The 101,405-nt window shown below is 41.6% G+C and carries 82 protein-coding genes and 1 pseudogene; 49 read left to right on the top strand and 34 right to left on the bottom strand.

From position 1 onward, the window contains the following. From AC04NP_RS23130 to AC04NP_RS23105, 6 genes and pseudogenes are all read right to left on the bottom strand, one after another. A pseudogene (locus AC04NP_RS23130) lies at window positions 1–213 on the bottom strand (IS1634 family transposase); the annotation flags it as partial. After that, window positions 210–575 (bottom strand): hypothetical protein, encoded by a 366-nt coding sequence (locus tag AC04NP_RS23125; RefSeq protein ID WP_482862341.1) that lies wholly within the window; start codon window positions 573–575, stop codon window positions 210–212. The gene AC04NP_RS23125 and the pseudogene AC04NP_RS23130, both read right to left, overlap by 4 nt. Further along, window positions 547–792 (bottom strand): hypothetical protein, encoded by a 246-nt coding sequence (locus AC04NP_RS23120; RefSeq protein WP_482862340.1) that lies wholly within the window; start codon window positions 790–792, stop codon window positions 547–549. Before AC04NP_RS23120 ends, AC04NP_RS23125 begins: the two co-directional genes overlap by 29 nt. Window positions 793–870: 78 nt before the next feature. Next, window positions 871–1,239, bottom strand: a complete 369-nt coding sequence (locus AC04NP_RS23115) for a hypothetical protein (RefSeq protein ID WP_482862339.1) — start codon at window positions 1,237–1,239, stop codon at window positions 871–873. 389 nt (window positions 1,240–1,628) lie between these two features. After that, window positions 1,629–2,564, bottom strand: coding sequence for a hydroxypyruvate isomerase family protein (locus AC04NP_RS23110; protein ID WP_482862338.1), 936 nt, complete (start codon window positions 2,562–2,564; stop codon window positions 1,629–1,631). Window positions 2,565–2,584: 20 nt separating this feature from the next. Continuing rightward, entirely contained in the window at window positions 2,585–3,934 is a 1,350-nt protein-coding gene (locus AC04NP_RS23105; RefSeq protein ID WP_482862337.1) for a Gfo/Idh/MocA family protein, read from the bottom strand. Between the two features lie 227 nt (window positions 3,935–4,161). Between AC04NP_RS23105 and AC04NP_RS23100 the strand changes: the two genes are divergently transcribed. Further along, window positions 4,162–7,131 (top strand): serine hydrolase domain-containing protein, encoded by a 2,970-nt coding sequence (locus AC04NP_RS23100; RefSeq protein WP_482862336.1) that lies wholly within the window; start codon window positions 4,162–4,164, stop codon window positions 7,129–7,131. Window positions 7,132–7,264: 133 nt separating this feature from the next. Here the strand turns inward: AC04NP_RS23100 and AC04NP_RS23095 are convergent, their stop codons facing one another. The 10 genes from AC04NP_RS23095 to AC04NP_RS23050 form a co-directional block, all read right to left on the bottom strand. After that, window positions 7,265–7,636 (bottom strand): transmembrane 220 family protein, encoded by a 372-nt coding sequence (locus AC04NP_RS23095; RefSeq protein WP_482862335.1) that lies wholly within the window; start codon window positions 7,634–7,636, stop codon window positions 7,265–7,267. 16 nt (window positions 7,637–7,652) lie between these two features. After that, a complete protein-coding gene (locus AC04NP_RS23090; protein WP_482862333.1) occupies window positions 7,653–8,453 on the bottom strand; it encodes an SDR family oxidoreductase in 801 nt (266 codons plus the stop codon). A gap of 545 nt (window positions 8,454–8,998) precedes the next feature. After that, window positions 8,999–9,415 (bottom strand): BrxA/BrxB family bacilliredoxin, encoded by a 417-nt coding sequence (locus AC04NP_RS23085; protein WP_482862331.1) that lies wholly within the window; start codon window positions 9,413–9,415, stop codon window positions 8,999–9,001. Window positions 9,416–9,442: 27 nt separating this feature from the next. Then, window positions 9,443–9,766: an SUF system Fe-S cluster assembly protein gene (locus AC04NP_RS23080; RefSeq protein ID WP_482862330.1), complete on the bottom strand. Its 324-nt coding sequence runs from the start codon at window positions 9,764–9,766 to the stop codon at window positions 9,443–9,445. Window positions 9,767–9,778: 12 nt separating this feature from the next. Further along, on the bottom strand, window positions 9,779–10,225 hold the full coding sequence (locus AC04NP_RS23075) for a SufE family protein (protein WP_482862328.1): 447 nt from the start codon (window positions 10,223–10,225) through the stop codon (window positions 9,779–9,781). 1 nt (window position 10,226) lies between these two features. After that, window positions 10,227–11,477 (bottom strand): SufS family cysteine desulfurase, encoded by a 1,251-nt coding sequence (locus tag AC04NP_RS23070; protein ID WP_482862326.1) that lies wholly within the window; start codon window positions 11,475–11,477, stop codon window positions 10,227–10,229. 9 nt (window positions 11,478–11,486) lie between these two features. Beyond that, complete coding sequence (gene sufD, locus AC04NP_RS23065) at window positions 11,487–12,821, bottom strand: Fe-S cluster assembly protein SufD (RefSeq protein WP_482862325.1); 1,335 nt, start codon at window positions 12,819–12,821, stop codon at window positions 11,487–11,489. A 42-nt stretch (window positions 12,822–12,863) separates the two neighbouring features. Continuing rightward, window positions 12,864–13,619 carry a Fe-S cluster assembly ATPase SufC gene (gene sufC, locus AC04NP_RS23060; RefSeq protein WP_482862323.1) on the bottom strand — a complete coding sequence of 252 codons (756 nt, stop codon included), beginning with the start codon at window positions 13,617–13,619 and terminating at the stop codon, window positions 12,864–12,866. A 108-nt stretch (window positions 13,620–13,727) separates the two neighbouring features. Next, window positions 13,728–15,173 (bottom strand): Fe-S cluster assembly protein SufB, encoded by a 1,446-nt coding sequence (gene sufB / locus AC04NP_RS23055; RefSeq protein WP_482862322.1) that lies wholly within the window; start codon window positions 15,171–15,173, stop codon window positions 13,728–13,730. A 232-nt stretch (window positions 15,174–15,405) separates the two neighbouring features. Next, the gene (locus tag AC04NP_RS23050; RefSeq protein ID WP_482862321.1) at window positions 15,406–15,885 is read right to left on the bottom strand and encodes an Lrp/AsnC ligand binding domain-containing protein; all 480 of its coding nucleotides are present in this window, start codon (window positions 15,883–15,885) and stop codon (window positions 15,406–15,408) included. A 440-nt stretch (window positions 15,886–16,325) separates the two neighbouring features. Here AC04NP_RS23050 and AC04NP_RS23045 point away from each other — a divergent pair, with 440 nt between their 5' ends. Beyond that, a complete protein-coding gene (locus AC04NP_RS23045) occupies window positions 16,326–18,002 on the top strand; it encodes an AMP-binding protein (RefSeq protein WP_482862320.1) in 1,677 nt (558 codons plus the stop codon). A gap of 134 nt (window positions 18,003–18,136) precedes the next feature. Here AC04NP_RS23045 and kdsB read toward each other — a convergent pair whose 3' ends face one another. After that, window positions 18,137–18,898: a 3-deoxy-manno-octulosonate cytidylyltransferase gene (gene kdsB, locus AC04NP_RS23040; RefSeq protein WP_482862319.1), complete on the bottom strand. Its 762-nt coding sequence runs from the start codon at window positions 18,896–18,898 to the stop codon at window positions 18,137–18,139. 7 nt (window positions 18,899–18,905) lie between these two features. Continuing rightward, a complete protein-coding gene (locus AC04NP_RS23035; RefSeq protein WP_482862318.1) occupies window positions 18,906–20,288 on the bottom strand; it encodes an NfeD family protein in 1,383 nt (460 codons plus the stop codon). 297 nt (window positions 20,289–20,585) lie between these two features. On the opposite strand from AC04NP_RS23035, the gene AC04NP_RS23030 reads away from it, so the two are divergent. Both AC04NP_RS23030 and AC04NP_RS23025 read left to right on the top strand, forming a co-directional pair. Further along, on the top strand, window positions 20,586–21,686 hold the full coding sequence (locus tag AC04NP_RS23030; RefSeq protein ID WP_482862317.1) for a LysM peptidoglycan-binding domain-containing protein: 1,101 nt from the start codon (window positions 20,586–20,588) through the stop codon (window positions 21,684–21,686). Next, window positions 21,664–22,461, top strand: a complete 798-nt coding sequence (locus tag AC04NP_RS23025; protein ID WP_482862315.1) for a TIGR02757 family protein — start codon at window positions 21,664–21,666, stop codon at window positions 22,459–22,461. Before AC04NP_RS23030 ends, AC04NP_RS23025 begins: the two co-directional genes overlap by 23 nt. Here the strand turns inward: AC04NP_RS23025 and pyrE are convergent. Beyond that, window positions 22,458–23,132: an orotate phosphoribosyltransferase gene (gene pyrE, locus AC04NP_RS23020; protein ID WP_482862314.1), complete on the bottom strand. Its 675-nt coding sequence runs from the start codon at window positions 23,130–23,132 to the stop codon at window positions 22,458–22,460. The genes AC04NP_RS23025 and pyrE overlap by 4 nt on opposite strands. A gap of 100 nt (window positions 23,133–23,232) precedes the next feature. On the opposite strand from pyrE, the gene AC04NP_RS23015 reads away from it, so the two are divergent. Then, entirely contained in the window at window positions 23,233–23,922 is a 690-nt protein-coding gene (locus AC04NP_RS23015) for an NUDIX hydrolase (protein ID WP_482862313.1), read from the top strand. Between the two features lie 112 nt (window positions 23,923–24,034). Here AC04NP_RS23015 and coaD read toward each other — a convergent pair whose 3' ends face one another. The 4 genes from coaD to AC04NP_RS22995 all read right to left on the bottom strand — a co-directional run bounded on the left by coaD (window position 24,035) and on the right by AC04NP_RS22995 (window position 26,531). Then, window positions 24,035–24,487: a pantetheine-phosphate adenylyltransferase gene (gene coaD, locus AC04NP_RS23010; protein WP_482862312.1), complete on the bottom strand. Its 453-nt coding sequence runs from the start codon at window positions 24,485–24,487 to the stop codon at window positions 24,035–24,037. Continuing rightward, window positions 24,488–25,375, bottom strand: coding sequence for a DUF3822 family protein (locus AC04NP_RS23005; protein WP_482862311.1), 888 nt, complete (start codon window positions 25,373–25,375; stop codon window positions 24,488–24,490). Between the two features lie 8 nt (window positions 25,376–25,383). Next, window positions 25,384–25,974: a hypothetical protein gene (locus AC04NP_RS23000; protein WP_482862310.1), complete on the bottom strand. Its 591-nt coding sequence runs from the start codon at window positions 25,972–25,974 to the stop codon at window positions 25,384–25,386. Window positions 25,975–26,054: 80 nt separating this feature from the next. Next, window positions 26,055–26,531: an NUDIX domain-containing protein gene (locus AC04NP_RS22995; RefSeq protein WP_482862309.1), complete on the bottom strand. Its 477-nt coding sequence runs from the start codon at window positions 26,529–26,531 to the stop codon at window positions 26,055–26,057. A 381-nt stretch (window positions 26,532–26,912) separates the two neighbouring features. On the opposite strand from AC04NP_RS22995, the gene AC04NP_RS22990 reads away from it, so the two are divergent. From AC04NP_RS22990 to AC04NP_RS22975, 4 genes are all read left to right on the top strand, one after another. Beyond that, window positions 26,913–29,051, top strand: coding sequence for a ComEC/Rec2 family competence protein (locus tag AC04NP_RS22990; RefSeq protein ID WP_482862308.1), 2,139 nt, complete (start codon window positions 26,913–26,915; stop codon window positions 29,049–29,051). Window positions 29,052–29,115: 64 nt separating this feature from the next. After that, window positions 29,116–31,020, top strand: a complete 1,905-nt coding sequence (locus tag AC04NP_RS22985; RefSeq protein WP_482862307.1) for a RecQ family ATP-dependent DNA helicase — start codon at window positions 29,116–29,118, stop codon at window positions 31,018–31,020. Between the two features lie 68 nt (window positions 31,021–31,088). Further along, the gene (locus tag AC04NP_RS22980; RefSeq protein ID WP_482862306.1) at window positions 31,089–32,915 is read left to right on the top strand and encodes a cation:proton antiporter; all 1,827 of its coding nucleotides are present in this window, start codon (window positions 31,089–31,091) and stop codon (window positions 32,913–32,915) included. Window positions 32,916–33,326: 411 nt separating this feature from the next. Next, entirely contained in the window at window positions 33,327–35,738 is a 2,412-nt protein-coding gene (locus tag AC04NP_RS22975; protein WP_482862305.1) for an alpha-ketoacid dehydrogenase subunit alpha/beta, read from the top strand. A 114-nt stretch (window positions 35,739–35,852) separates the two neighbouring features. Here the strand turns inward: AC04NP_RS22975 and AC04NP_RS22970 are convergent, their stop codons facing one another. Beyond that, window positions 35,853–36,599 (bottom strand): hypothetical protein, encoded by a 747-nt coding sequence (locus AC04NP_RS22970; RefSeq protein ID WP_482862304.1) that lies wholly within the window; start codon window positions 36,597–36,599, stop codon window positions 35,853–35,855. Window positions 36,600–36,710: 111 nt separating this feature from the next. On the opposite strand from AC04NP_RS22970, the gene AC04NP_RS22965 reads away from it, so the two are divergent. Continuing rightward, on the top strand, window positions 36,711–37,706 hold the full coding sequence (locus AC04NP_RS22965; protein WP_482862303.1) for a LuxE/PaaK family acyltransferase: 996 nt from the start codon (window positions 36,711–36,713) through the stop codon (window positions 37,704–37,706). Window positions 37,707–37,740: 34 nt separating this feature from the next. Here AC04NP_RS22965 and AC04NP_RS22960 read toward each other — a convergent pair whose 3' ends face one another. The 3 genes from AC04NP_RS22960 to AC04NP_RS22950 all read right to left on the bottom strand — a co-directional run bounded on the left by AC04NP_RS22960 (window position 37,741) and on the right by AC04NP_RS22950 (window position 42,027). Further along, window positions 37,741–39,978, bottom strand: coding sequence for a T9SS type A sorting domain-containing protein (locus AC04NP_RS22960; RefSeq protein WP_482862302.1), 2,238 nt, complete (start codon window positions 39,976–39,978; stop codon window positions 37,741–37,743). A 157-nt stretch (window positions 39,979–40,135) separates the two neighbouring features. Then, window positions 40,136–40,783 (bottom strand): hypothetical protein, encoded by a 648-nt coding sequence (locus AC04NP_RS22955; RefSeq protein ID WP_482862301.1) that lies wholly within the window; start codon window positions 40,781–40,783, stop codon window positions 40,136–40,138. Between the two features lie 17 nt (window positions 40,784–40,800). Then, window positions 40,801–42,027, bottom strand: coding sequence for a tetratricopeptide repeat protein (locus AC04NP_RS22950; RefSeq protein WP_482862300.1), 1,227 nt, complete (start codon window positions 42,025–42,027; stop codon window positions 40,801–40,803). A 323-nt stretch (window positions 42,028–42,350) separates the two neighbouring features. Here AC04NP_RS22950 and AC04NP_RS22945 point away from each other — a divergent pair, with 323 nt between their 5' ends. Then, window positions 42,351–43,139, top strand: coding sequence for an SDR family oxidoreductase (locus tag AC04NP_RS22945; RefSeq protein ID WP_482862299.1), 789 nt, complete (start codon window positions 42,351–42,353; stop codon window positions 43,137–43,139). Between the two features lie 22 nt (window positions 43,140–43,161). Next, window positions 43,162–43,698, top strand: coding sequence for a DUF4136 domain-containing protein (locus AC04NP_RS22940; RefSeq protein ID WP_482862298.1), 537 nt, complete (start codon window positions 43,162–43,164; stop codon window positions 43,696–43,698). A gap of 61 nt (window positions 43,699–43,759) precedes the next feature. Here the strand turns inward: AC04NP_RS22940 and pheA are convergent, their stop codons facing one another. The 3 genes from pheA to AC04NP_RS22925 form a co-directional block, all read right to left on the bottom strand. After that, window positions 43,760–44,833: a prephenate dehydratase gene (pheA, locus tag AC04NP_RS22935; RefSeq protein WP_482862297.1), complete on the bottom strand. Its 1,074-nt coding sequence runs from the start codon at window positions 44,831–44,833 to the stop codon at window positions 43,760–43,762. Window positions 44,834–45,004: 171 nt separating this feature from the next. After that, a complete protein-coding gene (locus tag AC04NP_RS22930; protein WP_482862296.1) occupies window positions 45,005–45,853 on the bottom strand; it encodes a universal stress protein in 849 nt (282 codons plus the stop codon). A gap of 44 nt (window positions 45,854–45,897) precedes the next feature. After that, window positions 45,898–46,635, bottom strand: a complete 738-nt coding sequence (locus AC04NP_RS22925; protein WP_482862295.1) for a head GIN domain-containing protein — start codon at window positions 46,633–46,635, stop codon at window positions 45,898–45,900. A gap of 195 nt (window positions 46,636–46,830) precedes the next feature. Here AC04NP_RS22925 and glyA point away from each other — a divergent pair, with 195 nt between their 5' ends. Genes glyA through rpiB form a run of 3 tightly spaced genes read left to right on the top strand, consistent with a single transcriptional unit; the run spans window position 46,831 to window position 49,378 of the window. Continuing rightward, complete coding sequence (gene glyA / locus AC04NP_RS22920) at window positions 46,831–48,102, top strand: serine hydroxymethyltransferase (protein WP_482862294.1); 1,272 nt, start codon at window positions 46,831–46,833, stop codon at window positions 48,100–48,102. Between the two features lie 35 nt (window positions 48,103–48,137). Next, window positions 48,138–48,929: a twin-arginine translocase subunit TatC gene (tatC, locus tag AC04NP_RS22915; protein ID WP_482862293.1), complete on the top strand. Its 792-nt coding sequence runs from the start codon at window positions 48,138–48,140 to the stop codon at window positions 48,927–48,929. Between the two features lie 11 nt (window positions 48,930–48,940). Next, on the top strand, window positions 48,941–49,378 hold the full coding sequence (gene rpiB, locus AC04NP_RS22910) for a ribose 5-phosphate isomerase B (RefSeq protein ID WP_482862291.1): 438 nt from the start codon (window positions 48,941–48,943) through the stop codon (window positions 49,376–49,378). A gap of 296 nt (window positions 49,379–49,674) precedes the next feature. Here the strand turns inward: rpiB and AC04NP_RS22905 are convergent, their stop codons facing one another. Beyond that, window positions 49,675–50,967: a hypothetical protein gene (locus AC04NP_RS22905; protein ID WP_482862290.1), complete on the bottom strand. Its 1,293-nt coding sequence runs from the start codon at window positions 50,965–50,967 to the stop codon at window positions 49,675–49,677. A gap of 317 nt (window positions 50,968–51,284) precedes the next feature. On the opposite strand from AC04NP_RS22905, the gene rbfA reads away from it, so the two are divergent. From rbfA to AC04NP_RS22890, 3 genes are all read left to right on the top strand, one after another. Beyond that, window positions 51,285–51,674, top strand: coding sequence for a 30S ribosome-binding factor RbfA (rbfA, locus tag AC04NP_RS22900; protein ID WP_482862289.1), 390 nt, complete (start codon window positions 51,285–51,287; stop codon window positions 51,672–51,674). A 12-nt stretch (window positions 51,675–51,686) separates the two neighbouring features. Then, window positions 51,687–52,910 (top strand): FtsX-like permease family protein, encoded by a 1,224-nt coding sequence (locus AC04NP_RS22895; protein ID WP_482862288.1) that lies wholly within the window; start codon window positions 51,687–51,689, stop codon window positions 52,908–52,910. Window positions 52,911–53,109: 199 nt separating this feature from the next. Further along, complete coding sequence (locus AC04NP_RS22890; RefSeq protein ID WP_482862287.1) at window positions 53,110–56,055, top strand: DEAD/DEAH box helicase; 2,946 nt, start codon at window positions 53,110–53,112, stop codon at window positions 56,053–56,055. A gap of 87 nt (window positions 56,056–56,142) precedes the next feature. On the opposite strand, the gene AC04NP_RS22885 is transcribed toward AC04NP_RS22890, so the two are convergent. After that, window positions 56,143–57,858 carry an amidase gene (locus tag AC04NP_RS22885; RefSeq protein ID WP_482862286.1) on the bottom strand — a complete coding sequence of 572 codons (1,716 nt, stop codon included), beginning with the start codon at window positions 57,856–57,858 and terminating at the stop codon, window positions 56,143–56,145. Window positions 57,859–58,239: 381 nt separating this feature from the next. On the opposite strand from AC04NP_RS22885, the gene plsY reads away from it, so the two are divergent. From plsY to AC04NP_RS22815, 14 genes are all read left to right on the top strand, one after another. Further along, a complete protein-coding gene (gene plsY, locus AC04NP_RS22880) occupies window positions 58,240–58,887 on the top strand; it encodes a glycerol-3-phosphate 1-O-acyltransferase PlsY (protein ID WP_482862285.1) in 648 nt (215 codons plus the stop codon). A gap of 108 nt (window positions 58,888–58,995) precedes the next feature. Continuing rightward, window positions 58,996–60,375, top strand: coding sequence for a dipeptidase (locus tag AC04NP_RS22875; protein ID WP_482862284.1), 1,380 nt, complete (start codon window positions 58,996–58,998; stop codon window positions 60,373–60,375). Window positions 60,376–60,445: 70 nt separating this feature from the next. Beyond that, window positions 60,446–62,698 (top strand): protein-disulfide reductase DsbD family protein, encoded by a 2,253-nt coding sequence (locus AC04NP_RS22870; protein WP_482862283.1) that lies wholly within the window; start codon window positions 60,446–60,448, stop codon window positions 62,696–62,698. A gap of 157 nt (window positions 62,699–62,855) precedes the next feature. Continuing rightward, window positions 62,856–64,166 (top strand): peptidoglycan DD-metalloendopeptidase family protein, encoded by a 1,311-nt coding sequence (locus AC04NP_RS22865; protein ID WP_482862282.1) that lies wholly within the window; start codon window positions 62,856–62,858, stop codon window positions 64,164–64,166. A 136-nt stretch (window positions 64,167–64,302) separates the two neighbouring features. Next, the gene (locus AC04NP_RS22860) at window positions 64,303–66,573 is read left to right on the top strand and encodes a patatin-like phospholipase family protein (RefSeq protein ID WP_482862281.1); all 2,271 of its coding nucleotides are present in this window, start codon (window positions 64,303–64,305) and stop codon (window positions 66,571–66,573) included. A gap of 261 nt (window positions 66,574–66,834) precedes the next feature. Then, window positions 66,835–67,467: an OmpA family protein gene (locus AC04NP_RS22855; RefSeq protein ID WP_482862280.1), complete on the top strand. Its 633-nt coding sequence runs from the start codon at window positions 66,835–66,837 to the stop codon at window positions 67,465–67,467. Between the two features lie 142 nt (window positions 67,468–67,609). Next, window positions 67,610–69,595 carry an OmpA family protein gene (locus AC04NP_RS22850; protein ID WP_482862279.1) on the top strand — a complete coding sequence of 662 codons (1,986 nt, stop codon included), beginning with the start codon at window positions 67,610–67,612 and terminating at the stop codon, window positions 69,593–69,595. Window positions 69,596–69,679: 84 nt separating this feature from the next. Further along, window positions 69,680–70,591: a TIGR01777 family oxidoreductase gene (locus AC04NP_RS22845; RefSeq protein ID WP_482862278.1), complete on the top strand. Its 912-nt coding sequence runs from the start codon at window positions 69,680–69,682 to the stop codon at window positions 70,589–70,591. A gap of 164 nt (window positions 70,592–70,755) precedes the next feature. Then, complete coding sequence (locus AC04NP_RS22840) at window positions 70,756–71,511, top strand: LOG family protein (protein WP_482862277.1); 756 nt, start codon at window positions 70,756–70,758, stop codon at window positions 71,509–71,511. A 2-nt stretch (window positions 71,512–71,513) separates the two neighbouring features. Then, window positions 71,514–72,572, top strand: a complete 1,059-nt coding sequence (locus AC04NP_RS22835) for a lytic transglycosylase domain-containing protein (protein ID WP_482862276.1) — start codon at window positions 71,514–71,516, stop codon at window positions 72,570–72,572. Window positions 72,573–72,657: 85 nt separating this feature from the next. Further along, a complete protein-coding gene (gene uvrA / locus AC04NP_RS22830; protein WP_482862275.1) occupies window positions 72,658–75,537 on the top strand; it encodes an excinuclease ABC subunit UvrA in 2,880 nt (959 codons plus the stop codon). A gap of 110 nt (window positions 75,538–75,647) precedes the next feature. Continuing rightward, a complete protein-coding gene (locus tag AC04NP_RS22825) occupies window positions 75,648–76,967 on the top strand; it encodes an NAD(P)/FAD-dependent oxidoreductase (protein WP_482862274.1) in 1,320 nt (439 codons plus the stop codon). A gap of 116 nt (window positions 76,968–77,083) precedes the next feature. Further along, a complete protein-coding gene (locus tag AC04NP_RS22820) occupies window positions 77,084–78,112 on the top strand; it encodes a sensor histidine kinase (protein ID WP_482862273.1) in 1,029 nt (342 codons plus the stop codon). Between the two features lies 1 nt (window position 78,113). Then, complete coding sequence (locus AC04NP_RS22815; protein WP_482862272.1) at window positions 78,114–78,839, top strand: LytR/AlgR family response regulator transcription factor; 726 nt, start codon at window positions 78,114–78,116, stop codon at window positions 78,837–78,839. A gap of 19 nt (window positions 78,840–78,858) precedes the next feature. Here AC04NP_RS22815 and AC04NP_RS22810 read toward each other — a convergent pair whose 3' ends face one another. Together AC04NP_RS22810 and hemW are read right to left on the bottom strand one after the other, a co-directional pair. Further along, a complete protein-coding gene (locus AC04NP_RS22810; protein ID WP_482862271.1) occupies window positions 78,859–79,224 on the bottom strand; it encodes a hypothetical protein in 366 nt (121 codons plus the stop codon). Between the two features lie 56 nt (window positions 79,225–79,280). Further along, window positions 79,281–80,408, bottom strand: coding sequence for a radical SAM family heme chaperone HemW (hemW, locus tag AC04NP_RS22805; protein ID WP_482862270.1), 1,128 nt, complete (start codon window positions 80,406–80,408; stop codon window positions 79,281–79,283). A 74-nt stretch (window positions 80,409–80,482) separates the two neighbouring features. Between hemW and AC04NP_RS22800 the strand changes: the two genes are divergently transcribed. The 17 genes from AC04NP_RS22800 to AC04NP_RS22720 all read left to right on the top strand — a co-directional run bounded on the left by AC04NP_RS22800 (window position 80,483) and on the right by AC04NP_RS22720 (window position 101,328). Next, window positions 80,483–82,213: a BamA/TamA family outer membrane protein gene (locus tag AC04NP_RS22800; protein WP_482862269.1), complete on the top strand. Its 1,731-nt coding sequence runs from the start codon at window positions 80,483–80,485 to the stop codon at window positions 82,211–82,213. A 217-nt stretch (window positions 82,214–82,430) separates the two neighbouring features. Beyond that, entirely contained in the window at window positions 82,431–83,456 is a 1,026-nt protein-coding gene (locus tag AC04NP_RS22795; protein WP_482862268.1) for an MraY family glycosyltransferase, read from the top strand. Continuing rightward, on the top strand, window positions 83,449–84,612 hold the full coding sequence (locus tag AC04NP_RS22790) for a DUF4271 domain-containing protein (RefSeq protein WP_482862267.1): 1,164 nt from the start codon (window positions 83,449–83,451) through the stop codon (window positions 84,610–84,612). The genes AC04NP_RS22795 and AC04NP_RS22790 overlap by 8 nt, the downstream gene beginning before the upstream one ends. Before the next feature lie 35 nt (window positions 84,613–84,647). Further along, a complete protein-coding gene (locus AC04NP_RS22785) occupies window positions 84,648–85,421 on the top strand; it encodes a uroporphyrinogen-III synthase (protein ID WP_482862266.1) in 774 nt (257 codons plus the stop codon). A gap of 120 nt (window positions 85,422–85,541) precedes the next feature. Further along, window positions 85,542–86,498: a PorP/SprF family type IX secretion system membrane protein gene (locus AC04NP_RS22780; protein WP_482862265.1), complete on the top strand. Its 957-nt coding sequence runs from the start codon at window positions 85,542–85,544 to the stop codon at window positions 86,496–86,498. Between the two features lie 211 nt (window positions 86,499–86,709). After that, window positions 86,710–87,747, top strand: a complete 1,038-nt coding sequence (porK, locus tag AC04NP_RS22775) for a T9SS ring complex lipoprotein PorK/GldK (RefSeq protein ID WP_482862264.1) — start codon at window positions 86,710–86,712, stop codon at window positions 87,745–87,747. 59 nt (window positions 87,748–87,806) lie between these two features. Then, window positions 87,807–88,616 (top strand): type IX secretion system motor protein PorL/GldL, encoded by an 810-nt coding sequence (porL, locus tag AC04NP_RS22770; RefSeq protein ID WP_482862263.1) that lies wholly within the window; start codon window positions 87,807–87,809, stop codon window positions 88,614–88,616. A 39-nt stretch (window positions 88,617–88,655) separates the two neighbouring features. Beyond that, window positions 88,656–90,248, top strand: a complete 1,593-nt coding sequence (gene porM / locus AC04NP_RS22765; protein ID WP_482862262.1) for a type IX secretion system motor protein PorM/GldM — start codon at window positions 88,656–88,658, stop codon at window positions 90,246–90,248. Window positions 90,249–90,266: 18 nt separating this feature from the next. Continuing rightward, window positions 90,267–91,163 (top strand): type IX secretion system ring subunit PorN/GldN, encoded by an 897-nt coding sequence (gene porN, locus AC04NP_RS22760; RefSeq protein ID WP_482862261.1) that lies wholly within the window; start codon window positions 90,267–90,269, stop codon window positions 91,161–91,163. 183 nt (window positions 91,164–91,346) lie between these two features. Continuing rightward, on the top strand, window positions 91,347–92,819 hold the full coding sequence (gene guaB, locus AC04NP_RS22755) for an IMP dehydrogenase (protein WP_482862260.1): 1,473 nt from the start codon (window positions 91,347–91,349) through the stop codon (window positions 92,817–92,819). 205 nt (window positions 92,820–93,024) lie between these two features. Beyond that, window positions 93,025–94,980 (top strand): GAF domain-containing SpoIIE family protein phosphatase, encoded by a 1,956-nt coding sequence (locus tag AC04NP_RS22750; protein WP_482862259.1) that lies wholly within the window; start codon window positions 93,025–93,027, stop codon window positions 94,978–94,980. A gap of 42 nt (window positions 94,981–95,022) precedes the next feature. Beyond that, window positions 95,023–95,358, top strand: a complete 336-nt coding sequence (locus tag AC04NP_RS22745) for an STAS domain-containing protein (protein ID WP_482862258.1) — start codon at window positions 95,023–95,025, stop codon at window positions 95,356–95,358. After that, complete coding sequence (locus tag AC04NP_RS22740) at window positions 95,358–95,780, top strand: ATP-binding protein (RefSeq protein WP_482862257.1); 423 nt, start codon at window positions 95,358–95,360, stop codon at window positions 95,778–95,780. Before AC04NP_RS22745 ends, AC04NP_RS22740 begins: the two co-directional genes overlap by 1 nt. Before the next feature lie 118 nt (window positions 95,781–95,898). Next, entirely contained in the window at window positions 95,899–98,127 is a 2,229-nt protein-coding gene (locus AC04NP_RS22735; protein ID WP_482862255.1) for a peptidylprolyl isomerase, read from the top strand. Then, window positions 98,093–98,995, top strand: coding sequence for a peptidyl-prolyl cis-trans isomerase (locus AC04NP_RS22730; protein ID WP_482862254.1), 903 nt, complete (start codon window positions 98,093–98,095; stop codon window positions 98,993–98,995). Before AC04NP_RS22735 ends, AC04NP_RS22730 begins: the two co-directional genes overlap by 35 nt. Further along, window positions 98,970–100,322 (top strand): peptidylprolyl isomerase, encoded by a 1,353-nt coding sequence (locus AC04NP_RS22725; protein ID WP_482862253.1) that lies wholly within the window; start codon window positions 98,970–98,972, stop codon window positions 100,320–100,322. Before AC04NP_RS22730 ends, AC04NP_RS22725 begins: the two co-directional genes overlap by 26 nt. A 40-nt stretch (window positions 100,323–100,362) precedes the next feature. After that, complete coding sequence (locus tag AC04NP_RS22720) at window positions 100,363–101,328, top strand: AAA family ATPase (RefSeq protein WP_482862252.1); 966 nt, start codon at window positions 100,363–100,365, stop codon at window positions 101,326–101,328. Window positions 101,329–101,405: the final 77 nt, after the last annotated feature.

Here is a 101,405-nt window from a genome sequence, read left to right as displayed (position 1 = left end):
TGCCTTTTCGATATGCCATAGGTTGTTGTAGCTCTCAATGATCTTTTTACTAGTCAATTTGGTATTAGTGATAGAGCCTTTTAACCCATCCCAGCGTTGATCAGCCTTGAACTTTTGGTAATCAATCTTTACGGTAAGTTCTCCTTCTAATTTAAGGTACTTGTTGTATCCTCGGTTGTTGATATTGGATTTGGTCAGTTTGCCTCGTTTCATTTGTTTTTCCAGTCTGTTGAGTCCTCTTTGCCGATTGTACTGGTCCTTACCGGCTCTTTTTTGCGAATAAGCCACGATGAGCTTAGTATCTTAGTATCATCCTTTCTTGACAAGCGAATGGCTTTGCCTTCTTCCCATTCTTGTTGCAGGATGTGTTCTTTGATCTGCTTAGCCTCATTTTTGATCCTTGCTCCAAGGATATACTGATAACCCTCTGCCTGTAATGTTTTGAGGTTATCATTTGACAGTAAGCCTGCATCAGCCACTACCACTGGCTTTCCTAATTCGAACCGGGTGGTAATCTTCTCCAGAAAAGGGATCAGGGTATGCCCCTTATAAGTATCTCCCTGGAAAATATTCATAACCGGTAGCATAGCCATGCCGACCTACTAATAAACCCAAATAGATTTGAGGGTTTTGGTGCTTTCCATCCTTTGAAAAACCTGTCTTACGAAGGTCATCCTCATCACTGGCCTCAAAATAAAGGGTAGTCATGTCATAGAAGACAACCGTTAAATTACCCTTTAATACTGCTATGAGCAAAAGCAATTTGTTCAACTTTTTCCTTAAGTCGGTCACTAAGTTTATCCAAAAAACGATAGATCATATCAACTTCCGGGTGTAGCCCCTGGTAACGATAAAGATATTCTGCGGTTTTTAGCTTACTAAACGGGCAATTACCAAACGACGAAATAATACTTCCTGAATTTGCCCAAAGCCGATATGATTGTAGAGCTTACCAAAAACCAGTTCGGGGCCTAATGTACTGATACTTGCATTGGCAAGACTTTCCATGGTCTGTTCGACCACCATATCTTGTTCAGAGATAAAAATTATTGACTGGGCAGAAAGTCGTTCTATCTCCTGCTTACCTAAAAGCCAGAGCTTTTCGATTTCCTGTTCGCTAAATCCACTTCCTATACGCTTAACTACTTGGTACTTGCCATAGGCTTTGGAGATGATTTGGACCGAAATACTACCTGAACGGTTCTTTTTTTTCGCAAAAACATGACCTAAAATAGCCATGGGACACCCAATGCACCACTAAAATCCCTCAAATTTTAACATAGAGAACGCTTCGTAATAAACGTGCGGAAAACAGGAGAAGTTGTGTTCAAAAACATTTCCCTGGCATTGATCGGCCGTGTTGATGATGGCGAAGGCAACAGCACACTCCGGGTGATTCAAATCAACAATTTTTAAGCGACCATGGTGTTAGAATGGGGCTGTTCAACAAGTATTACATTTCGACTTGTTTCAGGAAACGCTGAGTAAAATAAAAACCTTTATTTCTTAACCGGAGCAAACTTATCGAACAGCCCCACTTCGAATACTAAACCCCGATCCGATTAAATACCCTCACACACAAACCCCCACTGACACCCAAACTCCATTGACTCCTACTCAGTGACTGCCTAAAAGTTATCACTTTGCCGATAAGCTTCAATCACCGCCAACTCCCCCTCTTTCCCCTGTTTGGAATTGCCGTGCTCCATGCCCATGATGCCTGTGAATCCCTTTTTATAGATATGTTTAAAAATGTTTCTATAATTGATTTCACCGGTTGTGGGTTCCTTGCGGCCGGGGTTGTCTCCCATTTGGAAATAGGCGATTTGTTCCCAGGCGCGGTCGATGTTGGGGATTAGATTGCCTTCAGTGATTTGCTGATGATACAGGTCATTCAAAATTTTGCAGGCAGGGCTGTCGACAGCTTCGCAGATCATGTACGCCTGGGGTATTTTGGTCAGGAATAATCCGGGATGGTTGGTGTAAGCGTTAAGTGGCTCCAGGACCATGGTCAGATTGTGGGTTTCCAAAATTTCACTGCACCGCTTTAGTAATTCTATACAATTGGCGGTTTGGTAGTCCCAGGGTATTTTGGTGCTGTACATGCCTGGCACGACCGTCATCCATTTGGCATTACAGCGTTTGGCTATTTCTATCGAATTTTTGATATCCTTAAGCACAGCCTCCCTCCGGCGCTTATCCTCACCGGCAAATGTAACTTCTGAAAACGTAGCCGAAGCCACAAATACACCCATTTCCATGTCCAGGGCCTCCAGTTTTCGGCCGATTTTGGTTTGTACGGATATTTCCCGCTTTGGCATGCCGTTGTCTTCCAATGCATTGAATCCTGCTTCTTTCATAAAGGTGAGTTGATCCATCAAATCATCGCCGGCATGATGTTTAAACATGCCAAAGTGGGGGGCATATTTCAATTTAAATTTTGACGCTTTAGTGTTCATTGAGTTACTTTTCTCTGGTTTGGATGTTGTACTTAAAGCAGAAGGCACATATAATACTGAGCCTCCTGCCAAGACAGAATTTCTTACAAATACTCTTCTTTTCATATGTTATTACTACCTGAACATTAGTAGATCTTAAACTGACCTGGCACCGGTACCGGGTAGTTGCCATTTTCATCAGGCATCACAGGAGGATCGGAGTCCCAGGAAAGGTTATCAGGAACCAGTTGGCTGTCGAAGTTCATCGCCTGATCCCAGGTGATGACCTGTCCTGAATAAGTAGCCATTCTGCCCATGATCGCAGCCAGCGTACTTTTGGCACCGTTTTCTGCGTCGCTGATAACATCTCCATTACGGATGGCACTAAATAGCTTGTCGTGCTCGACCTGGTAAGGATTGGGATCTTTGTTGCCGCGGTGATTGTAGATAGTATTTCCCTGATAATCCTTTACCCTTCCTTTGTTGCTGCTGTTGGTGTAAGAAGTGCCTTTGGTGCCCTGAAAAACTTCATCGACCCTGGACATGGTTCCCGGTTGATGCCTGCATTGGCTGCTGATGATCGTACCGGAAGGATAAGTGAATTCCACAAAATGATGATCGAATATATGACCGTGGTCCTTACCTTTTCTCACCTGCCTTCCTCCCATACCCTGGGCAGTGGTAGGATAGTCATTGATGAACCAGTTGGCTACGTCGATATTGTGGATATGCTGTTCCAGAATATGGTCACCGCACAGCCAGTTGAAGTAGTACCAGTTTTTCATTTGATATTGCATTTCAGTCTCACCGGCTTCCCTGGGTCTTACCCAAACACCGCCGCCGTTCCAGTACACCTGGCCGGATATGATGTCACCGATGGCACCTGACCTTATGTTTTCAATCACCTTCAGATAGTTATTTTGATAATGTCTTTGTAACCCAACTACCACATTAAGTTTTTTCTCTTTCGCAATTTTTGCGTTTTCGAGCACTTTTCTTACTCCGGGCGAGTCGGTTGCCACAGGCTTCTCCATGAATACATGTTTGTTGTTGCTAATAGCGTAAGCAAAATGCTGGGGCCTGAAACCCGGAGGGGTGGCAAGTATAACCACATCGGCTAAATCTATTGCCTGCTTGTAGGCATCGAAGCCAATAAATTGTTGATCTTTGGATACCTTTAGCTTTTTCGAATTGCCGAACTTTTCAGTGATATGCTTGAAGCTTTTGTCAAGCCGGTTTTGAAATGCGTCGGCCATCGCTACCAGTTTAACCTTTCCTTCGGTGCTGAGGGCCTGTACTGCTGCGCCCGTGCCTCGTCCGCCACAACCTACTAAAGCGACTTTTATGGTGTCATCACCCAAAACATGGGCTGCCTGGCTCACCGGTAACTGTGAAACCATCAGCCCCCCTGAGACAAGGGCTGTGTTTTTGACAAACGCTCTTCTGGATTTTCCGGAATGATTCAATAATGATTGATTCGTCGTCGTTTTTTTCATGGTTGTTCAATAATTAGAATTAGAAACTTATTTACATGTATTTGACCGGAATTACCGGGAATTTTGTTACTTCCTTTGCACAGGGGACTGCATGACCTTACCATGTCAAACGCGCCGGTAATGATTTTCCCATCTCAGAACAAAAATTTAATGTTGCCTTCCCAATTTAATTATTTTTATTTTATTATTAAGATAAATTAAGCTTAACCATTCAGGTTTATCGACTTATGATAAGAAAAAGACTAAAAAAATTAGTACTGTGCCTCGCTGCAGCCTGGGTGCTTTTAAATGTTCCGGCACAAAACCTTTCATCAGACCAGGGTTTACGCTCATTTGACACTGTCGATAAAAAGGCGCAGGAATGGGTGGATTCTGTTTTTAACCAACTGTCGCCACGGCAAAGGATCGGTCAGCTATTTATGGCGGCAGCCTATTCCAACAAAGGCCGGGAGCATCGGCAGGAAATTTTGCATTTGGTCCGTGAATATGGCATAGGCGGGTTGGTGTTTTTCCAGGGAGGCCCGGTCAGGCAGGCAAATCTGACCAATCGATACCAGCAGGCTTCTGCTGTGCCCTTGCTCATTGCCATGGATGCGGAGTGGGGATTAGGCATGCGACTGGATAGCACCATAAATTTTCCTTATCAGATGGCTTTGGGGGCGATTCAGGATGATCAGCTCATTTATGACATGGGCAAAGAACTGGCTTTAAATTTCAAAAGAATCGGTATGCACATGAATTTTGCGCCGGTGGCAGACGTCAATAATAATCCTGCCAACCCTGTGATCAACTACCGTTCTTTTGGAGAGCAAAGGGAGCAGGTAGCCAATAAAAGTATCGCCTTTATGAAAGGTATGCAGGATCATGGTATTTTAGCTACAGCCAAACATTTTCCGGGACACGGTGATACGAATGTAGACTCCCACTATGATTTACCAGTCATTAACCATGGGAAAACCAGGCTGGATAGTTTGGAATTGTTTCCTTTTAAAAGGTTGATTAATGAGGGAATCAGCAGCGTCATGATCGCCCATATGAATATTCCTGCCCTGGATAGCACTGCCAATTTGCCATCGACACTTTCAAAGCCTATCGTGAGTGGATTGCTGAGGGAGAAGTTAAATTTTGAAGGGTTGGTAGTCACAGATGCTATGAATATGAAGGGTGTTACCAAACATTTTGCGGTAGGCGAGGCTGATGTCAGGGCCTTGCAGGCAGGTAACGATCTGATAGAATTTACAGAAGATATTCCAAAGGCCATCCAGGCGATCCGGGCGGCTGTTCAGCGGGGCGACCTGAAACAAGCCGATATCGACAGCAAATGTAAAAAGGTATTGCTGGCAAAATATCAGGTGGGTCTTGCTGATTCCAAACCTGTTGAGATCAAAAACCTGGTTGAGGATTTAAATAATCCCCGGATAAAACTGGTCAACCAAAAACTGGTAGAGGCTTCCATTACTTTGTTGAAAAATGAAAATGGCATACTGCCGCTAAAAGATTTAAGTGGCAAAAAATTCGCTTCTCTTTCCATCGGCAGCAAAAATGTTTCGGCTTTTCAAAAAATGCTGGAGAAATACGCCAAAATCGATCATTATAATATGGGCCTTAAAGCAAGTGCTGATGAAATCAATCGACTGGAAGGAACGTTGAGTCGATATGATCGGCTCCTTGTGGCCTTACATCAGGTGAGAAGGAGACCATCCAATAATAATGCCTATCCATCGGAAGTCAAACGTTTGGTCGGCAGAATGGCTGCAGGAGGAAAAGCGATCGTGACTGTCTTCAGAAACCCTTATACCCTTGCGAGGTTTGAAGGCATTGAACAGTCACCGGCACTCATCATGTGTTATTCGCAAAGCGAAGTTTCACAACGGATGGCTGCCCAGTTGATATTTGGCGGTATCGGTGCGCGTGGCAAGCTACCTGTGACTGTTGATGATCACTTTAAAACCGGAGATGGGTTGAAAATTTCAGGGATCGGCAGGTTTAAATACACTTTGCCTGAGGAGGCAGGTATGGATTCAGGGGTTTTGAACAGGGGGATCGATTCTTTAATGGAGCTGGCGATGGTAACCAAAGCTACACCGGGTGGACAGATACTGGTTGCAAAGGAAGGAAAGGTTGTTTTTCATAAGGCTTATGGATATCACAGCTATTTTGATACGGTAAAAGTCCGACTGGACGATTTGTATGATCTTGCATCGATCACCAAAGTTACCACCTCTTTGCCTATCATTATGCAATTGATAGATGAAGGAAAGATTAACCTGGACGATCCATTGAGCCAATATGTGCCGGAAATCAAAAACTCCAACAAGTCAGCACTCACCTTTAGAAGTATTCTTGCCCACCAGGCGAGGCTGGAACCGTGGATACCCTACTGGAAGAGCACTATTAAAAAGAATAACTCCGGCTTTAAGCCAAAAACTTTCAAAACCGATTCCTCCGGCAAGTACCCGTTGAAAATAGCTGACAACCTGTACCTTCACAGGAATTATAAAAAAAAAATATTTCACGCCATCAAAAAATCACCACTGGAACCCGAACCCGGCTACAAGTATTCAGGCCTGGCGTTTTATCTGTTTCCGTCAATGATTGAAAACATGACCGGACAGAATTTCGAAAGCTACCTTTACGCTCACTTTTATCGCCCTCTGGGAGCCACAACACTGACTTATAAACCGTTCCGCGATTTCCCGGTATCACAAATAGTACCTACTGAGTTCGACCTGCCTTTCAGACAAGTAGTGATCCATGGCCGGGTGCATGACGAAGGGGCGGCCATGATGGATGGTATATCTTCCAACGCCGGCCTGTTCAGTAATGCCAATGACCTGGCCAAGCTGTTTCAGATGTATATGAATATGGGAGCATATGGTGGTAAACGGTTTGTTTCAGAAACCACCATGAAAGAATTTACCCGTTACCAGTTCCCCGAAAACAATAACCGCCGGGGACTTGGCTTTGACAAACCGGCTTTGACCTGGAAAGCCAATGGCAACGCTGCCAAAGATGCCAGCCCGGAGAGCTTCGGGCATACCGGATTTACCGGTACCAGGGCCTGGGCTGATCCCAAACATCAATTGGTTTATATATTTTTATCCAACCGTGTACATCCTACCCGTTCTAACACCAGACTTTACCGCTTAAACACCCGTACGGAGATCGAGCAGGTGATCTACGATTCGATGAAGTAGTTTCCACCAATATATTATAATGCCTGAATTGTCAGCTATTTGCCAGTTCAAATCAAAGGGTTACCCATCCGGAATTTTGATTGTATCTATCCATGTTGTGAAGGCAATTTTTATGGAACACCTCATTCATCGGTCAGGTGTTTTTTTTTTGCCGGGTCGACTGAAAGTATTGAAAAGACAGCACCAGGAAACTCAGCAGTAATCCCAGACTTTCCCGCGATTCTTCTATGAAAGGTTTTTCGGCTTTCATGGATTTGGTAAGGTCGCCAATTTCATGATCGGAAAACAGCTCGATCAGGCCGGGAAAATAGAAGATGCTTCCAGTCATACAAATGATCATCAGGATGATAAGGGCAGGCCGGTTGTATTTTTCCCAAATGGCAAAACCTGATATGATTGCTACTACGGCATAAATAGCTACCCAGAAATAAGGATCGGGATCATTAAACTGAACGATGGCAAATAAAACAAAAATAATAGCCAGTACGATGTTAAGTATTTTCATAGGTACAATGTTTATTTTACCGGACCGGAACCTTTCTTACAATTTTTGAAAAGACTGCCGGAAAAAATCTTTTAAGATATACACCATATTTTTCTATTCCGCCAATATAAACTTCTTCCTTCTCTTTTTTAATTGCCCGGATGATTTTTTGTGCGCAAACTGCGGCCTCCATGCCACTGGCCTGGGCTTTATCCATTTGGTTGAAATTTTCCCCGGTACCTGCGAGGGCATTTACCGACACCTGGGTTTTGATGTATCCCGGGCATATCATGATGACTTTGATATTTTCTTTCCATAACTCAGCCCTTAGCGAGTCATAAAACCCATGTAAAGCATGTTTAGAGGCAGCATAGCCGGAGCGGTAGGGAGTACCGAATTTGCCAACCAGGCTGCTGACATTAACAAAATGTCCTCCCTTGTTTTCAATCATATGTGGTAAGAGATGCTTGGACAAGGCGATGGTTCCGAAAAAATTAATCTCCATGATTTTCCGGTCTACGGAAAGCATGGTCTCTTTCACCAGTGACCGCTGGCTTACACCACCATTGTTGACTAAAATATCCACTTTACCAAAAAACGCTACAGCTTCTTTTACCTTCTCATCCAATTCCGTACTGTTGGCCAGGTCGAGTGGCAGTACCTCAATGAGTGGCTGGATTTCATGTGGGCAATTTTTCTTTACCCTCATCAATTCATTTTTCCGCCTTGACGAAACAATCATCCTTACCCCTTCCCTGCACAGCGCATAGACCAATGCTTCGCCTATACCTGAAGACGCCCCGGTCACCCAAACTACCTTATTTATTAAATTTTTCATCCGTACCGCTATTTATCACTGTTGAAATCCGTATCCCACTACCAGTAGTCTATCCCACTACCAATAGTCATAGTATGGCTCAAAGCCATACTATGACTAGAACGCCATTACCTTCATTGAAACTTAAAATAATAAAATTCTGATGAGAATCCTTGTCCGCTGTTCACCTTCGAGCGAATTGTGTACGCTGGCGATACAAAATTAGTGAGAATTGAAAGAACACGTTTTTATAAAATCCTGTAAATCAAGAGATTAAAATATTGGCATGTAGATTGGTGCAGATGAGTTAAAGCTATTTTAAAAGGTCAAATACTCAAATTAAAAAGGTCAGACACCTCAAAACCAAAAACTATGAAGGCTTTATACTATTTTGCGATTGATTATTTTCAGAAGAAAAAAAAAATAAAAAAAATTAAAATTCGAAAAGAATTATTATTTCAGAATCAATCCATTCTTATAGGTTAAATAGTTAAAATGTCGTAGCGCCACAAAGTCTTGTGGCGCTACTGCATTCTCTGGCGCCACAAGATTTTGTAGCCTTGCGTTTAGCAATATTCATCAAATATCTGTGACAGGTGATCGGCAATCATCTCTGCAGACCTTCCTTCAATGTGATGTCTTTCTACAAAATGAATCAACTCGCCATCTTTAAATAAAGCGATTGAGGGAGAAGAAGGAGGGTAGGGGGCAGTATATTCCCTGGCTTTGGCGACCGCTTCCTGATCAACACCTGCAAAAACTGTCAACAATTCATTAGGCTTTTTGGTCGAATTCTCCACTGCCAACTTCACGCCGGGCCGGGCTGAACCGGCAGCACAACCGCAAACCGAATTAATCACCACCAGCGATGTGCCCTGGTGATCTTCAAGATGATTCACCACTTCGTTTCCTGTTTTTAACTCCTTAAAACCAGCAGTGGTTAAGTCTGCCCGCATAGGAGCTACTAATTCTTCTGGATACATTTTATTGTTTTTTTATTTGTTACTTAATTACATAAATCCTAATTCCAGTTTAGCCGCCTCCGACATCATGTCCGGCGAATAGGGAGGGTCGAAGGTCAGCTCGATTTGAACATCGTTTACACCTGCTATCTCTTTTACCTTCATTTCTATCTCAGCAGGTATGGTTTCTGCAGAGGGACATGATGGCGAAGTGAGCGTCATTTGAATGTAAACATTGTTGACCGGATAGACATTAATCTCGTAGATTAATCCAAGCTCATAAACGTCTACCGGTATTTCAGGGTCATAAACTTGCTTTATAGCTTCTACTATTTTGTCCTTTATCGAAATTTCCTGTGTTTCTTCTTTCATAATCATACGAACTTATGAGGCTTTACTTTCTATCTTGCTTTTATAGGCAATGGCATACATTTTCATTTGTTTAATCATAGCAACAAACCCGTTGGACCGTTGTGTACCGATAAAACGGTCCATGCCGATCCGATGAATAAAGTACAAATCCGCATGGATAATATCATCCACCTTTTGATCGGATAAAATGTTGACCAGTAAGCTCACCAGGCCTTTGGTAATTGCTGTATTGCTATCAGCGCTGAACCTGATACGGTCCTGACCTAACTCGGTTTTGAGCCATACTTTCGATTGACAGCCTTTTACAAGATTTTCCTCTACCTTATCGCTTTCCGGCAGGGGTGTTAATTTCTGCCCCAATTCCATCAGGTAAAAACTTGCCATTTCAACGTCTCCGTCCAATAGGGAAAACGCTTCTATGATTTCGTCTTGTCTGGCGTTAATAGATGATTTTTGCATGCTACTTAAACCTTTCCGCAATATTCTTCAACCCCTCTACCATGATATCGATTTCTTCAAAAGTATTGTACAAAGACAGCGATGCCCGTACAGTACCTTCGATATTGAACAGATCCATCAGTGGTTGTGTGCAATGATGTCCTGTTCGCAGAGCCACTCCCCTGGCGTCCATCATCATGCCGATATCAAAATGATGAATGCCTTCCATAATGAAAGAGACTACACTTATTTTATTTTGTGCGGTACCTATTAGTTTCACACTAGGGATAGTTTGTAATCTTTCGTTGGCATACTGCAAGAGCTCATCTTCATATTTGCTGATGTTTTCTTTGCCATATGCTTCTACAAACTCCAGGGCTCTCCTGATAGCTACTACGTCGCCAATGTTGGGGGTACCTGCCTCAAATTTATAAGGAATATCGTTGTAAGTGGTTTTTTCAAAAGTCACTTCCTTGATCATTTCACCACCGCCTCTGAAAGGAGGCATAGCTTCCAGTAATGGCCTTTTACCATATAAAATGCCAGTTCCGGTGGGGCCGAATAGCTTATGCATCGAAAATACATAGAAATCACAGTCCAGATCCTGCATATCAATTTCGATGTGTGCAGAGGCCTGGGCCCCGTCTATCAGAACTTTTGCACCATATTCGTGTGCTTTTTGTATCACCTCTTTGACCGGATTGATGGTACCCAGGGAATTGGAGATATGCACGATCGAAACCAGCCTGGTTCTTTCGGAAAGCATTTTTTCAAACGCCTCAAAAACGATTTCCCCCCGGTCATTGATAGGAATTATTTTAAGTTTGGCCCCTGTCTCTTCGCATAACATCTGCCATGGAACTATGTTTGAATGGTGTTCCATCGAAGAAATAATGATTTCATCCCCTTCCCCGATGTTGGCCCTTCCAAAGGTACTTGCTATTAAATTGATACCATCTGTAGTGCCATAGGTAAAGATGATCTCCTCAGCCTCGGGGGCATTCATGAATTCCTTAACGGCCCTTCTGCTTTCCTCAAAAGCCGAAGTAGCCTTTTCGGCCAGTGTATGAATACCTCTGTGTATGTTGGCATTGTACCCTGAATAATAATCGGTTAATGCCTCGATAACCCTCAATGGTTTCTGGGTAGTAGCAGCATTGTCAAAGTAAACCAACGGTTTTCCGTTTACTTGCTGGTGAAGAATAGGAAACTCCGCCCTGATTTTCCGAATATCGAGGCCGTGCTTGTTTAAAGTTTCGTAGTTGCTACTCATCTTGGTTATTTACCGGTTTAAACGGATACTTATATGGTGATCAATGTATTCTTTTAAAACGTCAATTTTAACATTCTCAAGAGCATCAATGGCAAAAGCGTATAACAAAAGCGACCTGGCTTCCTGTTCACCCAATCCCCGGGAACGCAAATAAAATAACTGCTCTTTATCCAACTGACCTGTGGTAGCGCCATGGGAACATTTCACATCATCGGCCCATATTTCAAGTTGGGGCTTGGTATTGATACTTGCCTCATCAGAGAGCAGGATGTTTTTATTGGATTGAAAGGCATTTGTTTTTTGCGCATCCTGCCGCACGTATATCTTGCCGTTAAAGACCCCGGTTGAATTACCTCCCAATATACCTTTGTAAAGTTCGTTGCTGTATGAGTGAGGCTTTCTGTGATCTACCATGGTTTGGTTATCAACATGCTGCCGATCATTCAGCAGGTATAAGCCGTGCATATTGGCTTCGCAGTGCTCATCGTCCAGTACCACATTCAAGTTGTTTCTGATCAGACTACCGGCCAGTGAAATGGTGGTGGTATTGAAGGTGCTTTTACCTGCCTGATATACCTGCGTATTGCCTACATGATAAGCATTGTCTCCTTGAATTTCAAGTTTGTAATAATCTATGTAGGCATTTTCATCGACAATTATTTCGCTTACCGTGTTGGTAAAAGCGGCCTCATTGCCATGGTGAATGTAATTTTCGATGATACTCGCCTGACTGTTTTTACCTGCGATTATCAGGTTTCTTGGCTGAACTGCCCAATTGGCAGCGGTTGAGTCGGATATGGAATAAATAACAATTGGCTTGTCGACAACCAGGTTGTCTTTTACTTTAATAAATGTTCCATCGAGCGAAAATGCAGTGTTCAGCGCAGTAAAGGGGTCTTTGTCAAATTCAGCATATTTGGCAAAGTAGGAGCCTACCAAATCCGGTTGTGACTCATAGGCACTTTTAAAATCGGTGATCTCCAGGCCCTTTAATGTAATATCCAGGTTTGACAACTCCTGAGAGAAACGACCATTGATCAAGACGACATTGTAGGCATCGAGACCTTTGATCAATAATTCGCTGATCGCTGCTTTTGAAATAGCCGGGATGCCCGGTGAAGCATAATCAAAATTGAATTGTTTCTTCAGCAACCTTGTAATCGGGGTATATTTATAGTTTTCGGTTTTCCGGTCGGGCATGCCTAATTGCTCAAATGACCGGATAGCTTTTTTTCTGGTTTGGTGAAAATCTGTGAGACTTTTGCCATTCAATTCTTTTTCAAAAATCCCGAATTGCTCAACGAAATTTTTATGTAAATCTATACTATTTGATGCGACCGTCATTGTCCTTATTTCATTTTTATAACAGAAAATAAACAAGCTCGATTAATGGATAGGCTCTACCTCCTTGATCCAGTCATAACCCTTTTCTTCCAGCTCCAGTGCCAACTCTTTAGCGCCGGATTTTACGATTTTTCCATTGTATAAAACATGGACGAAATCAGGAACTATGTAGTCCAGCAGCCGCTGATAGTGGGTTACTACAATCGTTGCATTGTCTTTAGACTTTAAAGTGTTCACCCCATTGGCCACTACTTTTAGCGCGTCGATATCCAGTCCGGAGTCTGTTTCATCCAGCACCGCAAGTCTGGGCTCCAGCATGGCCATCTGGAAGATTTCATTACGTTTTTTTTCACCTCCTGAAAAGCCTTCATTCAATGACCTGTTTAACAGGGATTTATCAATCTCAACCAGCTTTATTTTCTCTTTCATTAACGACAGAAACGATACTGCGTCCAGTGGGTCCAAACCTCTGTGCTCACGTATCTGATTCAGTGCGGTTTTAAGAAAATTGGTAGAGCTGACACCTGGTATTTCAACGGGATACTGGAACGCGAGAAACAGCCCTTCCCTGGCCCTTTCTTCTGCTTCCAACTCCAGTAAGTCTTTTCCCAGAAATTCAATGCTGCCTTCTGTCACCTCATAGTCCTCCCTGCCTGCGAGTACGGAGGCCAGGGTACTTTTTCCGGAACCGTTAGGTCCCATGATGGCATGTACCTCCCCGGGCTTTACTTCCAGGTTGATGCCTTTTAATATTTGTTTATCTTCTATAGAAGCATGCAGATTCTTAATGCTTAACATTTTTGTTCGATTTAGTAATAATTATTTGAAAGCTTTTAACAGATCTTTTAAGCTGCCATCTCGTACCGGATGGCAGGGTAAAAAATCTTCTGTTAGAATTCAATAAGTTTAACCTACGCTGCCTTCAAGTGTCAGCGCCAGCAACTTTTGAGCCTCGACCGCAAATTCCATCGGTAGTTGATTGAGTACCTCCTTACAGTAACCATTTACGATCAGGGCCACCGCACTTTCTTCATCGATACCTCTTTGCAAACAATAAAAAATCTGATCTTCACCAATTTTAGATGTGGTCGCTTCGTGCTCAATCTGCGCTGAATTATTGCTGGTTTCAATGTATGGGAAAGTATGGGCCCCACACTTGTCACCCATCAGCAATGAATCACATTGAGAGTGGTTTCTGGCATTTTTGGCGCGTTTGTGGATTTGTACAAGTCCGCGATAACTGTTTTGACTTTGTCCGGCAGAGACCCCTTTGGAAACGATCCGGCTCCTGGTATTTTTACCCAGGTGGATCATTTTGGTACCTGTATCTGCCTGCTGCCAGTTGTTGGTGACCGCTACAGAGTAAAATTCTCCTACAGAATGATCGCCTTTTAAAATGCAGCTAGGATATTTCCAGGTGATGGCTGAACCGGTTTCCACTTGCGTCCATGAGATCTTGGAATGATCGCCGGCACAAATACCTCTTTTTGTTACAAAATTATATATGCCACCTTTTCCATCTTTATCACCCGGATACCAGTTTTGTACGGTAGAGTATTTTATCTCTGCATGGTCGCAAGCATATAATTCTACCACTGCCGCGTGTAGCTGGTTTTCATCCCGCATCGGCGCTGTGCAACCTTCCAGGTAGCTTACATAAGAGCCCTCATCAGCTATGATCAAGGTCCTTTCGAATTGCCCGGTATTTGCCGCATTGATCCGGAAATACGTGGATAATTCCATGGGACATCTCACTCCTTTAGGAATATAACAGAAAGAGCCATCAGAAAAAACTGCGGAATTTAACGCTGCAAAATAATTGTCATTTACCGGAACGACAGAACCTATATATTTTTTCACCAGTTCAGGGTGTTCCTGCACGGCTTCACTGAAAGAGCAAAAAATAATTCCTAATTCAGCCAGTTTATCTTTAAAGGTAGTAGCCACTGACACACTGTCTATGACAGCATCGACTGCAACCCCTGTCAATCTTTTTTGTTCATCCAGGGATATACCGAGTTTTTCAAAAGTCGCTCTTAATTCCGGATCCACCTCGTCCAGACTTTTGGGGGCCACCTTTTGCTTGGGCGCCGAATAGTAGATGATATCCTGATAGTCTATTTCCGGATAGCTAACATTAGGCCATTTCGGTTCCTTGAGTGTGAGCCAGTGCCTGTAAGCTTTCAACCGCCACTCCAGCATCCATTCAGGTTCATTTTTTTTGCTGGAAATGAACCGTATAATGTCTTCATTAAGGCCTTTGGGCGCTGAATCTGCTTCTATATTGGACTCAAAACCGTATTTATATTCAGAGGAAGTTAGTTCTTCTAATATTTCAGTGTCTTTACTCATTTCTTTGCATATTTAGACTTATTAAAAATAACGAGGTAAAGTTACAACATAAAATCATTTTAAAAGTTTTTTATAGCCAATATTTAGTTTCGATTTTGTGATAGATAAAATCGATAATATATGGTGCCATTTATGCGTATTTGGCTGATGAAAATTATTTAAAATGATTCTAAATAAGAACTTTAGTGGTTAAACGCGCTCACCCCCCTAAAAGTTTTGAGTTTGTGAAAATTTATAGATCCAACTGAATGTGGCGATTAAGTGTTTCTTCCAGGGAGATAAAGGTTTCGGTTCTTTCTATACCTTCGACTTTTTGGATTTTATCGTGCAATACTTCTCTTAAATGCTTGGTATCGCGACAATGAATTTTGATAAATATACTATAGTTACCAGTTGTATAGTGAATTTTCACGATTTCCGGGATAGCTCTCAAATCTGTGGTTACCTGATCATATAAGGAATTCTTCTCTAAGTAAATACCCATAAATGCGGTAATGTCGACACCCATTTTTGAATAATCCATTTTAAGGGTGGTGCCTTTAACTACACCCATTTCTTCCAGCTTTCTCATTCTAACATGAACCGTACCCCCTGACACATATACTTTCTTAGCAATTTCCGTATATGGAATCTTAGCATCATCCATTAAAAGGGATAATATCTTAAGATCTATTTTGTCAATTTCATAATTTTTATCCGCTTTGGAATCCATATTTTGAGATATTTATAATATATTTTATGCAAAAGTAAATGAAATGTAAATTTTTAGCAAATTTATTAAAAAAATTTTAATTTTTTTTCTTATCTATTAAATTTGTAATCACAAAATAGTTAAACATACACTGTAGGGTGTTGAAATTGGCAGACAAGCCCTCCTGTCTCGAGGGTGGAGATCACTGGATAAACTACATATAGAGCTTGTGTGTAGCTAACTTCTCCGTGGAGGTTCGAGTCCTTCCCCTACAGCTTTTTTTGGGTTTATGTTGTTTATTTATTAAAGGGGTTGCTTATGTAACCTCTTTTTATTTTGTCCAATCTTGATTATTTTTAGCAACTTTATTTATTTTCGGATAAGCGGTTACCGTTTAATTTTTTTCCGAAAATAGTATGTTGATTTAATTTAATTCATTCATTTTACCCAAAGCGAAAAGTATGGAAAACTATCCATGGTATAATGCCTACCCAAACGGTGTCCCAAAAGAAATCAATCCCGATCAGTATTTATCTATTTTAGAGCTATTTGAAGAATGTGTAGAAAAATTCGGTGATGCACCTGCCTTCATCAATATGGGGGCAGGTCTTACCTACAGGCAACTGGATGTGGAGAGTAAAAAATTTGCCGCCTACCTGCAAAATGTGGCAGGACTGGAAAAAGGTGACAGGGTAGCTATTCAAATGCCTAATCTTTTGCAGTTTCCGGTGGCCCTGTTTGGGGTTTTAAGGGCCGGAATGGTAGTGGTGAATACCAATCCGCTTTATACATCGAGGGAAATGGCCCACCAGTTTAATGATTCCGGGGCCAAAGCGGTGGTAATATTGACCAATTTTGGCCACAATCTTGAAAAAATATTAAAATATACCCAGATAAAACTGATCATTACCACCGAACTGGGCGATTTGCTGGGTGGGGTCAAAGGGCATTTGGTGAACTTTGTGGTCAAAAGAATAAAGAAAATGGTGCCGGCATTTAATCTGCCCGAGGCTATACCTTTCAAGCAGGCGCTGAGGGAGGGTAAAAGACAGGTATATCACCGTCCGGAAACAGATGCTGAAGACCTTGCTTTTTTGCAGTATACGGGAGGTACAACCGGTGTTTCAAAAGGGGCTATGCTGACCCACAGAAACATGGTCAGCAATATGGAGCAAAATTGTGCATGGATGGGCGTAGACCTGGATGATGGAAAAGAGGTGGTCATTACAGCACTTCCGTTGTATCATATTTTTGCCTTAACTGTCAATTGCCTTACTATGATGAAAAAAGGTGCCAAAAATGTCCTGATCACCAATCCAAGGGATATGCCTGCATTCATTAAGGAGTTGAAAAGATATCCTTTTTCAGTCATAACCGGTGTAAACACTTTGTTTAACGGCCTGCTGAATCAACCGGCTTTTCAGCAGGTGGATTTTGGCAAACTGAAAGTGGCTGTTGGCGGGGGCATGGCTGTGCAGGATGCTGTGGCACAGGAATGGAAAAGGATAACCGGCAGACCGCTGGTCGAAGGATATGGATTGACAGAGACTTCTCCTGTCCTCTCTTGCAATCCCCTGGATGGTTCAGAGAGACTGGGTACTATAGGGTTACCCTTTCCAAGTACAGAGCTTAAGCTGGTGGATGAAAATAATCAGGTGGTACCAGTAGGTGGAGTAGGGGAAATTTGTGCCCGTGGCCCGCAGGTTATGAAGGGGTATTGGCAAAAACCTGAGGAAACGTCCAATGTATTTATGGTAGATTGGCTGAAAACCGGGGATATGGGCACAGTGGATGAAGATGGCTTTTTCAGAATCGTAGACAGGAAAAAAGAGATGATTAATGTTTCAGGGTTTAATGTCTATCCCAACGAAATAGAAAATGTTATCGCCCTGATGGATGGGGTGCTGGAGGTAGGTGTGATTGGTGTTCCGGATGACAAATCTTCTGAGGTAGTAAAAGCCTTTATTGTCAAGAAAAACCCGTCTGTCACTGAAGATGAAATAAAGGAATTCTGTAAGGAAAATTTGACTGCCTACAAGGTGCCTAAATTCATTGAGTTCAGGGATGAACTGCCGAAATCAAACATTGGCAAGATTATGCGGAGGCTGCTTAAAGAGGGGGAGCCGGCGGAAGAGTAGGGGTGTTGGTGGGTTTTGTGGGATAGATAGTTATTATGGTGGGGTGTGGAAGGGGTTTTGAATTGACAATTGACAATGGAAGATGGGGGGGGGTAGGTTTGTGGCTGATAATTGGGGTTTTTCTATTTACTTCTTTACGGAATTTGACCTTTGATTTCCTTTTTTATGTAGTCTTTTGCTTTTTCGAGGTCCTCAGGGGTATCGATACCGAGGCTTTCGAGGTGTGTTTCGGCAACTTTGATGGTAAAGCCATTTTCGAGCCACCGCAATTGCTCCAGGGATTCTGCTTTCTCTAGTAAAGACACTGATAAGCCGGCGATTTGGAGCAATATGTCGGTTCGGTAACCGTAGATGCCCAGGTGTTTATAAAACGGGTGTTCGCCCAGCCAGTCCTCCTGTTTTTTTCCTCTTAAGAATGGAATCGTAGAGCGGCTAAAATAAATGGCTTCGTTTAGGGTGTTTTTTACCACTTTTACTACATTGGGATCAAACAAGGTATCTGCGCTCTCGATGGGTTTAATCAGGGTGGCGATTTGGGTTTGTCTGTCGAGTAAGTCTGCCAGCGTATCTATCGATTCAGGGGAAACAAAAGGTTCATCTCCCTGAATGTTGATCACATAATCAAATTTTTCTTCCAGTTTCCGGACCACTTCTACACAACGGTCGGTGCCGCTGCGGTGTTCGGTACTTGTTAACATGACGTTTCCCCCGAAGCCTGTTACGTGGTCATAGATTTCGCGGTGGTCCGTGGCTACCATGAGTTTCCGAATAACCTGGGTTTTTGCAGCCTGTTTATAAACCCGTTCAATCACTGATTTTCCGCCAAGATTGGCCAGGGCTTTGGCAGGAAACCGGCTGGAAGCATACCTTGCGGGGATAATTCCTAAAATTTTCATCGCAATTTCAGGCTTTTTTTACCTTTAGGGAAGTACCTTCGTCACCGATCACTATGACCTCTTCATCTTTATTGATAAAGCTTCCCCTTGTATAGGCATCGTATAACTCATTGTCAATCATTATTTTACCACTTGGTCTTAACACGGTATAAGCAATTCCTTTTTTATTGAGCATGGATGTTTCGCTGACATTAGCCGTATAACCCTCACTACTCTGCTGCGTATCTACCAGTGCAATTTTTTTAAAAAACTTTGTTTGTGTGAATTTTACCCCTCCCATAAACATTAACATAAAACCTCCCAGCAGTCCCACCAAAGCCACCGTTGCGGCCAGAAAAATATCTTTTATTTCTACAAATGAGAAATCAAAATTTTCATTGTTGAGCATGACCAGAATCAGTGATCCAATAGTACAGATGAGACCCATCACGCCAGCAACGCCAAAACCGGGAATCACAAATACCTCTAACGCAAGCAGCGCAACACCCACAAAAAAAACAGCTATTTCCCAGTTTTCAGCGAGACCATTCAGATAATAAGGCGTAAAATACAAAATCATGGCAGTGACAGAAGCCAGGATTGGAAATCCGACACCCGGTGTTTGCAGTTCGAAATAGATGCCTCCAATGATGATCAGGATCAGTAATCCGCTGATCACAGGATTCAGGAAAAAGGCAATTATTCTTTCTGCCGCATTCAATTCATGCCTTTCCAGCCTGTAATTTTCAATATTGTTTCTTGTCAGAATTTCTTCAATGCTACTCACCTGCGCTTCACAGTACCCATATTCGATAGCTTCTGAAGTAGAGAAAGTGATCACCTCTCCGGCTTTTGAGATCCCTTCCACTTCCAGATCCTCATCAACCATGGCTTCGGCAATCCGGGGATCCCGGCCATTGGCTTCGGCTGTGGATCTCATAATCGATCTCATATAGGACTGGTATTTATCAGGCGCAGCCTGTCCGTCCTGGAAGACTACCGTAGCAGCTCCGATGCTGGCACCCTTGGCCATGTAAATACTGTCACAGGCAATTGATATCAGGGCTCCGGCCGAAGCGGCGTCTTTATTGATAAAAACAAATACCGGTTTCTCAAATTCCAGAATTTGTGTTCTTATATCGTCGGCATCTGTCAAAACCCCACCGTAGGTATCCATCTCTATTATCAGGTAGCTGGCACCGATCTCCCTCGCCTTTTCCAATCCCAGCCGTACATAACGATTAGATCTTGGATCGATATCGGATTTAATCTCCATCACGAAAACCAATGTTTCATCTTCGTTCGTTGATGTTTGGCTGGAAACCGGGCTGGGGACCATCAGCCATCCTGTAAACAACATGCTGACAGTGATAATCCCGGAATATACTTGATTTTTTATGAAGTTGTTCATTCTTTGATTTTATTCAGGGAATAAAATTAATGAATTTATAAATATAAATGATTGGGATGAATATATTGGCTTTTATACAGAGTAATGTTCTAAAAGGCCTTTTGTATTGAGTAATCATTCTTTGAACGTTAATTTTGTCTTTATTTTCAATGAACCATCCATTTGCCGGAATAATTAATAAATTTTCAGGATCAATTGTCAATAATTTAATTATTTTGTGCAATAAAAATCTTTTGCTTGCAATACATGGCCCTAATTAACGTAAATTTTAATACATACTTAAATTTATTGCCAAAGGTGAAGTCCGTTATTATTGTTTTTACACTGATATCATTAGCATTCTATGGAGAGGCCACTGCTTTTACATCCGTAAGCGCAGATTCAATAGGCCTGGAGACCAACAAGGATGGTAAAACGTATATCCTGCATAAAGTAGCCCCCGGTGAAACGTTGTATTCGCTGTCCCGAAGGTACAAAGCCCCGGTATCCGGAATACTAAAATCCAACCCGGGAGCTGAATCAGGCATCAAGGTTGAACAAATTTTGAGAATACCTTATGAAAAAAAGCCTGAACTGGCAAAAGGCGCGGTAAGTCATGTGGTGAAGCCCAGCGAAACCCTGTATTCTATCTCCAGAAAGTATAATGTGAAGCTTTCCGATATAAAAAAGTGGAATAATCTTGAAGGCACGGCCTTAAACATAGGCCAAACCCTGGTTCTTTATCCCAAAGGTGGTGGAAAAGACAAAAATACGGTTGCCAACACCCCGGCAACGCCAAAGGCCGGTGAGGGGGATTTTGTGCACACCGTAGCCTCTGCAGAAACCTTATATTCCATCTCAAGAAAATACAACGTAGCCATGGCAGATATCAAGAGATGGAACAATTTAGATGATGTTAGTTTGAATATTGGTCAGAAATTAATTATAAAACCTTTAAAACAGCCTGTTGCCCGCAAAGATAAACCAGTTGAAAAGCGTAAGAAGGAAGTCGCCGAAGTTTCCGGCAAACCAACCGGAAGTCAGACCAAGGATTCAGGCTACAAAGCGTATAAAACCTCTATGGAGGAAATAAAACGAGTTAATACCAGCAACCCACAATCCCGGAAAAGCAGTAATACCGGCGGCTTTAATAAAGTAGTTGAGCTTGGCTTTGCAGAGGTGATCAAGACAGAAAAAGAGTCTAAAAAATGGCTGGCCCTCCACCGAACCGCCCCCATAGGCACCATAGTGAGGGTGAAAAATGAGATGAACAACCTCTGGGTATTTGTCAGGGTGGTGGGTGTGCTGCCCGAAACAAGTGTCAATGACAAGGTTTTGATTAAAATATCCCAAACTGCCTACGATAAGCTCGGGGCCATTAACGATAGATTTCCAGTTGAAATATCGTACGTCCCCTAGCGCTTTCAATGCTCATCTCAAAGACTTTCTCGAGGAGAAAGTTAGCCAGTTTAACAGACCGGCGTTTATTGCGGATGATCCGGTATGCATTCCTCATCTGTTCTCCTTAAAGCAGGACCGCGAAATCGCAGGGTTTTTGGCTGCAACGCTTGCCTGGGGGCAGCGAAAAACGATCATTAATAAGAGCAAGGAGCTTTTGAAGTATATGGATAATGCGCCATATGACTTTGTTCTTAATCATCAGGAAAAAGATCTTTCAAAGCTCTTGAGTTTTAAACACCGTACTTTTAAGGATATCGACACCTTATATTTTATTGCGTTTTTCAAACACTTTTATCGAAACAACCAAACGCTCGAAAATGCCTTTATCAGGGGTATGGAAAAAGACGGTGAAAATCTTGAGGTGGGACTGATTAACTTTCACAGGTTGTTTTTCAGTTTACCTGATTTTCCGCAAAGGACCAAAAAACACGTCGCCACGCCCGAAAGGAATTCTGCCTGCAAGCGAATCAACATGTTTCTGCGTTGGATGGTGAGAAAAGACAATAATGGTGTAGACTTCGGCCTATGGAAAAAAATAAAACCGGCCCAACTCATCTGTCCCTGTGATCTCCACGTAGACAAGGTGGCCAGAAAACTGGGACTGATTACCCGGAAGCAAACCGATTGGAAGACAGCGCTGGAGCTGACCGAAAACCTTAAAAAGCTAGACCCCCGGGATCCTGTTAAATATGATTTTGCCTTGTTTGGGTTGGGAATTCTGGATAAATTCTAAACCACTTTGGACTTTTGCGGATCGTTAGTCCACGCTGCGGGATTTTCCCTCCAGCCTTTAAGTAGTTCAACCTCCTTTTCGGAAATGATGCCCTGCTGTAAAGCTTCATCAATTAACGTATTATAATCACTTAAACAAACCAATGGAATGTTGGCCTCCCCGAAGTTTTGCCGGGCAGTGTCAAAGCCATAGGTAAATATTGCAACCATACCTAAAATTTTGAATTCGGCTTCCTTTAATGCCTGGGCCGCTTTAAGTGAACTACCCCCTGTTGAGACGAGGTCTTCGATCAGTACAACCTGCTGGTTTTTTGTGACTTTGCCTTCAATCATATTTTCCATCCCATGCCCTTTGGGTTTCGATCGCACATATAAAAATGGCAACCCTAATTGTTCAGCCACCAGTGCTCCTTGCGGTATTCCGGCGGTAGCGACACCTGCTATGGCTTCTACTTCCGGATAATTGAGTTTTATCTGCTCAGCCAACAGGTTTTTTATATAAGATCTTACCTCGGGGAAGGACAGTGACAGCCGGTTATCACAATATATAGGTGAATTCCATCCGGAGCTCCATACAAAAGGTTTTTGAAGGCTCAACTGAATAGCACCGATGTTCAACAGCATTTTTGCTATTTGATGTGATTGATCCTGATTTTCTATGATTTTTATCATGGTGCAAATTTACAATAATATTTACTTGAGACATAAATTTATGTTTGTAACACAATCAGATATTTTTTTCATTTGTACATTGTTTTGATATACCGTTTATATGAAAATATTTATCAATGATATTCCGGTTAATATCGTGCCCAAAAAGAGCCTGAAGGAATGGGATAAATATCACACCATTAAAAAGGGGGACAATAAAATGATCTCCCATCTGGACTTAACCGGTGATATACTTTTTGTAGATTTGGCAGGGAATGAATTAAAGGTATTTCTGGTTTTAATGCAGGATAAAAAATTTAAAAAAGCCACATCTATCACCTTTGCGGTAAACGACTACCGTGAGGCAAAAAAACTGGTGAAAGATCAGTTTACCATTGTGAAGGCAGCAGGTGGATTAGTCTTGAAAGGGGACCGGTTTTTACTGATAAACCGGCTGAAAAAATGGGATTTACCAAAGGGAAAATCGGATAAGGGCGAAAAAATGAAAGAAACCGCGGTGAGAGAAGTTGAGGAAGAGTGTTCGATCAAGGTAAATTTGATAAAAAAGATTGGGGTGACCTGGCATACTTATACGCAAAACGATAAACGTATTCTAAAGCGAAACAAATGGTTTCTAATGGAGTGCCTGGATGACCGGGATATGAAGCCTCAGGTTGCGGAAAATATCGAGGAGGTTGGCTGGTTTGATCAGGAAACACTTGCAAAGCTTCTAAAAACCTCCTATCCTTCCATCGTTGAGGTTTTCAGACGCTACAGCACCAAATTTGCCCATAAACTAAAATTACCATAACACCTACCTCTTCTCCATCCCCCCAATGCCTTCCACCCCACCCATCCTACACCCAATCACCTTCCCCATTAAAGCATTAAATTCACACCCACACCCACACCCACACTCTTCTTTACAACTTGAAGGGAACAAAAGGTGAAATATCAGCCCCATATTTATGAATTTCACGGATAATGCTGGAATTAACGGCGGCGTATTTTGGCGAAGTAATGAGGAAAACGGTTTCAATTTCCCGGTTTAAGTTTCTGTTCACCTGCGAAATGCTGTTTTCATATTCAAAGTCTGTGGTGTTACGCAGGCCTCTGAGTATATAGTTGGCACCATGTTTTTTGGCCAGATTGGCCGTGAGTTCGTTATAAATGACCACTTTAATGTTAGGGTATTTGACAAAATTATCATTGATCAATTGCGCCATTTTTTCTACTTCAAAATGTCTGACCTTTTTAGTATTATGACCAATACCGATAATAATTTCGTCAAAAATCTTTAAGCCTCTCAACACAATGTCTTCATGGCCTTTGGTAAAAGGGTCGAATGATCCTGGGAATATGGCTTTTTTCAGCATTTATTCACAAAGGAATGTATTGTAGAGATCGAAATACTGATGATCATCGGCTTCGTCAAACATGTAATTATAGTTCAAAAAATCAGGTTTGGTGCCAAAAGAAACATGTCTGAAATGCTTATACAGTTCTTTAAACAGTGCTGAGTCCTTCGTAATGCTTCCCCACACGATGACTTTGGAGCGGTTTTGGTCCATGTCATAAAGCTGGAAGGCATTGGCTACGTATCTGAAATACTCCATGGTCGTATTATAGGCAAACTTGTTGTAAAGCTCCAACTGGCGATTTCTGGTGATAATAATACTTACATGGCTTCGGTCTGTAAATATATACATCGACCGGTTTTCACTATGATCATCATAATTCAGAACACCTTCGATCAGCGCATTTCCCTGATGAATTACATGAACAGTGCTGTTGGGGTAAAGGGAAAACAGCCAATCGGTGAATTTCTTGCTGGCGGAGAACACCGCAACAGCCTCTGTCTTTATGTGCTTATAATAGTGGATTTTTTCCTCATCGACATTTATTTCACAGCTTAGCTTCAGATAAGCTGCCAGATTATCTTTATCAAACAAACTTTCCGGAACCAAAGTGAATTTTACGTTTTTGATAGAGAACTTGACCGAATTCCAAAATCCGGCGTGTAGCACATGATGATTTTCAAACAATTGCGACAACGTAGCGATTAGTGCATCGATAGATTGGCTGTCATTTAAAATATAATCCTCCAGTAACAGACAATTGTTGGTCTTGCTGTCGCTGATGCATAACTGAAAGTCGTTTTCAGCAAGCTGAATGGACAAATTATAGCGATCAAGACTTTCTATATCAAACTTGTCATCTTTGATTTTCTTTACCTGCCGATAGTTTGCGGTTGTATTTTCCAAAATATTTTTTATTCCCCCCAGTTTCCGGACGTTGTAATTTCTGTTCTTGATCCAAACCTGAGAGGTCTTCTGTTTTTTATTTCGCTTTCTTCTTTCCTGGTTTTATCAATAGGATCGACATCACGGACTTCAATCACATCTACTGTTACGCCGGATTTGGTGATCTTATCAGCAAAAATCTCAAATTTTTTATTGCTTTCCGGTATCAAAGGAAGATCTTCAATGACCAGATTTGGATATTTTATTCTGGAAAACAAAGAGTCCCTGACATTAACAGCATCCAGGGTGTCGACATGTACCACCAGGGAATCTGCTCCATAGTCTAAAGGAATAATCTCTTCCCGTCTTTCAACTACATAAATCTTGCCATTATTTATAAAAGATATCAACTTGTCCCAATCACTTGTATATTGCCCATGTACCGCCTGGTATGCTATTTGTGCCTCTCTGATCATTTTTAATTTTTCAACTACCCTCGCTTCGACTTCGGCAATGCGCCGTTTACTTTCGATGTCGCTGTAGATTAAATTAACCAAATAGGCGGCTAACCCGATGGCAATAACTAAAAAGACATAGGTTAAAATCTTCGTAAGGTTCATATTTTTTTTCTTTTTGATGCAAGTATTTGTAGGTTACGAGGTATCTCAATTAATTCAACCGCTATATTATGGAAATATTTTTAATAATTAAAATAACCATTCATTTTTAAAAGCCCGGAAATTGAATGGCAATGACTGAATAAATTATGAAGCTCATTTTCCTTCATAGCCGCTATTTCGGTGAAGGAAAAAAATTTAATTACTTCCAGAATTTGATGATTTTCGTCAAATTCCGGATCACTGCCGAGTCTCAATTGACCACCGGTTCTTTCTACTAAAAAAAACAATTCAATGGCATGAAACGGTGGCTTTACAAATTCATTTACAAACCGCAACTCCGATACCCGGATTTGCAACCCGGTCTCTTCCAGAAATTCCCGTTTGAGATTTTCTTTTAACGAAGACCCGTATTCAACACCTCCTCCCGGCGGGATCCACAAATGCCCATCGCCAAGCCCCCGGTGCTTTATCAGTAAAATTTTTTCTTCCTCTATTAATAAGCCGCATACTCTTACCCTTAGTTTATTACCATATTGACGTCCAATTGAGTTTTCCATACAACGATTACAGTATTCTAATAATCAATCATTTATAAACATGACACCCTATACCTCCCCTCAAATCACACAACCCGTCTTGCGCCAGCGTCTCGTACCTGTTGCACAACATTTTCTACAAAATTCTTTGTGTCTTAGTGTCTCCGTGGTGAAAAATGGCTAACCACAAAGGTACCAAGACACAAAGTCTGGACTTGCTCATTTCATTTGCTGTATGCATAATGATCATTTTAACAAAAAGTCACGCAAAAATGTCATAAAAATCGACTTTTGAATAAAAAAATTCAAATTTATGTTCTAACTTGTAGTCAGTCAATGGCCGGGAAAGATTTCCGGTGGCCTTGCGTATAATTTTTTGCAGGCGTTAATTTTTTAAATTTTATGATCGAAAATTTCATGTGGATGCCCTATCCATATGTAAGATACACTTTCTGCCTTGTTTCGGGTATATTGATGTCTGGCTATGTAGGCGCACCTGCTGTTTTTGAGATACTGTTTGTTGTTTCGACGGCAGCTTTTACCATCACGTTTTTGTTCAGGCGGTGCCTGCCAGTCGCTTTTTGCCACAACTGTTTTGGGTTCCTGGGTATGCTGATAATTTTCGGCCTGGGTGCAATAAGATTTGAGCAAAATGATCACAGAAATAATCCCGGTCACCTTACCAGGTTAAAGGACGCTATTAGCCATTACACGGCTACAGTGACAGGTGATGCCGTTAATCTTAAACACTATTCAAAAGTCCGGGTTTCTGTAAACACCGTCAAAACTCAAAAAGGTTGGCAAAATTCAACAGCCAAAGCCCTTCTTTATCTAAAACAAGATACGCCGGTATTTGCGGTTGAGTATGGAGACAGGTTATTGCTTAAGGGAAGTCCCGGTATGATTAAAGGCTCATCCAACCCCGGAGCCTTTGATTACCAAAACTATATGGCCCTGCAAAATGTCTTTCATCAACATTTCGTCAGCAGTGATAAAGTAGTCAAATACGACCGGGGAAAACCTAATTTCATACTTTACAAAGCAATTCAGGTAAAAAAAGGCGCTAAAAGCATTATTGACGATGCCGTGCGGAATCAACGGGAAAAGTCAATTGTGATGTCATTGTTGATTGGTGAAAGGGCCACGTTGGATACTGAAGTGAAAAAAATCTATAGTGAGGTGGGTGCCATGCATGTTCTGGCAGTTTCAGGCCTCCATGTTGGGATCGTTTACCTGTTGTTGTCCATTGTCTTGGGCTTTTTAAAAAAAGACAAAAAGCTCAAATGGCTTTTCCTGGTTATTTGCCTGATGGCACTTTGGTTTTATGCGATGCTGACCGGGTTGTCCACTTCAGTGTTGCGGGCAGTGGTGATGTTTACATTGATATTACTAGGTGACACCCTCGGCCGGAAGTCCAATATATATAATAACATAGCGCTGGCTGCCTTTCTGTTGTTGCTGTTCGACCCGAACTATTTGTTTCAGGTGGGGTTTCAATTGTCGTTTGCCGCTGTGACCGGGATAGTCTACCTGCAACCTAAAATTGCAGCGTGGTTTCGATTCAAAAATATGATATTAGACAAAATCTGGCAGCTAACAGCAGTTTCCCTGGCAGCACAACTGGCTACTTTTCCCATTTCACTTTATTACTTTCACCAATTCCCCACATATTTCTGGTTAACCAACCTCCTGGTGATACCGTCAGCTACAGTGACTGTTATTTTAGGAATTATTGTGTTATTCCTGGGATCACTGGACATGGCGGCTGCTTTCTTTTCGGGCTTATTAGAAAAAGTGGTCTTCTTCACGAATGAAGGCCTGGCGTTAATACACACCATGCCATTGAGTAGCATTCGTGATCTTTATTTTACCACCAAGGACATGCTTTTGATTTATGCGGTGATAATAGTCCTGATAAGATTTCTTTGCACCTTTAAAATCCACTACCTCGGTTTAAGCCTGTTTTTACTTGGCCTGTTTTCATCAGAAAATGTACTTCATTATTTGCGTACACTTCGGCAACGTCAAATTGTTTTTTATGATATCAATAAAATATGTGCTATTGATTTCATCGATGGTCGTGCGCACCACCTTTTGCTGATGGCAAACCATCAGGTGCCCCTTCCGGATTTGCACGCGTCTGTAGTCAATCACCGGCTGGTCCTTGGTTTGAACAGCAGGGATCTCGCCAGTCCAAAGGTAGTATACAATGACTTTCAGTCCTCTGATAACAAGGGTTTTGAGTTTTTTTACTGGAAAGGCCTTGTTTTTCTCCTGCTTAATAAAACAATGAGTTTCTATCAGGATTCCCTGAAGAAAATTAACATAGATTATCTTGTGATTAATAATCAGGCGATTCGGGATTTTGACCAAATTGCAAAAAATTTTGAGTTTAAGCGATTAATTATAACCAACCTTAACCCTTCCGGGTACGCATCGGAACTGTATAATTATTGTTTGCAGAATCAAATAAGCGTTCACTCGGTGGTTCGTAACGGGGCTTTGGTAGAGAACATCGGACAAAAGAATAATTTAGATTAAAGAATTATTATTTTAATATTTTTATGGAACAGGTTGACTTTTATGACAAAAACATTGCCGTATAATGGACAAAGCGCAGCAAATATTAAAGAAATACTGGGGGCATGAGGCCTTCAGACCGCTGCAGGAAGATATTATAAACGCGGTGGTGTCGGGCAGAGATACGTTGGCTCTCCTGCCTACCGGTGGTGGGAAATCAATCTGCTTTCAGGTGCCGGCCATGATGCAGGAAGGATTGTGCATTGTGATATCACCATTGATCGCCCTGATGCGCGATCAGGTGGATAATCTTAAAAAAAGGGGCATCCCGGCTGAGGCCATTTATGCTGGCATGAGCAGCAGGGAAGTTGACCTTACCCTGGATAACTGTGTTTATGGCCCTGTGAAGTTCCTGTATGTTTCGCCGGAACGTCTGAAAACCACCATTTTTAAAGAAAGGTTAAAAAAGATGAATTTGTGCCTGCTGGCGGTGGACGAAGCACATTGCATCTCCCAATGGGGCTACGACTTTCGACCTGCCTACCTGGAGATCGCCCTGATAAAAGAGATGATACCTGATGTCAATATTTTAGCACTTACAGCCTCGGCCACCTTAAGGGTTCAGGAGGATATTATTGAGAAACTTGCCTTAAAAAATGCGGTTGTTTTCAAAAAAAGCTTCGCCAGGGAAAACCTGTCATATTCGGTTTTTAATGTGGAAGACAAAGATAGAAAACTGTTGGAAATCTTAAACGGCGTAAACGGAAGTTCGATCGTTTATGTCATGAGCCGGAAAAGTGCCAGGGTGGTGGCTGAGTTTCTAAACAGCAGGCATATCCGGGCTGAATATTATCATGCCGGGCTTAGTGCCGGTCAGCGGGCGTTAAGACAAGACCGATGGATTAAAAACCAATTCCGGGTGATGGTGGCCACCAATGCATTTGGAATGGGAATAGATAAACCCGATGTGCGTCTGGTGGTTCACTATGAATTGCCTGCAAACATCGAGGCTTATTACCAGGAAGCCGGCAGGGCGGGCAGGGACGGAAAAAGGGCCTACGCAGTGATCGTTTATCATGTTTATGATGTTTCGGTCTTGCGTAAGCGGTTTGAGCAATCCACACCCTCCGTTGATTATTTACGCGAGGTATATCAGGGATTGGCCAATAACTTTAAGCTGGCTATCGGAAGCGGCCTGATGGCCACCTATGATTTTGATCCGGGGCATTTTTCATCTACCTATAATTTTGACCCATTAAAAGCTTACTATGCCATTAAAAAGCTGGAAAATGAAGGATTAATCCAGCTAAATGAAGGGTTCTACAACCCGTCCAAACTATTTTTCTCCATCGACAAACAGCACCTTTATGAATTTCAGGTGGCGAATGCTAAATTTGACCCGGTCATTAAGTCCCTGTTGAGAATGTATGGAGGAGAATTGTTTTCAAATTTTTGTGTGATCCATGAGAAAAAACTGGCTGATTTCCTTGGCATGAACATGCAGGAAATCAAAGAGCAATTGCAGGCTTTGCACAGTCAGGAGGTACTGGTTTATCAGCCTCTTAAGGATGAACCGCAGATTACGTTTATGACACCCCGTCTGAATCCGGATAATTTGCCCCTGGACACACTTCGACTGGCGGAAAAAAGACAACTCGATCAAGAGAAAATCGAGGCGATGATTCACTATGTAGATCTTCCTCACCGATGCCGTTCGCAATACATCCAAAACTATTTCGGTGAAGACTTCGGAGACGATTGCGGAATTTGCGATTTGTGCCTCAGACGTAAGCGATCGGGGTCGGATAATGAAAAAATTCCGGAAGTCAGGGAGTCGATAAGGCAATTACTAAAAAAGAATTCCTTATCCATCGGCCACATTGTGGAGAAATTACCTGATTATCGGGAAAAAACCATCGTTGATGCCATCAGATATATGTTGGATAATAACGAGTTAAAAACCCTGGATTCGGGTGAATTGGGTTTTTAACAGTGAGGAAATTATTTTTTAAATTTCAAGTAATTTTCAGCATTTTTACGAATTAAAGAACTGCTATTATGCTCTCATTATCCGGAATATTTGTGTTGGGAATTTTTGCGCAATGGCTGGCTTGGAAGATAAAACTACCGGCCATATTGCCGCTCATTCTTACCGGCTTGTTGTTGGGCCCCATTTCCACCCTGTTTACTCCCGATGGTGAAAAGCTGGTTAGCGGTGATGACATTTTTCATGGCGAGTTATTGTTTTCCTTTGTTTCCATTTCCGTAGGAGTTATACTTTTTGAAGGAGGCCTGACCTTAAATATCAAGGAAATCAGAAAGGTAGCCGGTTCGGTGAGAAATATATTGACAATCGGGGTGCTGATCACATGGATCGGAGGTACTTTAGCTGCTCATTACCTGTTTGGTTTGGGATTTAAAATCTCCTTTCTTTTCGGGGCTTTAATTATCGTATCCGGCCCTACAGTCATCACACCCATACTAAGAAACGTGAGGCCCACAGAAAAGATTAATGCCATATTAAAATGGGAGGCCATATTAATTGATCCGCTGGGGGCTTTGATTGCTGTACTGGCTTATGAGTTTGTCATCACCTCTAAAACCCAGAATGAATATACATTTTATGCTTTAAAGGAATTTATCCTGACCATTTCCACAGGTCTGTTCATAGGGGGGGCGGCGGCCATTTTCCTTTATTATCTGTTAAAAAAGAACCGTATTCCGGAATATCTGATGAATGTGGTGACGCTGGCCATTGTCATCACGGTATTTGCGGTTTCGGATTCGTTAATGAAGGAATCAGGATTACTGTCTGTGACTGTGATGGGTATTATCATGGCCAACCTGAAAATTGAGCAGTTGAAAAACATTTTATCTTTCAAAGAAGATGTCAGCATCATCCTGATTTCGGTGCTTTTCCTGATGTTGTCTACCAGAATTGAGTTACAGGAGATTAACCGGCTCGGCATCAATAGTGTCTGGTTATTTTTAGTAATAATAATGATTATCAGGCCTTTGAGTGTTTTTTTTAGCACCATTAAATCGAATTTGACCTTCAAGGAGAAACTATTCATCTCATGGATCGGCCCCAAGGGGATTGTGGCAGCGGCGGTGGCCTCGCTTTTTTCTATTGAATTATTGCGAGAGGGTGCCAAAATGAGTGAAAAAACCTACCAGGATGCCAACATGCTATTGCCCCTAGTATTTATGATGATTGTGGGAACGGTGGTGCTGCAGGGGGCTTCGGCAAAAATTGTGGCCAGGTGGCTTGGGGTAATCAGAAAGGAAAGGCAGGGTGTTTTGTTTATTGGAGCGACCGAAGTTGCCAGAAAAATTGCGGTATATTTAAAAAATCAGGGGCTCGATGTGATATTGTCGGATACTTCCCAGGAAAACCTGTTTGAAGCCAGAAAACTGGGATTGAAAGTGTTTGCAGGTAACATTCTTAAAGATGATATTTTTTATGTTATCGACCTTTCGTCAGTAGGCAGGGTATTGGCCATGACACCTAACAGCGAAATTAATACGCTGGCACTTAAAAAATTTGAACCTGAATTTGGCAAGGACAATGTCTTCAGGGTCATGTCAAAACGTGAATCCGAAATCACAGACCTTGAAAGACCCGTAAACCTGCTGTTTGGAGCAACTGCAGATCCATTGGTACTGGATGAAGTTTTCAAGGAAGAACCTGACTTTTTAAGTAAAGTAAACACCGCAAATTCGGATTTTCAGGATTGGCTTGAGGTAAACTGGAACAAAATCATTCCATTGTTTGTAAAAACCCAGGCTGGTAAGTTAAATTTTGTCAGCAGGGATATACCGCTGCTGGCTCGCGATGAAACACTCATCTATCTGGATCCCGGAAATAAGAGGGTTGATTACTAAAACTTCAATATCCTGCCCTTTGATCACCTGAATTATTATCAATTTTTTCAACAGTTTTAAAAATAAATTCATAAATAGCCGCTGTCTTCTTCGATGGTTTTCCCGCAATCATGGCTTCTGTTGTCGAATTCAAATGAAGCATACAATCGCCAATCAGAAGGTTTTGGATAATGAATGGTAAAAAAATAATATTTTATGAAAACCGGAGGCTGAAAATGATTTCATCGGAAAGTTTCACATTGGAAATATAATTATTTCTTTACCAGGGAGATTCTGAAAGAATTGGTTTTCAGGTTTTTTGACCCGTAAATTAGATTTGATACCGTCGCCATTTTTTGCTATTTTTGTTAGCAATGCAATGCTACCTCGGTAAAACTACCGATCATTTTTTTAACAATAAATCCGAATGCCGTGGGTCAGACAAAAATCGTTAAAGATATCAAACTTTCTACCGAAGAAATCCTGGCGGACTATCGCATAGCCTGTGAGAGCCGGCATGCCAGCATACTGGGTAGAAAAGAAGTTTTCATGGGAAAAGCCAAGTTTGGCATCTTTGGGGATGGAAAGGAAGTCGCACAAATTGCCATGGCTAAAGCGTTTCGGGATGGGGATATCAGATCGGGATACTACCGTGATCAAACCTTTATGATGGCCATCGGCGCTTTGTCGGTTCAGGAATATTTTGCGCAATTATATGCACATACTGATGTGTGGTATGAGCCCTCATCGGCAGGCAGGTTGATGAATGGTCACTTCAGCACACGGTTGATCGATGAAGATGGCAATTGGTATGACCAGACAAGCCGGAAAAACTCAAGTGCAGACGTATCGTGTACAGCCGCCCAGATGCCTCGCCTGGTAGGTCTGGCCTATGCTTCCAAACTTTACCGGGAAAATCCTGATCTGGCAAAATTTGAGCAGTTTTCTGTGAATGGAGCTGAAGTAGCTTTCGGAACCATAGGTAATGCGGCTACGTCTGAGGGCATGTTTTTTGAAGCCATCAATGCGGCAGGCGTATTGCAAATTCCCATGCTGGTGGCGGTTTGGGATGATGAATACGGAATTTCCGTACCCAAGGAATACCATACCACCAAAGGGGAAATATCCGATGTGCTGGAAGGGTTCCAAAGAACAAAAAAGGAAAATGGAATCGAGATTTTCAGAGTTAATGGCTGGGATTACACCGGCTTATGTGATACCTTTCAAAAGGCTGCTGCCATTAGCAGGGAAGAGCATGTGCCAACCCTGATTCACGTCAGGGAAATGACCCAACCTCAGGGACATTCCACTTCTGGTTCGCATGAGCGCTATAAAACTGAGGAAAGACTGGCGTGGGAACAGGAATTTGACTGTATGAAGAAGATGCGTGAGTGGATCATTGAGCAGGAAATAGCGACTCCGGAAGTATTGGATGAAATTGAACTCAAGGCCAAGGAAGCGGCAAAAAAAGCAAAAAATGAGGCCTGGAAAGCCTTTCGCGCCGCTGTTACACAGGTAATCGAATCTGCATTGGAGCATTTGAGGGCATTGTGTGCCCAATCATCTTTTGAGCGTGAGCTGAATGGTGTAGTGAAGGAACTGGAGAATACGTTGAATCCCATCAAACTGGACGCGGTGAAAGCTGTGAAAAAAGCACTCCGAATTGTCAGATCAGAGCATAATACGGCTAAAAGTGGTTTGCTTGAATGGTTGCAGGAAACCGTGCAAAACAGCCATGACGAATATAGCGCCCACCTTTACAGTGAGTCTCGGTCCTCTGCGTTGAGGGTTGACGAGATTAAGCCGGTATTTCATGAACAGTCCAGGATTGTGGATGGCAGAGAGGTGTTGCAGGCGTTTTTTGACCTGGCTTTAGTAAGGGATCCCAGGGTTTTTGCCATAGGCGAGGATGTTGGCAGGATTGGTGATGTCAACCAGGGATTTGCCGGCCTTCAGGCAAAACACGGAGAGCTGAGGGTTACCGATACAGGTATCAGAGAATGCACCATTGTAGGCCAGGGAATAGGTGCGGCATTGCGTGGACTGCGACCTATCGCAGAGATTCAATACCTCGATTACCTCCTGTATGCTATCCAGATTCTTTCAGACGACCTGGCTACCTTACAATACAGGACAAAGGGCGGCCAAAAAGCACCCCTCATCATCAGAACAAGAGGGCATCGTTTGGAAGGCGTTTGGCATTCCGGATCACCTATCAGCATGATATTAGGCAGTTTGAGAGGTATTTATCTGCTGGTACCCAGAAATATGACCAAGGCAGCAGGGTTTTATAATACCATGTTGAAGTCAGATGATGCTGCCCTGATCATTGAGTGTCTGAATGGATACCGGCTAAAAGAACGGATACCTGAAAATCTGGAAGAGTTTACAGTGCCGTTGGGTGTCCCGGAAGTAATCAGGGAAGGAAGTGACGTAACCCTGGTCACCTATGGCTCCATGTGCAGGATTGTTATGGAAGCAGCTACCGAATTGGATAACCATGGTATTTCCTGTGAGGTAATTGACGTGCAAACTTTACTTCCCTTTGATATTCATCACAAAATTGTTGAATCAGTCAAAAAAACCAACCGCGTTGTATTTTTGGATGAAGATGTGCCTGGTGGGGCGTCAGCTTACATGATGCAGGAGGTATTGGAGAAACAAAATGCCTATTATTATCTTGATTCGCGTCCGTTGACTATCAGTGCGAAAGCACACAGGCCGGCTTATGCCTCTGACGGAGATTATTTTTCCAAACCTAATGTAGAAGAAATTTTCGACAAGGTATATGCGATGATGTCTGAGTTTGATCCGGAAGGTTTTCCTCCTATATATCCGGAATAGCGCAGAAATTATTAAGCCAATAAAGCTTGCGGGAAGCCGCTAAAAGCCTTCCTCATATATCCATACATCCATCCCGCCCCGGATAGGATAGAAAACCCCGCCATCACCAGGCTTTTATTGTAATGTGAAATCGTTAGAAGATACAACGTTGCTCTTATTCAAAGCCCTGTCCTGGATTTGAATATCTACTTTCAAAATATTATCCCTGAAAATGGGACTTATGCGGAATGAATTTGTCATTTTATAAGTTAAAGTGCCCCTCAAAGGCCTTTCATTGTCAGAAGTGTTGAGACGAAAGAAACGCCCGTTGAGGTTAAAGCCTGGCTGGCCACCGAAGACATCATTAAAGTCGATCAGTATATAGTCGGTATCATCATCGATGTCACCATCGCCGTTGGTGTCGGCCCTGTAAAAGAAATCTATAAAAATGTTAAAAAAGTTTTCATTGAATTCAACCCTGACAGTATCTTCAACATCATCACCGTCAAAATCAATATCCCTTATCCAATGTTCAAAATCCAATGGTGGCTGGTTTGGTGCGCCAAACCTGACAACCCTGTTGTCAAAGGTTGGAATTAGCTCACCGGTAGTGGTTACAAAAAAGAACTCCTGATACCTGACATCTCCCTCATCCTCCCGGCCCAAACCAAGATCCCCGTCCCCGTCCTCAAAGTCTACCTTTAAAATCAGCGAATCCCTGTTATTCAACCCTTCCTTGAATTCAATGCTGTTGAAACTGATTGTGGGGCCCAAAGGTAACTCAGGAGGTTCGTCACACGATACCACTGAAACTAAAAACAACAGAAATATAAGGGAGTATTTAAAATGAGCATTCACCATAATCGCATAAAATCTGCACAACCAACGCTATTTTACTATCTATTATTACTTAAATATAGCCAAAAGATCAAGAAACCGAAGAAGGCTATTTAAAGAATTACTTCATAAATTTGGATCTTACTATGATAACGAATGAATTTTTTAAAAAGTTTTAAGGAACGTATTTTTTCAACCAGTGAACAGGAATTTGAAAGTTTGGCCCTGGAATTATTTAAATACCAGAGCCGAAACAACCTCATATATCGTGAATATCTGCAACGGTTAGGTAGGGTTCCGGAGACGATCAGCGATTTTGAGGAGATTCCTTTTCTGCCCATTGAGTTTTTCAAATATCACCGGATCACCACAGGGGAATGGCAGGAACAGGCCATTTTTCAAAGCAGTGGTACCACAGGCCAGGTGAGCAGTAAAAATTATGTGGAGGACCTTCAATTCTATGAAAAAGTAGCTACCCGGATTTTTGAAACCTTATATGGCCCACTCGAGGGTTACCATATACTCGCTTTGCTCCCGTCTTACCTGGAAAGGGGAAATTCATCCCTTGTTTACATGGTAAATGGTTTTATAAAAGCCACCGCCTCAAGATATTCGGGTTTTTACCTTGCCAATTTCAACGAGCTGGCAGATCAGTTAAATCATCTGATACAAGGCACTAAAAAGGTATTGCTGATTGGCGTGACTTATGCGTTACTGGATCTGGTGGAAAACTTTGAGATAGATACGACTCATGCCAACCTGATTGTCATGGAGACCGGCGGAATGAAGGGCAGGAGAAGGGAAATGATTCGTGAGGAGTTACATCAAACCTTATCCGGCGGTTTCAGGCTTGACACGATCCATTCCGAATATGGCATGACTGAATTAACCTCCCAGGCTTACGCCCTTGAAAAAGGAAAGTTTCAGTTACCACCCTGGCTCCGGGTAAAAATCAGGGATATCAATGACCCTTTCAGCACATTGCCACACGGTCGTACCGGGGGTATTAACCTTATAGATCTCGCCAATGTTGCTACCTGCGCTTTTATTGAAACCCGGGATCTGGGCAAACGAAATGCGGACGGCACGTTTGAGGTGTTGGGGAGGTTTGATAATTCGGAGGTGAGGGGGTGTAATCTTTTGGTGGGGTAGGGAGGTGGCGGAATCCGCAACAACATCCCCCCAACTATCTTTGAATTAACAACCGTTCCGTGGTTTTTCCCGATCTCCCCTGCGCCCTTAACAAATAAAGCCCGTTGGGAAGAGCAGACACATCGATGGTCAAAATTTCATTGCCTGCTACTGTACCTAAATGGGTAATTTTTTGTCCCAGAACATTAATGATTGATAATTCAGCCGGTTGATTGCTTTCAATTTTTACAATACTGTTGGCGATGGCTGGGTTAGGGTAAATGATTAAGGTAACACCGGCATCTTCTCCACCGGGAATCTTTTTGGTACTTTTATTGGTAAACATCTGCACACCTCCCTGCACACCACCAACCACCATATCTGCGAGCCGGTCATTATTCAAATCGGCAAAAGTCGTCCATGATGCCCGGCCCAGGCGGGCATTAACGACTGATTCATCCAGGCTGTTGATTATTACATTTTCAAGAGGCGGGGTAGGATTATCAATGTTTCTCCGAAAATCTTCATAAATGCGAATATTGCCGGTGCCGTCTGTTATGACAAGTTCGGGCAGATTGTCACCATTTAAATCGAAAGTGTTGATAGAGGGGTTCCTTTTAAAGATATCATTGTCAATGTTAAAAAAAGTCTCATTTTCCAGTGTGAAATCATTCGTGGTGCTGTTACGATAGTATTCTATCGCTCCGGTCGGTTTACCCAGCAGAATATCCAAAAATCCGTCACCATCTACATCCACAAAATACAAGTTATCATTGATCCCTGACGAAAAAGGAAGCTGCTCTGCCAGGTTCGGATCAAAGGCAAATGCGTTTTGGGAGTTAGCGCCATTTGGCATGAAAAATATATTTTTAGTAGTGTTATTACCTGCCGGGCTGCCTGTAAAAATAAGGTCGGGAATATTATCCTGATTGTAATCTGCGATAAATGGCTGCAGATTTTTTAATTTCAAAGAGGAAAAATTCAGATAATCTTCATCCACCAGCTCAAATGAGGGAGTGGACGCGTCTCCGACATTTTCGAACAGGAACATCGAGGCATAAAATCCGTCACTACGCAAGAATCCCTTACTGCCGATAAGGAGGTCACTATCTCCATCACTATCAATGTCAATAAACAAGGGAAAAGCATTTTCGCCTAAGTCAATGGATTGGTTTTGCATGAAATCATTGCTGCTAAATTCAAATTGAGGCCGGTCATCATTTCCGTTGTTGATGTACAACCAACTGGAATTTCTAAAATTGATCAGATCTCCCGGATTCAAGGCGGTATTGGGGGCGGCAATCAGGTCTTTAACACCATCGAAGTTAACATCTTCGTAATACCCGGCCGGAAAAAAGGGAAAACTGATACGTGCCTGGTCTGTTGGGTAGTTTTCATCGACATCCAGAATGATAGCTTCCTGCGGTGTGCCCTGATTTTCAAAAAATACTAAATCAGTACATTCCTCATCACCAAATAAAATGTCTTTATCACCATCACCGTCATTGTCAAATGCCAGCAGAGCTTTTCCCCCTGCATGGTTAGTGCGTGCCTGTCTCTGAGACCGGCCGCCGGTTTTTTCGGCGCAAGTCTGGCCAAAAGCGTAGTTCCCACAATTACACTCCTCGAATTTGCCCCAATTACGATCGACACGCTGAAAATCCAGGCTGTCGCAAATTCCATATTTTTCCATGCTACGGTTGAGATGGTAATCAATGAAACCACCGGCAAAAAAATTAAAAACCAATATATCCAGGTCCCCATCTCCATCCAGGTCATTAATTGCCGGTATGTCTGATTGATTCATCTGCAGGTTAATCTGAGAAGAGGTGCCCTGTGTAAATAAAGGATCTGCGACTACACGCCAGGCGGGTTGATCTTCAGAAACATTCCGGTATATTTTAATCCCAAGCCGGGTATTGGTGAAAATATCTTTTTTCCCATCACAGTCGTAGTCAGCCAACACCATCCAGCTATTGACATCTGCCGGAAAAAAATGCTCGTAATTACTGTTGTATTCATACCTGTTGTTTTCGACATTCAGGTAGGGCAGCACCTTGCCTGATGTACGGTCAAAAATCACCAGATCATCCAGGTTATCACCGTTGAGATCCATGGTATTGTATTGCCCCGAATTGAGCCCCCCGGCCCAGGCAAAATCCAGCGCATTTTCATCGATCATGACTGGAATACTAAAATCCGGTTCAAACGAAAACTGCGGATATCCTTTTAGGACAAAAAAGGACAGCAACGTTAAAGCAATTGAAAACCTACCCCTGTTTTTTATTACCATATCTTTGTTATCTAACGAATAATTACGTCTGGCTGTTTTAACAATAATTGGTGAAAGATTAGTTTCTCCATTCCCTGAAATTTACGCAGACAGCACAAGCCGTATTAGTCGACATCTCTTATTATAAATTACAGCAAATGCCTGGCAATACCCTAAACTATTTGTAAACAATCAGATAAAAGCCCAGCCACACGAAAAAGAATAATACATAAGTGCTGAAAACGATGCTATAGGCGTAACTTATTTTCTTTTTTGCCGCAAGGTGAATAAGATAAACCAGGATAAACCAATAGATCACCTCAAAAAGGTTGATGGACTTAAGGGGATAGTGCCATCGTGTTTCAATGAACCGATAGTCAAACAGGTTCATGAGAGACAACGGATAGAAAGCCTTGATATCCCAGTACGTCGGATCGGTTTCTATGAACATGAACCATCCTGTTTTTATAAAATCAGGGAGTAGAAAAATTGTTTCACTGATCAAAACAATTTGCCATAGCTTACCATAAGTGATTTTATAACCAAACATAAAACAACCTACCCATAGCACGAAGCCGATCACGGTGAATTTCCAAAGATAAAAGAGCGGAATTGAAAGATATTGCAGTGCGCTGATCATGTGAAAAATGCCCATTTCACCTCTTCCTTCCATAATTTCGAAGGCTGCTATCCGGCTTTCTATGAAACTCTTTTTTATAAACAGCAGTAAGAAAGTGGCCAGGCAAAGCAAAAGGAAGTAGGTCCATTTGTTGATATTGATCAAATCGTCTGCCATCAAAAACCACTTGCTTTGGCTGTTATTCATGAATTTGTCTGAAGTTATTACCCCCTCCCCTTTCGCAATTCTTTTAACGCACTATGGGCTCTTTTGTAGGAAGGATGGCTGCTTTTGGCTTGTTTTTTGACCAGTTTAAAATATTTTCTGGCTTCCCGTCTGTCACCGTCTTCTTTGGCAATTTCCCCTAAGCTCAGCAGGGAGTAAAGATAGTAACCGGTATTTGTGGCCTCAATTTTTTCTGAGAACTCCACGGCCCTTCTGTAATAGTGTTGGGCTTTGTCTTTTTGGCCGAATGAGTCATAAATTTGGCCCAGGAAAAAACCGGCATATCTGCCACTGATAGCCTCATAACCCCTTTCACCGTCATCAATTTTTTTCAGGAGGTCCAGTGTTACACTTCTGGCTTTGATGTATTGCCCGGTAGTATATAAAAGCCTTGCGTAGTAGCGGTGGAAATAGGCATTGTCAGGAAATGTCTGGTGCAAATATTCTGCTATTTGTAATCCGCCGGCAACATCTTTTTCTTCCGTCGCTAAAAGTCTCATTAAAAAATACTGTGCCTCAGTCCGGGTATAAAAAGCGTTTAAAGAAACCTCTCTTAGTTGCTTAAGCCCAAGTTCCTTGTCACCTTTTTTGAAAAAGATTAATATGGGTTTAAGCAGGGGGTAGTTTTCCGGAATCCACACCGAATAATAATTGTACAACGCATCCCCAAACAATAGCTCAGGGCTAAAATCAGCTTTCTTTTTGCTGATTTCCAAGTATTTCAGGGCGTTTTTACCATTCACTGCGGCTTTTCTCCAGTTCTTTCTTTCCGAGTGTATGCGTCCTTTAAATCCATAAGCAGCGGCCAGAAAGAATGCTGCTTCGACATTGTCTTCATTTTGATAGTAGAGTTTTTCAGCCCTGTTTATAGCCGAATCCATATAGGCCAATAACTTTTGGTCATAAATGGTCACATTTTCATTAGGGACAATTTTCCACCATTCATTTAAGCCCAGCAGGAAATAGGGCAATGGATGCCAGCCGTAGCGGTATTTAAGGGCATTGAAGGCAACACTTGCTCTTTCATGTTTGAAATTGTACATGTTGTTAACAGCTTCGGTGACTTCTATTTGAAGCCGCATATTATTGAGAAGGAATTCACTTTCTACCGGTTCGGACTCTGACTGGGATTGGGCATAAGCCAACAGTGGTACTAAAAAATATGATAGTACCGACAGCAAAAAAACTGCTGCAACCTCTCCTATTTTTTGTGACGACTTATGCAAATTCTGTTTATAAAACGCTCAATTTAAACGAATATTTTTCATTAAAACAAATGAATAATAAAAGTTCCAACATAAAATTCCGGGACCTATGATTTAAGTGAATAAGCAGACACGATTCTTCTTTAAGCAAACGGTTCCTGCCAGCACAGGTTCCGGATTTCCAAAGCAGTATCCTTGGGTATAACTGATGTAAAATCACCCTGAAACGTTGCGTTTTATGGAGAATCAGCTTGATGCCCAAAATTATTTACGTCATAATTTTGTTATCGGGAATAGTATTGTAGTTTGGTATAAAAAAATTGAAAACAACCATAAATCGAATCATGAAAATAAACTTAACAGGAAAGCGGGCCATTGTATGTGGCAGTACCCAGGGGATCGGAAAGGCCGCGGCCGTTCAACTTTCAAAAGCGGGTGCGGCCGTTACATTGGTCGCCCGGAATGAGGAGGCATTGCAACGTGTGTGTAAGGAACTCGATGATTCACGGGAACAACAACATGCGTATTTACGCGCTGATTTTTCCGATTTGGCCCAGGTAAAAGATGTGGTTACCAGTTATCTGGAAAACCAGCCGGAAGTTCATATTCTGGTTAATAATACCGGTGGCCCACAGGCAGGAAAAGCTATTGATGCGACAGATGACGCTTATCTCTCCGCCTTTACCTCCCACCTGCTATGTAATCAGTTTTTGACGCAGTCTTTTGTTCCGTTGATGAAAAAAGAAAGCTATGGAAGAATTATTAATATTATTTCCACCTCTGTAAAAGCCCCTATTCCGGGGTTGGGCGTCTCCAACACAATCAGGGGTGCAGTCGCCAATTGGGCCAAGACCCTTGCCGGGGAGCTGGGAGGCTATGGAATTACTGTTAATAATGTGTTACCGGGGTTTACAAAAACCGCCCGCCTGTTTTCCCTGATAAAAACCAATGCAGTCAAAGCCAATATCACGGAAGAAGAACAAACACAACGGATGATCAATTCCATTCCGGCCGGCCGGCTTGCTGAGGCAGATGAAGTAGCGGCCGCGGTGGTTTTTCTGGCATCACCATTGGCCTCCTACATCAATGGTATCAATCTGCCTGTAGACGGAGGCCGAACTAATAGCTTGTAATGTAGTATTCAAACGGATGATCATGAAAATCAGAACTACTGAGGCAATTATATTCGGATTTGTGTCAATGCTTTTTGCTTCCTGCGGATCTGTCAAGGTTGTGAGTTATCAGACTCCTGATACTGATTTTTCGGCATACAGCTCCTACAGCATTCTTTCCAATGAATATTTTTCTGCAAACAATATACAGGAAAGAGATAAACTGGAAAGCGCCATTATTAATGAAATGGATAACCGTGGTTTTATGTTCGCTGAAAAGCCAGACCTGATAATTGGTTATCAAATTGTATTAGGTGCTGAAACAAGGGTAAGAAATGATCAGCAATTTTTCCCTTTTTTAGGAAGTTTCTATCGCTTTAATACAATTGATGTTGACCGGTACAATGAAGGAATTTTAATGGTTGAGGTGCGTCAGAAGAAAAAAGTGCTTTGGCAGGGAAGCCTGGATTTGAGATACAACAGCAGAAGCAAAACAAAAAAGGACATCCATGAATTAATCGCTCTGATCTTCCGGGAGTTTCCCTCACCTGTGGACAGTACTGAAAACCTCGACAACTAACGGGCATAAGTGTTCCTTGCCTGTTGCACAATATTATATATACTACAAATAGTGCAGGGTTCTAGCAAAGCTTGACATAACTGCCCAGCAAACTAATTTCCTTTTTATGCTTGGTCAGTACTTTTTTAACGTGCTCATCCTGAAAATGACCATCCAGGTCAATGAAAAACCAATATTTAAAGTTTTTCCCGATTTTTGCCGGGTGGCTTTCAATTTTGGTTAAGTTAATATCGGCATTATGAAAATCCTGAAGGAAAGAGGCGAGGCTGCCGGGCTTATCGGAGTCCGACGGTTTGGCCAATAGTGTGGTTTTGTCATTGCCACTAGGATGGTTTTCAAAGTTTTTACCCATTATAATAAAGCGTGTGTAATTGTCTTTGGAATCTTCGATGTTGTCAAACAAAATGGGTAATTGTGACTCCCTGGCGGCAATATGGGAACAGATTGCCGCACTTTCATCATCCTTGAGTGCAATTTTGACAGCCTTCGATGTTGAGTTTACCGGTATTAACTCTACCTTTTGCTGACCAAATGAGTCCTGCACAAATTTCCGGCATTGCCGGAAGGCGATATCTTTGGAATATATTTTTTTGATGGAAGTGAGCTTTTCAGCGAAAGAGGCGAAACTGAAGTGAATAGGCATGGGAATTTCAGCCACAATTTTAAGATCAAATTTTGCCAGGTAACTGACAGTTTCACTGACCACCCCTTCCTGATTGTTTTCAATAGGCACTACACCGAAGCTGGCCCTGTCAGTCGATACGGCTTCGAATACAGACCGTATGCTCGTCAATGAAAAGTATTCACTTACGGCACCAAATCTGCTTTCGGCAGCCTGGTGCGTAAAACTGCCCTCTGGCCCAAGGTAAGCAACTTTTTCAGGCAGTTCAAAGTTTCTGCTTACCGAAAAAATTTCCAGAAAAATCGCATCGATGGCTTTCTGATTTAACGGACCCTTATTGAACTTTTCGAGCCGATCCAGGATGGACTTCTCCCTTTCGGGCCTGTAAATTTTACTGTTAGCCTTGTTTTTCAGGACTCCCACTTCCTTAACATAACTCATCCTTTGATTAAGCAATGCCAGCAATTGATTGTCAATTTGGTCTATTTTTCGTCTTAATTCTTCTAAGCTCAAAATGTAATTTATTGATAAAACCGCTTGATTTAGTACGAGGACTTCATTTTTTATAGGTCTGGAATAAAAAATTCCTCCAAATTAAACTAATTTTTTGAGATATATGAATTGAAAAATAAAAAAAGCCTTCTCACTGTAAAAGGCTTTTGTTCATAAAAAGATATTTTACTTTCAATCAATATGAACTGACAATACCGGAACTTTCGCCTGTCTTACCAAATCCTCGGAAATACTTCCTCTGAAAAAATGGGCCAGGCCTTTACGGCCGTGGGTAAAAGTGACGATCATATCTGCCTTCATTTCACTGGCAAATCTTTGGATACCCATTTTCAGCTTGTTATGACGGATAACATTACTGGTATAGTTTTCCAACTGATGTTTTTTAGCGAACTGGCTTAACTTTTCATCAGTTTCCTTCACAGAAATACTATTCGACCTGGAGATATGTAAAAGGTGAATTTGAGGCTTTAATTCATTGAAGAGTCCGAGGAGATGGGACATACATTCCGAAGCGTTGGTTTTAAGATCGGTAGCTATGACCACATTTTCCATCTTAAATTTGTCTATTTGATTTCTGATAGCCAGTACCGGCCTGTTGGCTTCCCTCATCACTTGTTCCGTATGATTGCCTATGAAATACTCCTCAAAGGTATTTTCACCGCTGGTTCCCATTACCACCAGGTCAATTTTGTGCTTTTTCATAAAACCCAGCACGCCATCTCCCACCTTGTCGATGGCAATGGTTGGAAATATATCAACGTTACTTCTTGCGTATCTTGCGGCAAAAGCAGCTAACTTTTTTTCATTTACTGCGTGCAGTTCGTAAATGTAGCGGTCTTCTTCAGTAATGGTATATTCAAAATCCAGTGACCCCGAAGCACTAAAGCCCGCATCTACCAGGGGTTCTATAACATTCAGTAAATAAATTTCAGCGTTAGATTTTTCAGCTATATCCAGTGCCACATTCAGCGCGTTTGCAGCGATATTTGAAAAATCGGTTGGGACCAATATTCTATTCATAATAACAGTTTTTATACTCAAACATTTGTAAAATATAATTATTTCTAAATAACGGTTTCGTTGTCATTTTCGTCTCTTTTAACTTTCCCAAGCCCGGACACATTTTTATTGACACTTTTAGGATTACCCCGGTACTTTATACCACCAATGCCACTGACCCTGGCGTCAAGTTTTTCTTTAACATATACCTTTGCCGCTCCAACGCCACTGAGGTTTACGGAACACGCGTCGCTTTTCAGTTCATAGGCATCCAGGCTCCCGGCGCCACTTAATTCAAGGAACTGCTCATCAGTCTCACCCGATAACCTGACCATGCCTGCGCCAGACAGATTTAAGTCAAGCATTTGGGTTTCGACATCCATTTCTATCAAACCAGCCCCCGACATAGCTATTTTCAGATCTTCTGTCGTCACGGTGCCGTTTGTTTTGATCACAGAGGCACCACTTGAAGATATGGCTTTCAACGCTTTGTAGGTTATAGCTATTTTTATGCCAAAATCACTTTTTAGTGATTCTTCACTCGCTATGATCAATTTGTTGCCCCGCACAAAGACTTCGATAAAATCAAACAGGTTTTCATCCGTTTCGATGGTTACTCCTTCCTCCGTGCCGGGTTGCAGCGTGACTTCATAAAAACCACGGACGTCAACTTTTTCAAAACCGGAAACCTCGATTGTTTGGAGGATAATATCACCATTCCCTCTTTCAAAGCGAAGGTGGCCACAGGATGTGAGCAGGGCTGCCCCCATGCTGATCAATACGAATGAACAGGTTTTTAACATAGGTATTAGAAGTTAGTTTTTTTAATATAAGATTAAATTGTCTAATTTTCAAGTTTTTCAACAAATGCCTGGTTTTTTGGCATACCGGAGGAAATAATCTCTGATTATCGAGATAAAAATAATCATAAATAAATTTCATGTTCTGGGTGGTTCATGTATTTTTGCCACAAAAATTATTGGTCATAAATCATTAACATGCGCAGGGATACTATTTTATTTGACTTGATCGACAAGGAGAAAAGAAGACAGGAATCCGGCATAGAATTAATTGCCTCGGAGAATTTTGTGTCAGATCAGGTGCTTGAAGCAATGGGAACCGTGTTAACGAATAAATATGCGGAGGGCCTGCCCGGCAAGCGTTACTATGGAGGGTGTGAGGTGGTTGATGAAGTAGAACAAATCGCCATCGACCGGGTTAAGGAATTGTTCGGGGCGAGTTGGGCGAATGTACAACCCCATTCAGGCGCCCAGGCCAACGCAGCGGTTATGCTGGCCGTGCTTAACCCCGGTGACAAGATTCTTGGATTTGATCTTTCCCATGGAGGACATTTAACGCATGGCTCAACGGTCAATTTTTCCGGTAAATTGTACAGTCCGTCTTTCTATGGCGTGGAAAAAGAAAGTGGTGTGATAAACTGGGATGAGGTGGAAGAAATTGCCAAAAGAGAAAAACCCAGGCTCATTATATGCGGAGCATCAGCCTATAGCCGGGATTGGGACTATAAAAGGTTGAGATCGGTCAGCGATGAAATAGGTGCCTTGCTGTTGGCAGATATTTCACATCCGGCGGGGTTAATTGCCAGGGGTTTGTTAAACGACCCTCTGAAACATTGCCATATAGTTACCACCACCACGCATAAAACATTAAGAGGCCCCAGAGGAGGGCTCATATTGATGGGGGAGGATTTTGAAAACCCTTTTGGCATCAAAACGCCCAAAGGAAAGGTCAGGATGATGTCCTCCTTACTGGATTCGGGTGTTTTTCCCGGTACTCAGGGAGGTCCCCTTGAACATGTAATTGCCTCCAAGGCAGTAGCATTTGGTGAAGCATTGAGTGACGCATATATGGAATACATCATCCAGGTACAGAAAAATGCTAAAGCCATGGCAAGGTGCTTTGTTGACAAGGGCTACGATCTGATTTCCGGTGGTACTGACAACCACCTGATGCTGATTGACCTTCGTTCCAAGGGAATTACCGGCAAAGATGCTGAAAATTCCCTCGTAAATGCAGACATTACCATTAACAAAAATATGGTGCCATTTGATGACAAGTCGCCGTTTGTTACCTCGGGTATGCGGGTTGGCACGGCAGCGATTACCACGAGGGGACTGGTTGAAAATGATATGGCCAAGATCGTAGAACTGATTGACCGTGTTATTGAAAACCATGAGGATGAAAGAGCGATCGGGGAGGTAAAAAAGGAGGTGAACACATGGATGAGCAGTTATCCGTTATTTAAATAATTTTTGACCATTTATAGGTGTCAACAGAAAAAGAAATGTCTTTTTTAGACCACCTGGAAGAGCTCAGGTGGCATATAGTGAGATCAGTGATTGCAGTGTTTGTATTTGCTGTTACTGCTTTTTTGCTAAAAGATTTTGTCTGGGGCACACTCATACTAGGGCCTACCAAACCCGATTTTTTAACTTTCCGGGTCTTATGTAAAATAGGGGAGATCACCGGGTCGAATGTTTTGTGTATTGAGGAACTGGATTTTGTTATCCAAAGCAGGAAAGTTACAGGGCAATTTACCATGCACCTGACCTCTTCCTTTGTTATCGGGATCATTTGCGCTTTTCCTTACACTTTCTGGGAGTTCTGGCGTTTTATCAGCCCGGGACTTTATGAGCAGGAAAGAAAGGTAAGCCGGGGGGCGGTCTTTTTTGTAAGCGTTTTGTTCATGAGTGGAGTATTGTTTGGATATTACGTAATTACACCGCTTTCATTCAACTTTATGGTCAATTACAAAGTGTCTGACGCGATATCCAATGAATTTGATATTACCTATTTCGTTACTTTTATTACTACCCTGGTACTGGCATGCGGCATCCTTTTCCAGATTCCGGTAGTCACACTTTTTCTTTCCAAAGCGGGCATTGTCACCCCGGAATTTTTGAAGAAATACAGAAGGCATGCCATAGTGATCATATTATTCGTCGCGGCTCTCCTCACTCCTCCCGATATAATCAGTCAGATTTTGATTGCCATTCCCTTGACAATTTTGTATGAATTTAGTATCTCTATATCGGCAAGGGTTGAAAAAAAGAGATTAAAGGAATTAGAATCATAAACAGGAAAAAAATGAGTACGAAAATTGCCATTGGAGGAGACCATGCAGGTTATGAATATAAGCAACGCCTGGTAGAGAAACTGGAAAAAGAAGGCGTCAGTGTAAAGGATTTCGGACCCTTTAGTCCCGACTCGGTAGATTATCCTGATTTTGTACACCCGGTTGCCATGGCGGTCGAGAGCGGCCAGTCCGAATTTGGCCTGTTGATATGCGGCAGTGGCAATGGTGTGGCTATCACTGCCAATAAACATCAGGGCATCAGAGCCGCAGTATGCTGGAAAGAAGAACTTGCCGCCCTGGCCAGGCAACATAATGATGCCAATGTGCTGTGCCTTCCGGCAAGATTCATTGAATTTTCACTGGCTGAGAAAATTGTAGACACGTTTTTTTCGTCTGACTTTGAAGGCGGCAGACACGCCAGAAGGGTTGCCAAAATCGCCTGTTTATAATCTTCTGAATGTGGAGGCGCGATCCTTCGAACCTGCGAATGGTAGGTATCTCCTGCAATTGTCTCTGGTGACACCTGCGTCTCTTTGTATATCTTCGTGCCTTGGTGTCTTTGTGGTTCACCATTTTTCACCACGAAGACACCAAGAGACACAGCCGTTTTTGCCTGTAAATAAAATAAAAATACGGGCACATGCTTAAGTGGCAAAACACCCACGGACATTTGCGCCGGTCACTTCATTTGCTTTTGAAATAAAATTTTTTGATTACCGGGACTTGAAATACGGTGATCCAAAAGTTATGGCTTTACGACCGGCCGTTTGACATAAACCTTCCCGTTTTCCCGCGACTGGTAGGCCTTTTTTATGGTAGGCATTTTATTCATGACCTCTACCATCACCCCTTTTTCATCGATAATAACCTCGGGTAGCTCCCTTTGAAAATTTCTGTAGATAGCGGTAAGGTTATCAAAATACTGCGAGTAATTTAAATGCAATTTTGACAAATCCCAGTTAAAATAGGGAGTGGCCAGACTGGCACTTTGGTAAATGCTGTAGTCTTCCCCCAGGTATAGAATTTTTTTACCCCTGACCAGGTCGTCCCACCGGGTAGTGCCCACCTCAAGGTCATCGTAACTAATGTATTTCATCACAAAACCTGTTTTTTGGTAGGTGCTGATATTGATGAAAAGCATTCCTCCTAAAAAGATAGCAAAAAGTACTTCAGCCTTCCATTTTGCGCGGATATTCAAAAAATAATGTGTCAGAAAAAAAGCTACGGGTGGAATTGTTATGATCAGTTGAAACGGGGCGCGCTCTTTATTAAATAGCCAGGCCAGGGCTGCAAAGAATAAAATGATTAACATCAGCTTCTGTATTCTCTCCTGTTGGTTCGTAAAACGGATAGAACGTAATGTTTTTGTAATGGCCACCAATGCGAAACCAAAAGGAATTATGAGAATACACAAATAAAATACCGGCTCAAGATAGTTATGGCTGCTTACATTGAAAATGGAAAATACAAAATCAATGTAAAACTCTTTCATACCCCCTTGCAGATAATAGTATATCCATGTTATTATGATGGGTAAGCCATACCCGAAAGTAAGGAGTAAATATCGCCGGATACTGGTAGCAGTCAGGAAGGTGTAGGCGACATAGACAGCGATCAGCACCATAAATGAAGGATAGTAAAACAAATTGGCTACCCCCAGATACAAGCCTGTATAAAGAACAAGTTGGTCATTTCTGGTATCACTCAAATGTGTGATAATATTGTCGAGCGCCAGCAAAATAAAAGTCAAACCCATCAATACGGGTGACAGGAGATAAAAGTCAAAGAAAAGGTTCATTAAAATCACATACAAAAACGCTGGCAGATAGGTGTTTTCATTGTAGGCCCTGTGTTTAAGAAGCAGGTTATTAAAGATGATAGCCTGGAAAAACACCAGGAACAGTGATAAGATGTGATTGGTAAGAGGAGATCTGTCGAAAACACTGTCGATAAAACGGTAAACTGCCGCTGACAGTGGGGGGAAATTATCCCAGAGATCCACATATAGCACCGAGTCTCCGGATAATTTTTCACCCATGACCATCCATTTTAGTTCCGAAATATGTTCGGGAAATTCACCTGAAAAAATTGTAAGCCTTACCGAAACCAAAAAAGCAAAAATCACAGCTAATCGGTAAGGATCATTTATTCTGAAATAGCTTAGCAAATGAAGTTACATTTAAGTATTTTATCCTTTCCTGAATTTTTGTAAAAATAAGGTTCAATTTTTAATTCTCAAACGGCCATCTTAATTAAAGATAGGAATTAATTTAGGTAAAAACCGGAAGTTGATTTCCACTGTTTATTAAAATATACTAATATTGACGAAATTTACCGTTTGTTTATCTAATCATTATGGCGGACAGCAAAAGACAAAAGAAGTATTCCCGGCTGATACAGAAAGATTTAGGTGAAATTTTTCAGCGGGAGGGGAGAGGCCTTTTTGACAAAGCCTTTGTTACAATCACCGAGGTCGTCATGAGTCCTGACCTGAGCTTAGCCAAAGTTTATGTAAGTGCTTTGATGACGCCGGACAAAAGGCAACTGGTGGAGCACCTGAACAATCGCAAATATGAAATCAGGGGTTTTCTTGGTCATAAAATCGGAAAACATGTAAAGGCGATTCCGGAGTTACACTTTTATTTGGATAATGCTCCGGATCACGCCGACAGGATAGACAAAGTGTTTAAAGAGCTTCAAATACCGGATGAAAAAACGGATGGTGGTGATGATGTTGAAACGTAAAACATTTTAAGGTTGAATTTACCCTATTTTATTGCCAAGAGATATTTTCAGTCCAAGAAAAAACGAAATTTCATCAATGTAATTTCAAAAATTTCCATGTTTGGCGTGGCAATCGGTACTATGGCTCTGGTCATAGCTTTGTCAGTCATGAACGGACTTAAGGAAAACATCAGGTCTCTGTATGGTTCCTTTGATCCGGAGATTAAAATTTCCGCCAGTACAGGTAAATCTTTTGAGATGACAGAAGCGTTACTTACTGCCATTAACAGCATTGAAGGGGTTGAGTTAGTGACCGAAGTGGTGGAAGATAATGCCCTCATTGAATATCAGGATGATCAGGTCATTGTAAAGATTAAAGGTGTAGGCGAGAATTTTCTTTTGGAAAAGCGTCTCAAAGATCAGATAATTGAGGGGGAGCTGAAACTGAGCGAAGGTAAAATAAGATATGCGATCATTGGAAGAGCTACCCAACTGGCTTTATCCATTCCACCTGAAAATGAGTTTAATCCATTAAAAGTTTACTACCCTAAAGACCTCAAAATAGGTGCCGTAGATCCTGGCGACCTTTTCAAGCAAAAAAGCATTATGCCCGGAGCGGTGTTTGCAATTGAACAGCAATATACAGAAGAGTACGTCTTTGTTCCGCTTGATTTTGCCTTGGATTTATTTGGAATGAAAGACCAGCGCACTTCTTTGGAAATAAAAACCGGTGCACGGTATAATGTAAAAGGTGTTCAGAGAAGACTAAAATCTTTATTAGGAAGTGAATTTGAGGTATTGAACGGAGATGAGCAACATGCAAGTCTGTTGAGGGCTATTCGTATTGAAAAGTTATTTGTATTTCTGGTTTTTTCATTCATACTGGCCATTGCTTCTTTTAACACTTTTTTTGCATTGACCATGCTGGGGATTGAAAAGAAAAAGGATATGGCAATTCTCCATTCCCTGGGAGCATCGAGAAACTTGATCAAAAGAATCTTTCTCTCAGAAGGAGCGATCATCGCCTTTACCGGCGCTTTTTTTGGGTTATTACTGGGCTTAACATTACTGTTTTTGCAGCAGGAATTCGGATTGGTTTCTATGGGCATGCAATCTTCAATTCTGGAAGCATATCCTGTGAAAATGCAATTTACGGATTTTCTTTACACCGCAATCAGCATTATCATTATCACATTCCTCGCTTCGTACCGCCCGGCCCTTCAGTCCTCCAGAATAAAAATAGGAGAAAACTTATAATGTATTTTCAAATGTTCGTGTTCTTCGAATTTATTAAACCCTGCCCTTTTTTAAGCATATTGTAATTTTTGAGTGTTTTTTTAAAATTATCGTAACTTTTTTGCTAAACTTTTAGCAAAGACTCTATGTTACATAATTTGTAATTTTTTATGACTTATAATATTTTTTTTTTATTTTGCGATTTAGTTGAAATTAAAAAATGGTAGTATCCACCGCCAAACCGTTTAGAATAATTTATTCGCTTTTTGAGCATGAATACCTGGGTTATCTGTTTGAATCATTTGTGGTTCAGTTAGATACAAAAGGAAAGCTGACTTTTGTTCATCAAAACATTTCCTCTCAGAATGCCAAGGAGTTTGCCGCAGGCCTCGACAGCCACGATTATGAATTGATCAGGCTGATGGATTCAATGCAACAAGATGCCGTAATAAAGTTTTATCACAAAAAGAAGATTAAACCTGCCGAGTTTTTTCCCAAGGTGTTTCATCCCGAAAGGGGGAACAAGGATTTGCAGCAAGAAATCGAACGCTATCTGGTAAGACGGCGTGCGAAAATACTACGCCTGTTACAGGGGAAGGAATTGTATGAAATGAATAACGATGGGGAACCTGCCGGAAACAGGATCGATATTCTTGAAAAGGAGGCTACCATATTATTTCATTTCAGGAGAAATGAAGGAAACACGCATTATTTTCCTACCATCAAATACGATGGTGAAAAGGTGGATTTTCAATATAAAGGCGCCTATATAATTTGTAATGAACCCGCCTGGATGGTGGTAGACCGTAAACTTTATCATTTCAAGGGTCAGGTGGATGGCAAAAAACTGATCCCTTTTATCAATAAAAAGTTTATTGAGATTCCCAAAAAAGTCGAAGACACTTACTACAAGAAGTTTGTAGCACCCCTGGTAGCATCTTTTGATGTTTATGCCAAAGGGTTTGACATTGTAACTGCCAGCCCGGAACCTGTGCCGGTGTTAACCTTTTCGGAACTAAGCAGAGTGGGGAATACTATGGATCTTTTTTCCAAAAATGGCCATGGTGTGGCGCTGGCTGAAGAGGATCGGGGCGGCACCATACTGTTCAGGTTAGGCTTTAAATACGGGCCTTATAATTTCGGGGCTGACCATTTGGTGCCCACGAGTGTAAAAGTGGAAAAGGATGGCAATAATTATGTTTTTCATCGCATCAGCCGGCAACTCGATAAGGAAAAACGGTTTTTATCCATGCTGCGTGACAAAGGTTTTATTGCCAAAAACGCGGTTTTGAGCTGGCCAAAATTACAGGCTTTTACCTGGATCAGAAAGTACAAAGATCAATTGGAAAAGGAAGGGTTTGTTCTCAGACAGGATGCCAATCACGATAAAAAATATTTCCTGGGGGAGCCATCCATCAAAATTGAGGTGAAGGAAAATATTGATTGGTTTGACATTTACGCCATTGTAAAATTCGGGGAATACGAAATTCCGTTTAATGAGCTCAGGAAAAGAATTCTCAAAAAACGACAGGAGATAATTTTACCAAATGGGGAAATTGCGGTGATACCGGAAAAATGGCTTATCGAGTACTCGGAACTTTTTGCCTTCATGGAGGAAAAAGAGAAAGGGCTGGATGATCTGACGTTGAAAAAGCATCATTTGGCCTTGGTGAAAGACCTTGAAAATGGCAATCTCGCCCAAGTCACTATGAGTCGTAAACTAGAAAAACTCCGGGAATTTGATGAAATAGAAGATTACCCGCTTCCGGAGAAGTTTATCGGCACCCTCAGGCCTTATCAAAAGGCTGGATATAACTGGCTCCAGTTTCTGAATAAATTTGGCTTTGGAGGTTGTCTGGCCGATGATATGGGCTTGGGGAAAACGGTTCAGACCCTGGCCATGCTTCAGGCAGAGAAGGAAAATGGTACCGTAAATGCTTCGCTATTGATCATGCCAACCTCTCTGATTTACAACTGGGAAATGGAGGCAAGAAAATTTACACCACAGCTAAACATCTTTGTATACACGGGAACGAACAGGCTGAAAGATGTCACCCAATTTGAAAGTTATGATTTGATTTTGACATCTTACGGAATCAGCCGGCTGGATGTGGAAATTTTGAAAGAATACTACTTCCACCACATTATACTGGACGAATCGCAGGCCATAAAAAACCCGAATTCCAATATTGCCAAGTCAGTCAAGCAATTAAAATCAAAGCACAGATTAATTCTTACAGGTACCCCATTAGAAAACAGTACCCTGGATTTATGGTCACAAATGTCTTTCATTAACCCGGGATTATTGGGAAACCAATCCTTTTTTAAAAATGAGTTTTTGACACCGATCGAAAAGAAGCGGGACCAGAACAAGACCATCAAGCTAAACTCCATTATCAAACCATTTATTTTAAGGAGGCATAAATCCCAGGTGGCCCGTGAACTTCCGGAAAAGATAGAAAACATCCGGTACTGTACCATGACCACCATGCAGGAAGAGCATTACGAGGAGGCTAAGTCGTTTTACCGGAATAAGATATTGGAGCATATTGACTCTCACGGTGTCAATAACTCCCAGTTTCTGTTATTGCAAGGTTTGACCAAACTGCGCCAGATTGCCAATCATCCACGCATGGTGACCGAAGATTATGGGGGTGACTCCGGTAAACTGGATGAAAGCACCGGCATGTTAATGAATGCCATCTCCAAGGGTCACAAGATGCTGGTGTTCAGTCAGTTTGTTAAACACCTTTCTATTTTCAGAACTTTTCTGGATAACCAAAAGATTGCGTATGTTTACCTGGATGGGACAACCAAAGACCGCAAGACCCAGGTGGAGCGATTCCAAAACGAAAAAGATCTTAAAATTTTCCTTATTTCCCTGAAAGCAGGTGGATTAGGACTCAATCTAACCCAAGCGGATTATGTATTTATCCTGGATCCCTGGTGGAACCCGGCCATTGAAGCGCAGGCAGTAGACAGGGCACACCGGATCGGTCAGAAAAATACGGTATTCACCTATAAGTTCATCTCTAAAAATACAGTAGAGGAAAAAATATTGCTTCTGCAAAAAAATAAGCTGAAGCTGGCCAATGAGTTGATTTCCACGGAAGAAAGCTTTGTTAAAAACCTATCCAAAGAAGACATCGAGTCTTTGTTTGAATAATTAAAACCATTACGAAGTCATCGTATGGCTTGGAGCCATACGATGACTAGCCCGCTGCTCAGGGGGCACAATGCATTGTATTAACTATCATTTAACAAACAATGGCGGATGTTTTTCATCAAAACCGGTGGCATGCTGAAACATGCTGGCCACTGCCAGAATAGCAGCTTCATCGTATAAATTTCCGATAAAACTTATGCTGGCAGGACTCCCATTTTCATTAAAACCATTTGGGGTTACCACGCATGGATGACCGGTTAGATTGGTAATGAGTAATTGATTGCCCCCAAAACTTGGCGTTACTATCACATCGTAATCCCGTATCATTTTAAAAAAGGCATCCTGCAACAAATAACGCAGGCGATTGGCCTGAATATACTCAACGGCTGGAATGTACCTGGCTATTCGAAAAACATTGGGCCAGGCATTTTTAATTTGTCTTACCAGCAAGGTGTCGCGGTTGTTACGGGTTAAGTCGTCGAATGCCGTGGCGGCTTCTGCACTGAGGATAAATGCCAAAGCATCGGCTGGAATGTCTTCCGGGAGGTTTACAGGGAAGAGGGTGGCTCCGAGATCTTTTAGCACTTTTAAGCTCAATGAGTCATTTTGTTTGTTTCCATAGTCTCTTTCAAACAATGATTTAACATATCCAACCTTCATATTTTTAAGGTTAATATCATTTCTGTAATTAAATGGCAGGTCTTTTAAGGTAGCATCCCTTGGATCCGGACCCCGGATGGCATTAAAAACAATGGCACAATCCTCGGCACTGCGGCAGATAGGTCCGATTTTATCCATGCTCCAGCTCAGCGCCATAGCGCCATGCCTGCTAACCCTGCCATAAGTAGGTCTGAGTCCGGTTACTCCACACCGGGTGGAAGGCGAAACAATGGAACCCCATGTTTCGGTGCCGATTGAAAAACCCACCAGCCCCGCAGCGGTAGCCGATGCCGAACCGGCTGAAGATCCACTGGATCCTTGTGCCGGATTCCATGGGTTTTTGGTGATACCCCCAAACCATACATCGCCCCAGGCCAGGGCCCCCATCGTCAATTTCGCTACAAGTACTGCCCCGGCTGCTTCGAGTTTAGAAACCACAGTAGCAGTTTCATTGATTGCCTGATCCTTAAAAGGCATGGCGCCCCAGGTGGTTTTGTAGCCTTCGACTGCCAGTAAATCTTTTACGCCATATGGAATACCATGCAAAGGGCCTTTGTATCTCCCAGCCGCAATTTCCTCGTCAGCCTGTTTTGCCTGCCTCAGGGCCAGGGTTTCGGTAATGGTGACTACGCATTGCAAAGTGTCACCATACTTTTTAAGTCTTTCCAGGTATATTTCAGTTAACTCGGTTGAGGTTATCTTTTTATTTTTTATCAGTGAAGCCAATTTCATAACAGGCATAAAAGCCAGTTCAGCATCCGATTGAGGTCTGGACAACTTGCTATCGTAAGACCAGAAAATGATCTCCTGCTGTTGTTCAAAAGTCATACCCGGCAAAATAGGATTGAATATAACAGCAGGCGGAATATCATTTTCGATGTCAAACTTTCGTATCCGCAGATAGCTTTTGAGATTGTCTTTTACTCCGGTTCTCAGGGAATCTCTCTCCGACTTTGTAAAGTGCAGCCCCATAACCTTTCCTGCAATGTCAAGGGAATCTTGAGATGCCGGTTCCTGTGGATAAATAAGGTCAGGCAATAACAGAAAAACAGGCAGCAGGAACAAGCTTTTCACACCTGGAGAAGCTTTCAATAAGTATCCGGAAAAGAAACAGGTTTTCATAATTACTACAATTCGGGTCATGACCCAAGTTAAAAGATAAATAGCATATTGCCCAAAATTGAAGCAAAAAAAGCGCTATGGAGCCTTTTATGTTGCCAGGCAGCACGCACCAAAAAGACTTCCTGATCCGATTCAGCTATTTTTTGATGAAAAGGTTGGCAATAAGTATGATAACTGCCGTCTTCCGAATTAAAAAGATGTGAGAAAATTGCTTACGGGAATTATATTGTAACCATCTGGTAATCAAAGATAACCTTTGCCTTACGCCATTGTAGCTTCATTCCTTGAGCCATATTACATTTTTTGTATTTTTGAAGTTTTCTTATATTTTTGAAGCTTCTCTTCTTTTAATTTTGTTATTAAAAGGATTGAAATGGTAATTGTTAATGTAAATAATATTGTATGAATTTTCCATTAGTGGCAGTAAGTGTAGTATTGGCCTATTTAATAGGTTCTATTCCAACAGCAGTGTGGGTAGGTACACACCGTTATGGCATAGATGTTAGGGAGCATGGCAGCGGTAATGCCGGAGCCACCAATACTTTCAGGGTACTTGGGGCAAAAGCAGGTCTTATTGTAATGTTGGTCGATATTATGAAAGGGCTGGCAGCTTCTTCTTTAGCAGTGCTGTTGTTTGCTATCAATGCTATACCACAGCATGACATAGTAGTTTTTAAATTAATTCTTGGCATTGTGGCGATTCTGGGGCATATATTTCCAGTGTACGCCAATTTTAAGGGAGGAAAAGGTGTGGCTACCCTATTTGGCATGGCATTGGCTATCAAGTTTCCGGTGGCGCTGATTTGTGTGGGTATATTTTTTATTGTTTTACTGATTACAAGATATGTTTCTCTGGGTTCTATTTTAGGGACCCTGGCATTTCCAATACTTATGACCATTCCGGTATTTTCCCCTGGTGAACCGGTATTGGTGGTTTTTGGATTTGTGTTATTCGCCATAGTTGCCTACACGCACAAAAAAAATATCAGGCGAATATTGAATAACGAAGAAAACAAAACCAACCTGCGCATTAAAAAAAGGTCCATGTAACCTAATGAAGATTTCAAACAACAAACCCAAACTAACATTCAAACAAAAAAATGCCATTCCCTGAATTGGGGAGTGGTTTTTTTGTTGACTATTATCAAACATAAAAGTATGAGTACGGCAATTAACAAATATATCGGGCAACATCAGCAAAGATTTATCGATGAATTGTTCGATTTACTTAGAATACCCTCGGTCAGTGCAGACAGCAAGTTCAGGAATGATGTGCTCGAGGCAGCGAATTTTGTCAGGGACAAATTGCTGGCGGCAGGGGTCGATGAGGCTGAGGTAATCACCACCGCAGGGCATCCGGTGGTTTATGCGGAAAAAATACTTGATCCGGTCCTCCCAACCATTTTGGTTTATGGCCATTATGATGTGCAACCCGCTGACCCGTATGAGCTATGGGACTCTCCCCCCTTTGAACCGGTGATTAAGGATGAGAACATTTATGCCAGAGGGGCAGCAGATGATAAAGGGCAATTTTATATGCATGTGAAAGCATTTGAGGCTATGCTACAGACCGGCGGCCTTACTTGCAACGTTAAGTTTATGATAGAAGGGGAGGAAGAAGTAGGGTCAGAAAACCTGGAGGATTTTCTGCAGGAAAACCAGCAGAGGCTTAAAGCAGACGTTATTCTGATATCAGATACTAGTATCATTTCCACTGAGACCCCATCCATTACTATAGGTTTGAAGGGACTCAGTTACCTGGCTGTGGAGGTAACCGGACCTAACCGCGATTTGCATTCCGGTGTGTATGGTGGTGCGGTAGATAACCCTATCAATGTACTGTGCAAGATGATAGCTTCCCTGAAAGACGAAAATAATAAGATCACAATTCCCGGATTTTATGATAAAGTAGTAGCATTATCGGAAGCAGAAAGGGCGGCGCTCGCCAAGGCGCCATTTGACCTTGCTGCCTACATGCAGGATTTGGGATTAGAGGCAGTGGACGGTGAAAAAGGCTACTCCACACTTGAAAGAACAGGTATCAGGCCTACGCTGGATGTGAATGGGATGTGGGGAGGTTACATTGGAGAAGGCGCCAAGACGGTCTTGCCTGCCAAAGCTTTTGCAAAAATCTCCATGAGGCTTGTCCCTGACCAGGATAGTGACGAAATCGCCAGGCTTTTTACAGCGCACTTTATGTCCATAGCCCCGGCCACCGTAAAAGTAAAAGTCACGCCTCATCACGGTGGTAAACCTTATGTGACCCCGTTGGACTCCATTGCCTTTCAGGCAGCCAGTATGGCCTTCGAGGAAGCCTGGGGCAAAAAGCCGGTACCCACAAGAGACGGAGGTAGTATCCCTATTGTGGCGCTGTTCGATGAAATATTAAAAATCGACACAGTTCTAATGGGTTTTGGCCTGGACTCCGATGCCATACATTCCCCGAATGAGAAGTTCGGCGTATTTAATTTTGTAAAAGGAATCGAGACCATTGCATTGTTTCACAAACATTTTTCAGCCTTGAAAAATAAATTATAAGTAAAAAGTCTCTGTATAAACTATTTTTTTTTTACAACGTTTTTCAAGTATTGGTGATCACTTATTGAAAATGATAGGAAGGACAAATTTTTTACTAACACTGGCACTGATTTTAGTTAGTTTGATCGGACATCCCCAGGTAACAGAACCAGCCACCTGGTCGCATGAATTATCTGACGGGAGTGTAAAGGTGGGAGAAGAAATAGATTTAATATTCAAAGCAGAAATTCACCCCGATTGGTATTTATACTCCTCTGATTTTGAATGTGACATAGGTCCGATGGTAACTACATTTACTTTCGGGGCGTCTGACGCCTATACACTCGTCGGCAATATTCAACCCATCGATGCCAAAAAGAAATACGATGAGATTTTTGAATGCGACTACACTTATTTTAAAGTAAAAGGTGAATTCAGGCAAACCATTAAGGTCTTAAAGCCGGGATTAGTGATCAACGGCACTTACGAATACCAGGTTTGTACGGATGTAGATGGTAAATGCATACCGTTTGAAGAAGAATTTACTTTTGGCAATATTGAGGTGATTGCGGCTAAAACAACGGAGGAACCGGTTAAAACAGGAAAAACCAAAGAACAAAAATCCGGTGAAGTTACCGGTGAAGCCAAGACCCCGGAGGTAAGCCAGAATGATCAACAGCCTACAGCCCAAAAGCCTCCGGTATCTGACAGCCGGGCTATTAACGAAGTGACAGATGATAAAGAAAAAGAGGATAAAGAAAGAAATTTTAACGCCGGTACAGAGGTAAAAAAGCAAACGGCAAACGCAGATCGCCAAGAGGAGGTTGGTATTCCTGTAGTTGCTATGGAGCCCTTTTTTGATAAACACTATCGACAGACCCAGGAGTCATATTGGTGGTTTATGGTGGCTGCATTTTTAGCTGGACTGGCCGCTTTACTTACACCATGCGTATTTCCTATGATTCCCATGACCGTCACCTTTTTTACCGGTGGTAATAATGGAAAATCAGGCGGTACCGGCAAGGCTTTGTTTTACGGCCTTTCAATTATATTGATATACACGTTTATAGGGTCACTTGTTGCCCCTTTAATGGGCCCCGAAACGGCCAATGACCTGGCAACCGAGTGGCTTCCCAACATTATATTCTTTGCCGTATTTCTGTTTTTTGCCTTGTCATTTTTTGGCATGTATGACATTGTGCTGCCCAGTGCATTTGTAAATAAAATGGACAGGCAGGCTGATAAGGGAGGGTTTATCGGCGTATTTTTTATGGCCTTTACCCTGGTATTGGTTTCATTTTCATGTACAGGGCCCATTGTAGGCACTATTTTAGTAGAAGCTGCCGGTGGACAGGTATTAAAGCCCATTTTGGGCATGTTGGCTTTTTCAATGGCGTTTGCCATCCCTTTTACCTTGTTTGCCATTTTTCCGGGATGGCTTAATAGTTTACCAAAATCAGGTGGATGGTTGAACTCGGTAAAAGTGGTTTTAGGATTTCTCGAACTGGCACTTGCTTTCAAATTTTTAAGCATTGCCGATCAGGCCTTCCATTGGGGAATTCTGGACAGGGAAGTGAATATTGCCATTTGGGTAGTTATTTTTTCTTTGATGGGCTTTTATCTTTTGGGTAAAATCAAATTGCCCCATGACAGCGAATTAAAATATATCAGTGTGCCGAGGTTGTTGCTGGCAATTATTACCTTTTCATTTGTGGTATACCTTGTGCCCGGCATGTTCGGGGCGCCTTTAAAGACCCTGGCGGGTTATCTGCCACCCATGTATACCCACGATTTTGACGTGGCCGGTATTATCAGGGATTCCCAGTCAACTGATGAAGATTCATTTTATGAAAACTGTGATAAACCTAAATATGCTGATTTCCTGCATTTACCGCATGGGTTAAAAGGATACTTTGATTATGAACAGGCACTGGCATGTGCACAGGCTCAAAATAAACCTGTATTTATTGATTTTACGGGGCATGGTTGTACGAACTGCAGGGAAATGGAAGCTGCTGTCTGGTCCGATCCCAGGGTTTTGGAGAAGTTAAAAAATGAATTTGTGGTGGTGGCTTTGTATGTCGATGATAAAACTACCCTTCCTGAAAGTGAATGGTATATATCGGCCTATGACGACAAAGTTAAAAAGTCTATCGGAAAACAAAATGCAGACCTGCAAATCCAACGTGCTAATAACAACGCCCAACCTAACTATTTTGTAATTGGCCACAATGAAAAAGCGCTCACGGACCCTATTTCTTACAGCAGGGTTGATGAGTTTGTAAATTTTCTTGACGAGGGATTAAAGAACTTCAGGCAGCAGGAGTTAGCATCCAAAAGATAAAATTTGATCTTATTAATGTCAGTGGGACAATAAAAAACACAAATTCTCATTGTGGTATTACATAACTGTGAATTTTAGTATATTTTACACTGATTATTGAAGATTATCTGTTTATTTAGCTAACAGTAAGAAGTTTATCAAAAAATTTTTCAAAGTAATGAGGAGAAGTCTTGTAGTGTTTGGCGCTATTTTGGGAGCGGCATCAATATTTTATTTTTTGAATGAAGATGAGAGCCAAATAAAGTTCCAGGAAACTGCTATTGAGCAAGTGGTTGATTCTGTAAAAGAGGAAATTCCCGAGCCAAAAAAGTTGTATGGTATAGTAGTCGATGACCTGAATATCCTGGAAAAAAAAGTGAAAAGGAATCAGAATATCTCTGAGATACTTGCTCCTTATAATGTTAAACCCGCCAAAATTTATCAACTGGCTAAGGCGTCAAAGGAAATATTTGATGTAAGAAAGCTGGCTACCAACAAGAAATATACCCTCATTTACAAAGCCGATTCAGTTCCGGAAGCCAAAGCGTTAATCTATGAACCCAATCCGATCGACTACGTGGTTTTTAATCTGGAAGATTCTGTTTCGGTAGAATTGAAACAGCGGGAGGTAAAGATCGTGGAAAAATCCATGGCCGGTGAGATTGAATACTCACTGGCAGAAACCATGGAGAATTTAAGTGCGAGCCACCGGTTAACCAATGAGTTTGTTGACATTTTTGCCTGGCAGATTGATTTTCAGCGGCTGCAAAAAGGAGACAGGTTCAAGCTGATTTATGAAGAAAAGCTGGTTGATGGCATACCGGTCGGTATCGGAAATATCAAAGGAATCCATTTTGAACATTTTGCTAATGAATACTTTGCCATCGCCTTTGATCAGGGAAATGGCATTGAATATTTTGATGAAGAAGGGCAAAGTCTGAGAAAGGCGCTGTTGAAATATCCTATTAAATTTACAAGAATCAGCTCCAGGTACTCGGGAAGAAGGTTCCATCCGGTACAAAAACGGTGGAAGGCGCACCGTGGTACTGATTTTGCCGCTCCCCGGGGAACTGAGATTCGTTCGGTTGGTGACGGCATTGTGGTAGCTGCAAAATATGGCAAATACAACGGTAATTTTGTAAAAATCAGGCATAACAGTACCTATACCACCCAATATTTACATATGTCTAAAATTGCCAGAGGCATCGAACCCGGTGTGAAGGTTAAACAGGGACAGGCTATCGGATATGTGGGAAGTACCGGTTTGGCCAACGGGCCGCATTTATGCTATCGCTTTTGGAAAAATGGTGTGCAAATAGATGCTTTGAAGGTTAAACTACCTTCGGCAAGTCCGGTCAATGAAAAAGATATTGTTAAGTTTCAATCCACCAAAGATAGAATTCTCAAGCTACTGAATGATATTGATTACGCGGATAAAGTGGAGCCTTTATTAGCGCAATCCGAGGTTAAGTACCCCAATGCCTATTGACTGTTTTAGATGATTTAATTTTACATAACAACAAAAGAAATGTAAAGCAAGACAATATAGGTCTTGCTTTTTTTGTTTAGATTTATTGAAGGTATTTTTAAATCAATTGTTCGTGCGGTTCTGGTATTTTGCCCTTGTGGCTGTATTATTAAACCCTGCCGTATCACAGGGTCAAAAAGTAGCCTTGGTGCTAAGTGGAGGAGGGGCAAAGGGATTAGCCCATATTGGCGCTATTAAGGCCCTGGAGGAAAATAATATCCCAATAGATTATGTAGTAGGCACTTCTATGGGGGGCATTGTTGGAGGAATGTACGCCGCAGGCTATTCCATGGTAGAAGTAGAAGAAATTGTAACCCAATCTTATTTTCAGCAATGGTTAAGAGGCGTTTTGGGGGATAAATATGCCTATTTTTATTCACAGCGTGATGTAAACCCTTCAGTGTTGACACTTGATTTGTCAGTAGATTCTGCTTTTACCACCTCACTTAACACCAATCTGGCCAGTGATCTGGCTATCAATTTTGTTTTCGCAGAAATGCTGGCCCAAGCCTCTGAAAAGGCCCATTATAATTTTGATAGTCTCATGGTACCTTACCGGGCGGTGGCAGCCGAGGTCTTTACCCAAAAGGTGGAAGTGTTGAAAAGCGGTTTTTTAAATAAAGCGATCAGGGCTACCATGACAGTTCCCCTCTTTTACAGGCCAATCCGTATCAACAAAAAGTATTTGTTTGACGGCGGTATTTATAATAATTTCCCGGTGAATGTGGCCGAAGAAGATTTCAATCCCGATTATGTCATTGCTATAAATGTTGCCAACACCAAATTTGAAGATTATCCGTACCGTGAAGATGACCAGATACTGGCCGAGTCCCTGGCTTTCATTTTATTGGAAAAATCAGATCCCACAGTGGTCGGTGAAAATGGTATCTATATAGAACCCGACCTCGCCAATAACTCATCACTTGATTTTCAAAATGCCAGGGCCATCATTGACAGCGGTTATGTGATGGCCCAGAGAAAGATCGCCGAAATAAAGGATAAGATAAAGAGGGAAGTTACAGTTGAGGAAGTGGCCAGGAAAAGAAATCACTTTAAAAGTGATTTCAAGCCCTTGTATTTCGGTGAAGTCCGCCTGATAGGATTTAATGCGCCACAAAGAAAGTATGTACGGAAACTGTTTAATATTAAGGAGGAAAAACTGAATCTGGAGGCCATCAAATCAGGGTATTATAAGCTTGTTTCTGAAAACTATTTTAAGAATATTTTCCCAAACATTGTCTACAATGAGTCCACAGGACTGTTTGATCTGGAAATTTCGGCCAGGAGAATGCAGAACTTTAAAGTAGAATTGGGCGGTAATATATCGACACGCAGCATCAGCCAGATATACCTGGGCCTGGAATATAATCACCTTAGCGCTTTTCTTAACAGTTATAGCCTTAATTTTTATACAGGAAGGTTTCACCAATCGATCCAGGCTAAACCACGATTTAATGTTCCTTCGAGAAATTTGTTTTATCTGGAGCCTGAGTTTACGATAAATACCTGGAACTATATTGACGCCCAGGATTTGGTCCTCGGAGGAAACCCGACCACGGTGCTCGACCAAACCGACAGAAAATATGGCCTGAACATCGGTGTTGCTGCCGGAACGAAAGGAAAAGTTTTATTGCAGGGAGCGTTTTTTAACAATACAGACAAATTTAGCAATAAACAGGAACTGGTTACTTCCGACACACTCGATGTTTTGAATTTCAAAGGTTTCAGATATGGTGTAGGCTATTCCAGAAGCACACTTAATCGCAAACAATATCCGGATGCGGGCTCTGCCTTCAGTTTAAACATCGATTATTTCAATGCCCGTGAGAATTATGAACCAGGCTCCACCTCGATGGTAGCATCATTGCAAAGAAAGAAAAGGGAATGGTTCAGATTTAAACTTACCGCTGAAAAATATTTTAAAGCAAGCTGGTTTCATTATGGGTTTTATCTTGAGTCGGTATTTTCCAATCAGCCCTTTTTTGCTAATTATACCGCTACCCTGGCAAATTCTCCCGCCTTTTATCCTTTACAGGATAGCAGAACCCTGTTTTTGAGAAATTTTCGTGCTTTTAATTATGTGGCCGGAGGTATAAGGAATGTGTTCAACCTCAACAGGTCCCTGGATCTGAGAATTGAAGGTTATGCCTATAAGCCGATACGGGCAATAGTAGAAACCAGCAACCAGGAAGCAACTTTTGATGATGAGTTAACAAAAATTTACCTGACAGGCAGCATTTCAGGGGTATATAAAAGTCCGTTGGGGCCCATCAGCTTAAGCCTCAATTATTATGATGATTCACAGAAAAGGTTAGGCGCACTATTGCATATAGGCTATTTAATATATAATAAAAGATCTACTGAATAGGACTTTTTCAATTTTCCTAATCCTTTTTTTATAATATCCTTCAATTAATATTGGCTGTAATGTTCTCACCTTATTTAAATACGATAATGTGGCACCAATCTGTATTTTTAGGTTATGGGAATGAAGTGCATTTTACCGGGAACCTGGGTTTTTAGGTCTGCAAGGAAAATTGTGCTTTTCCGAGGGCTATTGTTTTTCCTGATGATAAGTGCCTCAGAATCAGCGTTGGCTTTACATGATTTTGAAAAAAAGCCGGGGTTAATGCAGGACACTCTGATCAATCTGGTTGGCAAGGTTTTAAATGCGGAAACCAAGAAACCGGTACAGGCACAACTAAGATTCTTCCGGCTTCCTTATGGTGGAAATGTTGGAATTTCAAAAGTCAAAAACAATGAAGGCGACTACAGGCTTACATTGATGAAATCCTATAAATATACTATCACTTTAACTGCAGATGGATATTTATCTAAAAACGAGGTAATTGATACAAAAAAACCGGAGGATGTAGATCGCATACTCAGGGACTTTTATATGGTGCCAACCGGAGTGGGGCAAACCCTTAGGCTAAAGTCCCTGATCTTTGAGCAAAGCAAAACCAGTATTACCTCTGAATCCTATGCCGAGTTAAACCAACTGGTAGAAATCATGAAAAAAACCCCCTCCATGGTAATTCAATTGGAAGGCCATACCGACTACAAGGGAAGGGCTTCTTTGAACATGAAATTATCACAATCCAGGGTAGAGGCGGTGAAGGAATACCTGGTAAATAAGGGTGTAAAAGCTAAAAAAATTAAGTTAAAAGCCTTTGGGGGCAGCCAACCACTTTCACGGGAGGCAGATGATGAAAAAAGACGGATAAACCGCAGGGTAGAGGTAAGAATTTTGAATATTTGACAAAGAATTCTGTAATTTTTTGTTTTTAAGCTTTAAAATATAATTTCCTTACTGGCAAATTAATAATGTATATTTTATATTTTTGGGAGTATCACCCTAAAAGATATCCAATTTTATGTTAAGGAAGTTTTATTTCTGCCTTTTGCTAGTCCCAATTTTTCAAGTCAAATCTCAGGAAATTCAGTGGGCTACGAAAGTAATTGAGTTTTCATCGGAATTAACCAGCGTTCAGTTTTCAGCAAATCAAATTTTAGGCAGACCGACGGCCTTACCCAGTGGTGGTGAAAATCCAACTGCCTGGACTCCCTCTAAACCCAATCGCCAGGAATTTATCAAGGTAGGTTTCGACCAACCGATGCCTGTTGAACAAATTGCCATTGGTGAGTCTTATAATCCTTCGACAGTTAAGGAGGTCTATGTGTATGATACAGATGATAAAGAATACCTGGTTTTTACCCTGACTCCGGAAAGCAAGCCAATGAACGGCAGGATGCTGACCATTTTCATCGATAAAACCCCATATAATGTGAGCGCTGTTAAAGTGGTGTTTGATGGTAAAACGATTGAAGGCTATTTTAGTATTGACGCCATTGGCATATCGGGGTCGAAAGTACCCGTCGAAGCAAAAATAAATGTGGCTGAAGATATACAGGAAGGTATTATTCCTGAAAAACTAAACGACAGTATCAACAGCCCCTACAAGGAATTGAGACCGCTTATTTCTCCAGATGGCAAAGAGTTATATTTCAGCAGAAGAAATCATCCCGATAATATTGCCGGAACCAGCGATGAAGAGGACATCTGGGTTTCAAGGCTGGATACAGTAACCGGTGAATGGACCAAAGCCGTCAACCTTAGCCGGCCACTCAACAATAAACACCCTAATTTTGTAAGTGCTATTACCCCTGATGGTAACTCCGTAATGTTGGTGCTTGGCAATAAATACAACGAAAATGGCAAGATGTCATCGGGTGTTTCCATCAGTACCAGGATTGAAGACGGCTGGAGCGAACCGAAGAATTTTGAAATAGAAAACGATTACAATTATTCTCCCAAAGCCAATTATTTCATGGCCAATAACAGGAAGGTACTCATACTTGCTGTCGAAAGAGATGACTCCTATGGCGACAGGGACCTGTACGTCAGCTTCTTAAAAGAAGACAGCACCTGGTCCGAACCGGTAAGCATGGGTCCTGTGATAAACAGTGCTGCGGAAGAATCAAGCCCTTACCTGGCTGCAGATGACAAAACAATCTACTTTTCGTCCAAAGGTTTCAGCGGATATGGAAAAGATGATTTGTTCATTAGCCGGAGGCTGGATGACTCATGGACCAACTGGACGGTTCCTCAGAATCTGGGGCCTGACATCAATTCTCCGGACGACGATCAGTTTTTTATGATTACGCCATCGGGTGAATATGCCTATTATTCGAGGGGCCATGTAAATACCGACCTGGATATTTACCGGCTGAAAATACCCGTGGTCTATAAACCGGCACCGGTAATCCTGGTGAAAGGCAAAGTAATTAATGCCAAAACCAATGAGCCGATTACCGCCAAAATTATCTATGAGCAACTGGATACGGGTGTTGAAGTCGGATACACCAATGCCGACCCGACTACGGGCGAATATCAAATTCTGCTACCGGCTGGCTCAAATTATGGTTTCTTAGCTATGAAGGAAGGTTTTGTACCATTAAGCGAAAATATTGATTTACAAGATTTGAAAGAATACAAGGAAATAGAAAGGGATCTCTACCTGGTACCTATGGAGGTAGGAGTACCATTCAGGTTGAATAATATCTTTTTTGATTTTGATAAATCAGTGCTGAAAAAAGAGTCATTCCCGGAACTAAACAGAATGTTGGAGTTAATGCATGAGAATCCGGATATGACCTTTGAAATTGCCGGTCATACGGACTGGATAGGCACCGACGAGTATAACTTTGGGCTTTCACAGCGCAGGGCCGACGCCGTTTATAATTATTTTCTGAAAAATGGCATTAAAAAAGAAAGATTGTCTCCGGTAGGATATGGTGAGTCGCGTCCTGTTGCCACAAATGCTACCGATGAGGGACGTGCAGAAAACCGGCGGGTAGAACTGATTATCCTGGAGAAAAACCCATAAAATTGCTTAACAATCCTGATCGGCTCCTCAAACCAATTGGGGTTTAAGGGGTTTATCTGATGTAATCAGTTAAATTGTTTTCGAATGATTAAAAAAGTATTGATAACCGGTGGCACAGGCCTTGTTGGGAAAAAAATCACAGCGTTCTTGTTGAAGGGCGGTTATCAAGTGGCCCATGTGAGCAGATCTGAAAAACCCGGGAAAAACCTCGAAACTTTTGTCTGGGATCTGGAAAAAAATTACCTGGACCCTGCAGCTTTGAATAAGGTGGATGCCATAATTCACCTTGCCGGTGCAGGAGTAGCAGATAAAAAATGGACGGATTCTTACAAACAGGTAATCCTCGAAAGCAGGACAAAGTCCACCCGTCTTTTGCTGGAAGCGCTTCAAAAATCCGATCATCGGGTGAAGGTATTTGTATCAGCTTCAGCCATTGGTATTTACCCCAATGATCGGGATGCAGAAGTGTTTCATGAAGATGGGCCCCATGCTACTAATTTTTTGGCGTCGGTGACCGCGGCCTGGGAGCAGGAGGTAGATAAAATTGCAGCCCTGGGGATACGCACCGTAAAATTCAGAATAGGAATTGTACTAAGTAATTCAGGTGGAGCGTTAGTGAAGATGGCACAGCCCATAAAATACGGATTAGGTGCGCCACTTGGAAGCGGAAAACAGTTTATGAGTTGGATCCATGAATCGGATCTTGGCAGCATGTTAATTTTTCCACTTGAAAACACTGATTTGCATGGTGTATACAATGCCGTAAGCCCTCATGCAAAAACCAACGCAGAGGTTACCAAAGCCATAGCAAAATCATTAAATAAACCCTGTTTTCTCCCAAATGTCCCAGGGTTTTTAATTAATTTGGCGATGGGAGAAATGTCTGGCTTGATACTTGGCGGCGCTCATGTATCAAGTGAAAAAATTGAAAAGGCCGGATTCGAGTTCCAATTCCCGGAGCTTTCCCTGGCGCTGGATGATTTATTGGCCGAATAGTCCAAAACACCCAAGGGGTATAAATCGTTCTAAAATTAAGTATGGATGTGAAAAATTGTTATTACCAGTGTAATATTTAGCTACCATTGGGCTTTCAATTTTTGCTGAATAATTCCAACTTTAAATATCCTTACTTCGGAGCGGTTGAATTAAAATGTATTAAGATGGATAATAGGAAAAACAAGTTAGCAGAGAACACAAGTTATTTTCACAAAGTAGAAGAGGAGCATAAAATCAGGCAGGCTTTTAAAGACCGTGACTGGAATGAGATAAAAAGCTCTAATTCGTGGGTGATATTCAAAGTGATGTCGGAGTTTGTAGAAGGATTTGAAAAATTAGCCAAGATTGGTCCGTGTGTTTCTATATTTGGTTCTGCCAGAACAAAAGAAACCCATAAATCCTACATAATGGCCGAAGAAATTGCCGGAAAACTAGTTCGGCACGGTTATGGTGTGATAACTGGTGGAGGTCCCGGCATCATGGAAGCCGGGAACAAAGGCGCGAGGAATGAAAATGGAAAATCGGTTGGTCTGAATATTATCCTTCCTTTTGAGCAAGACCATAATATTTATATCGACCCAGATAAATTAATCACGTTTGACTACTTTTTCGTAAGAAAAGTAATGTTTGTAAAATACGCACAGGGATTTGTAGTAATGCCGGGAGGATTCGGCACCCTGGACGAATTGTTTGAAGCGATGACTTTAATTCAAACCAAGAAAATAGGGCGGTTTCCTATTGTCTTGGTTGGAAGAAAGTACTGGAATGGCTTGTTTGACTGGATCAGAAATGTGATGTTGTTTGAGAAGAATATCGATGAACAGGATCTGGATCTGGTTAACCTGGTAGATGACGCTACCGAGGCTGTGAAAGTGATTGATGATTTTTATTCAAAGTATTTATTATCACCAAATTTTTAAAAGTGAAAGAGAGACAAAATTTGCTGTTGGGTTCGGTTATTATCTTATTGTTAAGTTATATCTTTTATGACAGTTATTTCCGGGGCGAGGTTACTCCACCCCGGGAGAAGGCAGTCTCTCAGGTAAAACCACTTAAATATAAGGTATACACTTTTGATATTCCTGAAGATTTGAATTTTGCAGGAGAACCGGTACCTGTTCATAACCCTGATATAAGGGAGCGATTTGACCGGGAGGTTCATGTCAATACTTATTGGAACTCCAGTACAGTATTTATGATCAAAAGGGCTAACCGCTGGTTTCCCATCATAGAACCCATCCTGCAAGAGAATGGGATCCCTGAGGATTTTAAATACCTGGCTGTCATAGAAAGCTCACTTACCAATGCAGTTTCCCCCAAAAAGGCAGTTGGTTTCTGGCAATTACTGGGTGGCACTGCCAAAGAGTGGGGGCTGGAAGTAAACAATGAAGTCGATGAAAGGTACCACCCCGCCAAGTCGGCCGAGGTTGCCTGCAGGTACGTTAAGAAGGCATACCGGAAACTTGGGAGCTGGACCAGCGCCGCGGCTTCCTACAACATGGGCGTTTATGGCCTGAGCAAAAGATTTAAAGAGCAAAAGGTAGACTCCTATTATGACTTGCTTTTAAATCACGAAACCGCCAGGTACGTTTTTCGCGCCCTGGCCCTGAAAGAAATTATGGAAAACCCCGAACGTTACGGATATGAAATACCCCAGGAACACTTGTATCATCATATCCCTTTAAAAGAGATAAAAATCACAAAGACAATACCGAGTCTGGTAGATTTTTCCAATTCATTGGGAATCAATTATAAAACCCTGAAATTGCATAACCCCTGGCTAAGGGCAAAGAAGCTTACGGTACGAGGAAGAAAAGATGGCTACATCATTGCCGTACCGGAGAGCGTTTCAGATGATTTAATTGCACAATATCAAAATCAAAAAATCCTTTATACAGGCGATCTGGCTCTATCAGAGGAAAAGGATGAACAGGCCGGATCTCCAAAGGATTTACAAAGCCTTAATACAAGACCTGAATAACAGGATTTGAATATTGAAAGGTCTTTATCTTTAACGTATTTCCTTATTATATTTACGCCTTCACAATCATGAAAGGCCCAACCAAATGACATCAAAATTAAAAAATCCGGCTGTAAATGTTTCTACAGCACCCTCAAATGGATTTGACCCCACAGGTTTTGATAAAATCGAAATATTTGGTGCCAGGGAGCATAATCTTAAGAATATCGACCTTGTGCTGCCACGGAACAAGCTGGTAGTGGTAACGGGTATCAGTGGAAGCGGTAAATCTTCTCTTGCTTTCGATACCATATATGCTGAAGGACAAAGAAGGTATATGGAAAGCTTTTCCGCCTATGCCAGGTCATTTTTAGGCGACCTTGAACGGCCGGATGTTGACAAAATCAATGGGCTTAGCCCGGTAATCTCCATTGAGCAGAAAACCACCTCACGAAATCCCCGCTCCACGGTAGGTACGGTTACGGAAATATATGATTTTTTAAGATTGTTTTATGCAAGGGCTTCTGAGGCTTTTTCCTATCTGACGGGAGAAAAAATGATCAGGCAGTCTGAAGACCAGATAGTTGACCATATCATAGGCAATTTCCATCATAAAAAACTTATTTTGCTGGCGCCGGTTGTCAAAGGTCGTAAGGGACACTACAGGGAATTGTTTCAGCAAATCAGGAAGTCAGGCTTTACTAAAGTAAGGGTCGATGGCGAGTTATCAGACCTTGCACCCAAAATGCAGGTAGACCGTTACAAGATCCATGATATAGAAATTGTCATTGACCGCATCAAAGTACAGGACAAAGACAAATACCGCATAGGCCAATCGGTGAAAGCGGCCTTAAATCACGGTAAGGGCGTCATGATGGTACTTAATGAAGCGGGGGATACCAGTCATTTTTCCAAAAACCTGATGGATCCAAAGAGCGGATTAGCTTACGACGAACCTGCCCCCAACACCTTCTCATTTAACTCCCCTTACGGGGCCTGTCCAAGCTGCAGGGGTTTGGGCGTCATCGAAGAAATTACAAAAACGTCCATCATTCCCAATCCCGAACTAAGTATAAGCCGTGGTGGTATCGCACCCCTGGGCGAATACCGGGACATATGGATTTTTAAAAAGATCGAATCTTTGCTTAAAAAGCATCAACTCAATTTATCCACCCCTTTGAAAGATATCCCTGAAAATGTATTGGAAACGTTGCTATATGGATCGGATATTAGTGTGGCGGTGCAGTCGGTCAAATATCCCGGAACAGAATGGCATACTAAGTTTGAAGGAATCATCAGCTTTCTTGAAAAACAAAAGGAAGGTGGCTCTGAAAATATCAGAAAATGGATCAGTGATTTTACAGATGTCAAAGTTTGTCCGGAATGCGAAGGTGCCCGGTTAAAAAAAGAGTCACTTCACTTTAAAATTGACGGGAAAAATATATTCGAACTGGCTTGTATGAACATCAACCAATTGCATGATTGGTTTATCGGTCTTGAGTCCAGGCTCAACGAACGCCAAAACCGGATAGCGGCTGAGGTTTTAAAAGAGATCAGAAAAAGGATCGGTTTTCTGCTGAACATCGGACTTGATTACCTGGATCTGAACCGGCCATTAAAGACACTTTCCGGTGGAGAGTCGCAGCGGATCAGGTTGGCGACACAAATCGGCACCCAACTGGTAGGTGTCTTGTATATACTTGACGAACCGAGCATCGGTTTACACCAAAGAGATAATATTAAGTTGATTGATGCGCTGAAATCCCTTCGGGATCTGGGGAATTCAGTTATTGTAGTAGAGCACGATAAGGATATGATGCTGCATTCGGATCACATTATAGATATCGGCCCGGGTGCCGGTCTTCATGGGGGGCAGATAGTGGCAGAAGGGAGCCCCGACCAATTCATTCAAAACGACAGTATTACAGCCGAATTTTTAAATAACCGGCAACAAATTGAGGTGCCTGCTTCGCGGAGGGAGGGAAACGGAAAATCAATTACCTTAAAAGGAGCAAAAGGTAACAACCTTAAGGACATAGATGTCGTTTTTCCCCTTGGTAAATTACTGTGCGTAACGGGTGTATCGGGAAGCGGCAAATCCACTTTGATTCATGACACCCTTTTTCCGATTTTAAGCCAGCGGATTTATCGTGCCAAAAGGAGCCCACTTGCGTATGAATCGATTGACGGGATAGAAAATATTGACAAGGTGATCGAAGTCGACCAGTCCCCTATCGGTCGTACTCCACGCTCCAATCCTGCCACCTACACAGGTGTGTTTACTGATATCAGGGCACTTTATAAGGAACTGCCAGAGGCCAAAATAAGAGGATATAAAGCCGGAAGGTTCTCATTTAACGTGAAGGGAGGACGATGCGAAACCTGCGAAGGCGCCGGCATGAAGCTTATTGAAATGGACTTCCTGCCCAATGTGCATGTACCCTGTGAAACTTGCCGGGGGAAAAGATACAACCGTGAGACCCTGGAAATCAGGTATAAAGGCAAATCTATCGCCGATGTCCTGGAAATGACCGTTGAGCAAGCAGTGAGCTTCTTTGAGCACTTGCCCAAAATCCTGAGAAAGATTCAGACCCTCAATGATGTCGGTTTAGGTTACATCACCTTAGGACAACATGCCACCACCTTATCCGGTGGGGAGGCACAAAGGGTCAAATTAGCTACTGAGCTTTCTAAAAAAGATACCGGGAAAACCATCTATATTCTGGACGAACCAACCACCGGGTTACATTTCCAGGATATTCAACACCTGCTTCACGTCGTCAATAAGCTGGTGGATAAAGGAAACACGGTTTTAATCATAGAACACAACCTGGACATCATAAAAGTTGCCGACTACATTATCGACCTTGGCCCGGAAGGAGGCGACCGCGGAGGAAAACTGGTAGTTTCCGGAACCCCCGAGCAGGTGATTAAAAATAAAATCAGCCACACCGCTAGGTTTTTGAAAGAAGAACTGGGCAGATAAACTAAAAATCAGAAATCCTCACCTAAAAATTACATGCCACAACTATCTTATTCCGATTTCGTTTTTATTTATGGTTCTGATATTTTTTTCATCAAAAATTGCAAAATAACTTGAACTATTCAATAAGAATTCCATCTTCCACCAAAAAAAGAATCGTAATTATCGGCGGGGGCTTCGGGGGAATACAACTTGCGAGGGGACTGAAAAATAAAGGTTTTCAGGTAGTGCTGCTTGACAGGCATAATTATCATACTTTTCAACCACTTCTCTACCAGGTAGCAACGGCAGGGCTCGAGCCTGATTCCATAGCAGGCCCTTTGAGGAAGCTGTTGCAACATTATAAAGACTTTTATTTCAGAATGGCTTTGGTGAGTGAGATTATTCCTGAAAAAAATATGATCGATACCACTATCGGGAAGTTGGAATATGACTACCTTGTAATAGCTGTAGGGTCCAAAACAAATTATTTTGGCCAGGAAGAAAGGTTTGACAAAGCATTTCCTTTAAAGCAAATCCCTCAGGCGCTGGATTTAAGGAGCCAAATCCTTCAGAATTTTGAGAAAGCAATCATGACCACCGATAAAGAAGAGCGGCAAAGTCTTAAGAACTTTGTTATCGTAGGGGGTGGGCCAACCGGCGTGGAAGTAGCCGGGGCGCTCGGTGAACTGAAAATGCATGTTTTGCCCAATGACTATAAAGAGCTGGATTTTGAAAAAATGAATATTTACCTCGTCGAAGGACAACCGAGGTTGCTAAGCGGAATGTCTGAAACTGCAAGCAAAAAGTCTTATGACTTTCTAAAGCGTTTTAACGTGACTGTGAAGCTCGGCACCATAGTAAAGGCCTTTGACGGGAAATTTGTGCATCTGGATGATGGTATGGTAATTCCCAGTCAAACACTCGTTTGGGCAGCAGGGGTTACCGGTAACATGATTGATGGCCTTTCTGAGGAAGTCATAGCCAATGGAAGAATTATGGTCGATGAGTTTAACAAGGTTAAAAGCTACGAAAACGTTTTTGCCATAGGCGATATTGCACTGCAAAAAAGTAAAAGCTTTCCGAATGGATTGCCTATGCTGGCACCCGTAGCCATGCAGCAGGGTAAACTGCTGGCCAAAAACCTGTGCCACTTAAAGAAAGGAAAAGCACCCTCACCTTTTCAATACCTGGATAAAGGATCGATGGCCACCATTGGAAGAAATAAAGCTGTGGTGGATTTGAAAGGTATAAAGTTCAGCGGGTTGTTTGCCTGGTTTATCTGGATGTTCGTCCATTTAATGTCTATTATCGGATTTAGAAATAAATTGGTGGTTTTCAGCAATTGGTTGTGGAATTACTTCACCTACGACCGGGGTACAAGGTTGATCATTCGGCCTTTTATCAGAAATCCGGAAAAGAAAAAACAGCAGGAAAAAGTGTCTGTGATCTGATTTACTGGTATTTCATAAAACACCCCCCTGTCCATAAATACAACCATTTATAAAATAATCCACCGATTCTCACGGCGAATGGTTAAATTTGGATTGAATTTGATCGTCAGGGATCTATGAATAAGACCAGATTATATTGGATTTGTCAAATTGGGGGATGGTCAATTTGGACATTTTTTAATCTGGGCATTAAAGCTATCACCGATGGTTTTGATGGAAAAGATTTGGTGGGCCCGGTACTGGTTTCCATATTTTCAATTTATTCCACACACATCTACCGCAATTTTGTTGTAAAAAGAAATTGGCTGAGACTCAAAATGCCAAAGTTGATACCCAGGGTGCTATTCATGATTGCCGTCCTGTCTTTGCTCAATGCCTTCTTTGTGGTATTGATCTACTATTTTATTGATCCCCTTTCATCTCAGGGAATAAGTTTTTTTGCCCAGTTTCTATTCCAGTTCGCAGCTTTTTCCATTTTGTATCTTTTCTGGAATCTGATCTATTTCCTGTATCATTACTTCGAAAACTACAGTACCACCCTGAAATTTGAAGCTACTATCAATGAAATAAAATTGAATAAGCTCAAATCCCAGCTTAACCCCCATTTTATTTTTAACGCTTTAAACAGTATTAGGGCGCTGGTGGATGAGGATCCTAAAAAATCAAAAATTGCCATTACGCAGTTATCGAATATTCTCAGAAATTCACTGATGATGGATGAGCGCAGGTTGATAAAGTTTAACGAAGAAATGCAAATCGTGAAAGACTACCTTGACCTGGAAAGCATTCGCTTTGAAGAAAGGCTCAGAACAGAATTTGATATTCATCCCGACTCCAACAACTTTGAAGTACCCCCACTGATGATTCAGACCCTGGTTGAGAATGGCATTAAACATGGTATCTCCAATCTGGTTGAAGGCGGGTTGATCAAGGTAAATACGTATGTAGATGGCGCAAAACTGAATATTCAGATACGAAACAGCGGACAATACCTGAACGGTGTATTGATGAAGCATGGTGGATATGGCATAGAAAATACAAGACAAAGACTTAAACTGCTGTTCGGTGATGAAACCTCATTTTCAATTTTAAATGAAAATGAAGATTTTGTATTAACCGATGTTGTAATACCTAAAATAACCTGATATGAACGCTTTGATAGTAGATGACGAAAGGCTGGCACGGAAAGAACTGGTATCTCTTTTGTCAGAACATCCGGATATAGAGATTGTGGGCGAGGCTATTAATGCCGATGATGCTTATGAAAAAATCAACACCCTAAAACCGGATTTACTTTTTTTAGATATTCAAATGCCTGGAAAATCCGGGTTTGATTTGCTGGAGATGCTGGATGCGGTGCCTAAGGTAATTTTTACCACTGCCTATGATGAGTACGCGTTAAAGGCATTTGAAGTAAATGCGCTCGATTATGTTTTGAAACCGATCCAACCCGAACGTCTTAATGACGCCTTAAAAAAGCTTTCAAAAAACCAACAGCAAGAGGAACAGCTTCATGCTTCTGTTCAAAAGGGCAAACTGGGGTTAAACGACCAGGTTTTTGTAAAAGATGGTGACAAATGCTGGTTTGTGAGATTGTCTGATGTACGGTTGTTTGAATCTGACGGCAACTATATCAAGGTTTATTTTGAACAGTATAAACCCATGATACATAAATCCCTGAACGCGCTGGATGAAAGATTGGATGACAGGACCTTTTTCAGGGCCAGCAGAAAGCACATTATTAACTTGAATTGGGTAGAAAACATTGAAACCTGGTTCAACGGAGGTTTAATGGTACAATTAAAAGGAGGGGAAAAAGTAGAGGTGAGCAGAAGGCAGGCAGCAAAATTTAAGGACATGATGAGTCTTTAACCGGCAAAGGCAGCGATGCTTAACCTCTTACCATGGAGATCAACTCATTTTCAATTTCCCAGTCTTTGGCCAGTTTTAACATAGCTGTCGCTTCCATTTCCGTGATATAACCCTTTTGATTATTGGCTTTCCAGACCATATCCAGATAAGAAAGCAGTTTTTTCTTGTCCGACCCTTTGAATACATCATTTAAATAAATCCTGGCCCGGTCAAAAGCCGTATAATAATCTTCCGAAATAAATTCATTAGCCCATTCAAGCTCAGCTTCCGCTTTTAGCTCCCGGGCTGTGTCATCCAAGATTTTCTGCTCATCTTCATCCAGTCCATGGTAATGGAAAATTACTGATTTTAGCAACAAAAACGCTTTTTTTTCTTCGCTGGACATGGCATTCATATTATGGGCTCAAATATAACAATTTTAATCTTTTTTTGGATAATTTTTTATAAAATGAAAAAATCCCGAATGATGTTGTCTGCTACCAGCTTACCCCTTGTGGTTAAATATATGACCCCGTTTTTTTCAATAATAAGCCCTGTATCGATGTACTTATCAATGGTTTTTGCATGTGTTTTTGACAAGTTGACTTTAAACTGGTTTTTCAAAAAGTAAAGATCACACCCCCAGTGGGTTCTCAGACTGGTCAGCAAGTATTCGTTGGCTTTGTCTTTAAGCGTCAGTTTTTCAACCTGGCAGGGAATTGCGCCTTCATTTATTTTAGAAAGGTACAAATGATTGTTTGCGAAATTGGCTTGCCTGGAATTGCCATCAAATGAATGGGCACTTGGCCCTACCCCCAAATATTTTTTAAATTTCCAATAATTGCTGTTGTGTTGTGAATACATGTCTGGCAGGCAAAAGCTTGAAATTTCATAGTGTAAATATCCATTTTCATTTAAAGTCCGCACCAATAACTCAAATTGATCGACAACCATGTTTTCTTCCGGGGGATTCAGCTTCTTGTTTTTATGGCGATGACCAAATACCGTACGCGGCTCGATGGTGAGACAGTAGGCAGAAATATGTGGCACCATCAACGCCATGGCCTGTGCCAGGTCGCTTGTCCAGGAATCTAAGGTACTATTCGGAAGGCCATACATCAAGTCTATGGTAATATTGTTCAAACCTGAAGATTTGGCTGTACGAATCGATTCGATTGCCTCACGGGCTGTATGTGCCCTGTTCATAAATGATAGCTGTTTGTCATCGAATGACTGAACACCGATACTTAACCGGTTGATACCACAGGATTTGACAGCAGCCATTTTATCATAAGTCAGGTCATCCGGATTGGCTTCCAGGGTAATTTCAGGGCTGTCTGTTACATGATAGTTTGTATAAATTTCGGATAAAATCAGGTTAATCTGCCTTTTATTTAGCAGTGATGGGGTACCACCACCAAAATAGATCGTGTTGATATCTTCATCCTGCAGGTAATTCTTTTGTAATTTTAACTCCCGGGCAATCGCTTCTATCATGGCGTTGATATAGCCAGTATTTGTTGAGAAATGAAAATCACAATAGTGGCATGCTTTTTTGCAAAAAGGGATATGTACATAAATACCAGCCAATTAAATAATAATTTTAGTGTTATTTGATTTTCTTGCACTTTAAATGTTGCCCAAAGGTTTTAATTTTATATCATTTGAAAAAATTAATTTTCATAATAATATTTTCGGTTGCATTTATCACCCTGGTCAATGGTCAGCAAAAGTATTTTGTTGTCATTAAAAACAACCCGGACGTAACGCTGCCAGTGTCGTTTAAAGACCAAATGCTGGATTCTGTGGCATTCCCTCGTTACCTCAATAACATCTATCAGCAGCTCTATCAAAACGGATATATCGCTGCAAGCATTCAACCCCGGCGGAAGCAGGGAGATACCATCGAGTTGAGAGTCGAATCCGGCCCACCTTACAAGCTGGCTTATTTGAGAAAAGGCAATGTGCCGGAGGAATTACTGACTAAGATCGATTACCGGGAAAAGTTCTTTTTAGATAAACCTTTTAACTATAGCCAAATTGCAAGATTGTTTAACCGGCTTTTGGCTTACACAGAGAATAATGGCTACCCTTTTGCCTCTATAAAGCTTGATTCGCTCGCCTTAAATGATCATGAATTCAGGGCCAGTATCAAGTATGACCCCGGGCCGTACATCACTTTTGATACCATCAAAGTGGAGGGAACCTCCACAACAAAGTTGACATTCCTTTCCTCCTTTTTAAAAATAATGCCAGGTAAACCCTTCGAATTTGATAAAATAGACCGCGCCACAACGAGATTAAGCAGGTTGCCTTACCTGAAACCGGCAGATGCGGGTTATGTTACGTTTCAAAACAATCAGGCCACTTACCATCTGAATTTAGAAAGAAGAAAAGTCAACCAGCTAGATGGAATAATTGGTGTACTGCCCAATGAACGCGAGGGTAACAGGTTATTGATAACCGGGCAGTTCGATTTAAAGCTTCATGATTTGTTTTCATCGGGAAAGCGCCTGGAATTCACCTGGCAACGGTTACAGGTGCAATCCCAGGCATTGGACGTTGCCTATTTTCATCCTAATTTGCTCAGTGCCCCGCTCAGTTTTTCCCTGGGCTTTAATCTGCTCAAGGAAGATACCACCTTTCTGAACCGGCATTTTGATTTGCATGTTTACTTTGACCCCGGACGATCAGGTACCTATCATGTTTTTGTCCGGAACAAGTCGGCAAGTACCTTGTCCTCTCTCGAGTTTGCTGATACTGATGAGTTTCCCGATGTTCTGGACTTTGATTTAACTTCATACGGTCTGGGCTACCAATGGAGTAACATTAATGACATGATCGATCCAACCAGGGGAGTGAGTGTGCGTTTTGACGGACAATTAGGAAATAAACGTATCAGAAGAAATGCAAGTCTTAGCCCGGTGATTTATGATACAATTGATTTGAACTCTGTGCAATATCAATTGAATTTTGCTTTTGATCAATACCACCGCGTCGGCAAAAAATGGGTTTTAAACACCAGGTTAACAGGGGGCAAGGTGTTAAATGACCAGCTTTTCCTGAATGACCTGTATCGTGTGGGAGGGCTTAGAAGTTTGCGGGGTTTTAATGAAAACTTTTTCTTTGCTTCCGAATACCTGTTGGCCAATGTAAATCTGAAATACTACCTTGATCGACAATCCTTTTTGCTGTTTTTCTTCGATCAGTCTTATCTTGCCAACAAGGCTACAAATTTCGATATTACCGATTATCCTTCAGGATTAGGAGTGGGATTGAATTTCAGTACAAACACTGGGATTTTTAGTTTTCTCTATGCGCTGGGCAGGTCAAATGATCAGCCGTTTAGTTTTAGTCTTTCTAAAATACATTTTGGATATACCAGTAGGTTTTAAGGGGCTTTGATTGTATATATTTTTGAATAGTAAATGTTGCTAAAGTCATAGCTCTAGTCATACTATGACTATTACATTACGACTTCGAGCTATGCTATGACGCTGAATCGAAATTCAATGGAGTAAGTTTTTTATTTAATTTATAAATCTTTAGTGCTTGTAATTTTTGTTTAAACATATTAATTCTGATAAATTGCGAGTACATTTGGGGGAATTTATGCTTGATATAATCTTAACTTTCTTGTGGTCATTTCTGGTATCGGTTTTTGCCGTACCATCTATAATTTTCGTATCATATACCAAAAGGCTGCTGGATGAGCCCAATCACCGGACCATTCACGAATCTTTAACACCCAGATTGGGCGGATTGGCCATTTTTGCAGGATTTATGTCAGCCATTACTATTTTTGGCAACCTGACTTATGGGGTTCAGCAGCTACTGGCAGGCTGTTTGATTATGTTTTTTATCGGGGTGAAAGATGATATTATCAGCGTTTCCGCATTCAAGAAATTTTTTGTACAGTTGCTAGCCGCCGGAATTGTTATGGTGATTGGCGATGTAAGAATAACGAGCTTTCAGGGTATTTTTGGAATTTATGACCTCGATCCCGGCAGTAGTTACGCTTTTACATTCCTGGTAATCATTGGCATCACAAATGCGATCAACCTGATCGATGGCATGGATGGATTGGCAGGAAGTGTGGTATTGATCATATCACTGACTTTTGGCGTGTACTTCTTTTATTATGAAAACCCCTATGCTTTTGTAGCGTTGAGCCTCTCCGGGGGGGTAATAGGATTTTTGAAATACAACATTTATAAAGCCAAGATCTTTATGGGTGACACCGGATCATTGTTGTGCGGCTTTATCATTTCAGTTTTAGCCATCCGGTTTATTGAGATGAAAGTAGTAGAATCTGCCCCTGCCATTGCCATTGGCATACTCATAATCCCGGTTTTTGACACCTTGAGAGTATTTACGATCAGAATTCTGAATGGCCGATGGCCTTTTCACCCCGACAGAAACCACATTCACCACAGGCTTTTGGCCATGGGATTTTCCCAGGTGTCAGCCTTGTTGATCCTTGTTAGTCTGAACCTAATTTCCATAGGCTTTATGATATTGTTTGATAAACTCGGCAATTTCCAATTATTGTTTATCATGCTAGTATTTATGGTTTTTGTCAGCTTGTTGTTGGACTTTGCCGTAAGAGAAAGAAAGGAAAACAAGGTAAATGCCTAGGAAGCAGGGACTAATTGCGATTGGTGCTATCCTGTGGTTTATTTTTTTTGCCCCGTACGTCTGCCTGGGAGAGATGACAGGGGATAGCATCAAAGCAGACTTGAGAGAAGATTGGCTTATATATAACAACCGTTATAAAACCTATGCACCCTTTGTCGAGAACACATCCCCTTCTATCAGTAGTTTTAGTTTTATTTTGAATAAAACCAGCGCCAACAATTGCCATCTCATACTTTGTTTTCAAAAAGCGTCTTCACTATTCATAGAAAAGCAAATTGTGGGGTTTTATAAAGATGCCGGATGTATTACATTTGATCCGGATAGCCTGTTTGGTAGCTATAATAGGGAGGACTTGTTCGTTACCGTCTACCATAAGTCACTGGATCCCGGGAGATACAAAACCCTGCTGATGTCCAAAAACCTGTCGACTAACCACTCGGTCGATTCACTGATGGCCAAAATCTCGTCCAGGACCGATCCTTTATTCAAAAATTTCTACCTTTTGGCATTGTTATTATTCCTGATTATTCTCAGCGCCGTTTACAATTTAAACCCCAGAAATTTCAGAGAGTTCTATAGCCTGAGCAAAGTCTTCAGTATCAAACTGAGATACGATAACATCTCTACGTTAAAAACATTTAACTGGCCGAATATATTAATTGTATTTACACACTGCCTTCTTGTTTCCTACATGCTGGTTGTAGTGCTCACCCTGCTAGGTGAGCCACTTCCCTATTTGAAGGTCGGTATGGAAGGCTTGGGGGCTGGCATTTCCCGATGGATAAGCCTGGCATTAATAATATTTTTATTGTTGCTGGCAAAATATGTACTGATTAAACTGCTTTCAACTATGATGAATTTGAGAGAATTGGACCAAATTCACTTTTTTGAGTTTGTAAGGATATCTATTTTTATCTACAGTGCAGGATCAGTTTTTATGGTCATTCTTCTGCTGGCTTATTACCTGCCTGCACCCGGTCATTTTGTATGGGTAATCTATCTGGTTGCCTTTCTGTCAGTGGTGAGAATTGTTTTGTTATATCTTAAATTTTTAAGATTATCAACATTTAGAAATCTATATTTATTTTCATACCTTTGCACCACAGAAATTTTGCCACTCATAATTGGCTTCAAAATTTTCGTTTTAGATTTTTGATTTACGCATTATCGAGTTAAAGTTCAGGTGAAGATATGACAAGAAATACTGAAGAAAAACTACGAGAGGTAAGAAGTATTTTAGTTTCCCAACCCAAACCATCTAGTGAAAGATCTCCCTATTTTACATTGGCTGAAAAGTATGGTATAAAGGTTGATTTCAGGCCGTTCATTCAGATTGATCCGATAAGTTTTAAGGAGTTCAGAAAGCAAAAAATTGATATTTTGGATCATACTGCGGTTATCTTCACGAGCAGAAACGCTGTAGATCATTTTTTTCGTTTGTGTAGTGAGAGCAAAATTGAAATGCCTAATGACATGAAATACTTCTGTATTTCAGAACAGACGGCAAATTATCTTCAAAAATATATAGTAATCAGGAAACGAAAAATATTTACTGGTACGAGAACAGCCGCTGATCTTATAGAGATATTAAAGAAACATAGAAATGAAAAATATATCTTTCCGTGTTCCAACATCCGGAAAGATGATATCCCGAATTTTCTTAAAAATGACGGATATAATTACACAGAAGGAATAATTTACAAAACAGTAGCCAGTGATTTGTCCGATTTGGCAGATGTTAACTATGATGTTATTGCCTTTTTTAGTCCTTCGGGAATCAACTCACTGTTTGTGAATTTTCCGGATTTCAAGCAAAACAACACGAGAATAGCAGCTTTTGGGCCAACGACGGCAAAAGCTGTAAGAAAGGCGGGGTTAAATCTGGACATAGAAGCTCCACTACCCAATGCCCCCTCAATGACTGGCGCTATTGAGCTTTACATCAAAAAGGCAAACGGCATTTAAAGTAAATTCTTCCGAAAAATATAAAAACAATAGCACTTTTCTGACGTTCTAGTTGTTAGATCAAATAGAATCATTACTGAAAAATGTGCTATCTTTATAGACACTTGTTTTTATTTTTTTATGAGAAGGAAGTTTACACTGACTTTATGGGTTAGCTTAACATATATCGGCATGGTATCGGCACAGCAAGATGCCCAGTTCAGCCAATATATGTTCAACACGCTCTATTACAATCCGGCTTATGCAGGTGTTGAAGGTGTTACAAAGCTGACTGCCATTCACAGATCTCAATGGGCCGGATTTAGCACAACATTCGATGGAAGCGGAGGGGCCCCCAATACGCAGATGGTAAGTCTTAATACGCCCATATTAAGATTCAGAAGTGGCGCCGGGGTTCATGTTGTAAATGATGATCTTGGACCAGTAAATAATTTGGAAGCACAGGTTTCTTATGCTTATCATTTGTCGATCAAAAATGCCAAATTAAGTTTTGGTTTGAGGGCAGGCGTTTTTTCGCAATCAATAGATTTTGATCAGTACAGGGCTGTTAACCCCGATGATCCGATATTAAGAACAGGGCGGGAATCTCAAATCAGACCGGATATGGCAGCGGGCGCTTATTATGTTACCGAAACCTATTACGTAGGCGTTAGCGTAAATCACTTAATAGAAAGTGAATTCGATTTTGGGATAGACGCCTTAAGAAATCCTCTGGTAAATCATTTGACATTTACCGCAGGTTATGATTATGATTTTAATAATAATTTGATCCTGTCTCCTTCTATCATTGTAAGGACAGATTTTAATGCATATTCGGTAGAAGGTACAGTGATTGGCAACTATGATGATAAATTTTGGGGTGGGCTTGGCATTAGGCAATCAGATGCCGCCATCGTGATTTTGGGTTATGCCTTGGGTAAAGAAAAAGCATTCAGGATTGGCTATTCATTTGACTACATTATTGCCGGTCAGGATGCCAAACAACCTACTTCTCATGAGGTGGTTTTGAGTTATACTTTACCTGCGGTGCCTGTTGGAAGTAAAAAAATTATCAGGACCCCCAGATTTAGGCATTAAATTTTTGAAATATTAACCGAGAGAAAAAATAAAATATACGATTTATTCGTATTTAAATAGTGTGTGTAAGTGTTTTTATTAAAATTCTCTCTAAATATTACAACATACAGATTTCAGAATTTATTAGTGTGATAGCAAAACATTAAGTGATAATTTTGGACTTCTTTGCTTAGAAAGCAGGAAAATGGAATTTTTAAAACTAAAAGGTGTTATGAATAAAAACGTGATCAAAAAAATTCTTTGTTACCTTATTGTGGTAGGGCCCCTGGCATTACAAAGTTGTGGATTGCTTGGAGGAAGAACGGGCGACAGCAGGGGCGAGCTGATTGGCGTCCAGGGCAGAGAAGGCTGGGTAATGACCGTTCCCTACGGCATGGTGTCGATCCCCGGAGGAACCTTTCACATGGGGCAGGCTGATGAAGACATTGCGGCCACACAAATCAATTTTAACAAGCAAATTACAATCGGTGGCTTTTACATGGACGATACGGAAATTACAAACAATGAGTATCGCCAGTTTATGGATGCCATCATAGAAGATTCCTTGACAGTGCTGGGAGAAGATTTTGTGATGCAGGAACTTTATCCTGACACTACTGTTTGGATCAAGGATTTCACACATCACTTCGGTGATCCTGTTGCGGCATATTACTATTGGCACCCGGCTTTCGATAACTATCCTGTGGTAGGCGTAGACTGGGAAGCTGCCAAATATTTTTCTGATTGGAGAACCAAACACCTCAATGACTACAGAGTAAGTAGCGGCCTTTGGGCCATGCCTGATTTCAGGCTCCCTACTGAGTCAGAATGGGAATATGCTGCCAAAGGTGGCCGTCCTAATGCCAAGTACCCTTGGGGTAACCCTTACATAAGAAATTCCAAAGGTTGTATGTTGGCCAACTTTAAGCCTGGCAGAGGTAATTATCACGACGATGGTCATGATTATACTTCGCCGGTAGGCTCATACTTTTCTAATGATTTCGGCCTTTACGATATGGCAGGCAATGTTTCGGAGTGGTGTGAAGATGCCTTTGATCCTGCGTCGTATCCGCTTGTATGGGACCTTAACCCCACATTTTTTGACGATAACGAGCCTAAAAAAGTAGTCAGGGGCGGATCATGGAAAGATATAGCCTATTATCTCGAGACCGGCACCAGGACTTATGAACACAAAGATTCAACCAGGGCTTACATTGGCTTCAGATGTGCCATGACCTACCTCGGCAGGTCTTCAGGAAACGAATTTTAATGAATATAACTGACATAGAAATTCTTTAGTTAATTATAAAATCTTAAATATTTATTACAATGAGCAGAAAAAAAGGTGGATTTTCGGAACTATTCTACAGTACTATCATGCCCAAGATATATGGTATCGGTGCCGCAATAGTAATCGTAGGAGCTTTATTTAAAATCTTACACTGGGAAGGGGCGGATGCCATGTTGATGGTTGGTTTGTCGACTGAGGCTATTATATTCTTTTTCAGTGCTTTTGAGCCAAGACACGCAGAACCGGATTGGTCAAAAGTGTATCCCGAACTTTCTGAGGACTACGATGGCCCTCCCGCACGAATATCATCTCAGGGTGGAAGCAATGGTTCCGTAACCAAGAAATTAGATCATATGCTGGAAAGCTCAAAAATTGGTCCTGAACTGATAGATAGCTTAGGAAAAGGCATGAAAAATATGGCTGCTTCAGCTTCGCAAATGTCTAATTTAAGTGAGGCTGCCGTTGCCACTAACGAATATGCCAAAAATGTAGAACGCGCTTCCAGGTCATTGCTGGATATGAATAAGTCATATGCCAATACCGTAAGTGCTATGGCAACCATGGCCGATGCTTCTAAGGATGCCAAAGAGTATCACTCACAAGTGCAGAGTGTTACCAAGAATCTGGGGGCATTGAATGCCGTTTACGAAATGGAATTACAGGATGCCAACAGTCACCTGAAGGCCATGAACAAATTCTACTCAAATGTTTCTGCTGCGATGGAAAGTATGTCGGAAGCCAGCAAAGAAACTGAAAAATTCAAACGTGAAATGTCTGGCTTGACATCGAACTTAACATCACTTAACCAGGTTTACGGCAACATGCTGGCAGCCATGAAAGTTGGGTAATTTGCGATTTATTTTTACAAATAATAATTAAAAAAGATTATGGCAGGTGGTAAAAAAGAAACCCCGCGGCAGAGGATGATAGGTATGATGTACCTGGTTCTTACTGCTTTACTCGCTCTCAATGTCAGCCGGAGTGTACTTGAAAAATTCGTTTTTATCAACAGTACACTGGAAAAAACAGTGGTTGAAGGACAAACCAAAAATAACGAAACCCTGGCCAGCATTGAAAAGCAGGTAGAAGATAGCGGAAACAGACCGAAGGATGTTGCGGTCATGAAAAAAGCGCAGGATATTAGAAAAAAAACCGGCGAAGTGCTTTCTCAACTGGAGACCTACAAAGATGAAATTATTAAGGCAACAGGAGGCAGAGATGAAGATGGAAATTTCAATGATGTTGCCAATGAAGAAAAAGTAGCCAATCTTTTACTGAAGGGAAAAGACCCAAAGGCCGATGAAATGAAAGAGCTATTAAATAATTATTCGCTTTATCTTTCTGAGGCTTCAGGATTGAAATTTAGTCCGCTTGCTTTGGATGCCAAGGATAATCCGGTTTTTGCCAAGAATGAAAATCAAAATAAAAAAGATTTTAAAACTGTCACTTTTGCGCAAACACCCATGTCTGCCGCACTGGCCCAAATTAGCCAGTTTGCAGCGCAGGTAGTTAATAATGAAACGGCGGCACTGACAAAATTAGCCACAGACGTAGGGGCTGCCGATCTTAAATTCGATGACATCAAAGTAATGGTAAGGCCTGAGTCCAAAGTTGTAGCGGCGGGCGCCAAATATAAGGCTGAAATGTTCATAGCAGCTTCTTCTTCAGCCGTAACACCTACCATGAAAAAAGATGGAAATGACATTAAAGTGGAAAACGGTATGGGGATTGTGGAATTTACTGCTTCCCCGGGAAAATACGATAAAGAAGGTTTGGCTAAAAAAACATATAAAGGAGAAATCACCATTACCAAACCTGGTGGAGGTGATACCACCTATGTGGCAGAAGTTGAATATTTTGTGGCCAAACCCGTTATCCAAATCCAGTCCGCTTCAGTCCAGGCTTTGTACTTAGGTTGTGGTAACGAGTTACAGGTAAATGTTCCTGCACTGGGAACTTCTTATAATCCTAACTTCAGCATAACAGGTGGAAAGCACTATAAAGGAAAAAACCGGGGTGAAGTAACGATCGTACCTAATGCTAAAGAAGTCAGAATGACGGTAAGTAGTGGTGGAAACAGAATCGGAACAGAGAAATTTAAAGTGAAGCCCGTACCAAAGCCTACTGCCGAACTATTTAACAAGGGTAAGCCGGTGAACCAAAAAGTCGGGGAAAAGATTTCCAATATGAGAAGTCTTAAAATCCAAGCGGTTGCCGAAGAAGGCTTCTCCACACTTTTGCCGAAAGATGCGCGTTATAGAGTTACAAAATGGACAATTACTTTGGCAAGGGGACCAAGGGCAGTGGGTTCGCCTATGAACGCTAGCAATCAGGAAGTAAACCTGACCAATTTGATGAGAAATGCAAAACCTGGTGACAGGTTGTCAATAGAAGTTAAGACTGTTAAGAGGAGAAATTTCAGGGATGATACAGAAAATACTGCGGTAACTAATAAATTTATTACCATTCCTCTTAACTAACATATAAAACACGGTGATATGATAAAAATGAAATGTGCACTATTGATGATCACGTTACTCCTGGCAGGAAGTTTTTCCTACGCCCAGGAACGTGAGTTGACGGTCAATCCGAATTCGGTATATCCCATACTTAATCATGATGTTATGTTTAAGAAACGGGTATGGCGAAGAATGGATTTGAGGGAAAAGCAGAACAGGCCGTTCTTTGCTTTCAACAATGAAATTACCAAAATCATCATAGAGGCGGTACAGGCAGGGATTTTACATCCTTATGCCAATGACTCTTTGAAAACCAGGATGTCAAAGGAACAATTCCTTGAGAACCTCAAAATGCCGGATTTAGGCGGTGGATTGACGGAAGAGGAAAAAGCTTTGGGCTTTGGTGATGATGATGGCTGGGGAGATGAAGGAGATGACGGCTGGGGCGACGATGAAGGTGGCGATGACTGGGGCAACGAAGAGGCGGCCGATGCTTCTTCAAAACCTTCGGATTACTTCTTCCCCAATGAAGTTTCCATTTTAGAGTTAATGGAAGATGTGATTTTTGACAAAAGAAGATCCAGATTATACTATGATATTCAGGCTGTGACCTTGATCATTCCGGCGTCAACCTTCGCATCCACCACCGGGTTGCAGAAGCAGATTGGAACTTTCAAATACATTGATCTGGTAGCCTTATTCAGAAGTATGCCCGAAGAAGCTATTTGGTTTAATCCTCAAAATAGTGCAGAACACAAAAATCTGGCCGATGCCTTTACTTTAAGGTTATTTAGCGCCAGAATGACTAAGATAGCCAATCCGGAAAATCTGGAAATTGTAGATATCTACAACAGAAGTCCGCGAGAGGGTATTATGGCTTCCCAGCATCTCGAGCATAAGCTGATGGAAATGGAGCATAATTTATGGGATTATTAAGGTGAATAATTTAGCTAGAGATATTTATTGAGGAGGTGTTTTCACCTCCTTTTTTTATGAAAGCGAAAATGAAATAGAAAGATTTGCGGTGCGTATTTTTCATTTTCATTTTCATTTTTATTTTAATTCTCATCCAATCTAATTACTTTTGACTGGCAAATAACATGATAAAGATTATTTGCTATGCATACCGACCCTTCTAAACTGCTTTACGAAGCCCTTACCTATGATGATGTACTGCTACTTCCGGGATACTCCGAAGTGCTTCCAAGAGACACGGAAACCAGTACCCGGCTTACCAGAAATATCAGGTTAAACATTCCTTTTGTTTCGGCGGCCATGGATACCGTTACCGAATACCAACTGGCGATTTCAATGGCCCTGGAGGGTGGACTCGGCTTTATCCATAAAAATATGCCCATCGAGCAGCAGGCTAACCAGATCAGGAAGGTGAAAAGGTCTCAGAGCGGGATGATTCTTGATCCCGTAACACTGGATATTAACTCCACTGTAAAAGATGCTGTGGACATTATGCGGGAATATAAAATAGGGGGTATACCGGTCATCGATCAGAACAATAAACTGGCGGGAATTATTACCAACCGTGATCTTAGGTTCCACAAGGATTTATCTTCTCCGGTGGTCGATATTATGACCAGGGATAACCTGATCACTGCAGATGAGGGTATCGATTTGAACCAGGCCGAGGATATCCTTCAGGAATACAAAATTGAAAAGCTGCCTATTGTCAATAAGAATGGCGAATTAAGTGGCCTGATCACCTATAAAGATATCCTGAAAAACATGGACCGCCCCAATGCCTGTAAGGACGAATACGGACGGTTGAGAGTGGGCGCTGCGGTAGGGGTAACCGAGGATATACTGGAAAGGATCGAAATGCTTATCAATGTGGGGGTGGATGTCATTAGCATTGACACGGCTCATGGACATTCCAAAGGAGTGATTGATACTTGCCGGCGTGTAAAATCAAAATACCCCGACCTGGAATTGATAGTCGGGAATATAGCTACCCCTGAAGCAGCCAAAGCACTGGCAGATGCGGGGGCAGACGCTGTAAAAGTGGGTGTTGGTCCGGGCAGTATATGTACAACCCGGGTCATTGCAGGTGTGGGTGTGCCTCAACTGACGGCTGTTTACGAATCCTCCAAAGCGCTGGAAGGCTCAGGTGTTACTGTTATCGCCGATGGCGGGATCAGGTTTTCGGGTGATGTGGTAAAAGCGATCGCTGCCGGAGGGTCCAGTGTGATGATTGGTTCCATGTTGGCAGGTACTGAAGAGGCGCCGGGCCAGGTGATTATTTACGAGGGGCGTAAGTTTAAAACATACAGGGGCATGGGATCGCTGGAAGCCATGGGCGAAGGCTCTAAAGACCGGTACTTTCAGGATGCGGAAGATGACATCAAGAAACTGGTGCCCGAAGGTATCGTGGGCAGGGTTCCCTTTAAGGGGTTGGTATCGGAAGTATTGTATCAACTGGTCGGAGGTCTGCGGGCCGGCATGGGGTATTGCGGGGCATCTGATATCGAGGCGTTGAAAAAAGCAAAATTTGTAAAAGTTACAGCCGCGGGAGCCAGAGAAAGTCATCCCCACGATGTTTATATTACCAGGGAGGCACCTAATTACAGCCGTAAATAATTCAAAATCATGGTGGACTACTTTTGAATTATGATTATACCCTATAAAAAATTATATTTTGTAAATTGGCGACTTACATTTGGGTCGCTTTTTTTTAATGCTTTCAAACAAACATATCGTAAGGATTAGCGTAATTGTTGCCGTAATTAGTTGGTTGTTTTTGCTAATTCTGGATTTATTCATCCTCTTTGAAATTTCTAACAGCATGAATGTTGGAATTCATCGTGAGGTATCCGCATTTTTGCTGGACTTGTTCTTCATATCTTTGTTTGTCTTTTACAAGATAAGGATCGAGAGGGCCGAAAGCATCAATTTTATAGATCTGCTGTGGCGGGTATTCGTTACAGGATTGCTGGCGACCATTGTGTCATTTGCTATCCGTTTTTTTTATCTGATGGTAGGGTCCTCAAATCTCGCTGAAAACCCTTACCTGATTAACTTTTTTTACCACATAAACCTTGGGTTAATATCTGCTTTCATCATATCGACCCTGGTTGTTTGGAAAAGATTAATCCTTTATCAGAAAACAAAAAAACTGCTCATACTTTGGCAGATATTTGAATATTCGCTGCTTTGCTCCATCTTGCTAAACTTCTTTGGCATTGAGGTTTTAGGTGATCTTGCTTACAACATCATTTTACTGACACTGTTGCTTTTAGGAGTAATATTGTCTGTTAACCTGAAATGGGTGGCTTACCTGAACTTCAAACAAAAATGGAAGAGTATCCTGCTGATCATCCTGGTCATACTTTATCTCGTTTATTTTTTTATAAATCTGCGGACCTACAGTGAAGATAACGGCCCCGTGATTATTACCGATTTGCTGGATAATGTTTTTGTGCGCGCACTATTTGGCTTCATTTTGACCTACTGTATCTTTTCATTGCTGGTGATCCTGTTTAACCTGCCCACATCGTCGGTATTTGAGCAGAAATTTGAAGATGTCATTAACTTTCAAAGACTAAGCCAATCTATACAGGGAGGCAAAAACGAGGAACAGGTTCTGGAAATACTTCTCGACAGTTCTTCCAGTGCTGTTTTGGCAGGTGCCGGTTGGATAGAAATTTTTAAAAATAATAGTGAGAATAAATATTTAAGAACCGATAACCTGGCCATAAAAGATATCAGGAGGATCAAAGAGGCTATCCGTAAAAGCAAAATTAAAAACCTCCTGGAAACGGAAATTTACAGCATTGGCAACGTCAACAAGCTTACGGCCAGTATTAAAGATACAAAATTCAGGTCTTCGCTGTTGGTTCCCCTTATTGTACAAAAAAGTCAAATCGGCATTATGGCTTTGTTGAAAGACGTAAATGATGGTTTCAACAAAGAGATCATCGATATCATCCGGACTTTTGCCAACCAGGCCTGTATTTCTATCGAAAATTTCCGCTTGTTGGGAGAAGCCATCGAAAACGAAAGGTACAAAGAGGAATTAAAGATCGCTAAGAAGGTTCAAAAAAGCCTGCTACCCAGCAATCTCATCAGCAACGCATGTTTTGACATCAGCGGATTTTCAGTCTCAGCCGATGAAGTGGGTGGGGACTATTATGACACATACCCGTTGAGTGATCATAAATATGTATTGATAATCGGTGACGTGTCCGGCAAAGGTACCAGTGCCGCGTTTAACATGTCGCAAATGAAAGGTGTATTCTACAGCCTGGTTCAGCTCGACCTGTCGTCCAAGGAATTTTTGATCCACGCTAACAATGCCCTGAGCAAGTGCCTGGAGAAAACTTCGTTTATCACCTTGTCTTTTTACATCGTTAATACAAAAGAGAAAACCATTGAGTTTTCAAGGGCGGGCCATTGTCCTACATTATATTATAACCATAGGAAGGGCTATGCTGACTTTTTTGAAAATAAAGGCCTTGGATTAGGTATTTTAAGAAACGATAATTATAAAAAATATGTGGAAGTCAATCACATCGACTATGGGAACGGCGATATAATGATGTTATATACTGACGGGATCACTGAGGCTAGAAATGAACTGGAAGAAGAGTTTGGTTATGAAAGACTTAAAACATTCCTGGATGATCATGCTTCCATGGATCCATATTCGATTCAAAGGGATCTTTTAGAAACTTTGTATACATTTGTAGGTGGTAAATCCCGTTATGACGATTATTCTGCCTTAATTATCAAATTTAAATAATTGTTGTAAAGAACACTTATGTTAATATTACGTTAATAACTCATGATAGATATTTCTAACAAAACCGAGGAGGACTTTTTGATTATCAAGCTGGAGGGAGAAGTTGATGCTAGTTCTTCGATACACTTAGATAAAGCCCTTCGCAAGGCAATCGAACAGAATTTTAAAAAGATTTTGATTGACTGTAATAATTTAAGTTACATTTCTTCTGCAGGTCTTGGGGTATTTATGTCTTATATTCAGGATTTCCAATCTCAGAATATTAACTTGGTGCTATTTGGTCTTAGTGACAAGGTGAAAAACGTGTTTGAAATTCTTGGATTAGATCAACTGCTTAAAATTTCAAAAAATTTGGAAGACGCTAAGTCATTATGCTAATGAAGTATAATTTTAAGGCACCTTGTAGCAAGAAAAAGCTAAGAGCAATCAGGAATTTTATAGGTAAAAACCTGAAAAAGCATAATCTTGATGATATAGAGATTAATATGATTGTTCTGGCGGTGGATGAAGTTTGTGCTAACCTGATTATACATTCTCATGATTGTGATCCTAATGAGTCTCTTGAATTAAATATGAATATTGACGCCAAGCACCAAGGGGTCACTTTCGAGATCATTGACCGGGGAGAAGGGTTTAATATTTTGAATTATAAAGAACCATCTTTGGATGATATTGTAAGAAATAAGAAAAAGGGGGGACTAGGGTTGATGTTGGTAAAAAGGATCATGGATCATATCGAGTTTAAATCATCCCCCAAGAAAAACGTCTGTAAGCTGTACAAAAAATTTGAAAACCACTGAATTTAATTATCATTAATCAGCATAATAAGTCGAGAATCAGCCAGTATGCCTGTATATTAATAGGTACTCATTAAAAAAATCACTAAAATTGTAGCGCTTTTATTCATTATTGCTTTCAATGGAAAAGGTAACAAAACTAGTTTTTTTAATCGTCCTGATCACTTCGTGCCAATCTACCAAAAATCCAACCCGCGGTCATGACTTCCTTTTCAAAGTTGGGGAAACACCCGTTACTTCAGAAGAGTTTTTATATGTATACAATAAAAATAATTTCAAAAAAGACAGCATATTTGACAGAAAGGATGTAGAAGAATACCTGGGGCTTTTCATCAATTTTAAACTGAAAGTGAAAGAGGCCCTGGCGCTGGACATGGACAAGGAGGCGTCTTTTAAAACCGAACTTGAAGGATACAGAAAGCAATTGGCCAAACCCTATCTTACCGAAAGCAAAGTAACTGAACAGTTGGTTCAGGAGGCCTACGACCGGATGAAGTATGAAATCGATGCCTCGCACATATTGTTGCGGCTGAATCAGTCGGCTGAACCTGAGGATACACTCAAAGCATATGACAGCATATTGAAGATCAGAGACAGGATCTTGCAGGGTGAGTCGTTTACATCAGTAGCCGAAGAAGTTTCCGAGGATCGATCAACCGGAAAAAATGGTGGCAGGCTTGGCTATTTCTCAGCATTGCGTATGGTTTATCCTTTTGAAAATGCAGCCTATACTACGGAAGTAGGAAATGTGTCCGAGCCGTTTAGAACAAGGTTTGGCTATCACATCCTGCTCGTCAATGATAAAAGACCGTCAAGAGGCAAAGTGAAACCGTCACATATCATGATCAGGAGCAATGAGGGCATGCCTGAGGATGTCAGGCGAGAAAACGAGAAAAAGATCAATAGGATTTATGAGCGTTTAATGGCAGGGGAAGCATGGCATTCTTTGTGTAGCCAGTTTTCACAGGATTTGTCATCGGCAAAAAAGGGAGGACAGTTACCATGGATAGGCACCGGAAACGTTGACCCGGCCTTTGAAGATGCGGCTTTTAGTCTGCAAAATCCCGGAGACATTTCAAAACCTGTACTTTCCCCTTATGGCTGGCATATCATCAGGCTTGAAGAAAAAAAGGGTATAGAACCATTTGAGAAATTGGCGGGGCCGTTGAAAGAAAAGATTGAAAGAGATAGCAGGGCAAACCTGAATAAAAAGATTTTAATCAGCCGGCTGAAGAAAGAAAATGAATATGTGGCTTATGAGGATAATGTGGACAAAGTTATTGCATTAGCAGACAACAGCCTGTTGTCAGGTAAATGGCAAATAGCCGAAGACCATCCCTTGGCTCCTGAAACCCTGTTTACCATCGAAGGTAATGTGATACAGGTTGATAGCTTTTTTCATTTTCTGGGTGAAAAACAGCGCCCCCGGAGTAGTACTTCACCGGAAACACTGATGAGGGACTACTTAAGACAATTTGAAGAGCAGACTTTGGTGGCCTTTGAAGAAGCCCATCTGGCCGATAAATATGAAGATTACCGGATGTTATTGAAAGAATATTACGAGGGGATCCTGTTATTCGAACTGATGGATCGAAAAGTCTGGTCTAAAGCCATGAAAGACTCCATGGGACTTACCGGTTTTTTTGACAAGCACAGGGAAATGTATGTATGGAAAGAAAGGGCTGAAGCCATAGTGGTCGATGCTGCTGCAAAAGACATACTGGAAGAAATAAGCGCCTTAAAAATAAATTCCAAGTTTGCAGTAAACACTATATCTTTATCCGATGATAATTCGGGAGGCAGCCATATATATGAGGAGGTCGATGGGTTAGTCAACCATCTGATGGCAGGTATGGGCGAAGAGATTCTAATTCAGTTTGCTCCGGGCAACGATAAAGGTGTGGCAAGCATTAAAGAATATATGATGGGCAAAGGTGTCATGAATGATCAAATAACTTTGCAAGAGACGGATCAACATGAGCAGATCACCGCCAAACTGCTGTCTTCTCAGGCGAAAAATCTGGAGAAACGGTTCAATACCAACGATGCCCTTGCCGTACAAATAAAGGAAGGCACTTTTGAAAAAGGTGAAAATGAAATATTGAATAAAGTAAACTGGGGGATTGGGGATTTTCCAATTTTTGAATCAGATGGTCGTTATTACCGGGTGATTATCCGGGATATACTGCCTGCTGCACCAAAGGAGTTAGATGAGATCAAAGGAGTCGTAATTTCCGACTACCAGAACTATTTGGAGAAAGAATGGATTAATGAATTGAAAGTAAAGTATCCGGTAAAAATTAACAACATTGCATTTGAAAAGGTCATTGAAAAGCTTCAAAAAAGCTAGGTTTTGCTTGATCCTGCTGGGGTATTTTTGCTTTAGCGGATGTGACTGGTTTAAATTTAAACAGGACTCGGAGTTCCAAAATACTACAGAAAAACCTGTTGCCAGGGTGTATAACAAATTTCTGTATCCCAGGGATTTAGAAGGGGTGATAGGTAAAAATATGTCCCAACGGGACAGTGCCAAACGGGTCAATAATTATGTCAAAAACTGGTTTAAAAAACAATTGATTATTGCCCGGGCAGAAAGTGAACTGGCGCTTGACCAGTCAGAAATTGAGAGAAAAATCCTGGATTACCGCTACGCCATACTGGCGCATGAATTCAAAAAAGAGTATGTGAATAATCATTTGGATACGCTTATTTCGGACAGTGAAATCGCGAGTTATTATGAGCGTAAAAAAGATAATTTTGTACTTAAACAGAATATTTTTAAAGGTGCCTTTGTCAAATTACCTGTAAATGCACCCAAAATACGCAGGTTCAGAAAGCTTTTTCGGGCTGAAAAACCTGAAGATAAGGAAGAATTGAGATCTTATTGTGTCCAATTTGCGTTAAACTATTCATTAGAAGAAGATGCGTGGCTGAATTTTGATGAGATAATTATTAATTCACCTTTAATGTCTATTCCCAATAAGGTACAGTTTCTAAGGAATAACAGCCACTATGAAGCAAAGGATGAAGATGGTATCTATTTTTTAAAAATAAATAGCTACAAAATATCGGATGAAATCTCTCCCATGGAGTTTGTGGAAGACCAAATCCGAAATATAATTTTGCACAAAAGAAAAGTTGAATTGATCGATAAGCTGGAGGAAGATATTTATAGTAAAGCAAATGAGAGTAATGAAATCGAAATATTTAATCAATAGATATTTATTGGGCAGTTGTTTGGTTTTTTTATTGGCTGTAAATCCTGTTTTCAGCCAAAACGGGGATTTGCAGGTGATTGATAAAATCATCGCAAAAATAGACAATTACATAGTGTTAAAGTCTGAGTTGGAAAATGCCTACTATGATTATTTATCAAGTGGGCAGTCGACACCCCCCGATTTAAGATGCCGAATCCTGGAGAGCCTAATTACCAACAAACTGTTGGTTGCAAAAGCTGAAATAGACTCCGTGGTGGTAGCTGATGAGGAGGTAGACGGCAATTTGGAAAGAAAACTTCAATACTTTATTTCTCAGATAGGCTCTGAGGAAAGGATTGAGCAGTATTATGGTAAAACCATTGAACAGTTTCGTGATGAACTAAGGGAAAGGGAGAAGGAACAGATGATCATCCAGAAAATGCAAACGATGATTTCCGAGGATGTTTCTGTAACACCGGCCGAAGTAAAAGACTTTTTTGAGTCTATTCCCAGTGATAGCTTGCCGTTTTTTTCTAAAGAGGTGACAGTGGGACAAATCGTTAAAATTCCCACATTGAGTGAAGCGCAAAAAGATAAATCCAAGCAGGAATTGCTGGGCTTGAGAAACAGGATATTGTCGGGTGAAGATTTTGGTACACTGGCCAGGAAATATTCACAGGAACCGGCGGCTAAGAATAGTGGTGGCGATTTAGGTTATCAGCCACGCGGGGTTATGGATCCGAAATTTGAAGCGGCTGCGTTGAGTTTGAAACCCGGCGATATTTCCATGCCCTTTGAAAGTTCATTTGGCATTCATATCGTCCAGTTGTTGGATAGAAGAGGCAATCTGTATCACTCGAGACATATCATTCTTATTCCGGAAACCACTTCTGAGGATATAGAGCGAACCATTCAGGAGATGGATAGCTTAAGAACGCTGATAAAGAATGATAGCATTACCTTTGAGAAGGCTGCTACGGAGCATTCGGAAGATAAGGGTACTTCTTCAAGTGGTGGTTATTTTCTTGACAGCAATGGGTCTAATAGCGTTTCCGTAAAAGAACTGGACCCTACTGTTTATTTCACCATAGATACGATGAGTATAGGATCCATAACTAAACCATTGACTTATAAAAGAGCCGATGGCAAGCAGGCGGTTAGGATTTTGTATTACAAAGACAGCAAAAGGCCCCATCAGGCCAACCTTAAGGATGATTACCAAAAGCTTTATCATGCCAAGTTAAATCAAAAAAGAAACAGAGTGATCGCCGAATGGTTTGACCAGGCAAAAGGGGAGGTTTTTATTAACATCGATGAGGAATATAATTCATGCGATATACTCAAATAATCACTTAATTGGAGGAAAGAGAAATTAAACAAATAGTATAATGAAAGCATATAGTTCCGACGTAGAGGCAGCAAACGCCTTGTTTGAAGGCTACCAGAAATTAAAAACTGAAATATCAAAGGTTGTCATAGGCCAGGATGAGGTGGTTAAGTTATTGTTGACCTCAATTTTTTGTCAGGGACATTCTCTGCTTGTCGGTGTGCCGGGCCTGGCGAAAACATTGTTAATTCACACCATATCATCGGCTGTAAACCTTAGCTTCAGCCGTATTCAGTTTACGCCTGACCTGATGCCTTCTGACATTTTGGGTGCTGAAACTTTAGATAAAGAACGTAATTTTAAGTTTATCAAAGGGCCGATTTTTGCTAATATTATTCTGGCTGATGAGATCAACAGAACACCCCCCAAGACCCAGGCGGCCTTGTTGGAGTCGATGCAGGAATACAAGGTTACTATTGCCGGAGAAGACTACGAACTTCCACGGCCCTTTTTTGTATTGGCGACACAAAATCCGATTGAGCAGGAGGGTACTTACCCGCTTCCGGAAGCCCAGTTAGACAGGTTTATGTTTAATATTTTACTGGATTATCCTACCTATGAGTCTGAAATTGATATTGTTAAAAGCACTACCAGCAGTGAAGTTAACGAGATCGATGAGGTAGTTTCAGGAGAGGAGATTGTCGGTTATCAACATTTGGTTAGAAAAGTCCCTGTTGCCGATAACGTAGTTGAGTACGCAGTGGGACTTGTTCATAAAACCAGGCCGTTAACAGAAATTGCACACGAGTACAGCAATAACTATCTGGAGTGGGGCGCAGGCCCACGGGCATCACAATACCTTATTATCGCCGCTAAATGTAACGCTCTTTTAAATGCCAAGTATTCTCCTGATATCGAGGACGTGCGGGCAGTGGCCAAACCCATCCTGAGGCACCGCATCGTAAGGAATTTTAAGGCAGAAGCCGAAGGAATAACCGTGGATGACATTATTGAAAAGTTGTTGTAGTTTTCGGTTGCTGTAAAAGTATGGTGCAAGCGTCTCGTGGCTGTTGTACAACCCGAGCATTAGCTGTATTTTTATTT

This window comes from Agaribacillus sp. DX54 (assembly GCF_056858335.1).
The sequence above is the reverse complement of the archived record's forward strand: the minus strand, read 5'-3'. Positions and strand labels throughout refer to the sequence as shown.

Excerpts from the sequence above, each read along its gene's own strand:
- AC04NP_RS22750 (WP_482862259.1), top strand. The coding sequence starts at position 93,025 with ATGAATGTTGGAATTCATCGTGAGGTATCCGCATTTTTGCTGGACTTG.
- AC04NP_RS22840 (WP_482862277.1), top strand. The coding sequence starts at position 70,756 with ATGGATAATAGGAAAAACAAGTTAGCAGAGAACACAAGTTATTTTCAC.
- AC04NP_RS23075 (WP_482862328.1), bottom strand. The coding sequence starts at position 10,225 with ATGCAAAAATCATCTATTAACGCCAGACAAGACGAAATCATAGAAGCG.
- AC04NP_RS22780 (WP_482862265.1), top strand. The coding sequence starts at position 85,542 with ATGAGAAGGAAGTTTACACTGACTTTATGGGTTAGCTTAACATATATC.
- rpiB (WP_482862291.1), top strand. The coding sequence starts at position 48,941 with ATGAGTACGAAAATTGCCATTGGAGGAGACCATGCAGGTTATGAATAT.
- AC04NP_RS22890 (WP_482862287.1), top strand. The coding sequence starts at position 53,110 with ATGGTAGTATCCACCGCCAAACCGTTTAGAATAATTTATTCGCTTTTT.
- porN (WP_482862261.1), top strand. The coding sequence starts at position 90,267 with ATGATAAAAATGAAATGTGCACTATTGATGATCACGTTACTCCTGGCA.
- AC04NP_RS22740 (WP_482862257.1), top strand. The coding sequence starts at position 95,358 with ATGAAGTATAATTTTAAGGCACCTTGTAGCAAGAAAAAGCTAAGAGCA.
- AC04NP_RS22885 (WP_482862286.1), bottom strand. The coding sequence starts at position 57,858 with ATGACCCGAATTGTAGTAATTATGAAAACCTGTTTCTTTTCCGGATAC.
- sufC (WP_482862323.1), bottom strand. The coding sequence starts at position 13,619 with ATGTTAAGCATTAAGAATCTGCATGCTTCTATAGAAGATAAACAAATA.
- AC04NP_RS22925 (WP_482862295.1), bottom strand. The coding sequence starts at position 46,635 with ATGTTAAAAACCTGTTCATTCGTATTGATCAGCATGGGGGCAGCCCTG.
- AC04NP_RS22815 (WP_482862272.1), top strand. The coding sequence starts at position 78,114 with ATGAACGCTTTGATAGTAGATGACGAAAGGCTGGCACGGAAAGAACTG.
- AC04NP_RS22795 (WP_482862268.1), top strand. The coding sequence starts at position 82,431 with ATGCTTGATATAATCTTAACTTTCTTGTGGTCATTTCTGGTATCGGTT.
- AC04NP_RS22865 (WP_482862282.1), top strand. The coding sequence starts at position 62,856 with ATGAGGAGAAGTCTTGTAGTGTTTGGCGCTATTTTGGGAGCGGCATCA.
- porL (WP_482862263.1), top strand. The coding sequence starts at position 87,807 with ATGAGCAGAAAAAAAGGTGGATTTTCGGAACTATTCTACAGTACTATC.
- AC04NP_RS22965 (WP_482862303.1), top strand. The coding sequence starts at position 36,711 with ATGAATTTTTTAAAAAGTTTTAAGGAACGTATTTTTTCAACCAGTGAA.
- AC04NP_RS22945 (WP_482862299.1), top strand. The coding sequence starts at position 42,351 with ATGAAAATAAACTTAACAGGAAAGCGGGCCATTGTATGTGGCAGTACC.
- AC04NP_RS22845 (WP_482862278.1), top strand. The coding sequence starts at position 69,680 with ATGATTAAAAAAGTATTGATAACCGGTGGCACAGGCCTTGTTGGGAAA.
- AC04NP_RS23035 (WP_482862318.1), bottom strand. The coding sequence starts at position 20,288 with ATGAACAACTTCATAAAAAATCAAGTATATTCCGGGATTATCACTGTC.
- AC04NP_RS23080 (WP_482862330.1), bottom strand. The coding sequence starts at position 9,766 with ATGAAAGAAGAAACACAGGAAATTTCGATAAAGGACAAAATAGTAGAA.
- uvrA (WP_482862275.1), top strand. The coding sequence starts at position 72,658 with ATGACATCAAAATTAAAAAATCCGGCTGTAAATGTTTCTACAGCACCC.
- kdsB (WP_482862319.1), bottom strand. The coding sequence starts at position 18,898 with ATGAAAATTTTAGGAATTATCCCCGCAAGGTATGCTTCCAGCCGGTTT.
- tatC (WP_482862293.1), top strand. The coding sequence starts at position 48,138 with ATGTCTTTTTTAGACCACCTGGAAGAGCTCAGGTGGCATATAGTGAGA.
- AC04NP_RS22720 (WP_482862252.1), top strand. The coding sequence starts at position 100,363 with ATGAAAGCATATAGTTCCGACGTAGAGGCAGCAAACGCCTTGTTTGAA.
- AC04NP_RS23045 (WP_482862320.1), top strand. The coding sequence starts at position 16,326 with ATGGAAAACTATCCATGGTATAATGCCTACCCAAACGGTGTCCCAAAA.
- porK (WP_482862264.1), top strand. The coding sequence starts at position 86,710 with ATGAATAAAAACGTGATCAAAAAAATTCTTTGTTACCTTATTGTGGTA.
- AC04NP_RS22785 (WP_482862266.1), top strand. The coding sequence starts at position 84,648 with ATGACAAGAAATACTGAAGAAAAACTACGAGAGGTAAGAAGTATTTTA.
- AC04NP_RS23015 (WP_482862313.1), top strand. The coding sequence starts at position 23,233 with ATGAAAATATTTATCAATGATATTCCGGTTAATATCGTGCCCAAAAAG.
- AC04NP_RS23070 (WP_482862326.1), bottom strand. The coding sequence starts at position 11,477 with ATGAGTAGCAACTACGAAACTTTAAACAAGCACGGCCTCGATATTCGG.
- AC04NP_RS22995 (WP_482862309.1), bottom strand. The coding sequence starts at position 26,531 with ATGGAAAACTCAATTGGACGTCAATATGGTAATAAACTAAGGGTAAGA.
- AC04NP_RS22810 (WP_482862271.1), bottom strand. The coding sequence starts at position 79,224 with ATGTCCAGCGAAGAAAAAAAAGCGTTTTTGTTGCTAAAATCAGTAATT.
- AC04NP_RS22930 (WP_482862296.1), bottom strand. The coding sequence starts at position 45,853 with ATGAATAGAATATTGGTCCCAACCGATTTTTCAAATATCGCTGCAAAC.
- AC04NP_RS23090 (WP_482862333.1), bottom strand. The coding sequence starts at position 8,453 with ATGAAAAATTTAATAAATAAGGTAGTTTGGGTGACCGGGGCGTCTTCA.
- AC04NP_RS22955 (WP_482862301.1), bottom strand. The coding sequence starts at position 40,783 with ATGAATAACAGCCAAAGCAAGTGGTTTTTGATGGCAGACGATTTGATC.
- glyA (WP_482862294.1), top strand. The coding sequence starts at position 46,831 with ATGCGCAGGGATACTATTTTATTTGACTTGATCGACAAGGAGAAAAGA.
- AC04NP_RS22875 (WP_482862284.1), top strand. The coding sequence starts at position 58,996 with ATGAGTACGGCAATTAACAAATATATCGGGCAACATCAGCAAAGATTT.
- AC04NP_RS22940 (WP_482862298.1), top strand. The coding sequence starts at position 43,162 with ATGAAAATCAGAACTACTGAGGCAATTATATTCGGATTTGTGTCAATG.
- AC04NP_RS22790 (WP_482862267.1), top strand. The coding sequence starts at position 83,449 with ATGCCTAGGAAGCAGGGACTAATTGCGATTGGTGCTATCCTGTGGTTT.
- porM (WP_482862262.1), top strand. The coding sequence starts at position 88,656 with ATGGCAGGTGGTAAAAAAGAAACCCCGCGGCAGAGGATGATAGGTATG.
- AC04NP_RS23125 (WP_482862341.1), bottom strand. The coding sequence starts at position 575 with ATGAATATTTTCCAGGGAGATACTTATAAGGGGCATACCCTGATCCCT.
- pyrE (WP_482862314.1), bottom strand. The coding sequence starts at position 23,132 with ATGATAAAAATCATAGAAAATCAGGATCAATCACATCAAATAGCAAAA.
- rbfA (WP_482862289.1), top strand. The coding sequence starts at position 51,285 with ATGGCGGACAGCAAAAGACAAAAGAAGTATTCCCGGCTGATACAGAAA.
- AC04NP_RS22980 (WP_482862306.1), top strand. The coding sequence starts at position 31,089 with ATGCTCTCATTATCCGGAATATTTGTGTTGGGAATTTTTGCGCAATGG.
- AC04NP_RS22905 (WP_482862290.1), bottom strand. The coding sequence starts at position 50,967 with ATGGGTGAAAAATTATCCGGAGACTCGGTGCTATATGTGGATCTCTGG.
- AC04NP_RS22985 (WP_482862307.1), top strand. The coding sequence starts at position 29,116 with ATGGACAAAGCGCAGCAAATATTAAAGAAATACTGGGGGCATGAGGCC.
- AC04NP_RS22990 (WP_482862308.1), top strand. The coding sequence starts at position 26,913 with ATGATCGAAAATTTCATGTGGATGCCCTATCCATATGTAAGATACACT.
- AC04NP_RS23000 (WP_482862310.1), bottom strand. The coding sequence starts at position 25,974 with ATGAACCTTACGAAGATTTTAACCTATGTCTTTTTAGTTATTGCCATC.
- AC04NP_RS23110 (WP_482862338.1), bottom strand. The coding sequence starts at position 2,564 with ATGAAAAGAAGAGTATTTGTAAGAAATTCTGTCTTGGCAGGAGGCTCA.
- AC04NP_RS23050 (WP_482862321.1), bottom strand. The coding sequence starts at position 15,885 with ATGGATTCCAAAGCGGATAAAAATTATGAAATTGACAAAATAGATCTT.
- AC04NP_RS23095 (WP_482862335.1), bottom strand. The coding sequence starts at position 7,636 with ATGAAAATACTTAACATCGTACTGGCTATTATTTTTGTTTTATTTGCC.
- AC04NP_RS22725 (WP_482862253.1), top strand. The coding sequence starts at position 98,970 with ATGAAATCGAAATATTTAATCAATAGATATTTATTGGGCAGTTGTTTG.
- AC04NP_RS22735 (WP_482862255.1), top strand. The coding sequence starts at position 95,899 with ATGGAAAAGGTAACAAAACTAGTTTTTTTAATCGTCCTGATCACTTCG.
- AC04NP_RS22855 (WP_482862280.1), top strand. The coding sequence starts at position 66,835 with ATGCAGGACACTCTGATCAATCTGGTTGGCAAGGTTTTAAATGCGGAA.
- sufD (WP_482862325.1), bottom strand. The coding sequence starts at position 12,821 with ATGACGGTCGCATCAAATAGTATAGATTTACATAAAAATTTCGTTGAG.
- AC04NP_RS22745 (WP_482862258.1), top strand. The coding sequence starts at position 95,023 with ATGATAGATATTTCTAACAAAACCGAGGAGGACTTTTTGATTATCAAG.
- sufB (WP_482862322.1), bottom strand. The coding sequence starts at position 15,173 with ATGAGTAAAGACACTGAAATATTAGAAGAACTAACTTCCTCTGAATAT.
- AC04NP_RS22870 (WP_482862283.1), top strand. The coding sequence starts at position 60,446 with ATGATAGGAAGGACAAATTTTTTACTAACACTGGCACTGATTTTAGTT.
- AC04NP_RS22960 (WP_482862302.1), bottom strand. The coding sequence starts at position 39,978 with ATGGTAATAAAAAACAGGGGTAGGTTTTCAATTGCTTTAACGTTGCTG.
- AC04NP_RS23085 (WP_482862331.1), bottom strand. The coding sequence starts at position 9,415 with ATGTATCCAGAAGAATTAGTAGCTCCTATGCGGGCAGACTTAACCACT.
- plsY (WP_482862285.1), top strand. The coding sequence starts at position 58,240 with ATGAATTTTCCATTAGTGGCAGTAAGTGTAGTATTGGCCTATTTAATA.
- coaD (WP_482862312.1), bottom strand. The coding sequence starts at position 24,487 with ATGCTGAAAAAAGCCATATTCCCAGGATCATTCGACCCTTTTACCAAA.
- AC04NP_RS23100 (WP_482862336.1), top strand. The coding sequence starts at position 4,162 with ATGATAAGAAAAAGACTAAAAAAATTAGTACTGTGCCTCGCTGCAGCC.
- AC04NP_RS23105 (WP_482862337.1), bottom strand. The coding sequence starts at position 3,934 with ATGAAAAAAACGACGACGAATCAATCATTATTGAATCATTCCGGAAAA.
- guaB (WP_482862260.1), top strand. The coding sequence starts at position 91,347 with ATGCATACCGACCCTTCTAAACTGCTTTACGAAGCCCTTACCTATGAT.
- AC04NP_RS22820 (WP_482862273.1), top strand. The coding sequence starts at position 77,084 with ATGAATAAGACCAGATTATATTGGATTTGTCAAATTGGGGGATGGTCA.
- AC04NP_RS23115 (WP_482862339.1), bottom strand. The coding sequence starts at position 1,239 with ATGGCTATTTTAGGTCATGTTTTTGCGAAAAAAAAGAACCGTTCAGGT.